This window comes from Qipengyuania sp. Mu-71 (assembly GCF_036867055.1).
Classification (GTDB): domain Bacteria; phylum Pseudomonadota; class Alphaproteobacteria; order Sphingomonadales; family Sphingomonadaceae; genus Qipengyuania; species Qipengyuania profunda.
In genome coordinates, this window is record NZ_JBAJHR010000001.1 from 1,505,340 (window position 1) to 1,618,334 (window position 112,995).

Genomic DNA, 112,995 nt, shown 5'->3' on the forward strand with positions numbered 1-112,995 from the left:
CGCTTGGCCCCCGATGTGGGCGGCCCGGTCGATTACTCAACGGGCGGCAGGGTAAAACTTTCCTGCGGCGCCGCAAACGCGCTCTTGTAAGCAGCCAGCATTGCGGGCGGCAAGGCGAACAGCTGCGGCGTCTGGGTATAGAGCACTGCGGCTTCGACTTGGCGTCCGGGATAGATCGCCTCCAGTGCGGCGACATAGGCCGCCATCTGCTTCAACGTGCTGTCGGGAATGTCATCCAGCGTCGCGGGCGGGCGCCGCGCGGTCTTGAAATCGACCACGGTGACCGTCTCGCTCGTGACCAGCAGCCGGTCCGCCGTGCCCATCACGACATGCCCCTCGACCGTCGCGGCGAGCGGCACTTCGGCGAGCGCCTGCGGACCGAACACATGCGCAAACGCCGCGTCCTCCAGCACCGCGCGAACCCGCGCGAGCATGTCTGCGCGCTCCGCCTCGGTCAGGTCGGGGGCCTGCCGCGCAAGCCAGCCACGCGCCTGTTCTTCGCGCAAATCCTCGGCCAGCTGCGGCATCCGCTCGAGCAGCGCATGGATCAGCGTCCCGCGCCGTGCCGCTTCTGCCGCATGCGCCGGAGGGAGCGGCGGATCGCTGCCCTCGACATCGCCCAGCCCCGATGGCGCCAGCGGGCGCGGCGGCCGGGGTTCGGGACCGATCGGGCGCGTGGCCCAGACGGGCAGGACCGGCTGCGAAGCCTCGGCAGCGTGCCTGTCCGCTGGCGCTACTGCCGGGGCGCGTTCGCCGATCTCCCAGCTCGCATTCCAGATCGGGTCCGCAAACCCCTCGTCCTCGCCGAACAGCGGCTTGAGGCGCGCATACCAGCTATCCTCATGCGGGCCGTTCTTCGCATCGCGCGGGCCGAGCGAGCCGGTGATGAACAACGCCTCCTGCGCCCGGGTCAGCGCGACGTAGAGCAGCCGCCAGTGCTCCTGCATGGCCTTGGCGGTTTCGAGCTCGCCCGCCATCCGCACCGGGCCGACCTGCTCGCTCTTGGAAAGCCCGGGCAGCGGGACTGCGCGTGCCTCGCCTCCACCGGGCAGGTCTTCGCGCAGGACCAGCTCGCCTGCGCCGTCGGGGCGGATCGCGCTGTCGGCAAGGATCACGATCGGCGCTTCGAGACCCTTCGAGCCATGCACGGTCATGACGCGCACCTGGTCGCCGCCCTCGCCCGCTTCGCGTTTCAGATCGCCATCGCCGGCATCGAACCAGCGGATGAAGCCCTGCAGGCTGGCGGTATGCGCGCTGGCATAGGCATTCGCCGCATTGAGCAATTCGTCGATCGGATCATTCGCCTCACGCCCCAGCCGCGCGACCAGTTGGCGGCGTCCGTCCATCGGACCGATCAGCATCCAGTGGAGCAATTGCTGCGGGCTGTCGTAATCGGCGCGGCGCAGGATTTCGCGCAAGGTGTCCATGGTCTCCACCACCCGCTCGGCATCGCTTTCGCGCAGATGCTCCCATAGCCGCATCTTGGGCCGGCGATGGCCATAGCGCAGCAAATCGTCCTGGCTCCACCCGATCAGCGGCGAGACCAGCAGGCTGGCGAGCGTGAGATCGTCGAGCGGTTGTGCGGCAAAGCGCAGCGCCGCCATCAGATCCTTCACCGCCAGCGGATTGCCCAGCCGCAGGCGATCGACCCCGGCAACGGGAACGCCGTGGCGGTAAAGCCGTGCGACGATCAGCGATGCCAGTTCGCGCCGCTTCTGTACCAGGATCATGACATCGCCGGCGGTCGCTCGGCGCGGATTGCCCTTCGATAGGGTGAAGCCCTCGCCCGCAGGATCGAGCCACTGCGCCACTTGCCGCGCGATGCGATCGGCCAGTTGGCGGTCGTGGCGAGCAAGCCAGCCTTCCCGTTCGCCATCATCGTCCTCGCCTTCCGTGACCCGGACGACCTGCCACAGGCCGATCAGCCCCGGCTCAGCGCTGCCCGTATGCGGATCGCCGCGCTCGTCGAGACCGAAACCGTTATAACCGATCGCATCGATCGCGCGGTCGACGAAGCCCAGCACCTGCTGGTTCGTGCGATAGCTGCGCCCGAGACCATATTCCTCCAACCCGCGAACATCCGGCGTGCCGCGAGTTTCGCGCGCAGCCTGCGCGGCAGCCCCCAACTTGTCGCGGAAGTAATCGCGCGCCTCGCGGAAGTTTTCCGGGCTGGTGCCCTGGAAACCGAAAATCGCCTGTTTGTAGTCGCCGACGGCAAAAATGGTGCGCACCGCATCGCCCTGCGCCCCCGCGCCGTCGAAGTAATCGTCGGTCAGCGCCTTGACGATGCTCCATTGCGCCGCGTTGGTATCCTGCGCCTCGTCGACGAGGATGTGATCGAAACTGCGGTCCAGCTTGTAGCGGATCCACTCGGCCATCGCGCTGTTGGACAGCAAGGTGGCAGCGCGCGCGATAAGGTCGTCGAAATCGACCAGCCCCCCGCGCTCCTTCGCCTTGTGCCAGGCGAGCGCGAAGGCGCGTCCCGCCTCGAGCTGCGGGGCGAGGAATGCGGCAAGCTCTATCAGCGCAGCGCGTTCGCGCACCAGCGCCACGGCCTCGGCCACCTGCTGCTGGTTGTCCGGAAAGGCAGGATCGGCCTTCTCCGCCCCGGCAAGTTTGCGCGGCGTTCCGTCCTTCTTGAGCAATGTGGCGCAGAAACCCTCGAGACCAGCTCGGCGCGCGTCCGCATCACCGGCGAGCCAGCTCTCGATGAAATCGGCGCATTGCTGCCCGGTCTTGGCGGGCCATCCGCGCGTGGCGGACAGGCAGGCGCGCAAGGCCGCGACGGGAAAGGCGTCGTCCGAACAGGCCTGCGCCACCCATGCAGCATCGGCGTCGGCGGGGATGCCGAGCAGGCGGTGGACGCGCGGCTGCATCGGCGGCTGCCAGCTTCCCGGTCCGCGCCATAGTTCCATGTGCCGTGCGCAGCGCATCAGCCAGCCGCGGACCGCATCGGGGCCCTTGCGCTTGCTCAGTTCGGCAATCGCGACGGTTATGCGTGTGTCGCCTTCGCCCAGCAGCGTCGCCAGCACCTCGCGGCTGAGCAGGTCGCGCTCGCGGTCTTCCATCGGGCGCGATCCGGGCAGCATGCCCGCTTCGCCCGGGAACGCGGCGAGGAGATATTGCGCAAAGGCGTGGATCGTATCGATCCGCAAGCCGCCGCCGGGGCAATCGAGCACGCGCGCGAACAGCGCGCGGGCCCGGGCGCGTGTCTCGGGATCGGCCGGCGCGCCAAGATAGCCGAGCTCCTTGCCCAGCTGCGCATCGTCCATCCGCACCCACCGCGCGAGCACGGCATTGACCCGCACCGCCATTTCGGCCGCGCCCGCCTTGGTGAAGGTCAGGCACAACACCTGCGAAGGATCGGCACCCGGTTCGAGCAGCAGCCGCAGCACACGCGCCGACAGCACCTGCGTCTTGCCCGTTCCCGCGCTCGCCGACAGCCACACGCTGTCCTGCGGATCGACCGCGAGCCGCTGCTTGTCCTGCAGTTCGTAGACGGTCCCGCTCATGCGTCCTCTCCGCCATCCTGATGCGCGATCCATTCATCGAGCCGCATCAGCTGGTCATAGGTGTCATAGGCGGGGTAATCGGGGTTCTCGCGCGCGGTGAAGGGATCGCGGCCCTTGATGAAACGGCCGATAGCCAGCGTCAGCTTCTCGGCGGTGAGCGGGAGGAATTCCTCAGGCAGCACACCCGAAGTCTTGCGCCCGACCTTGAGCGGGATGTCGACATAGCCGAAGCCGAACGGGTTATCGTCATTGTTCGCCTTGCCCAACGACCAGTATTCGTAACCGTGCGGATCGCCCGACAGGCCGTCGAACCCGCCCCGCTCGGCAATCAGGCCAAGAATACCGAGCTGGAGCGCAAAGCCCTGCTCGACCATTGCCGCGCTGGGCGGCTTGCCGGTCTTGTAGTCGATGATCGCAAGACTGCCGTCCTCGAGCCGGTCGATCCGGTCCGCGCGGCCATGCACCTGCACGCCTTCGAAAGTCATCGCGCCCTTCTTCTCGACCGCGAGCACGCGGCGATCGTCGTAACTGGTCACCTGATCCTCGATCCAGCGCAGCGCCGCTTCGAGGCGGGGCTGCCACAGACCGCGCATCAGCGGATCGGCGTTCTCCTCGTCGAGCACCGCATCCATGATCGGTGCCAGCGACGCCGCCGGATCGCTCTCGCGCGCCTCGTGCCAGCGTTGCAGGATCGTATGTGCGACATTGCCCTGCCACAGCGCCGACGGCTCGGCATCGAGCGCGTCGAGATCGGACAGGCCCATGATCTTGCCCGCATAGAATTGGTAGGGATCGCCCAGCAGCCGATCGAGCGCGGTGGCGGAAATATCGACATCGCGCTGTTCCGGCGCGGGATCGGGCGCGGGCCGCGGATAGCGTTCAGCCGCCGGTGCGCGCGTCATGGCGCGGGCCAGCGCGACCGCGTCGCGTTCCTCGTAACGCGGCAGCATCTCGCCCAGCAATGCCTGGACCCGCAGCAGGAACCGCGAGGGGATCGCAGGGCCGGCCTCGTCGCGCTCCGACCGCGAGAGCACCACCTCGGGTGCTCCCATCGCGCCGGCCAGATCGTGCGCCGACAGACCGATGCGGAAATCGGAGCCGGGAATGCCCAGCGCGCGCAGCACGGGGGGCGCGAGCAGCGCGTCGATCCCGCCCCTGGTGGGCCAGACGCCTTCGTTGAGCCCCGCACAGATGACCAGTTCGGCGCGGTTCATCCGGCTTTCGAGCAGGCCCAGAATATGTACCCGCGCATGCCCGCCATAGGGCGGCCGCACTGCGATCTGCTCCATCGCATCACGCAGCGCGATCCCCGTTTCGGTCGGCGCGAGCGCAAAACCCGCCTCGCGCGCATGCAGGCGCAAATCCTCGACAAAGGCGGAGAGCGCGCGGCCGTCTTCCCTGGCCCACAGCTTCTCGCCGCACAGCGCCTCGCCCGCCTCGGCCAGCACATCCAGCACTTCGGCCAGCGACGTGCTTTCCTCCTGCCGCAAGGCAAGCAGCGGCATCAGCGCCTGTTCGACCACCGCATACCATGCGCCGACCCGCGGATGGGTTTCGGACAGCTGGGCTGCGATCTTCGCGAGCGGAACAAGCCCGCCAGCCTGGCGCGGCCCGCGCAAGCGCCGCTCGACACGGCGCAGCTGGCGCAGCCAGGTGCCGCGCTCCATCCTGCCTTCGACCAGCGGATGCGCCAGCAGCCCCATCAGCGGCACGGGCGTGGCGTCCTCCGCCATCACCTCGGCCAGCAGCAGGAGCAACCGCCCTGCCGGGGTCTGCGAGAGCGGGCGGCCCGCCGAATCGTCGGCAGCGATATTCCAGCGGTCGAGATGATGTACCACCCGCCGCGCCAATGCGCGGTCCGGGGTTACGACTGCCACGCGCCGTTCGGGCTCCTCGAGCGCTTCGCGCACCAGCAGCGCGATCGCCTGCGCTTCTTCCTCTGGCGTGGCGCAGGTCATCGTCCGCAGACCCGACAGGCGGCGTTTTTCGGGCGGCAGATCGACCCAGCCCTTGCTCGCCTCGGGCGGGAGGAACAGCGAGCCGATAGCATGGCTGCGCTCGGGCGGCGCCGCGGCGAGGCCCCTGCGATGCCACGGCTGCACTTCTTCCCGTGCCACCCCCATCCGGTTGAGCAGCAGCTTGAGGTGATATTGCGGATGCGTCACCGCATCGTCGCGCGCAAACGGCGTGGCACCCGGCTCGGGCGTTGCACCCGCCCGCCCCAATTCGTCCCAGACCGCCTGCGGCATTGTCAGATCGAAGTCGGGCAGGATGACCGCGCCATGGTCGAGATCGGCGACCACGCGCAACAGCCGCGCGAGCGACGGCGCCGCGCTGGTCACCCCCGCAGCCACGATCGGTGTCGGCGGCGGGGTTTGCTTCCAACGCGAGGCGGCCCAGTCGAACAGCCGATTGCGCCGCGCGGCCGCGTCGAGCGCGTCCCATTCGCGCAATTGTGCCAGCCATTGTGCCTGCACGCTGGCGAACAGGTGGAGGCTTTGCTGCCAATGGCCCGACAGCGATCCGAACAGGTCGAGCACGGACTCGCCAAGCAGTTCTTCGGGTCCCACGCCCTCGACCAGCAGCCGGTCCATCGTCGCGCCCATCTCGCGCGCCAGCCGGAGCAAGGTCGCCCCGCCGGGCGCCTCGTCGCCCATGGTTTCGCCAATAAGCTGGGCCAGCGCGAACAGCCGCCGCTGCGGATCGATCGCGGGCGGGACATCTGCCGCCCCAAGCGGGTCGAGCAGGGGCCCAAGCGTCTCGTCGAGATCGAGATCGCCGATCACCGCCATGCGCGGCATCAGCAGCCCCGGCGTAGTGTGCTCGCCTGAGTGACGGATGAAAGCCTCGGCGATCGTCCGCCGTGCGCGGCTGCTCGGCACCAGCAGCGTCAGCCGTGAAAGACCGAACTCGGGGTCCGAATATCGCGGGACGAGGCCGGCAACCAGCGCATCGGCAAAGCCGCGGTGGGCAGCAATCGAGTAGACCTGCGGCTGGTGCCGTTCAGCCACCCTTGAGCGCCAGTTCGGTCGGGCGGATATGCGCCGGCGTGCCGACTTCGTACCAGTGCCCGGTAAAGGCGAGCCCGAACAGGCGGCCTTCGGCAATCGCCCGGTCCCACAGGACATTGGTCGAGAACTTGCCTTCGGGCGCGTCGCGCAGCAGCCGCTCGGACACGAGCTGGATCCCGGTATAGATGAACGGCGCGATCCGCCCCGGCAGCTTGCGCTGCAACAGCCCCGCCCCATTCATGTAGAAATCGCCCACGCCGTCGAAATTGTACGCCCGTGCGTGGTTCACGACCAGCAATAGCGCGTCCATCCGGTCGGGGTCCCAGCGCGCCGATAGATCGGCAAAGGCATTGCGCGGACCGTCGAGCCAGATGCTGTCGGCATTGCAGGCGAAGAACTGGCTGGGCAGCAGGCCCGCCGCCGCGGCCTTGACCATGCCGCCGCCGGTTTCGAGCAAGTGTTCGCGTTCGTCAGAGAAGGTCACAGCGGGCGCCTTGCGCGGCCCGATATGCGCCTCGATCGCATCGGCGAGATAGTGGACATTGACCACCGCCTTGGCAATCCCGGCTTCCTCCAGCCGGTCGAGCGCCCGGTCGATCAGCGGTTTTCCCGCCACGCGCACCAGGGGTTTGGGCGTGCTCGCGGTGAGCGGGCGCATGCGCTTGCCCAGCCCCGCAGCCATCAGCATGGCGGTATCGGAGGCCAGTTCGCTCACTGGATTTCCCCGCCCGCGGTATCGCGCATTTCCTGCGGGATATTGGCGGCAAACCAGTCGGCGACCGGCCGCAGCGCTTCATGCGCGAGATCGCGCTCCATCGCGGTCCAGACCCGCGGGATCATCGCGAGATAACGCGCCTTGCCATCGCGCTTCCACAGCCGGGTGAAGATGCCGACGATCTTGGCGTTCCGCTGCGCGCCGAGCCGCGCATAATCGGCTTCGAAATCCGCGCCGGGATCGGCCGCAGCACGGTAGCGACCGAGCATTTCGCATTCGAGGTCTTCAGCAACATCGCGGCGGGCATCCTGCAGCAGGCTGACGAGATCATAGGCCGGGTGGCCGACCAGCGCGTCCTGGAAATCGATCAGCCCCTGCGCGCCCGCCAGCTTGCCGGGTTCGAGCAGCATGATGTTTTCCGCATGGTAATCGCGCAGCACGGTTACGCCCGGCGTCTGGCGCGGCAGCAAGGGCTCGAGCACAGCCTCCCACGCCTTGCGATAGCCCTCGACATCGACGTCGAGCCCCATTGCCGGACAGTACCATTCGACCAGCAGCATGGCTTCGCGCAGATAGACCGCCATGTCGTAGGGTGCGAACGGACCCGGCGGCAGCCGGTGCAGCTGCACCAGCGTGTCGATCGCCTTGGCATAGATGTCGCGTTCGTCACCCGGATTGTCGTCGATCCATTCGCGCATCCGCTGGTCGCCGAAATCTTCGGTCAGCACCCAACCGCGCGCGGCGTCTTCCAACAGGATATGCGGTGCGCGCAGACCGCTGGTTTCCAGCCAGTGCGCGACATGCAGGAAGGGCTTGGGATCTTCCTCCGGCGGTGGTGCATGCATCAGCATCGCGGTCTTGCCGCCGAGCTTGAGCCGGAAGTACCGGCGGAAACTGGCATCGCCGACGAGCGGGGCGATTTCCGCCCCTTCCCATTCGGTATCGCCAAGGAATGCGTGAATATCGTCGAGAAGCGCGTCGCTCATAGCCAGCGCCCTTGCCAAGATGTGCCCGGGGTTACAACGGCCTCGCGCCCGTCACCCACCTTTTCGAGATCAATCGCGAGACACGCCGGCTCATGCGCGAAGCCGCCGGCGTGGTCGGGCCATTCGGCAAGCAGGACCGCGCCCTCGCGATAGTCGTCGAGTCCGAGTTCCTCGACCTCCGACGGATCTTCCAGCCGGTAGAAATCGGCATGCACCACCGGCGGGTTCAGCTCGTCATAGGTTTCGATAATCGTGTAGGTTGGCGACGGCACTTCGCCCGTGTGGCCCAGCGCGGCAAGGATTGCCCGCGCGAGCGTGGTCTTGCCCGTCCCGAGGTTGCCCGAAAGCGCGACGACATCACCCGGGGCTAGTCTGACCGCGATACGCTGTCCTAGCGCCTCCATCGCTGCGAGATCAGGCAGTGCAATGGTCACGGCAGCGTGATCGTGGCCGTGGTGCCGCCGTTCTTGCGGCTGTGGATTTCGAGCGTTCCGCCATGCGCTTCGATCAGCTGCCGCGCGAGCGGGATACCTAGTCCCTGCCGCCGCTCGATCCCCTTGCCATCGGCAGACATGCGGATGCCCTCGAGCGCCCGCGCCAGTTCGTGCTGGCTCATGCCGCGGCCATTGTCGGCGATGACGATCTTGGTCTCGCCGCGCTTGCGCCCGATATCGACCAGGATCCGCCCGCCGCGCGGAGTGCCGTTGATGGCATTGTCGAGCAGCTGCGAAATCGCCCGCCGCAATTGGTGCGGATCGGCGGTGACGCTTTTCTCGGGGCTTCCCTTGAGGTCGAGCGTTAGCCCGCTGTCGAGAATCCGCCGTTCCTGCTTGCGCACGATCTGCGTCACGAAGGGCAGCAGTTCGAGCTTGCTCTGACGCAGCGGCATCAGGCCCGCTTCGGATTGCGAGAGATCGAGGACGTTCTCGACCTGCTCGGTCAGCTTGCCGACTGACAGCGAGATTGCCTGCGCATATTCCTCGGCCTGCGGGGGCAGTTCGCCCGCAATGCCGCTGGTCAGCAATTCGGCAAACCCGCCGATCGAGGTCAGCGGCGTACGGAATTCATAGCTCATGTTGGCCAGGAAGCGCGTCATCACCGCATCGGCTTCCTCCAGCGCGCGGTTACGCTCCCGAAGGGCCTGTTCCGCCTGGCGCGAGGCGGTCACGTCGAGCACAGTCAGCAGGCCATTGCCATCGGGCAGCGGGACCCCCGTGAAGTCGAGCGTACGCCCATTGGCAAGTTCGATGCGGCCATCGCTCTTCTTGCGATCGAGCGTCGCCGCACGGATGACCTGGTTGATCCGCGACACCGCGCTGGGATCGGCAAGGTTCGGGGCGATCGCGCCGAGCAAATCCTCCGCCTGCGGGTGGCCGTCGAGAACTTCGTGTTCGATCCCCCAGGCGCCGGGAAAGCCGCGGTTCCACAATTCCAGATGCCCGTCGGGAGCGAACACCGCCAGCGCCTCGAACAGATTGTCGAACGTCGCGGTGCGCGTGCGCAGCAGCGTGTCGCGCGTCGCCGACAGCGCGAGCTGCTCGGTCCGGTCCTCGGCGATCATCACCAGCCCGCCATCGGGGAGCGGCTGCGCAACGATCCGCAGATGCGTGCTGTCCGAGAGCGACCAGGCCTCTTCGTGCGGCTCGTCGCGCTGGAACCACTCGGCCAGTTCGTTGCGCCAGGCGGGGAAGTCGCGCACTTCGGGGATGCGGCCGTTCTCGCGGGCAATCAGCAGCATTTGCTGGAAGGTCGTGCGGTCGTTGACCACGCCCGGCGGGAGCGAGAAGACGCGGTGGAACGGCTGGTTGGCGAAGGTCATGCGGTGCGCCGCATCGAACTGCGCCACCCCGATCGAGAGCTGGTCGAGCATCGAGCGTTGCGCCTCGCGAAAAGCGCGGAATTCGCGGGCCTGCTCCTCCATTTCCTCGATATCAACGGCATAACCGGCAATGCCCTCGCCCATCAGCGGCAAGTCGGTCACCCGGATGGTGCGCCGCGCGCGGTCGATGGTCGCGCTGACGATGCGCTCGATCGGCTGGCGCCGGTCGGCGGCCTGTTGCGCGACCTCGGTCGCCGTCCGGCCATTGACCGTTTCGACCAGTTCGATCTGTTCGGTGACCACGCGGTCCGCGCTGTCCGCGCCGACCGCTTCGACATAGGCCTGGTTGACCAGCCGCAATTGCATGTCCGCACCGCGGAACCACATCGGCATGGGAGCGGCCTCGATCAGGCCGACCAGCGCGCCGAAATCCTCGCGCGCGCGCGCGGCTTCCTCGCGCAATTGCAGCAGTTCGGCTTCGCTCTCGCTGAAGTCGAAGACCCAGATCAGCGCCGCCCCGCCAGGCGAAACCGCGGGGTCTGCCAGAGACCCCTGCATCGCCAGCGACTTGCCCGAGCCCGGCGCCACGGTGATCGCCATGCGGAAGGGCTTGGCGGTCTTCTGCGTGCGGCGAACATTGCGCGTCAGATCGTCCATCTGCGCTTCGGTCAGGCCGCGGCCATCCGCGCCCGCCAGTTCGGACATATATTCGGGAACCTTGTCGAGCCCGATCCAGCGCGCCAGCCGGTCGGGCGCCTCGATCCGCCCGTCGGCGCGGACCAGCAGCGGGATCGCGGGCGCTTCCTCGATCAGGCGCGAAAGGCGCTGCGCAACCTGCCTGCTGGCGATCGATTTCTGCTCGCGTCCGCTCGCGCGCAGCATCGCCCAGACTGCACCTGCGGTCCATAAGGCCAGCAGGAGGCCGACGATGGCCAGCAGTGCGGGAGAGGTTTCCATTACCGCCAGCTATGCGGACGCGCGCGGGGATGCAATGCCCCCGCGCGCGTTCGTGCCGTGGTAGTGCCGCAGTTTGCGGCGATCAGTAGCGGTAGTGCTCGGGCTTGAACGGGCCATCGACCGGCACGCCGATGTAGTCGGCCTGCTTCTGGCTGAGCTTGGTCAGCTTCACGCCGAGCTTGTCGAGATGCAGCGCCGCGACCTTCTCGTCGAGGTGCTTGGGCAGGACATAGACGTCGTTCTGATATTCGTCGCCCTTGGTCCACAGTTCGATCTGCGCCAGCGTCTGGTTGGTGAAGCTGAAGCTCATCACGAAGCTGGGGTGACCGGTGGCGCAGGACAGGTTCACCAGGCGGCCCTTGCCGAGCACGATGATTTCCTTGCCATCAGGGAACTTCACCAGGTCGGTGCCCGGCTTGAGTTCGTTCCACTCGTAATTGTCGAGCGCGGAAATCTGCAGCTCGCTGTCGAAGTGACCGATGTTGCAGACGATCGCCTTGTCCTTCATCGCCTTCATCTGTTCGGCGGTGATGACATGCTCGTTGCCGGTCGCAGTGACGAAGATATCGGCAACACCGACCGCTTCGTCCATGGTCACGACTTCGAAGCCGTCCATGGCCGCCTGCAGCGCGCAGATCGGATCGATTTCGGTCACCAGCACGCGCGCGCCGCCATTGCGCAGCGACTGCGCCGACCCCTTGCCGACATCGCCGAAGCCCGCAACGCAGGCGACCTTGCCCGACAGCATCACATCGGTCGCACGGCGGATCGCGTCGACCAGCGATTCGCGGCAGCCATAGAGATTGTCGAACTTCGACTTGGTCACGCTGTCGTTCACATTGATCGCGGGGAACGGCAGCTTGCCCTGCTTGGCAAGGTGATAGAGGCGGTGGACGCCGGTGGTGGTTTCTTCCGAGACGCCGACGATGTTCTGAACCGACTTGGTCAGATAGCCCGGCTTGGCCTTGAGGAACGCCTTGAGCGCACGCTGGAATTCGATTTCCTCGGCGTTCTGCGGCTCGGGCAGTTCCTCGCCCGCTTCGATGCGCGCGCCCCACAGCGCGAACATGGTGGCATCGCCGCCATCGTCGAGAATGATATTGGCGGTGCGGTCGGCATCGTCCTCGGTCGACCAGTCGAAGATGCGGCCGACATAATCCCAGTAATCGGCGAGGCTTTCACCCTTGATCGCGAACACGGGAATGTCCTGCGCCGCGATTGCAGCGGCGGCGTGGTCCTGCGTCGAATAGATGTTGCAGGTGGCCCAGCGCACATCGGCGCCCAGCGCGACCAGCGTTTCGATCAGCACGGCGGTCTGGATCGTCATGTGCAGCGAGCCGGTGATGCGCGCGCCCTTGAGCGGCTTGTCGGCATATTCTTCGCGCAGCGCCATGAGGCCCGGCATTTCGGTTTCGGCAATGGCGATCTCGTCGCGGCCGTATTTGGCCAGCGCCAGGTCCTTGATAACGTAATCGGTAAATTCGGTCACGATGATGTCCTCGACTTTTCGGGGTGGTGACCGCACGCAAAAGGGGCGACCGCCGCATTGGCGCCGCCCCTAGCCCCTCCACGAACCGGGGGCAACAGCCCCCCGACCGTTGCGAACCCGAAGGGGCCCCGGCGCGCCGCGAACCGTCCCCCGTTGCGCGGCGCAGCAGCGAGCCGTTTCATCGCTGCAATCTCGCATTTCATGGGATGGGGTAAAGGGATTACAGTAACTTAAAGCGGCGCGGTAAAGAGGTCTTAACGCTTGCACGGCGGTTCCGCGGTGCCGCGCCCGTCGAGGAAGGTTGCGCGGGCCTTCGCGCCCGCCTACCCATGCGCCGAACGACATTAACGGAGTTTCCAACATGACGATTTCGGTGGGCGACAAGCTGCCTGATGTGAAGCTGGTCAAGGCGACCGAGAATGGCCCCGAACAGGTCAGCTCGAGCGAATATTTCAAGGGAAAGAAGATCGCGCTGTTTTCGGTGCCCGGTGCCTTCACCCCGACCTGTTCGGCGCGCCATCTGCCCGGCTATGTCGAAAAGGCGGGCGACCTGAAGAGCAAGGGCGTCGACGAAATCGTTGCGACGGCAGTCAACGACGCTTTCGTCATGGGCGCGTGGAAGAGCTCGGCGGGATCGGACGACATCACCATGCTCGCCGATGGCAATGGCGATTTCGCCGAGGCTGTGGGCCTGACGATGGACGGTTCGGGTTTCGGCATGGGCAAGCGCGGACAGCGCTATTCGATGGTTGTCGAAGACGGCGTGGTCACGCAGCTCAATGTCGAGGCACCCGGCGATTTCTCGGTCTCGAGCGCGGAGCACATGCTCGGCCAGATGTAGGCTCCCGCCAGCATACGCTGTTATGGAATTACCGCCCCGTCCGGCCCTGTGCCGGGCGGGGCGTTTTTCTTGCGTGCTACGGGAGAGCCCCCGGCCCTCCTGTCCGGAATATACAAGACATCTGATGGTATTCCCTGAAGCCTGTCGTGGTCGAACTCAGATCAAGGAACCCGATCGGCATCGCCAGCCCTTTGCAATCATGCACCTCTCAAACAGGGCAGGTGATGCACGAACCAGTGTCTATGATAGAAAAAACAAGAGATTATGTCGCAGCCCTCCGCCAGCAGGCCGCCCAGATGAACGAACTTGCCGATACGCTGGAGAAAGACCTCGGACTCGCAACTGCCCCGGCCAAGCGGGCACCCGCTCCAAAAGTATCGGCGGTCGAACTGATCCCGGTCGCCCAGGCGATGTTCTCGCTGCGACGCAGGCGCGAAAAAATCCTGCCACAGAAATTCCTTGGCGAACCGATGTGGGACCTGCTGCTCCATCTGTTCGAACGCACCGCGAACGACCAACCGGTGTCCATCACCAAAGCGAGCTACGCTGCGCACGTGCCCCCGACCACGGCGTTACGCGCCATTTCGGTCATGGAGAACGAAGGTTACCTCATCCGGACGAAGCCCAAGGCGAAATTGCGCAATGTCCAGCTGACGCTGACCGACAATGCGATGGATGCCATGTGCAGCTATCTTCGATCATCGGACCCGCCGCGCCTCTATACCGAGGCGCTGGTTCACAGGATCGGTGAAGTCGGCGTGTCGTGACAGCTTGAGTATGCCCTCGGTGCCGTTGAGGCGGCATTCGGGGAAACTCGGTCAGCCGTACCCCATTAGCCGGAGCACTTCCTCGCGGCTGCGGTGGTCGTCGAGGAAGGTACCCATCATGCGGCTGGTGACCATGCCGACACCGGGGGTTTTGACCCCGCGGGCGGTCATGCAGCTATGCGACGCCTCGATGACCACGGCGACACCCTGCGGCTGGAGGTTCTCCCAGATGCAATCGGCGACTTCCGCGGTCAGGCGTTCCTGCACCTGCAGGCGCCGCGCGAAACCGTGCAGCACCCGGGCCAGCTTGGAGATGCCGACCACCCGGTCATTGGGCAGGTAAGCGATGGCCGCCTTGCCGATGATCGGCGCCATGTGATGCTCGCAATGCGACTGGAACGGGATGTCCTTCAGCAGGACGATCTCGTTATAGCCGCCGACTTCCTCGAAGACGCGGCCGAGATGGTAGGCGGGATCTTCCTCGTAACCGAGACAATATTCCTTCCACGCGCGCGCCACTCGTGCGGGGGTATCGAGCAGGCCTTCACGCGATGGATCATCGCCGGTCCATTTGATCAGAGTGCGAATGGCATCCTGCACATGGTCGGGCACCGGCAGCTTGCCGCGGGGATCGTCCTCGTCGGGTCCAACTAGGCTGCTCACGTTCCCTTGATCCTCCTGAACTTTTCGCGAAACCGCGCGAGCCTACTGCCTTTGCGGAAAAGGCCGCCCTTTGCAAATGGCTCGAACATCTCTTCCGGGTGCTCGGGATCGAGCAGCGCGCTCTCGGCCAGGGTCTGCTCGACTCCATTGAGTTCGGGCGGGTGGTAACGCCGCAGATTGCGCCCGCCGTCTTCCTGCGAATGGTCGATCAAACGGGCCATCGACCCGTAGCGCGACAGCAGCTGGCCGACCTCCCCTTCGTCGATCCCGCAATGCTCGCCGAGCAGCGATCGCCGCAGGTCAGCAATGCCGGCACGCGCGTGATCGTTGCCCTCACGCGTGGCATCGATGAACACGTCGCATTCGCTATCGAGCCCCATCGAGCGATTGTTGAGGTTGGCCGAGCCGATCCGCAGGATATCGTCGTCGATGATCATGATCTTGGCATGGACATAGATCGGGGTCTCGCCGGAGAATGGTGACCACAGCGAGAACCGGTGCTGCTTGTCCGCCTCTTCTATCGCGCGCACCAGTTCGGCGCGCGCGTGGTCCATCGCCTGCTGCTCCAGCCAGCCATCGGCATGGCAGGGATGGACGATGACGATCTCGGGCGGTTCGTCTTCCTGCAGCCGGGCGATGATCGCCTCGGCAATCGCGCGCGAGGCGAAATACTGGCTTTCGGCGTAGATGAAGCGTTTGGCCGCGCCGATCTGCTTGAGATAGAGTTGCTCGATCTCGTCGACCGCATCCCAGTCACGGTAGGAGGCGCGGGTGCGGGCGATGCCGATTTCGACATTCTCGAATTGCGCCTCCAGCGCATCGGGCCAAGGCGTACCGGGGCTTTCGGGCACGTCGGGAAGTTCATCGCCGCCAGCACAGGTCCAGCGGTCGTCCCCCAATTGTGCGAGGGCGACGGCGATTTCGCCTTCCATCATCATCGCGGCATCGTGCCACGGCTTATAGGGCCGCCCATGCGGCGTCTTGCGCCGCGGATCGTCTTCCTTGTGTTCGCGCGTGTCCCAGCGCTGGTCGGTCATGTCGATCCCGCCGCACACGGCGACCTGGTTGTCGAGCACCGCGATCTTCTGGTGGTGGGTGCAGCCGACCGGATGGGCAGTGTCGAATTTAAAGGTGATCCGCGAATGCCGGATCCACCGCGCGAGATCCCACCACATCGAGGCACGCCCGATGGTGGAAAGCGCACCGACGCTCCATTTCAGGATACGGATATCCAGCTGTTTGCGGTGCCGGGCGAGCCAGGCGATAAAACTGCCCAGGCGCGAGGGGTAGCCGCGCTTCCACCCACGCTGCCACCAGCGGCGCCCGCGTTCGAGATGGATGCGTGTATCGAAGTCCCAGCCGATCAGCAGGATACGCCGCCGCGACTTGAGCATCGCTTCCTGTATGAGGGCGAAATAATCCGCCGCATCGACAATCACGCTGGCGCGCGTGGCCCTGGCATAGCGCCACACCCCCGGTTCGACCGAAGGTTCGAGCCCGGAAACCCGGCTCGGGTCGCTTGTGCCCGCTTTGCTCACCTCCCGCCCCCTGCCAGCGCTATTCCTTGGCGTCTTCCTTTTTCTCGGGCGTGATCTCGGCCTCGGCCATTTCCTCGCGCTTGCGGCGCTCGAACACCTTTTCCATGTGCTTCATGTCGTCATCGTCGAGATATTGCTCGAAGTCGGGGAAATGGTCTTCCTCTTCCTCGTTGATGTGATGACGGTACTGGTGGTCGAAATTCTTGAACTTCGTCAGCCAGCCACCTTCCGACATATCGGTAGCGGCAAGATCGTTGAGCGCTTCCTCGATCTCGTGGTGCTCGGCGACCGAGTGGCGTGTCTCGCCAGTGGTCGGCGGTTTGCGCAGCATGGTCGAATAAAGCGCTTGTTCCTCAGCCGCGGCGTGCGACTTGAGCTCCTTGGTGAGCTCTTCGAACAGCGTCACGCGTTCGCTGCTGTCGCCGCTCGTCTCGAGCAATTTGTCGAGCAGCTCGCGATGCTGGTCGTGATCCTGCTTGAGGCGCGCGAAGATTTCTGAGGCGTCGGTCATGGAAAATGATCTCCTTTCACCAATGAACCGGCTACCGGCGGCGCGGTTCCAGTCTTGTGCCGGGCAGCGAGCGGTCCCATCTCCATGGCCATGCACGACCGCCAGGCCCCGTCGAAACCGCAGATGCAGATGATGGCGCAAGCCGCACTCGCCGCCCTGCCCGCCCAGTTCCGCGAGCAGCTGGGCGATATCGTCCTGCAGGTGGAAGACTTTGCCACCCCCGAGCAGCTAGCTTCGGTCGGCATGGAGGAACGCTGGCACCTATCCGGCCTCTATGAGGGTGAGCCCCTGCCCGAGCGGTCGATCTGGGAAAGCGGGCGCCTGCCGCCGCGAATCTGGCTGTTCCGCGAACCGCTGTTTGCCGAATGGCGCGAGACCGGCGTGCGCATGGATGACCTCGTTCGCCACGTGGTGGTCCATGAAGCGGGCCACCACTTCGGCTTCAGCGACGACGATATGCATTGGCTCGAAGACCAGGCGGACTAGCGCCGCACCCGGAAGAACCGGCCGCCGCGGTAGCTGGGTCTGGCCGTCCTCAGCTCTCAAAAGCGAACTTCTCTAAGCCAGAACCACAAGAGGCCACCCCTCTTGCGAGAGATGGCCTCTTGTGGCGCGCCCGGAAGGATTCGAACCTCCGGCCCCCAGATTCGTAGTCTGGTGCTCTATCCAGCTGAGCTACGGGCGCGCTTGGAGGGCGGCACATAGGCAGGTGCCCCCAGCTTGGCAATCCCTAATTCAAGGTTTTGCAAACAAGTGCCGCATGAGCTCGATATCGAGCGGCGGTTTGTCGAGCGACTCGATCTCGCGCGGCGCAAACCATGCAATTTCGCCCCCTTCGCGGGCCTCCACCGGACTGCCGTCCCACACCGACCTGTAAAGCATTATGACAATCGGCGGACGCGCTTTGGCAAGCGTTTCTTCGGCGAAGGCGACCGGCGCAACCTGCTCGGGCGCAAGCGCCAATCCGAGCTCTTCATCGATCTCCCGGACCAGCGCATCCCGCGGTTTTTCCTCGATTTCCACCTTGCCGCCGGGGAATTCCCACAACCCGCCATGGTGCTTGTGCGCGGGGCGCCGGTGCATCAGCCAGCGGCCCTTTCCGTCGCTGAGCGCCAGGGCCACCACACAGGTCCATGTCGGAATATTTTCCAAAACCTTCGCCGCCCTCAACCCTTTCTTAACCCGATCAGCCGTACTCACCGATTGTCAGCTTAGGCAAGTGACGAATGGGGCAACGAACATGGTCGAATTCCTGCGCAAACTGGGACGCGACACACGCGGAGCCACAGCCGTCGAATACGGGCTGATCCTCGCACTGATCTTTCTTGCCATGATTGGCGGGATTCAGGCCTTCGGCACTACGGCTACGGCCATGTGGACGAGCATTGAAGCCGCGGTTGTCGCGGTCACGAGTGGCTGACGGGGAAATTGGGATGCTCGGAGTGTTAGGATTTTTTCAACCACTTCGATGCAAAACCGAAAATGTTCGAACCGGATTTTCGGGACGGACCGGGTACGAAGACTGAACCAGGAGACGACACATGAAGTTTTTCCGTAAGCTGCGCCGCAATGAAGAAGGCGCAACCGCTATCGAATACGGCCTTATTGCTGCCCTGATCGCCGTTGCTGCGATCACCGCAATGCAGAGCCTGGGTGACGAACTCAGCACGACCTTCAACAAGGTCTCGACCACGCTGAGCGCCGAAAACTAAGTTCGACGCGATCGATAAAGAGAGGGCGGCGGGTTCAACCCGCCGCCCTTTTCTTTTGTCCGGCGTCGGCGTGACGAATTAGCGCCCGCGGACGACGATCTTCACCTTCTGCCCCGCGCTGACCCCTTGGTTCGAGGTCAGCCCGTTGAGCACGCGGAAACGTTCTACCTGATTGTCGCTATAGGCCATCCGGCTCGCCAGCGAATTGACCGTATCGCCGCTCCGCACCGTGACCACATCGATCACGCGCGGGATGATATTGGCCGCGGTCTGCGCGTCGATCCGCCGCATCGAACTGAACATCTGGTTGAACGTCGATGCCTGGCCCGCCGGCGTGATGGCGAGGAAGTGATAGGCGACACTGTTCGAAAATTCATACGCGAACACCGTCACATCGACCTGTCCATTGCCCGAGTTTACCCGCGCGGTTCCGTAAGCGGCCGGCAATCCGTTGACGGTCGTCTTCTGGATCGATTGCGGGCGGATCTGCTGCTGCTCGCTCACCCCGGCGAAGACGCTGGTGACGTAGCTGTCGAGATTGTTGCTGTACGGTGCGAGCGTGAACTGTGCCTGCCCGCTCTGGCCGTTGATCGACACGGCGCGCGTGCCATTGACCATGTAGAAGCCCTGCGGTGCGGTGAAGGCGAGCCGCAGTTCGGGATGGATGAACTGACGGCCTTCGACCACGCCCTGCGCCGGGTCGTCGCCATAAGTCAGCCCGTCGATCCGGGTGAGGAAGGTATCGCGATTGGTGATGCCGCCACCGACGCCCGCGGCTTGCGCGGTCGTCATGGCGCTCTGCACGCGGCTGGCCGGATCGGGGTGGGTCGATGCCCATTCGGGAATGCTGGCATTGTCGCGGCCCTGGACCCGCGCATCGAGCGCGTTCTGCATCGCCAGGCTCTGCAGGACGGTTGCCATCGCGCGCGGATCATAGCCCGCCTGGTTGAGATAGCGGATACCGAGTTCGTCGGCTTCGAGTTCCTGCGAACGCGAGAATTTCAGCGTCAGCAATTGCGAACCCTGCAATGCGGCCTGGCCGATCTGCTGCCCAAGCCCGCTATTGCCGAGCAGGATGCCCGACAGGATGGCACCTGCTGCGCCAAGCAGCGTATTGCGCTGCGAGGCGGCCTGGCGGCGCTGCGAATGGCGCGCGGCGACATGGCCGACCTCGTGCCCGAGCACGCCGGCCAGTTCGGCTTCATTGTTCATCAGCGCGACCAGCTGGCGCGTCGTGTAGATATAGCCACCGGGGATCGCGAAAGCGTTGTTCACCGGGCTGTTGAGCAGCGAAACCGTGAACGATTCGCGCGCATTGCCAAGCCCGGACTGAACCGCAATGTTCTTGCCCACCTGCTCGACATATTGCGCATGGCTGCCGCTCATCGCGCCGCCGAATTCGGCGAGCAGCTGCGGATGCGCTTCGGCGCCCATCTGTGCTTCGCTTTGCGTAATCGGGGTGGATGCGCTCGGAATGTCGCCCCCGCCCATGCAGCCGGCCAGCGCCAGCGACAAAGCGGTGACGGAGGTGGCGGCGGTAAATCTGATGCGCGACATAAAAGGTCTCCCCGATTGGCAAACGCGCGCGGGCCGACTTGAAGCGACCCGCGCGGCGGTGTTTCATACAAAAGGGAAAACCTGAACGGGGGGAAGTTTGTTCCCGCCTTGCCGGTTGGGGGTCAGCCCGCCAGCGTCAGGAAACGTTCTTCCCGCAAGCGTTTGAGTTCGTGCGGCGCATAACGGCCAAGCTTGTCGAGCTCTTCGGCGATCGCGGTTCCCAGCGTGCTTACCGCCAATCGCGGATCGCGATGGGCGCCGCCGACCGGTTCGGGCACGATACGATCGATCACGCCGAGGCTGGCGAGATCCTGCGCGGTGACCTTCATCGCCTCCGCCGCATCGGGCGCCTTTTCCGCGGTCCGCCACAGAATCGACGCACAGCCCTCGGGCGAAATGACCGAATAAACGGCGTGCTCCATCATCAGCACACGCTCGGCGCTGGCCAGCGCCACCGCGCCGCCCGATCCGCCCTCGCCCACGATGGCTGCAACCATCGGGACAGGCAGTGCGAGGCAGGCCTCGGTCGAACGCGCGATCGCTTCCGCCTGGCCGCGCTCTTCGGCTTCGACCCCGGGGAAAGCGCCCGAGGTGTCGACCAGCGTGACCACCGGCAGGCCGAACCGCCCCGCCAGTTCCATCAGGCGGATCGCCTTGCGATAGCCCTCTGGCTTGCCCATGCCGAAATTGTGCCGGATGCGGCTGGCGGTATCGTTGCCCTTCTCGTGCCCGATCACCACGGCCTTGCGGCCGTCGAGCTTGGCAAATCCGCCGAGGATCGCCTCGTCATCGCCATAACAGCGATCGCCGCCAAGCGGGACGAACTCGTCGAACGCATGTTCGATATAGTCGCGGAAATGCGGGCGCGAGGGATGCCGGGCCACCTGCGTCTTCTGCCACGGGGTGAGCGCCTCATAAGTGCTGGCAAGCAGCGCAGCGCTCTTCGTCTCGAGCCGCTGCAGCTCGGTAGAGATGTCGACGTCGTCGCCCTCGGCTGCATTGCGCAGCTCGGCAATGCGCTGTTCAAGCTCGGCGACCGGCTTCTCGAATTCGAGATAGGAAATCATGCGGTGGCGCTAGTCCGAAGCGCGCTGCTGCGCAAGCGGGTGCCGCTCGTTGACCAGTTTCACCAACCGTGCGGCATCGACATGGGTGTATATCTGGGTGGTCGAGATATCCGCATGGCCGAGCAATGTCTGCAAGGCGCGCAAATCCGCCCCGCCCTCCAGCAGATGCGTGGCGAAGGCATGGCGCAGGACATGCGGGCTGAGCTTTTCGGGTGGCAGATCGGCGCGCACTGCCAGTTCGCGGAGCAGCTGGAACAGCCGTACACGCGAAAGATGGCCGGTGCGCGAGGGAAACAGCCAAGGGGAATCGCTATCGCGCAACGGCAGCCACCGCTGCAGCGCGGCATTTGCGCGCTGGCTGACGGGGACCATGCGCGCTTGCCCGCCCTTGCCAATCACCGTCAGGAAGGGCGCATCGCGCGGGACCGCGGATAACGGCAGCGCGACCAGTTCGGTGGCGCGCAAACCCGATCCGTAGAGCAATTCGAGAAAGGTGAGCATGCGCACGGCGGCAGGCGATTCGGCAGTCGCCGCCTCCTCGGCGGCGGCGAACAGCGCCTCCACTTCGGCATGGGAGAGGATTCGCGGTAGCGGGCGGCGGGTTGCCGGGCGTGGCAGCGCATGCGTGGGATCGTCGTCGCGCAGACCTTCGTCGATCACGAAGCCGAAGAATTGCCGCAGCGCCGAGATCTTGCGCGCCAGTGTCGACGGGGCGAGCGACGACCAGCCCTGCCCCAGCCGCGCCAATTGCGCCGGACTGGCCTGCTCGAGGCCCCCCCCGACCAGTTCGTCTGCCTGTTCGAGGTCTCTCCCATAGGCAAGGATCGTGTTTCTCGCCGCTCCCCGCTCTGCCGCGAGCATGGCGAGGAAATCGGCGATCGCGCTCACGTCAGGCGCGCGCGACCGCCTCCGCGGCGATCATCCGGGCTTCGGCCTCGAGACCCACGCGGCGCAGTGCCGAAACGATGTGATAAAGGTGGCGGGCGGTCATGCGGTCCCAGCTCGATCCTTGCATGCCGAGTCCGGCGAGCATTGCAACCAGCGCGGGATTGTCGACCTCGGCCGCGCGATCGATCATCCGCGTCCAGCGGGTCTGCGCGGAAAAATCCAGGCCCAGCCGCCCGCTATACTCGGCGATCTCGCCGCTACCGATCCGCTCGAGCCCGGCCAGCCCGGCAAGCAGCAAGCGCGAACGGCGCTGCCCTGCGGACCCGTCATCGTCGACGAAACTGTCTAATTCACCGTCGGTGACGCCCACCGTGCGGCGGGGATCGGCCAGTGCCAGCAAGGCCCATGCCTCGCTGCCCGCATCCACCGTGCCCGCCCAGCGCATGGCATCGCCATCCAGGCCCGCGGTCAGCATCGACGCAATCAGGGCGCCCGTGTCGTCGCCCAGTTCGGCATCGATCGGCAGGCGCGCCGCCGCGTAGGCGGTCAGGACCATGCGACCGTACGAATAATCGCCGCCGCCCGACCAGATATCGCGGATTGCCGCCAGCCGCCGCATCGGGTCGGTCCCAACATAGGCTTCGCGCAGGCGCGAAGCGGTCAGCGCGGCATCGCCCTCGGCGCCTTCTTCGGCATAGAGCTGGCTGTAGAGATCCACCATCGCCGAGGCCGACAGGATGCCGCTCGCCCCCGCGATCTCCGCACCGCGTGCGCGCTGGACCGGCGCGAGTGCGGGGGTCAGCGCCGCGGTGCGCACCAGTTCGGGGGCAGCATCGTCCAGCAACCCTTCGGGGATCGGTTCGCCCAGCGCATTGGCGAGGGCAAAGCGCCACGGGGTGATCGCGCCCGTGCCGTCCCATTCGATCGTCACCGCACGGCGCCCCCGCCCGGCCGAGCCGGCAAGTCGCTGCGCGAGCAATACGTCGATCCGGTCGTCTTCGGTGCGGGTGAGCAGGCGGCGCAGATCGTTCTGCGCGCGGGTCGCCTCGCCGGCGTAGGCGTTGCAGATCCCCGCCAGCATCTGCCATTCCTGATCGTCGCGCCCGGTTTCAACCAGGCGCACGGCCGGGCAGGCACCGACTATGTCGGCGGTGCCGATATAGGCGGCAACCGCGGCATCGGTCAGCGCGGGCGAGTAATTCGCGGTGTCGACATCCTGCACCAATGCGCGGGCGACACTGTGTTCGCCCATCGTGTTGAGCACTTGCGCGCGAAGGGCCGCGAATTCGACCGGGTCCATGCCTTCGGGCGCCGCCAGCCTGCTGGCCAGCGCGCGGCGCAGCAGGATATGGCCCCAGCGGGAAACCATCGGCTGCTGCATGCCCGCGAGCACCGCGCGGACCAGCGCCGCGGGCTGGCGCGCCAGTGAGCCTGCGGGCAGGCCGCCCTCGCTTGCATCCATCACACCGACCCGGTCCATCGACCGCCGGGCCGCAGGCGGGATATCGAACTTCGGCTTCAGCCCAAGCAATTCGTCGAGATCGTCGGTCGACATCGCCTCCAGCTCTTCGAGCGTAGGCAGGTTGGACAGATCGAGATCGGCGCGCGGCGCCGCGGACTGCACCGGCAGCGGCTGGACGATCTCGCCCGCCTGGGTCTCGGTCGGCGGCAGCGATCCGGACTGGACGGGCGCGGTCGGCGCAGGCGTGCGCGCGGCGCGCGGGGTAGGTGTCGGCGAAGGGGTCGGACTGTCGAAGCCGGGGGGCAGCAGGTCCACGGGCGCTTCCTGCGCCAGCACCATCGCGGAACTGAGCGCGAGCGCCGCGCCGCCGACAAGCCATGCCGATTTCATCGCGCTGCCTCCGGCAATTCGACTGCCTGTTCAATCGGGTGCAGCGGCTCTTCCCCGCCATCAACCAGCGCCGCGACGAGCAATAAAACGAACAGCACCGCCAAGAGGCCTCCGATCCTTCTGCCGCTCATCGCCAAGATTTTCACGTCCCGTTTCAAGTGCTGATACCTTGCCCGCGCCCTAGCCCAGTTCTAGGCACGGCGGCAATGACCCATGCAACGACCCTCACCCCCGCCGAGATCGGCGGCATCGCGCGGCGGATCGACCGTCCCGTGGTGCTGGTGGGACTGATGGGCGTGGGCAAATCCACTGTCGGCCGAAGACTGGCGGCAATGCTCGACAGGAACTTCGTCGATGTCGATGAAGAAATCGAACGCGCTGCCGACCGGACGGTGAGCGAGATTTTCGATTCCCATGGCGAGAGCTATTTCCGCGACGGTGAGCGCCGCGTGATCGCGCGGTTGATGGACGAGGCGCATGGGGTAATCGCTACGGGAGGCGGCGCGTTCGTCGATCCCGAGACCCGCGCCGCAATTCTCGAGCGGGCGATTGCCGTATGGCTCGATTGCGATATCGACACGCTGGTCGAGCGGACCGCACGCCGCGACAATCGCCCGCTGCTGCGCTCGGGCGACCCGCGCGAGATACTTACCGCGCTCAAGGACCGACGCGGTGCCGCCTACGCGGAAGCACAGGTTCACGTGGTTACCGATGACGCGCCGCATACCGAAACCGCGCAACGCATACTGGAGGCGATCGACGCATGGCTGTGATCCCCGTCGACCTGGCCGGGCGCGAGTATGAGGTCCGCGTCGGGACCGGCCTGTTGGCCGATGTCGCAGGACAGGCGCGTCCTTTCCTGCGCAAACACCACGTCTGCATCGTAGCCGATGAGAATGCGCGCGCGCATTGGGGCGAGACAATCGCCGGGTCACTCGGCGCAGCCGGGATCGAACCGCGCTGGTACGATGTTGCGCCGGGTGAAGGCTCGAAAAGCTGGGCTAGCCTCGCCCGGCTGACGGACTGGCTGCTCGCCCAGGGTGTCGAACGCGGCGACCATGTGTTTGCACTGGGCGGCGGGGTCGTCGGTGATCTGACCGGGTTCGCCTGCGCCATCCTCAAGCGCGGCTGCGGCTTTGTGCAATTGCCGACCACGCTGCTGGCGCAAGTCGACAGTTCGGTCGGCGGGAAGACCGCGATCAACACGAGTGCGGGCAAGAACCTTATCGGTGCGTTCCACCAGCCCGCGCTGGTGCTGGCCGATCTCGATACGCTCGGCACGCTCCCTGTACGCGAATTGCGCGCAGGCTATGCCGAAGTGCTCAAATACGGAGTACTGGGCGACCGGCCCTTCTTCGAATGGCTCGAGGGGCACGGCGATGCAGTGGTCGCGCTGCAACCGCAACCGCTCGAACAGGCGGTTGCCACCAGCGTGACGGCCAAGGCCCGGATCGTGGCCGAAGACGAGCGCGAATCCAGCGGCGCGCGCGCACTGCTTAACCTCGGCCACACATTCGGCCACGCGCTGGAGGCGGAAACCGGCTTTTCGGACCGCTTGCTGCATGGCGAAGGCGTGGCGCTCGGCATGGTGCTGGCGGCGCGCTATTCAGCGCGGCGCGGCGCGCTTTCGCTGGACGATGCCCGGCGCGTTACCCGCGCGGTCGACGCTGCGGGGCTACCTGCGGAAATCTCGGCGCTGGGTCTCGAGTGCAACGGACGCCGACTGGCCGATCACATGCTGCACGACAAGAAGATGGATGCAGGCACGCTGCCTTTCATCCTGCTGCGTGCAATCGGCGAAGCGCATCTGGCGCGCGATGTCGAACTGGCCGATGTGGCCGCCTTCCTCGACGAGGAATTGCAGGCACATTGAGCTTAGCCGGAGGCGGCAGGCTCAGCCTGTCTGCGCTAGCTGAGACGCGGGGCCAGCCGGGTGATCTTGCCCACGCCGACCGGCTGGTAATCCGCCATCATCGCATCGTGTTCGGCAAACAGCCGCTCGATCTCGCCGCGGCGGTCTAGCAGCGTGCAGGCGATGCCCGGGGCCAGGCTTTCGCCGTCACCGATCTTGCCAAGGATGCTGGCGAGATCGCTCACCGTCGCCTCCTCGGGCGATTTGAAGAAGTGGCCCCTCGCGTCGAAGAACCCGGTACCCTTGCGTGCCATGTCGCTACCTCCCGCATGAAAGCATGAGCCGACTCAGAACGCACAGGATTCCCCGCAGCGGTCAGCCTTACCAGCGCGTTTACCAACAAAGCCGGTGAATTCGGCCAAATTCGCAACAACGATACTCTATCAGGCGCCGAAAATTGCGCGTTGATGTGAGAATGCGCCAGTCCCGCCTGCCTATTCGAGCTCGAGAATCACCTCGTCTACTGCAAGGCTGTCGCCCTCCGCAGCGTTGATCTTGCCGACCGTGGCCTGCTTTTCGGCGCGCAGGATGTTTTCCATCTTCATCGCCTCGACCGTGGCGAGTGGCTGGCCGGGATGGACTTCCTCGCCCTCGCCCACATGCAGTTTTACCAGCAGGCCGGGCATCGGGCAGATCAGCATCTTGGACAGATCGGGCGGTGTCTTCTCGATCATATGCGCGGCCAGATCGGCGATCCGCGTCTGCAGGATACGCAAGTGATGCGTCGCGCCGCGCGTGGTCACCGCATAGCCGGTGCGCGTGGATTTGAGCTGGAGCGTATAAGCCTCGACCGGGTCCGCATCCTCATCGGCGCCGGTTTCATACAGCGCGACATCGACCATCGGTTCACCCGGGGTGTACTGCATCTCGATAGTGACCGATTCGCCGTCGACGGTGAGCGCGTTCTCTTCGAGCCGCACCTCATGCGACGTCGAGCCTTCCTCGCGTTCGCCGATCCGCACGGTCCAGTCGCCCGGAGCATAGAGGTCGTCGGACAGCTGGCCCGCGATACGCCGCGCACGGTCGGCATCGGCGGTGGCAACCACCCCGCCCACAGCGGCCAGAACCCTCGTCAGCTGGTCGGACGCGGGCGCGCCGGTGAACCCATCGGGATATTCCTCGGCGATGAAGCCGGTGGTCAGTTCGCCCGAGCGGAAGCGCGGGTGCTGCATGATCGCGCTGAGGAAATCGACATTGTGCCCCAGCCCCTCGATCCGGAAGGCATCGAGCGCCGCGATCTGCAGATCGGCGGCCTCGTCGCGCGTCTCGCCCCAGGTGACCAGCTTGGCAATCATCGGGTCGTAGAACATCGACACTTCGCCGCCTTCGAATACGCCGTCATCGACGCGAACGCCGTCGACGCCGCGGCGGCCATTGGCAGCGCCATCATCGGCCCATGGTTCGACCGGCGGCTGGTACCTTACCAGGCGCCCGGTGGACGGCAGGAAGCCGCGATAGGGATCTTCGGCATAGACGCGGTTCTCGATCGCCCAACCGTCGATTTTGACATCGTCCTGCGTCATCGCCAGCTTCTCGCCTGCCGCGACACGGATCATCTGCTCGACCAGGTCGACACCGGTGATCGCCTCGGTCACCGGATGCTCGACCTGCAAACGGGTGTTCATTTCGAGGAAATAGAAGCTCTCGCCGGTTGCGTCGGCGCCGCTCACGATCAGTTCGACCGTGCCCGCGCTGTGATAACCGACCGCCTGCGACAGCGCGACGCATTGCTCGCCCATCGCCTTGCGCATCTTGGGGGTGACGAAGGGCGACGGGGCTTCTTCAACCACCTTCTGGTGGCGGCGCTGGATCGAGCATTCGCGCTCGTTGAGGTAGATGATGTTGCCGTGCTTGTCGCCGAGGATCTGGATCTCGATGTGGCGCGGATCTTCGATGAACTTCTCGATGAAGACGCGGTCGTCGCCGAAGGAGTTGAGCCCTTCGCGCTGCGTCGCTTCGAAGCCCTCCTCGACATCCTTGTCGTTCCAGGCGAGGCGCATGCCCTTGCCGCCGCCACCCGCGCTGGCCTTCATCATCACCGGATAGCCGATGTCGTTGGCCCATTTGAGCGCGTCTTCGGTGTTCTCGATCGCATCGGGCGATCCGGGAACCGTGTTGACCCCGGCGTCCTTGGCGATGCGCTTGGATTCGATCTTGTCGCCCATCGCGGCGATCGCGTTCACCGGCGGACCGATGAAAGCGATGCCTTCCGCTTCCAGCGCTTCGACGAAGCTCGCGCGTTCGGACAGGAAGCCATAGCCCGGATGCACCGCTTCGGCCCCGGTCTGCTTGGCCGCGGCAATGATCTTGTCCGCCACCAAGTAGCTTTCCGAAGCGGTTGCGGGGCCGATATGCACCGCCTCGTCCGCCATGCGAACGAAGGGTGCGCGGGCATCGGCATCGGAATAGACCGCCACGGTCGCGATACCCATGCGCTTGGCCGTCTTGATGACGCGGCAGGCGATTTCGCCACGATTGGCGATGAGGATTTTCGTGAACATCGGTGTCAGTTCTCCGTTCCGGGCTTCGCTTCGCCGGACATCTGATTGCGCGTCAATTCGCGCAGTTCTTCGGTTCGCCGCTCGGTCAGAGCGGTCATGCAGGTGCTGTGGAGGAGCGGTTGCATCGTTCCCCCGCGCGCATCGTAGCTCGACAGCCGGCAATGCGCGTCGCGGTACGCGATCCAGGCGCGCTGGGCCTCCAGCAGGCTTTCCCAGTAGCCCGGCTGGTCATCCTCGACCGCATAACCGTCCTCGCGCTGCATGACCCCGCGCACTTGCGGCCACAGCGAGTTCAGTTCGGCATCGGCCTGCTCCCATTCCCGATGTGCGCAGATGTTCATCTCGCTTTGCACTTGCGGGTCGGCGCAGTCGGGCATGCCGGCAGCGGCCTGCGCAGTCAGCAACAGGGACGACAGGATGATCATTCGGCCGGCTCGGCCACCTTGCAGGCGCGCATCGGTTCTTCCTGCTGCAGCGCCGTCAGGCCCAGCTTGGCGAACAATGCGGCGTCGGTGTCGTCGCCCGCATTGGGCGCGGTGAGCAGCTTGTCGCCGGTGAAGATCGAATTCGCGCCCGCCATGAAGCACAGCGCCTGCGTGGCCTCGCTCATGCTCTCGCGTCCGGCGGACAGGCGCACCATGCTCATCGGCATGGTGATGCGCGCGACCGCGACGGTACGGACGAATTCGATATCGTCGATCTTGGCGAGCGGCGTGTCGGCCAGCATATCGCCCAGCACCGTACCCTTGACCGGGACCAGCGCGTTGACCGGCACGCTTTCGGGATGGCGTTCCAGCGTGGCGAGCGTGTGGACGAAGCCCACGCGGTCGCTGCGCGTTTCGCCCATGCCGACGATCCCGCCGCTGCACACGTTGATACCCGCATCGCGGACGTTCTGCAGCGTGTCGAGCCTGTCCTCATACTTGCGGCTGGAGATCACCCGCTCGTAATATTCAGGGCCGGTGTCGACATTGTGGTTGTAGTAATCGAGGCCCGCTTCCTTGAGCATGTCCGCCTGTTTCGGCGTCAGCATGCCCAGCGTCATGCAAGTCTCCAGCCCCATCGCGCGCACGCCTTTCACGATCTCGACGATCGCGGGCATGTCGCGATCCTTGGGATTGCGCCAGGCGGCGCCCATGCAGAAGCGCTGCGAACCCGCGTCCTTTGCTTGTGCTGCGGATTGCAGCACTGCGCGCACATCCATCAGCTTGGTCGCCTCGACCCCGCTGTCGGCCTTCACCGACTGCGAACAATAGCCGCAATCTTCCGGGCATCCGCCGGTCTTGATGCTGAGCAGGGTGCACAGCTGGACTTGGCTTGGCGGGTGAAACTCGCGGTGGACGCTCGCGGCCTGGAACAGCAGTTCGGTAAAGGGAAGGTCGAACAGCGCCGCGATCTCGTCGCGAGTCCAGTCTGTGCGGATGTGGGTCATACAGGTTTCCTGGCAAGGTAAAGGCCGAATGCCATGACCGCCAGCCCGAGCGCGCGCTTGGGGGTGATCGCGCTCTGGATGGAGCCAAGCAGGCCGAAATGGTCGATAATCGCCGCGGCGACGATCTGGCCCAGCAGCACGAAGAAGATCGCATTGCCCAGCCCGATACGCGGCGCGGAATAGGCCACCGAAGTGGCGTAGAACAGCATCACAATGGCCCCGATCCACAACCAGGGCCGTTCGAATGTGAAGGTGCTGGCGGCGGGAAACCCGGTGAATACCAGCATCGCAGTGGCGATGACGAAGCCGATCGCGAAGGTCACCGCTGTCGCCGCCACGGGCCCGCCAAGCTGTTGGCCGAGCCCCGCGTTAAGCGCCGCGAAAACCGGAATGCCCAGCCCGGCCGCGAACATCATGGCGGCAAGCGGCAGGAAGGCAGGGGACGAAGATGCGCTCACTACTGTGCCGCCTCGTCCAGATCCTCGCCCGCTGGCGGCATGTTGTGGCCAAGCAACCGCAGCACGTCGGCGGCGCATTCGACGACATTGCTGCCCGGGCCGTAGATGCCCTGCACCCCGGCATCGCGGAGGAAGTCGTAATCCTTCTGCGGGATCACCCCGCCCGCTATCACCTTGATATCGGCCCGGTCGGCATCGCGCAGGTGCCCGATAAGCTCGGGGATCAGCGTCTTGTGTCCCGCGGCAAGGCTGCTGGCGCCGATCGCGTCGACATCGTGTTCAAGCGCCATGGCGCAGGCTTCACCGGGCGTCTGGAACAGCGGGCCAGAGAGGACTTCGAAGCCCATGTCGGTGAACGCGCTGGCAATGACATTGGCGCCGCGGTCGTGCCCGTCCTGGCCCATCTTGGCGACCATCAGCCGGGGCGCGCGCCCGAGCCGGCGTTCGACCGCCTGCACGCCTTCGACGACCTGCTGGTAGCGGTCGTCTTCGGCATAGGCGGCGGCATACACCCCGCGGACCGGCTTGGGGATCGTGTCGTAGCGGCCATAGGCGTCTTCCATCGCCTGGCTGATCTCGCCCAGCGTCGCATCGTGGCGTGCGGCCTCGACCGCCAATGCGAGCAGATTGCCTTCGCGCTGCGCCGCCCCGCGTGCCAGCGTGTCCAGCGCGGCCTTGCAGGCGAATTCATCGCGTTTGGCGCGGACTTCCTGCAGCCGGGCGATCTGGCTCTGGCGCACCGCGTGATTGTCGATATCGAGCGTGTCGATCTCGTCCTCGGTCTCGCGGCGGTACTTGTTGACGCCGACGATCACCGTCTCGCCGCGATCGACGCTCGCCTGCTTGGCCGCGGCGGCGCTTTCGATCGCCGCCTTGGGCTTTCCGCTGGCGACATATTCGGTCATCCCGCCGGCCGCCTCGACCTCGTCGAGCATGGCCTTGGCCTGTTCGACCAGCGCGGCGGTGAGGCTTTCGATGTAATAGCTGCCGCCCAGTGGATCGGCGACATTGGTGATGCCGGTCTCCTCCTGGATCACCAGCTGCGTGTTGCGCGCGATGCGGGCGCTGAAATCGGTTGGCAGCGCGATCGCCTCGTCCAGCGCGTTGGTGTGCAGCGACTGCGTTCCGCCCAGCACCGCCGCCATTGCTTCCACAGTGGTGCGGATGACGTTGTTGTAGGGGTCCTGCTCCTGCAGGCTGACGCCGCTGGTCTGGCAATGCGTGCGCAGCATCTTCGACTTGGGGTTCTGCGCCCCCAGCCCTTCCATGACATCGTGCCACAGCGCGCGCGCGGCGCGCATCTTGGCGATCTCCATGAAGAAGTTCATGCCGATGCCCCAGAAGAAGGACAGGCGCGGCGCGAAGGCATCGATATCGAGCCCCGCTTCCATCGCGCGCTTGGCGTATTCCTTGCCGTCGGCGATGGTGAAGGCCAGTTCCTGCACCGCCGTCGCCCCGGCTTCGTGCATGTGATAGCCCGAAATCGAAATGCTGTTGAATTTCGGCATGTTGGCCGAAGTATATGCGATGATGTCCGAAACGATCCGCATGCTCGGTTCGGGCGGGTAGATATAGGTGTTGCGGACCATGAACTCCTTGAGGATGTCGTTCTGGATGGTCCCGGCGAGCTTGTCCTGACTCACGCCCTGCCGCTCCGCCGCGACGATGTAGAACGCCAGTACGGGGATGACCGCGCCGTTCATCGTCATCGAGACGCTCATCGTGTCGAGCGGGATCTGGTCGAACAGGATTTCCATGTCGCGCACGGTATCGATCGCGACGCCCGCCTTGCCGACATCGCCGACCACGCGGCTGTGATCGCTGTCATAGCCGCGGTGCGTGGCGAGATCGAATGCGACCGACAGGCCCTTCTGCCCCGCCGCGAGGTTGCGGCGGTAGAAGGCGTTCGATTCCTCTGCCGTGGAGAAGCCCGCATATTGGCGGATGGTCCACGGGCGCCCGGTGTACATCGAGGCATAGGGCCCGCGCGTAAACGGCGCGATCCCCGGCACACCGGGATCGACCAGCGCGGCGGTGTCCTGCGACGTATACAGCGGCTTTACCGCGATCCCCTCGGGCGTGTGCCACGTGAGATCGCGCCCCTTCACTTCCTTGTCGGCGAGGGGCTTCCAGTCGTCATAAGTCGGCTTGTCGGTCATGCACGGTCCTAAACCACAATCGTATGCACAGGAAAAGAGCGGGCTCTCGTATCTGAGGCCAACCTTCCACGTCACCCCCGCGAAGGCGGGGGTCCAGATAACCTTGCTATCGATAGCCAAGGTAGATGGATTCCCGCCTTCGCGGGAATGACGATGGTCGGGATGGCGCTACTCGCCCTTGAAGTCCGGCTTGCGCTTCTGGAGGAAGGCCATGCCGCCTTCCATCGCGTCCTTGCTCGCGCCCGCCAGACGCTGGCCCTCGGCTTCCGCCAGCAGCACCTCGGTGATGGTGCCGTCCAGCGCGGTGGCGATGTTCTTCTTCATCGTGGCGTAGGCCAGCGTCGGACCATTGGCGAGCTTGTGCGCTAGCGCCCGGGCTTCGCCGATCAGCGCGTCGTCATCGCAGGCCTTGTAGATCAGGCCCCAGTCCTCGGCCTGGTTCGCGCCGATCTTCTCGCCCAGCATCATCATCCGTGTGGCGCGGGCGCGTCCGATCGCGCGGCTGAGCAGCCAGGTCGATCCACCATCGGGGACAAGGCCGATATTAACAAAGGCCTGGAGGAAATAGGCGCTCTTGCCCGCGAACACGAAGTCGCCCGCCAGCGCGAGGCTGCAGCCCACGCCCGCGGCGGGGCCGTTGACCGCGCATATCACGGGGACAGGTGCGCGCAGCACCTGGTTGATCGCCGGATTGTAGTGGTTCTGCAGCGCACGGTGGCTGCCGCCCTTGTTCTGCAGCGCGCTGCCCTCGCCCCGCGCGGCGAGATCGGCGCCCGAGCAGAAACCCTTGCCCGCGCCGGTGATCAGCACAGCGCGGCTGTCGTCCAGATCGTAGAAAGCCGCGCCGATTTCATCCGCCATCTGCGGCGGCATCGCGTTCAGCCGGTCGGGCCGGTTGAGCGTGATGGTGGTCAGCGGGCCGTCTTTCTCGACGATGATGGTTTCGTAGCTCACGCGTCTCTCCCAAAGGTTTCTTTTCGCTACCGACCTTGGCTGCGATGGCGCCCGCGTGCAAGAGCCTTGCGTAGCGGGCCGGAATTCAGGCGGCCGCGCTGGGCCGTGCCGATACCCGCTCGTGCCATGCCGCCAGCGCCGCGCATTCACCGGGCATTTCGAGCCCGACGAACTTGGCGAAATCGAGTGTGGTCAGCAGCAGGATATCCGCCGCGGAGAAAGCGTCGCCGGCGAGGTAGTCGCGCGCTTTCAGCGATTCGTCGAAGAAGCGCATCGCCTCGGCCACGCGCGGCCGGTTGGCCTCGCCCCATTCCGCATTGCGCCCCGGCAGCGCGGCGGTGAAGGGATGCGTGTGGACCCAAACCGCACCGACCGGCGGCATGAGGATCATCTCGACCCGGCGGCACCACATCTCGATTTCCGCAATTTCGCGCGCGGTGGTGCCGAACAGCGGCGGCTCGGGATGCTCGGCCTCGAGATAGCGCATGATCGCGACGCTTTCGGCGATCACCGTTCCGTCATCGAGCTCGAGGATCGGCGTCTGCCCACGCGGGTTCTTCGCGACGAAGTCCTCCGCCTTCTGCTCGCGCTTGGGGATCGACACTTCCTTGCTCGGCAGCTCGATGCCCTTCTCGGCGGCGAAGATACGCACGCGGCGCGGATTGGGCGCCGGGTTGGGACTGTCGTAGAATAGCATTTTCTCTCCCTCGTCATCCCAGCGAAAGCTGGGATCGCTTGCGGTGTCGCGCCATCCCCTCACCCGTCATCCCCGCGAAGGCGGGGATCCAGATAACGGTCGTTCAGTCTCGCCAGGTCAACTGGACCCCCGCCTCCGCGGGGGTGACGGAAGAGGCTGGTGGCACGCCATTCCAACCTCCACACCCCTCAGTTCGACCAGTGCGCATCGTCCTTTGGCGTTTCCATGATCTCGGTCAGCTGGCCCATCATGTCCTTGGGGTGGAGGAAGAAGATCGGCGTGCCGTGCGCACCAATCCGCGTGGGACCGAGGATACGCTTACCCATATCCTCGAACCACTTACGCGCGTCCTCGATGTCCTCGACCTCGTAGCAGACATGGTGCTGCCCCCCGGCGGGGTTCTTGGCGAGGAAACCGGTCAGCGTGGACTCCTCGCCAAACGGCTCGATCAGCTCGATCTGCGTGCCATTGGTCCCGTTCTCGCCCGGCGTATCGACGAAGCAGACCGTCACGCCCTGCTCCTCCAGGTCGAAGGGTTCATGCGTGATTCTCGCGCCCATGACATCGCGATAATAGCGCAGCGATTCCGCAATCGAGGGCGTGGCAACGCCGATATGGTTGAGACGGCCGAGTTTCATTTCTTCTCCTTTAGTCTCATATATCGCAGAAGCGACTTTTCTTAGGCACTCTTCTTGCAGTTCAATTTCTCGAGGGCGGATTCTGCAGCAGTCTGGAATAACTCGCATAATTTCTTCCGCTCTTCTTCCGAATAACCCTCATCGCCATCGAAAACTGCGTCGACATCACAGTTATCGGACAGGGCGTTCAACCAGAAATGGGCCTCTGAAATCCTGACGTCATCAAATTCAAACTTGGCAGTCAGTGCTCGAGCGCGGCGAAATTGGGCTACAACAGGTTTAACAGACGAACGACCATTGGGTTGTGGTGTAGTGGCTTTACGCTTTCCCACTTTGCACATCGCCAACAAGTCCTTCAGCGTCGTCTCAACCATCTCAACGCGTTTTCGAGAGTCGTACTCTTCTTTCAGGAAGAATAGTGCGATTGCCCCAGAGACAGTGATTAATGACCCGACCATCGCACCAAGAAAACGAGCGCCATCCTCAGGTCCAAAGGACACTGGCCCCGCTGCTACAATCCCTGCGGCCATACCAAGGCCGAAGCCAAGATATGTTAGGGGGTTCTTGAGAACTGGTTTGATCATGGACAACTACAACGGAATATTATCATGCTTCTTCCACGGGTTCTCGAGCTGCTTCGTCCGCAGCTTCCTGAGCCCCAGGGCGATCCGCTTGCGGGTCGAGTGCGGGTAGATCACCTCGTCGATATAGCCGCGGCTTGCCGCCACGAAGGGATTGGCGAAGCGGTCTTCGTATTCCTTCGTCTTCTCGGCGATCTTGTCGGGATTGTCGCGGTCCTGGCGGAAGATAATCTCCACCGCGCCCTTGGCGCCCATCACCGCGATCTCGGCGGTCGGCCAGGCGTAGTTGAAGTCGCCGCGCAAATGCTTGGAAGCCATCACGTCATAGGCGCCGCCATAGGCCTTGCGCGTGATCACGGTGATCTTGGGCACGGTCGCCTCGGCATAGGCGAACAATAGCTTCGCGCCGTGCTTGATGATGCCGTTGTGTTCCTGGCTGGTGCCGGGAAGGAAGCCGGGCACGTCGACGAAGGTCAGGATCGGGATTTCGAAGGCATCGCAGAAGCGCACGAAGCGCGCGGCCTTCTTCGAACTGTTGATGTCGAGCACGCCCGCGAGCACCATCGGCTGGTTCGCGACCACGCCCACCGTGCGCCCCTCGACCCGGCCGAAGCCGCAGATGATGTTTGCGGCATGGCCCGGCTGCACTTCGAAGAAATCGCCTTCGTCCAGCGTCTTACGGATGACTTCATGCATGTCGTAAGGCTGGTTGGCATTGTCGGGGATCAGCGTGTCGAGGCTCGGCTCCTCGCGGTCCCAGGCGTCGCTCGTGGGGCGCTCGGGGACGTCCTCGCGGTTGGACAGCGGCAGGTAATCGAAGAAATCGCGCGTCGCGAGCAGCGTCTCGATATCGTTCTCGAAGCTGTTGTCCGCCACGCTGGTCTTGGTCGTATGCGTCTTCGCGCCGCCTAGTTCCTCCTGCGTGACGACTTCATTGGTCACCGTCTTCACCACGTCGGGGCCGGTGACGAACATGTAGCTACTGTCTTCAACCATGAAGATGAAGTCGGTCATCGCCGGGCTGTAGACCGCCCCGCCCGCGCACGGCCCCATGATCAGGCTGATCTGCGGCACCACGCCGCTGGCGAGCACGTTGCGCTGGAACACCTCGGCATAGCCGCCGAGGCTGGCAACGCCTTCCTGGATGCGCGCGCCGCCGCTGTCGTTGAGGCCGATCACCGGCGCACCGACCTTCATCGCGGTGTCCATCACCTTGCAGATCTTCTCCGCGTGGCGTTTCGACAGCGAGCCGCCGAAGACGGTGAAATCCTGGCTGAAGACATAGACCAGCCGGCCGTTGATCGTGCCCGACCCGGTGACCACGCCGTCGCCGGGGATCTTCTGGTCCTGCATGCCGAAATCGACGCAGTCATGTTCGACATAGGTGTCGAGTTCCTCGAAGCTGCCTTCGTCGAGCAGAATGTCGAGCCGTTCGCGCGCGGTCAGCTTGCCCTTGGCGTGCTGCGCGTCAATCCGCTTCTGCCCGCCGCCCATCTTGGCGGCATCGCGGCGGCGTTCCATTTCGGCGATATTGGCGGACATGCTCTCTCCGTGAATAGGTTTTGATGTGCGACTAGTGCCAAGCGAGGCGCAAGGTCAATCGCGCGGCGCGCTTCTCTCGGCGCTGATGAGGAACTCGACATTGCCTTCGGGCCCGGTGATCGGGCTTTGGGCGATGCCCTGTACGGTAAAGCCCAGTCCTTCGATCCAGTCGCGCACTTCGTCGCAAACGCGGCGGTGCAGTGCGGGGTCGCTGACCACGCCCTTCTTGCCCACTTCCTCGCGCCCGACCTCGAATTGCGGCTTGATCAGCGCGACGAGGCGGCACTGCGGGGCCGCGAGCTGGAGCGGACGTTCGAGTACCTTGGCCAGCCCGATGAAGCTGGCATCGCACACCACCCAGTCGCAGGGCCGTTCGATCATGTCCGGCGTGAGGATGCGCGCGCTGGTCTGTTCGAGCACGGTGACGCGCTCGTCCTGCCGCAGTTTCCAGGCCAGTTGGTTGGTCCCGCTGTCGACCGCAAAGACATGCTCCGCCCCGCCCTGCAGCAATACGTCGGTGAAGCCGCCGGTCGAACTGCCGATGTCCATTGCCACCGCGCCGCGCGGGTCAAGGTCGAAATGTTCGATCGCATGCGCCAGCTTGATCCCGCCGCGCGACACCCAGGGGTGATCGCGCCCGCGCACGTCGAGCGGTGCATCCTCTGGCAGCTGCTGTCCCGGCTTGGCCAGTTTCTGTTCACCGCTGAACACCAGCCCCGCCATGACCAGCGCCTGCGCGCGCGTCCGGCTCTCCACGAGCCCGCGGTCCACCAGCATTTGATCGAGGCGCATCTTTTTCGGCATTGGAAACATGCGCGTTAGCGATCATTGTGCAGGCATGAAACCGATCTATTTGCATCTGGGTGGCGCGCTGGCGCTGAGCTTCACCATCGCGGCCTGCGTGCCCGCTCCGCAGCCGACGCCCGCGCCCACGCCCGCTCCGACGCCAGTTGCGACTACACCGCCAGCGCCGCCCCCGATGCCCGCACCCGCCCCGGCAGAGAATTGGATCGACCGCCCGCAGACCGCCGGCAACTGGACCTATTCGGACCTCGGGGAGAATGCGCTCGCGCAATTCGTCGATAGCGGCGGCGCGCCTGCTTTCTCCTTACTGTGCCTCGCCTCCGATGGGCAGGTCGGGCTGGTGCGGACTGCCATGTCGGGCGGCGCAGGCCAGATGATCATCCGGACCGAAACCGCCGACCGCGCTCTGCCCGCCCGCGCCTTCACCCCCGACAGTGCCGGGCGACCCCGATCGATCGCCTATATCGACGCGCGCGATCCGCTTCTCGATGCGATGGCGCTGACGCGCGGGCGATTCGCTGTGGAGACTTCGGGCTTATCCACACTTTACCTTCCGGCCTGGGCCGAGGTGACGCGCGTGATCGAGGAATGCCGCTGAGCGGAGTCGCAGGATCGGCCGCCTCCGGCATGAGCGCGGCGAGCAGGCACAAAAATGGCCCGGAAACCGATCCGGGCCAGAAACGCCAATTCTGACGTGGGAAAACTTTTTTACAAGGGTTGTTTTAACCCTCTGGAAGACTCAAATATATCCACAAGATCAGCGGCGAAACGCGGTCTTGTTCCCCGGAGACGGGGTACTTTGGCTCTAAACAGCGCGAAAGGAGGTGATCCGATGTCTCATGGTTCAGCAGAGAGGTCGGCAAGTTTCCGCGCGGAGCACTATCGGTAAAACCAAACCCTTAGAGGCTTCGTGAGCGGCACTTCCCGCCGCTGACCATGCGAAGGGCAGTTCCACCTATGTGCGTGGGGCTGCCCTTCTCATTGTGTCGGGGCCAAACCGGACCGGTTTCCCGCCTTCGCCGCATCCCTCGGTTTTGCCGGTGACAGACGCCCATCAGACTCATCCTTGCCTCGCGCGCGCCTTCCGATTACCCGCGCTGCATGGATTTCGAGCATCTTCCCCACCCCGCCCCCGTCCCCGGCGAAACCCGCCAGCAGGCGCTTCTCGACCCCGGTTTCGGCAAGCTGTTCACCGATCACATGGTCGTGATCGATTACGATGCCGACAAGGGCGGGTGGTACAAGGCGACGCTGGGCGCGCGCGAGCCGATCAGCCTCGATCCGGCGGCGGCCGTGCTGCATTACGCGCAGGAAATCTTCGAAGGGATGAAAGCCTACAAGCAGGAAGACGGCTCGCTTGCGCTCTTCCGGCCCGAGCAGAACGCGCGCCGCTTCAATGAAAGCGCGCGGCGGATGGCGATGCCCGAACTGCCCGAAGAACTGTTTCTCGAATCGATCCGCCAGCTGGTCACCCGCGATCGCGACTGGGTGCCGACGATTGCCGATGGCGCGCTCTACCTGCGGCCCTTCATGTTCGCTTCCGAAGCCTTTCTCGGCGTACGGCCCGCGCGGCAGTACAAATATGTGCTGATCGCATCGCCCGTCGGCGGCTATTTCAAGGCGGGCGCGCAATCGGTGAAGATCTGGGTCAGCCGCAATTACACACGCGCTGCGCCCGGCGGCACCGGCGCGGCCAAGACAGGCGGGAATTATGCCGCCAGCCTGGTCCCGCAGGCCGAAGGCATCGAGAATGGGTGCGACCAGGTCGTCTTCCTCGATGCGGTCGAAAAGAAATGGGTCGAGGAACTGGGCGGGATGAACCTGTTCTTCGTGTTCGACGACGGCAGCGTGATCACCCCGCCGCTGACGGGGACGATCCTGCCCGGTATCACCCGCGACAGCCTGATCCAGTTGCTGCGCGAAGAAGGCCTGCAGGTGCGCGAGGAGCCTTACAGCATCGATCAGTGGCGCGTGGACGCCACCACGGGTCGCCTGCTCGAGACGATGGCCTGCGGCACCGCCGCAGTGGTCACCGCGGTCGGCACGGTACTTGGCCCCGACGGCGAATTCACCATCGGCAGCGGGGGCACCGGCCAGATGACCAACAAGCTGCGCGAAAAGCTGGTGGGCATCCAGAAGGGCGCGGTCGAGGACACCCACGGCTGGACGATGAAGCTCGACTGATCAGAACCGCGGGCGGACCAGAAACCGGCGCGTGAAGGTTTCGCTTGGCCGCAGCACGATGATGGCGACGCCGGCCAGCGCAATGCCGCCGCCGACGATCAGCCGCCCGCCGATCGCGTCCCCCGTCAGCCACGCGCCGAAGACGATGGTCAGGATCGGCGTGAACAGCGTCAGCGGTACGATCAGATTGGCATCGTATTCGCGCAGCATCCGGTAATAGGCGGTATGCGCGCCGACCGAGACCACGATTGCGGCGAAGATCAGGCACGCGGCCAGCTTCCACGGTGACGTGGCGAGCGATGCGACCTGCCCGGTTTCCATCACCGCGGTCAGCGGCAAGAGCACCGCGACCGAGGCGAGCGCCGCCCATGCCTGCAAACGGATCGATGACAGGTCGAGCCGTTTAACGAAGACCGTGCCGAGCGCTCCCACGACCGCGGAAATGAATACCAGCAACAGGCCGGTGCTGGTCTCCATCTGGTTCTCGCCCGCCATGGCGAACAAGACACCGCCGAACGCCAGCCCGATCCCGAGCCCGCGGCGCCAGCGGATACGCTCGCCCAGGAACAGGATCGCGAACAGCACCGTCATCGGCGCGCCGGTCAGGCTGACGACCCCGGCAGCCGAGGGACTGGCCGTGACCAGTCCCATGAACAGCAGCGCGAAGGACCCTCCGCTGATCGCCAGACCGATGAGCAGCACACGCCCGAGATTTTCGGGAAGCGGACGCAGCAGCGGGATGAGGACGATCGCCACGATCAGCGAGCGCAGCAGCGCATAGAACAGCGGCGGCGAAGCAAGATCGACGATCGCCACCTTGCTGACGACGATATTGAGTGCCCAGACGATGTTGCACATCATCATGATCAGCAAGGCCCGCGCCGACATGGTCAGTCACCATCCAGCGGCGGGAGGGCCGCGGCCAATTCGGCGATCCATGTATCGGCCACCGCATCGCTGGGCGCGCGCCAGTCGCCCCGCGGGCTCAACGCACCGCCCGCGCTGACCTTGGGCCCATTGGGAATGGCGCTACGCTTGAACTGGCTGTAACCGAAGAAGCGCTTGAGAAACTTCTCCAGCCAGGCCGCGATCGTGGCGAGATCGTATTCGTTCTTCGCCTTTTCGGGGAAGTCGATCGGCCACAGTCCCGCATCCGCCTGCTTCCACGCATGCCATGCAAGGAAGGCGACATGGCTGGGCTTCTGCCCCCAGCGGATGATGTGGTGGAGAAAGAAGTCGTTGAGTTCGTAGGGGCCGATGATCGATTCGGTGCTTTGAATCGCACCGTCCTCACCCGCGGGAACCAGCTCAGGGCTGATTTCGGTGGCAAGGATATCCGTAAGCACGGCGTCGACGCCCGCATCGAATTGCGCGGTCTGCGTGGCCCAGCGAATGAGGTACTGGATCAGCGTCTTGGGCACGCCCGAATTGACCGCGTAATGGCTCATCTGGTCACCCACGCCGTAGGTACACCACCCCAGCGCCAGCTCGCTAAGGTCGCCGGTGCCGATGACCCAGCCGCCATTCTGGCCGGCCAGGCGGAAGAGGTAGTCGGTGCGCAAGCCCGCCTGAACGTTCTCGAAGGTCGTGTCATAGACCGGTTCGCCATCGGCGAAGGCATGACCGATGTTCTCGAGCATCAGCCGCGCGGTGGGCGAGATGTCGATCTCCTCGGCGGTGATGCCGAAGGCATCCATCAGCCGCCAGGCATTCGACTTGGTATCGTCCGAAGTGGCGAAGCCGGGCAAGGTATAGCCGTGGATGTCGCTGCGCGGCCGCCCCAGCCGGTCCATCGCCTTCGCTGCGACGATGAGCGCATGGGTGCTGTCGAGGCCGCCCGAGATACCGATGGTCAGGCTTTTCGGCCGGGTTGCCTGGATCCGCCGCATGAGCGCATCGACCTGGATGTTGAACGCCTCGTAGCAGTCCTCGTCGAGCTTGTCGGCGCGGTTGGGCACGAAGGGGAACCGCCGGATCGGGCGGTTGAGGCCGATATCGGCGCGCGGCGCGCCGCGCTCGAACGCGATCCGCCGGTACCAGTCCTCGGGGCGTCCGGCCGCCTCGGCGGCATCGTTGAAGGTCTGCATCCGCATTCGTTCGGACAGGATGCGCTGCGTATCGATATCGGTGACGCACAGTTCGGGGGCGAGATCGAAGCGCACGCTTTCAGCCATCAGATCGCCCAGTTCGTAGATCATCCCCTGCCCGTCCCACGCGAGGTCGGTGGTGCTTTCACCATGCCCGCTGGCCGAATAGGCATAGGCGCAGACCGACCGGCTCGAGCTTGCGCGGCTGAGCAAATGGCGTTCGTCCGACTTGCCGATGACGATATTCGATGCCGAGAGGTTGAGCAGGATCGTCGCTCCCGCCAGCGCGGCCATGGTGCCGGGCGGATTGGGCGCCCAGAAATCCTCGCATATCTCGATGCCAAAGGTGAACCCCGGCAGATCGTCCGCGGCGAAGATCAGATCGGTACCGAAAGGTACCTCACGGGCGCCGCAGCGGATCGTCAGGCCGACGCATTCGCGGCCATGCGCGAACCAGCGCTTTTCATAATATTCGCGATAGTTGGGCAGGAAGCTCTTGGGTACCACGCCGAGCAATTCGCCCCGCGCGACGACCAGCGCGCAATTGTAGATCCGGCCATTGCGGCGCAGCGGCGCCCCGAAGACCAGCACCGGGCTTAGTTCGCGCGACGCGGTGATGATCGCCTCGACCTGCGCTTCCACCGCATCGAGCAGTGCGAGCTGCATATGCAAATCGTCGATCGCATAGGAAGACAGCGCCAGTTCGGGATAGAGCAAGAGGTCGACATGCTGCGCATGCGCCTTGTGCGCGGTCTCGAGAATACCCTCGGCATTATAGGCGATGTCGGCCGTGCGAACCTTGGGCGTACTCGTCGCGAGGCGAACGAAGCCATGCGTGTGCATGTCGTAGAAGGGATGCGTCGCGCTTCCGCTCATGGGGGCGGTACCTTTCTGATCGGATGGTGCAGGAGCCGGTTCGAGCCAGTCGGCCGGCTGGCAAATGCCGAGTTCGGCCAGCCGTTTCTGGACGGTGGCGCGCGCGATCTTGCCCTTCGCCTCCCAGCCATAGACGGTCCGGCTTGGCCAAGGCTGCGGCTCGCCGAAGCGCGCACCGAAGTCCTCCGCACTGAGCGGAGGGTGCTGCGCTTCGCGCCACTGGCGTATCTTGAAGCCGGCCAAATGCATGGCCGCCGAGGTATCCTTTTAGGCTACCCTACGCAAGTTCGGACTGGTCTTCCTTGCGCATTTCGGTGCGGAAGCCGTTGAGCACGGGCCCCGCATGGTGCGTTGCCTGGGCCTGGGCGGCAAAGGCGGCGAGCAATTGGCTGCCCAGTCCGCCCCCCGGATCGGTAAAGGCGTCGGCGCCCACACCGTCATCCTCGATGGTGAACCGCCACGTGTCGCCGCGCACGTGGAAGAAAACTGCGATCGTGCCAGCCCGGTCATCGGGAAAGGCGTATTTGCACGCATTGGCCACCGCTTCGTTGAGATAGAGCCCGATCGCCACCGCCTCTTCGGGGGTCAGCGTCGCCTGGTCGATTTCGCGGAACAGCCGCACCGATGGCGGCAGGCTCGATCCCTCGATCCGGTCGAGGAGGTATTCCAGATAGGGCTTCATCGCGACATTGGGATTGTCCGACTGTTCCAGCGCCAGCGCCGAATAGGCATCGGCAAAGGTCCGCACGCGGCCCACCGCATCGTCGAGCGGGGCATGCAGTTCGCGCTGCGGGATACGGCGCTTCTGCAATTCGAGCATGCTGGCGACCAGCGCAAAATTGTTCTTCGTGCGATGCTCGAGCTCGGCCAGCAATGTCAGGCGCCGGTCGGCGCGCTCGCGAATTTCGTCCATCGTCGCATGCGCGGCACGGCGAAAAGCCTCGGCGAAGACGAGCACGATCAGCGCGCAGGCGGCGTTGAGGACCACGCGGGCGGGATCGGTTAGGTCGGCGAACAGGAACGAGCGCGACGGCGGCAGGATAAAGAACCACGCCCAGAAGAAGGTAATCGTAAAGGCGACCACGCCCGCGCGCCAGTGTCCGTAGAGCGTGGCGAGCAGGATCGTGGGATAGGTCAGCGCGAAGGGCCCGGAGACCGGCGCCCAGACGTCGACCAGCGAACGCAGGCCGACCATGGCCGCAGCGCACATGGCACCGAACACCACTTGGGCGGCAATCTTGCTGCGCTGGCTGAGGAACTGGCGACTGACATCGAAATTGGCGAGCCGGTGCATGGATACGACATTCCGGCGGAGAACCGATGCCCGCCGTTGCCCCGTTGCACGCGCGGACGCACGATGGCTCCGCACCATCGGCGCGCTCCGTTTATCGCAAACTTCCGAAAAGCAGAAGCCCTTCTCGCGTCTGCGGGCTACGCGGCGAGCAATTCCTGCGCGCTCGGACTTTCCTGCAACAGGTTGATAAGCCCGCGTTCTTCGCGGGTCAGCCAGCGCGTGGCCCGCGGCAGGCGCAATTGCGCGCGCCAGTTTTCCTGATCCTCGAGCAGTTCGAACACCGCCGGGTGGATATAGCTCTTGCGGGTCACCGCGGGCGTATTGCCGAGATGGTCGGCGACGCATTCGAGCAGCGCCTTCATCGGCATCGCGCCTTCGCCATCCCGAAGGCATGACAGCGCCTTTACGCTGGCATGCCAGGTGCGGAAATTCTTGGCGGTGAAGTCCTGCCCCATGGTCTCGCGCAGATAGTCGTTCACATCGCTCGACCCGACCGTGTGCAGATCGCCCTCATCGTCGGTATATTTGAACAGGTGCTGCCCCGGCAGGTCCTGCATCTTGCGCACCATGCGTGCCAGGCTGCCATCGGACAGCGTCACTTCGCGCAGCTTGCCCGCCTTGCCCTTGTACCGCAGGCGCAGCACCTTGCCGGTCAATTCGGCGTGGCGCTGGCGCAGGGTGGTGGCGCCGAAACTCTTGTTGGCCTTGGCATAGCCCTCGTTCCCGACGCGCACCGCGCCCAGATCGAGCAGGCGCACGACACTGGCGATCGCGCGTTCGCGCGTCAGCTTGTGACCGCGCAGATCGGCCTCCACCCGCTTGCGCACTAGCGGCAAGAGGCTGCCAAAGGTAACGCAGCTGTCGAACTTCTCGCCTTCGCGGGCCGCGCGAAATTCGGGATGATAGCGATATTGCTTGCGCCCCTTGGCATCGATCCCGGTGGCGAGGATATGGCCGTTAGGTGCGGGGCAGAACCAGGCATCGGTATAGGCCGGCGGCAGCGCAACCGCATTGAGCCGGCGCTTCTCCGCTGCATCGGTCAGCAGCTTTCCCTCGGGGTCGTAATAGGCCCATCCCCTGCCCGCCCCCTTGCGAGTGATACCGGGCAGGTCGTCGTCGACATAGATGAGCTTCGTCATGGCGAAGGGAAGAACCGTGGGACGCCGGTCGCGGTTCCCCACCTTGCGACGAATGGAAGGCTGTTTTAGCCCATCCGCCTGAGGAGAACGATCTTGGCCGATTCCACCTATGCCCCGCCCGACGTCTGGACCTATGATTCCGAAAACGGCGGGCGCTTCGCCAATATCAACCGCCCCACCGCCGGTGCGCGCGAGGACCGCGAGCTGCCCGTGGGCGAGCATGACTTCCAGCTCTATTCGCTCGCCACGCCCAACGGGGTGAAGGCAACGCTGATGTTCGAGGAATTGCTCGAGGCGGGACATGCTGGCGCCGAATACGACGCCTGGACGGTCAATATCGGCGAAGGCGACCAGTTCGGTTCGGGCTTCGTCGACCTCAATCCCAATTCCAAGATCCCGGCCCTGCTCGATCGCAGCGGACCCAAGCCCGTCCGCATCTTCGAAAGCGGGGCGATCCTGATGCATCTGGCCGAAAAGTTCGGAGCCTTCCTGCCCACCGATCATACCCGCGCCGAAGTACTTAGCTGGCTGTTCTGGCAAGTCGGCAGTGCGCCCTTCATCGGCGGCGGGTTCGGTCATTTCTATGCCTATGCACCTGAAAAGTTCGAATATCCGATCAACCGCTATGCGATGGAAACCAAGCGCCTGTTCGACGTCACCGACCAGCGGTTGGCGCAAAGCGAATTCCTCGGCGGCAAGGACTACACGATCGCCGATATGGCCACCTGGCCCTGGCTGTCGCCCTTTGTACTCGGCGGCATTTACGGCGAGGCGCGCACCTTCCTCTCAATCCACGAATACACCCATGTCGAACGCTGGGTGAAACAGATCGCCGAACGCCCTGCGGCGCGGCGGGGACGGATCGTCAACAAGACCTGGGGCGATGACGACGCGCAGCTCCGCGAACGCCACTCGGCAGCCGATTTCGACGGCAAGGCAATCTGACCGCCCCCCGTTTGACTTGACTTAGCTCCTCCCATGCCGTCCCATCGCGGCGGCATGGGAGGATACAGATTTGCGTGATCCGGTGCGCCCGGTCGGCCGACTGGAGAAGATCGGCTATGGGATGGGCGATCTCGCCTCGTCCTTCTATCTCAACTTCTTCAATCTCTACCTGCTGTTCTTCTTCGTCGAGCTGGGCGGCGTGGCACCTGCCGCCATGGGACTGATGCTGTTCCTGACCAAGCTGATCGATGCAGTGACCGACCCGATGATGGGCGCGCTGGCCGACCGCACGCGCAGCCGCTGGGGCCGATACCGCCCCTATCTGCTGTGGGGCGCGATCCCCTTCGGCCTGACCGGGGCGGCGATCTTTGCCGCGCCCGATCTTTCGCCCGGCTCGATGCTGATCTGGGCCTATGTCACCTATACCGCGACCATGCTCGCCTTCACCGCCGCCAGCGTGCCCTATTCGGCGCTGATGGGCGTCATTTCCACCAGCGCCGACGAGCGTTCGAGCTTCGCCGCCTATCGCATGGTGTTTTCCGCCGCCGCGGTCATCCTGATCGGGGTGATCGGGACCACCCTGGTGCGCGAACTGGGCGCGGGCGACGAGCGGCGCGGTATCATGCTGACCATGTTCGTGCTCGCCGGGTTGGGCGTCGCGACCTACTGGATCGCCTTTGCCGCCAGCCGCGAGCGTATCCCGCCTGCACCCACCAACGGCCGGATTATCGATGATCTCAAGGTCCTGGTGCGCACGCCTGCCTGGATCGCCGTGGCAGTGGCCGCGCTGCTCGCCCCGGTCGCGCTCTCCGCGCGTGCGGGCAGCGCGCTGTTCTGGTTCCGCTATGTCGCGGGCGATGATGGCGCGCCGGTGTTCTTCTTCCTCGACCGGATCGGGCTGTTCTATTCGGCGCTCGCCATCGGCCAGCTGATCGGCGTTATCGGCGCCAATTATCTTGCCCGAAGGTTCGACAAGCCGGTGCTCTTGATTGTGGCCGGCGGGCTGAAAATCGCGGCTATGGTGGTTTTCTACATGCTACCGTTCGATGCGGTCTGGCCGCAGACCTTTGTCCAGCTGTTCGTCGGCGTGGGTTTCGGCATGATGATGGTGCTCGCCTATTCGATGTTCACCGATATCGCCGAATATCTCGAATGGTCGAGCGGGCGGCAGATGACCGGCCTGGTGATCTCCGCCTCGATCTTCGCGATCAAGGCGGGCGTGGCCTTCGGCGCGGCGCTGCCGGGTTTCCTGCTGGCGCTGACCGGCTTCGAAGCAGGCGCGATCCAGTCTGCCGAGGCGCGCATGGGGATCGAGCTCGCTTTCGCGCTCGTCCCCGCCGCCGCGATCGTTCCGGCGGGTGTGGCGATGTATTTCTACCGGCTCGACCGCGCGACCATTGCGCAGGTCGAAACCGAACTGGCCGAGCGTCGACTCGTTTCGCCTTCCAACCCCTTCCCTTCCGCGCCCGAGGCGTTATAGGGGCGCTCACTCGCTGGGGTGTAGCCAAGTGGTAAGGCACCGGTTTTTGGTATCGGCATTCGCAGGTTCGATCCCTGCCACCCCAGCCAGTTTCCATGTGATCCACGCGACAAAAGGCAAGGATTGCCTGCGGGCCAAACCGCCCGGCGCCCTGCGGTAATACGCTTTCGCGATATCGATCACCACTCCGAACTACCGAGACGATCGCGAGCAAGCGCGCCGGACTAGCCGCGCGCTTCACGCGCAATCAAGTGTATGGTTAGGGCATCTTAACCCTCGCCCCTTAAGCTCCTGCGCGGGAAGTAGATGGGGGCAGGGAACAGCCGATGACGGCGGCGTTCATTCTCGGGATCAACATGTTCATCGCCGCGCTGTTCGGCGTGGCGTTTGCGGTGGTCGCGCGGTCAAACCCGGTTGCCCGGGGCGCAGGTTGGCTGGCCGCCGCCTATGCGCTGGGCATCGTCGATGTGATGCTCGAGTTCATCATGCGTTGGACCGAACATCCCACTCCGGTCATCACCGGCATCTTCTTTACCTATCTGGCGGCACTCACCTGCGGCCTTGTCGGCGTAGCGAAATATTATTGCACTGGTCCGCAGACCAGGCCCATAGTGGCCGTCTGGATCCTTGCCGGAATGCTCGCCCCCGTGATGCTGATGCTTCCCTACGGCACGGGCGCTCGCACGCTGCTCTATCACCTTCCCTATTTCATCATGCAGGTGCTGATGACCTGGATCGTGATCCGGTCCGGGCGCCGCATGCTGCTCGACCGGTTGCTGGTCTTCGTCAGCTCGGCAGCTGCGCTCTCCTATCTGGCCAAGCCGCTCATCGCCTGGCGGATCGGGGGTGCCGACACGCCGCAGAACTACCTCGCATCGGATTACGCCGCGATTTCGCAAAGCCTGGGTTCGGTCATCCTGATCGCGCTCGCGCTGGTGCTGCTGCTGGTCATGATGCGCGACATGACGATCGAGATGATCGCGCGCTCGGAAACCGATCCGCTATCGGGCCTGCGCAACCGCCGCGGGTTCGAGGTTCATGGCGAGCAGATGGTCGCTGACGCCATCCATAGCCACCAGCCCCTGACGCTGGTGACGGTCGATATTGACCGCTTCAAAACGATCAACGACCGTTTCGGCCACCCGGTCGGCGACAAGGTGATCATCGCGGTCGCCGAGTTGCTTTCAAGTGCGACTGGAGAAGGGGATCTGGTGGCACGGCTCGGGGGCGAGGAATTCGCGCTCGTCCTTGCCGGGCAGGACATCGAGCAGGCGGCGCGTTCGGCCGAGTTGATGCGGCAGCGGGTGCAGACCGAACTGTCGCAGGCGGTCGGCAATGCGCAGGTGGTCTCGGCGTCCTTCGGCCTGGCCCAGCTTTCCCCGGACGAAGCGCTGTCCAGCCTCGCCCGCCGGTCTGACCTCGCACTCTACGAAGCCAAGAACACCGGCCGCAACAAGGTCTCCCTCGCCCCGCTCGAACAGGTGGCACCACGGCCGGCCCGTCCCATACTAGCGACGCGCAGGGCCGCTGCCTGATCGCATCAGCCTGGGTGCAAGGTGGTTCTTGCCCCCAATTCTCCTCCAGGTTTCGGTTGCAGCATGAAACCCGCTTGCTAGGCAGGGCAGCAAGAGGAGAGCATGCGTGCCCGAGCAAAACCCCGAGAATATCCCCGTCATCGCCGGTGTCGGACAGGTCAACGACCGCCCCGAGAACCCCGGGGATGGGCTCGACCCCATACACCTGATGGGCGAGGCGCTGCGGCGGGCGGATGCGGATGCGGGCGGCGGCCTGCTTGCCGAATGCGATTCGCTGGCGGTGGTGGCGCAATTGGCCTGGCCGCAGCTCAACCCTGTCGATGGCAAGCTGGCCGAGGTACTGGGGATCGATCCTGCGCACCGGATGCAGACCGCGATGCCCAATGGCGACAGCCCGATCCTGCTGCTCAACGAAGCCGCCAATCGCATCGGGCGCGGCGAGGCGAAGATTTGCGCAGTGACCGGCGGCGAGGCTCTCCGCACTGCGGGCCAGCTGGCAGCGCTGAAAAAACGCGCCGATGGCGCAAAGCCCAACGCGCTGCGCGATGCGAGCCACCGCGTGCGCAAGGGTTATGCGCAAGGATACGGGCTGGTCGTGCCGACCGATGTCTATCCGCTTTATGAAAACGCCGGACGCGCCGCCTACGGGCAATCGCTCGCCGAAGGGCAGGCGGAAAGCGGTGCGATCTGGGCCGGGATGAGCGAGGTCGCGGCGCAGAGCGAGGGCGCCTGGATCCGCAAGCCGGTAAGCGCGGAAGAGGCCGTCACGCCCTCTGCCAGCAACCGCCCCATCGCCTTTCCTTACACCAAGCTCCAGGTCGCCAATTCGTCGGTCAATCAGGGCGCCGGCTTTATCGTAACCTCGCTGGCCGAAGCGCGGCGACGCGGGATTGCGGAGGACCGGCTGGTCTATATCGGCTATGGCGCGGCGGCGCATGAAAGCGACAGCTTCCTGTCGCGCGATCGCTATGACGCCTCCCCCAGCCTCGCCACCTCGATCGAGCGGACGATGGCGTTGAACGGTGTCACCACCGCCGATCTCGCGCATGTCGAGCTTTACAGCTGCTTTCCCTGTGTGCCGAAAATGGCGCGCCGGGTGCTCGGCTGGCCGCTCGAGCGGCCCGCGACTGTTTTCGGGGGACTGACTTTCGGGGGCGGTCCGATCGGCAATTACATGAGCCATGCGGTCGCCGCGATGGTCGAGAAGCTGCGCGGGACCGGCGACAAGGGGCTGCTGTTCGCCAATGGCGGCTATGCCACGCACAACCACACGATCCTGGTTTCGGGTGCCCCGACGCAGGCCGCCTTCCCGCAGGAGTTCGACTACCAGGCCGAGGCCGACGCGCGGCGCGGGGACGTTCCGCCGCTGGACAAGACCTATACGGGTCCCGCCACGATCGAGAGCTACACCGTGCATTACGACCGCACCGGCACACCGAGCTCGGGCGTGATCGTGGCCCGCACGCCCACCGGATCGCGCACGCTGGCAAGCGTGCCTGCGGAGGATAGCGCTATGATCGCCTTCCTCACCGAAGGACGCGACGAACCCGTTGGAAGCAGCGGCACCGTGACGCGCGAGGGTGAGGCACTGGCGCTCTGGACCCGCGACTGACCGCTGGACCCGCGGCTTAGAACTGCAGCGCCTGCACCTTCGCGCCTACCGGCAATTCGGCTTGGTCCGGCGGGCAGCGGATAAGCCAGTCCGCCCGGGCCAGTCCGCCCTGCACGCCGCTGTCCTGATTGCCGAGGGGGCGCAGCCCTTCACTCGCCCAGGCGGCCCGTGCGAAGGTCTCGCGATCGCCGGTCGCGGGCAGGCCCCCAGCCAGCGGCATCGTGCGCCAGCGGTGCACGGTGCTTGCGCCCTGAAGCAGCGCGAGGATCGGCTGGAGGAACAGCCGTGCGGTCACCATCGCCGAGGTGGGATTGCCCGGCAGCCCCAGCACCAGCCTTCCCCCAGCGCGCCCCAGCCATACCGGCTTTCCCGGCTTGATCGCCACCTTGTCGAAGAGCAGTTCGAGCCCGTGCGCCGCAAACATCGGTTTTGCAAAGTCACGCTCGCCGACCGAAGCGCCGCCGGTGACCACCACCAGATCGGCACCGCCGAGCATTTCGCCCGCCTGTCGTTCGAGCGCGGGCAAATCGTCCAACCCGCGCTTGCGGGTGCTCACTACCCCGCCCTCGCGTTCGACTAACGCCGCCAGCGCATAGCTGGTGCTGTCGGGGATGGCGTAAGGTGCGCGCTGCGCCGATCCGGGCTCGGCCAATTCGTCGCCGGTCGCGAGCAGCGCCACCCTCGGTTGCCGGTGGACGGCAAGGTCGGCTCTGTCTCCCGCCGCAATGGCAACCAGCGCTTTCGGATCGCAGCGCGTGCCCTGCCCAAGGAGGACATCGCCTTTCGCAAAATCGCTCCCCTGTTGGCGGATGTGGCAGGCCGGGCCGAACCCGGCGGAGAAGCGCACGTCCTCGCCCTCGCGCGAGGCGTATTCCTGCATGATCACGCAATCGGCGCTCTCGGGCAGCGGTGCCCCGGTGAATATCCGCACGGCCGTCCCGGTGGCCAAAGGGTGGTCATAGGGGTGACCGGGCCGCGCTTCACCGACCACCCGCAGCGGCGCGTCGGGAACGACGCTGTCCAGCCGCACCGCATAGCCATCCATGGCCGAAGTGGTGCGACGCGGCGACCCGATAGCGGCGGTGATACCGGCGGCGAGAGTCCGCCCTGCGGCTTTGGGCAGCGCGATCGTCTCGGCATCCAGCGGAGCGATATGTTCCGCCAGCAGCGCCATCGCCTCGTCGAAGGAAATCATGCGCGCTGCCAGCTACCCGACTGGCCGCCTTCCTTGGCGGTGACGCGGATATCTTCGATGGTCATGTCCTTGTCGACCGCCTTGAGCATATCGAACAGCGTCAGGCATGCGATGGACACTGCGGTGAGCGCTTCCATTTCCACCCCCGTGCGCCCTTCGGTCCGCACCGCCGCTTCGACGATGAAGCCGGGCCGCGTATCGTCGAACGCGATCGTCACCTCGACTTGCGAGAGCGGCAGCGGGTGGCACAGCGGGATCAGGTCCGACGTCCGCTTGGCGGCCATCACCCCGGCCAGTTCCGCAGTTGCGATCACGCTGCCCTTGGGGGTCTTGCCCGCCTTCACCAGCGCAATCGTATCGGCTGCGCAATCCACCCGGCCCGCTGCCGTGGCGAGGCGCGCAGTAACGGGCTTGTCGCCGACATCGACCATGCGCGCGCGGCCCTGCTCGTCGATATGGGATAGATCGGCCAATTGCGGGTCCTCGATAGCTGCGGTCGTGCGGCGTTCGAGCACCATCGCGCGGCCCTGTCGAGCGGCTTCGCAAAAAACACCACTATCCACGGTCAGATGGTCCGCCAGGAGTGGGAGAAACTCGCCGACCACCGCAAAACCTCAAGTTTGATTGAAGTTATGATTTCGACCTAAAGTTCATTGGGGTTGGTTCTGATTGGTGACGCGATGCATTGGTGCAGGATGGGGTCGACCACCGCGATGCGCGCCTCGGCGCGACATGCGAGGGGCTGGCTTAGGCGCGAAGAACCGCACTCAACCGGATCAGGCAAGCCGACGAACGCTTCGCGGGAGAATGCTGGCGCTTGGCCTAGCTAGCGCTTGCGCCAGCCGAACGGCTACGGGCGCGACCCGCTCACCGAAAACGGACAGGGGGTTTCGGCATCGTCGGCCGCATCCGCGTCGAGGTCACCGATCTGCCGGTCGGCCAGGCGATGGATGTTCGGCGCATCGGGCTCGCGATACTGCCCCAGCAAGGCCAGCACGCCCTCTTCATCGAGCGGGCGCCCGAGATAGAAACCCTGTCCGAACTCTGCGCCCAGTTCGAGCGCGGTCTCGCGATCGCCGACGGTGGCAATGTATTCGGCAACGCTTTCAAGCTTCATCGCCTCGATCATCTTGATCACGCCGCGCAGCATGTCACGCCCTTGCGGTTCGCGCGCGCCCCGGATCAGCGAGCCATCGATCTTGACCTTGTCGAACTTGATTTCGCGCAGATAGACGAGCGATGCAAAGCCGGCGCCGAAATCATCGAGAGCGATGCGGCAGCCTGCGCTACGCAGGAGCTCGACATTCCGGCGGGCGACGTCGAAATTCACCAGCATGGCGGTTTCGGTGATTTCGAACTGCAGGCGGTCGGGCGGGAAATTCTTCCGCTTGATCAGATTGACGATTTCCGCTGCGGCGTTCTCGCTGCAGATATGGGCGGCGCTGAGATTGAACGACAGACGGCAAGGCGGGACCCATTCCGCTGCAAAATCAAGCGCCTTGCTAAGCAGCGAGAGGGTGATTTCGCCGATCCGGCCCAGACGCTCGGCTGCCGGAATGAACGATGCCGGCGAAACTTCGCCAAAGGTCGGATGATTCCAGCGGGCAAGCGCCTCGAAAGAGGTCAGTTCGCCCGTCTTGAGATTGAGGATCGGCTGATACGCGAGCGTCATGTGTTCGATCGTGCCGCTCTCCATCAGCTCAGCTTCGATGGCGTGCAACCGCCTGGTTTCTTCCTGGATTGCGCCATCGAACAGCTTGGTGGTCTCGAGATTTTCGCGCTTGGCGACATACAGCGCCGCATCCGCATCGCGCAGCGCGCGGCCGACATCGGGCGCATCCTCGCCCAGAAGGCGGGCGCCTGCGCAACCCCCAACGCTGACCAGCGCATTCGACAGGCGCATGGGCTTGCGCAGTTGCACCAGCGCATCGGCACAGGTCGCGACCAGCGCGCCGAGTTCCTCGGGGCATGACGAACCGCCGATAAAGATGCCGAATTCGTCCCCGCCCAGCCGACCGACGATCGTTCCCGTCGGCGATACGCGTTGCAGGCGGCGGGCGACATGGCGCAGCACGACATCGCCGGCATGGTGGCCATAGAGGTCGTTGATCGGCTTGAAGCGGTCGAGGTCGATCACCGCCAGCAGCCCGCATTGCCCGCCATCCAGCTTTGCCTCGACATCGTGGATGAAGGCGAGGCGGTTGCGGACACCGGTCAGATTGTCGAACTCGGCCTGGCGCTGGGCAGAGCGCCGGGCATCGATCAGTTCGAGATTGGTTCGCTCCATTCCAACCAGCGCTGCATCGGCATCGAACTGCGCCTTGAACAGGCGGAGCTGCATCTTGTAACTCGTCTCGGCGAGATACAGGCTGACCACGGTCAGCACGATGACCGCAACCGAAGCCGGCAGGTTGTTACCTGCGTAGATATACAGCACGGCAGAGACCAAGGGCAGCACGAAGCAGAAGAAGATCACCCGCGAGGCGAAGATAATCCCCGTCAGCGCGGCGCCCTGGGTCAAGGCCGCCAGCAGTGCGAGGGACAAAATCTGCAACCACGCCGTGTTACCATTGTTAAACGCGACGCTGCCGAACGCGAGCAAGAGATAGAACATTGTCTGCGAGCAGGACAGCAGCACGACCATGAAACCCGTCACGCGTGCTGCAACCGGATTGACGTTTTCCGATGCGCCTTCGGGCAGCGGCAACACCCAATGCCGGAAGCGCGTGATAACAGCGAGCACCAGGATGCCGGCCATGATCCGGGTGGGGGTCTGGTCCCAGGTCACCCATGCGATCCCGATAAAGGGCGCGATGATGGTCAGATAATAGATATGGATCGTGTTGCGCACCGACTTGATGCGTTCCCGACTGAACTTGGCGGCGATTTCGTTGTCGGATTCAAATCCGATCAACCTATCTATACGCCGCCAAAATTGCACTCGAGCCTTAAACATTAAGCCGAGGTGGCAGGCCGGAACGAAGGTATGGTAAACCGCACATCAGGGGAACTACGGTGTTGTGGAGCCGCGACGCGTGCCGAAGCACCTCTCCAATGGTTAACGGCACCAACGAAACCGCGCGAAAAACCGGGTGGATCGTCACGACGCGGCAACCGTTCGGTTGGGCGAGCCGGAGCACGGCGCGTCCTTCCATGCTCTTTCAGATCGCGTGCTCGCCCTTGCGACGTAGGAAACGACGCGCGCGAACTCGGATATGCGCAATCCCTACGCGCCCACGCGCCGAAGAATGTCGTCGATCGCCGCGACGAGTGCGGCGTTCAGCGACGGGTCGAGCGCATCGGGGTGCGGATTGCGAAACTGGCCGCTGTCATTGTCGAAATAGCGGCCCGAGGCATGGTCGAACTCCGGTGAAACGGCCGCCCGCCGCAGGATATCGGCCCCGATGCCGAGGTCCTTGCCGTCCATTCCATAGGCTTCCTTGACCATCTTGCTGCCGAGGAGCGAGCCGGGGTTCACTGCGATCACCGCCGGTCCGGCATCGGCGAACTCGTCCGCCATGTGGCGCGACCACATGGTCAGCGCGAGCTTGCTTTGCGCATAGGCGTCATTGTCGGACAGCCGCTCCTCCCCCGCGAGCGCGGCGAGCGATACCGGGACTTGTGCCGCCGAGGACAGGTTCACGATCCGCCCGCCCATGCCGATATGGAACGCCAGTTCGCTGGCCAGGACATAGGGCGCAATCGTGTTGACCACGAAGCGGACGTCGAGCCTGTCCTCCGTCATGGGTTTGGCGATGCTGAAGACCCCGGCATTGTTGATCAACACGTCGAGATCGGGCTCTGCGCGGCGGATCTCATCCGCCAGGCGCCGCGTCGCCGCAATCGAGGACAGATCCGCCTGGTAGGTCGCGATCCGGCCCCCGCCGTCCACGGCCGCGACAGCAGCGCGCGCAGCATCGAGCTTCGCTGAGCTGCGTCCGTGTAGCAGGACGCTATGCCCGCTGGCGCGGAGCACCTTGGCGGTCTCGAAGCCGATTCCATCGGTAGCGCCGGTGATCAGGATGGTTTTGCTCATGATTGTCCGTTTGATATGCCTAAGGGCCGCCGGCCGAAATCCATCCGCCAGCCGTTATTCGGCGACGGTGAAGGCTGCGCTCGTTCGAATGTAGAGGAGGCAGTCGTCTTCGGCGTCGCAGCTGATGGTGTGGACGGCATTCCCCATCGATCCGAAATAGCTGCCTGCCCCCAGCGCCACTTCACCCGTGGTCTGCGGATTGGTGTAGCGAATCCCGGCGGACGTAACGACAGCCCGCAATGTCCCGGCGCCTGTCTCGATCCGCGATGAAGAACCGGCAGGCAGGCGCAGAAGCGATCCGCGTTCGCCGGTTTCCCGATCAGCCCACAGGAACGCCGTCTGCGCGCCGGATCCGTCGCTGACAGGAAGGAAGGTCACATCGTCACCATCGAGCCACACCAGATTGGACGCCGCAACATTGATGGGACGCTCGCCATTGTCGAACGCTTCGGCGGACGGTCGGACGAGATACGGACCGGAATCGATTTCGATATAGGCCATGTTGAACGCGCCCCTCGCGGCGGTGACATGATCCTCACCCGCGGGCTGTGTCCAGAAGGATGACGGCGACAGCCACAGCGGCGCAGCCTCCGGGTCGTCATTGTGGATCGCCCCGCCGATCACGACGCCGCGATAGGTGACGTTGTGAATATGCGGCTGGGAGGAGAACCCTTGGTCGAAGCGGACAAGGAAGCCGGAGGCCTCGTCGCGGGTCCGATCGCCCCACAGATCGCCGGCCCGCGGGCTGGCATCGCCGCGCGCCGGGTTGAGCGCGCCCCATTCGACCGCATCAAACTCGACCACCTCGTAATGCGGCGTATCCGCGGCCGCGGCAGGCAGCGACGCCAGCATGGAGATGGCAATGGCGGCGGCGATGATCGGCTTGGTCACGGAACTGCTCCTGTTGAGCCGGTCCAGCAAGACGGCTCTGGTGATGTTCGAGCATTTCGACATAATAGAGTGCCTTCTCGATATAAATGCGCCATGTGAGGTAACAGTATTCGTAGATCAGGTATAATCGATGGACACTGACAGCCTGCGTCTGTTCGTACGCGCCGCCGAGAAACTGAATATCAGCGCTGCCGGCCGCGATCTCGGACTGGCGCCTGCGGTAGCCAGCGCCCGGCTCGCCAGGCTCGAACACGAAGTCGGCGCCCAGCTTCTCCACCGCTCCACGCGCAAAGTCTCAATCTCGATTGAAGGTGAGGAATTCCTGCCCTTCGCGCGCGAAATCCTGGCGCAGCGCGATGCGGCCATGGCTGCGCTGGGGCATGGCCGAGCGCAAGCCGAGGGCACGATCCGGTTCGCCGCCTCGAGCACTTTCGCACAGCTCTACGTCGCGCCGCTGCTGCCCGAATTTCTCGCCCGCAATCCCGGCCTCCGCCTCGATCTGCGGTTTTCGGATACGCCCTTCGATCTGCTCGAAGGCAGTTTCGATCTCGCGCTGCGCAACAGCGCGCTCGACGATAGCAGCCTGAAGGCGCGCAAGCTGGCCGAGGTGCGCGGCGTGCTGTGTGCTTCGCCGGACTATCTCGCGCGGCGCGGAACCCCCGCCTCCCCCGCCGATCTCGCGGAGCATGACCTGCTCGCCTTTCGCAGCATGGGCACAAGGACGCTGATTTCGAGCCGCGGCGAGAAAGCCGAATTCGCCTGCCCCGAGGAAAACTGCCGGGTGGTGATCGACGATGGTGCGAGCATGCGCTTCGCCGCGATTGCCGGGCTGGGCATCTCCCCCCATGCCGACTGGAACGTCGAGCAGGCGCTGCGCGACGGTACGCTGTGCCGGGTGCTTCCCGAGTGGCATGTGCAGGACAACACCGCGCTCTGGCTGGTCTATCCCAAGACCAATGTCCTGACCGCCAAGGTGCGCGTGCTGATCGATTTCCTCGTCGAGAAAATCGGTCGCGATCCGCCCTGGCTGCAGTAAACCGCGCAGCTCCCTTCCCGCCACCCTCCCACGAAGACCACGAACCCCGCATGTCTATCCGCCCCGCCACCAGCCACGATCGCGACGCGGTCTGGCATATCCTCGAACCGGTGTTTCGTGCGGGCGAGACCTATGCCGTCGATCCCGCGATCTCCAGGCAGGATGCCCTGGCCTATTGGATGGGCGGCGACAGCGAGGCCTTCGTCTTCGAGGACGCGGGCGCAGTCCTGGGGACTTATTACCTGCGCCCCAACCACGGCGGCGGCGGGGCCCATGTGTGCAATTGCGGCTATATCACGGCCACCGCAGCGGCGGGTCGCGGGATAGCGCGGCAGATGGGCGAGGACTCGCTGCGCCGCGCACGCGAGCGCGGGTTCCGCGCGATGCAGTTCAATTTCGTGGTCGCCAGCAATGTCGGTGCGGTTCACCTGTGGGAAACGCTGGGCTTCGCCGCAGTCGGCCGGCTGCCGAACGCCTTCGACCATCCGGCCAGGGGCATGGTTGATGCGCTGATTATGTATCGTCAACTATAGAACAACCGATCAGGCCAATGAGTTGGTGGCTTGATTATAGCGAAAACCGGAAAACTCTTTGCCGGCCACGGGCGGTTTTCTTGCTTTGCAAATGTAATTATCTCGACTGACAAGACACGCATGCTTCACGCAGCGTGCACAACAGCCAAGAGGTAAGCATATGACCGCTCTCGCCCCCCTCGTCCGCACCGGCGACGCCATCGTCGAAACGGCCAAGGCCCGTTATACCACCAAGTCCTACGACGCCTCGCGCCGTATCCCCGAAGCCGATCTGCAGGGCGTGCGCGACCTGCTCCGCTTCAGCCCGTCGAGCACCAATGCCCAGCCCTGGCACTTCATCCTGGCGGGCACGCCCGAAGGCAAGGAACGCGTGGCGAAATCGACCGCGGGCGGTTTCGGATTCAACCGCAGCAAGGTGATCGACGCATCGCATGTCGTAGTGTTCGCGGCGCGCACCTCGATCGAGGAAGACTATCTCCAGCATATCCTCGACGTCGAGGATGCCGATGGCCGCTTCGTCCCCGATCCCGCAGCGCTGCGCGAACAGATGCACGGCGCGCGCTCGATGTTCGTAAACATGCACAAGGAAGCGGGTGATCTCGACGCCTGGAGCCAGGCGCAGACCTATCTCAATATCGGCCAGTTCATGCTCGGCGTCGCCGCGCTGGGTATCGATGCCACGCCGATGGAAGGCGTCGATCTCGACCTGCTCGACGAGGAGTTCGGCCTGCACGAAAAGGGTTTCCGTGCGCTGGTCGTCGTATCGCTCGGCTACCGCGCCGAAGACGATTTCAATGCCGCGCTGCCCAAGTCGCGGCTACCCGAAACGGAGGTCATCACCGAAATCTGACCCCCCTCTCTTTGGTGATACCTTCGAAGGCCCCGTCGAGCGATCGGCGGGGTCTTTTAGCGTGTTCGATCACACCTGGAGGGAAGCGGTAGAGCCTGTCGGGGAGGCTGTATTCCGCCCCTCTCCGACACGCTCGCAATCCCAGTCAGCCGACGCTTTCCATAGTCAGCACCTTGCCGACCCATTCGGGCGCCTCGACCGCATCGGCCAGCAGCTTCGCGACATCGCCGCGCGCAGCTTCGCCCTTGGGATCGACATTCTCGCCCAGACGGACCTCGCCGGTGCCGTCCGCATCGGTCAACGATACCGGGCGCAGGATCGCATATTCGAGATCGGTCGCCTTAAGATGCTCGTCGGCCTCGTGCTTGGCTTGGAGGTAGTGCGCGAGTTCGCTGTCCGGGTCCGGATTATCCGCGCCGACGCTGCTGAGCATCACGAAGCGGTGCACACCATTGGCCACCGACAGGTCGATGAGCCGCTTGGCACCGTCGCGGTCGACCTTGTCGGTCATCTCCGCCGGCGTGTCTCCACCCGAGCCCGCGGCGAACACGACCACGTCGCATCCCTCGGTCACATCATCGGCCAGATCGGTCAGATCGGCCTCGCGCTGCTCCACCCCATCGGGCAGGCCCGAGGTATCCGAACTGGCGCGCACCATGGCGACGGTATCGAGGCCCCGGCGGTGCAATTCGCGCACGAGCCTGAGGCCGGTATTGCCGGTCGAACCGGCGACGAGGACTTGCATGGATATTCTCCGAATTGGGTGTTGATGGGTCGCTGTCGACCGGGGTTTATGAAGGCAGGAAGATCGCCTTGGCGTTGACGAATTCCTTCATGCCGAAGCCGCCATGTTCGCGGCCGTAACCCGAATCCTTGACGCCGCCGAAGGGCATGTTGGGGTCCGCCGCTCCGAAGGAATTGATCCGCACCATGCCGGTATCGAAATGATCGCGCGCCAGACGGATCGCCTTGTCTTCATCCTTGGTGAAGATGCCCCCGCCCAGCCCGTAACGGCTGTCGTTGGCGATCCGCATTGCGTCCTCGTCATCCTTCGCGCGGATGATCGAGGCGACGGGTCCGAACAGTTCGTCGTTATAGGCGGGCATGCCGGGCTTGCAGTCGGCGAGCACTGTGGCGGGGTAGTAATAGCCCTCGCCTTCCTGCGGATCGCCGCCGCACAGCAGCGTCGCGCCCTGCTCCACGCTCTTGCCCACCTGCTCGACCAGCGTGTCGAACTGTTCCTGGCTCGACACCGGGCCAAGCTCGGTATCCTCGGCGGTCGGATTGCCCATCTTGGCGCGCTGCATGCGCGCGACGAAGGCGGCGACGAAATCGTCATAGACTGCCTCGGTCACCACGAAGCGCTTGGCGGACACGCAGGTCTCGCCATTGTTGTAGAGCCGCCCCTGTACGCAGGTTTCTACCGCGAGGTCGATGTCGGCGTCCTCGAGCACCAGATAGGCGTCGTTGGACCCCAGCTCGAGGACGGTCTTCTTGAGGTTCTTCGAGGCAAGCTCGCCGATATGGCTGCCCGCGCCGTCGCTGCCGGTCATGGTCACCGCGCGGATCAGCTTGTGTTCGATGACCTTGTCCGACAAATCGTGCCCGACGAGGATGACCTCGAACAAATCCTTGGGCAGGCCCGCTTCAAGGCACAGATCGCGCAGCAGCAACCCGCTGCCGGTGCAGATCGATGCATGCTTGAGGATCACCGCATTGCCCGCCATCAAATTCGCGGCGAGCACGCGCACCGGCTGGTAAACGGGGAAGTTCCACGGCTGCACGCTGTAGATCACCCCGATGGGCGAGAAAGTCACGATCCCGCGCTTGCGACCGCCGCTGTGCTGGCGTTCCTGGTCGGCCAGTTCCTTCGGTCCATGGTCCGCAGTGTATTCGAAGATCCGCGCGCAGATCTCGACCTCGGTCTTCCCGTCCTTGATCAGCTTGCCCATTTCGCGCGTCATCAGTTCGGCAAAGCGGTCGGCATTGGCGCGCAGGACCTCGGCGATCTTGCGCAGATAGGGCGCGCGCTCGTCATGCGATTTGGTGCGCCAGTCGAGAAACGCGGCATGCGCCGCCTCGATCTTCGCGAACACCTCGCTCTCGCCCATGGTCTCATAGGTCTCGAGCGGTTCGCCGGTGGCGGGGTTACGGGTCTGTATCTGGGTCATAGTTCGCTTTCTCGCTGTGGGGGGAGCGCTCGCCGATCCGCCCGGGATCGGCGCAGCTGCACGCCGCAAGGTTCAGCAAGACAACGGGAGCGACCACCCCCCGTTCCGTTCGCACCCGCAACAAACGCGTTCACGCGCTCGAACGTGCGTCAGGCAGGGTGGTTTGGCGCAAGGGGCCGGACAGGCCCACGACAGGCGTCGATAGGGGGGGCGGTATTGTTAAGATGGGTCGTGCGCAGCAGCCGAAAGCTGTCCCTGCTGCACATGGCTATGCCGGTCGAATTGGTAGCGGAGGAGGGACTTGAACCCCCGACACGCGGATTATGATTCCGCTGCTCTAACCACCTGAGCTACTCCGCCCCATAGAGGCATGCCGGGGCGATAGCCCCCTCGGCAGGCGGCGCATTTAGGGCGGTCCGCGATTGCGGTCAACCGCGCAAATGCGCCTCGCCCGCGTTTTCTGCGGATGCTTGCGAGGCAGCCTCGTTCATGCGCCGGACCTTGGCCGCCAGGCCGCGGTTGAGCGCATGCGTCAGCGCGGTATCGACCTCGGGCACCGCGCGCGCATAATGCGCCAGCGCATCGCGGTCGAAAGTCGCCACACGGGTGCGTTCGGTCACCACCACCGTGGCCGAGGCGGTCTGGCCCGACACCAGGCTCATCTCGCCGAGAAACTCCTCCGGGCCGCAGGTGCCCACAACCTTGCCGTCGCACTCCACCCGCGCCGCGCCGCGCGCCACATAGATCAGCGGCGGGTCGGGCTGGTGCTGGTTCATGAGCACCGCGCCCGCTTCGACATCGCGCCATTCCATCAGATCGCGCAGGCGCTGCTGGCGGCCAGCGTCTTCGATACCGAGCAGGCGCTGGAACAGGCTGGTTTCCTCTTCCAGCATCGCGCCGCGCCGCGCACGGCGGCGCAGCACCGATATCTGCATCCCGTTGATGATCAAAAAGACCGCGGCGATGATTGCCCAGCCGAGCTGGTCGGTCACCGCGAAATGCGCCAGCGCTGCAAGGCCGGCGACGAACATCGCGTAGCGCAGCTGCCTGATCGTGGTCGCTGCCATCGCCGCGACCGCCAGCAACGCCGCAGCATAAGCCAAGATAGTGGCGATTTCAGCCATCCCCCGTCCCCTCGTAAAGCTGGGCTCTTATGCCGCGCTCCGGCCCCTGAATGCAAATTCCTTTACCGCTTCCCACGGCCCGCCGCGATAGCGAAAAAGCGCAAGGCCGCGAAAGGCGAAGGGGCGGGGTTCGATCGTGCCCGCCAGCGCCGCCTGCAGCGCCTTGGCCTCCTTGGCGGTGACCTTGTTCTGGATCGTGATGTGCAAGCGCGGGCGATGCTGGTCCTGCTGCGTCAACATGCCACGAAAATGCTCGGCGATCATGTCGCGCAGCGCGAGCATGTCGGGGCTGGACAGCTTGATCGCAGTGCCGCCGCCGAGCGACATCAGCCCCTCGACCTGCCCCGCAACCGGCGCGAACTCGCCCGCAAGGCGCTTGAGATAGGTACAGGCCTCCGCCTCGCACATGGCCGGCAGCGCGTGGAATAGCGTGACATGCGCGTCGAGATAGTTGCGCTCGGGCGGGAAATGCTCGGTTCGCAGCGCCGTGTACCGGGCGTGCAGGTCGCGCGGCAATTGCGCGGTGACGATCAGCGGGGCGGCGTCTGCCGCGCTCACATTTCCCCGCGGCGCCGGCGGATCTCGAACCATTCGGCGACATTGCGGTTATGCTCTTCCAGCGTCTCCGCAAAGGCATGCCCCCCGGTGCCATCGGCAACCATGTAGCGCGCGCTCGTTTCCGCCGGGTTCAGCACCGCCGCGATCGCTTCACGCCCGGGATTGGTGATCGGCCCCTTGGGCAGGCCGACCATGGTATAGGTATTGTAATCGTTGATCGCGGCGATTTCGGACTGGCGGATGCGCCGCCCCAGCGGTTTGCCCTTGGTCAGCGGGTAGATGATCGTCGGGTCGGCCTGCAGCAGCATGCCGTCCTTCACGCGGTTGGAATAGAGCCCGGCGACCATCCTGCGCTCGCGCGCGACCCCGGTTTCCTTCTCGACGATCGAGGCGAGGATCACGGCGTCCTTCACATTGTCGACCGCGATGTCCGGCGCGCGCTTGGGCCAGGCTTCGGCGAGATAGTTCTGCATGGCCGCCTGCATCCGCGCGAGCACCGCGCTGCGCGCCTCGCCGCGCTCGAAATCATAGGTATCGGGCAGCACCGAACCTTCGACCGGAATAGGAATTTCGCCGGTTAGGTGATCTTCGGCCATCAGCCGTTCGTGGACCAGTACCGAGGCCAGGCCTTCGGGAATGGTCACGAAACGCCGGATCACCTCGCCATGCTGGAAAGTGTCGAGGATCTGCGCATTGCTCGCCCCGGCGGGGAGCAGGAATTCGCCCGCCATGATCGGGTCCGACGAGCCGAACAGCTTGGCGCGCAGCAAGAAACCCTCGGGATTGGCGATCAGCCCTTCGGCGCCGAGCTTGTCGGCGACCGAAGTCAGGCTGGCCCCCGACGGAACGATGAAATTGGTGTCCTCCTCGATCTCGGCGGTGCCCCACCAACCCGACAGGAACCAGATCGCGCCGATGGCGAGAACCAGCGCGAGGACGCCTGCGAGGAGGCACCCGGCCTTTTTCACGTCAATCGACCTGTTTGAGGATCAGCGATGCATTGGTGCCGCCGAACCCGAAGCTGTTGTTGAGCACCGCCTTCACTTCGCGCTGCTTGGCCTGCTTGGGGACCAGGTCGACACCTTCGGTGCCCTCGTCGGGATTGTCGAGATTGAGCGTGGGCGGGACGATCTGGTCGCGGATCGCGAGGATGCAGAAGATCGCCTCAACCGCCCCGGCGCCGCCCAGAAGGTGCCCGATGGCCGATTTGGTGCTGCTCATCGATGCACCGCCCAAATCGTCGCCCAGCACGCGCTTGACCGCGCCGAGTTCGATCGTGTCGGCCATCGTCGATGTGCCATGCGCGTTGACGTAATCGATATCCGCAGCGGTCAGGCCCGCCTTCTTGAGCGCCATGCGCATGGCCAGTTCGGCGCCCTTGCCTTCGGGATGCGGTGCCGTGACGTGATAGGCATCGCCCGACAGGCCATAGCCGACCACTTCGGCATAGATCTTCGCGCCGCGTGCCTTGGCGTGCTCGTATTCCTCGAGCACCACCACGCCGGCGCCTTCGCCCATGACGAAACCGTCGCGGTCCTTGTCATAGGGGCGGCTGGCTTCGGTGGGGCGGTCGTTCATGCTCATGTTGAGCGCGCGCGCCTGTGCGAAACCGGCCACGCCGAGCGGGTTGATGGTGCCTTCGGCGCCGCCCGCCAGCATGACGTCGGCATCGTCGAGCGCGATCATCCGCGCGGCATCGCCGATCGAATGCGCCCCGGTCGAGCACGCAGTAACCACTGCGTGGTTGGGGCCCATCAGCCCGTATTTGATCGAGACCTGGCCCGAGATGAGATTGATCAGCCGTCCGTGGACGAAGTGCGGCGACACGCGGCCGGGGCCGCGCTCGTGCAGCACGATGCTTTCCTTCTCGATCCCCGGCAGCCCGCCGATGCCCGAACCGATCGAGACGCCGGTGCGCAGCTTGAGTTCGTCGTCCATCTCGTCGAGGCCGGCGTCTTCAAGCGCCTGGCCCGCGGCATCGATGCCATAGATGATGAACGGATCGACCTGCCGCTGGACCTTGTGGTCGACGCGCTTGTCGGGGTCGAAGCCGAACTCGTGGTCCTTGGGCTTCACCTCGCAGGCGATGGTGCATTTCTGCCCCTCGGTGTCGAAGCGCGTGATTTGCGCGGCTCCGCTCTTGCCCGCGATCAGGTTCTTCCATGAAGTCTCCACGTCACCGCCCAGGGGGGTGACGAGGCCAAGTCCGGTTACGACCACACGACGCATGTAATTCTCCGCAGATAAGACAACAGGCCCGGCCCGCTATGGGGTCGGGCCTGTCCGGTCCCGCATATAGTGCGGGATTCGAAAAGCGCGAGGCTTAGCCCTTGTGCTCTTCGATATACTTGGTCGCGTCGCCGACGGTGGTGATCTTCTCAGCCGCATCGTCGGGGATTTCCACGCCGAATTCCTCTTCGAAGGCCATGACCAGCTCGACGATGTCGAGACTGTCCGCACCGAGATCGTCGATGAAGCTGGCTTCCTGGGTGACCTTGTCGGCCTCGACGCCGAGGTGCTCGACGACAATTTTCTGCACGCGGTCGGCAGTATCGCTCATTTGTGTCCCTCTCAGATTGGGGGTTTGTGAATTGCCTGTCGCCCTAATGAACGCCGCTGGCAAGCGCAAGGGGCTCGCGACAGCAGCATAATAAAGCGATTTCCCTACCAAACGCCAACCGCGCCCAGCTTATCCCGGCGGATAGCGGCGGTCGAGCTGGCGTTCGGCGCGCATCCGGCTCGCCACGCGGTCGATACCGGCTTGCGCATAGGCCCGCCCGTCGGCCGTCATCCGCGTGCGCTGGTACAGATCCGCCGCTTCTTCCAGCCGGCCATCGCGTTCGGCGCATAGTCCCGCATTGAACAGGAGCGACGCGTGATCGGGATAGGAGGCCAGCATCGCTTCGAACTGGACGCAGGATACCGCCTGATCGGACTTGGTCAGCCGGACCGTCTCCCTGAACGCGCTGGAATCGGCGTTCGCCAGGCCCTTGCGGCTTTCCATGATGCGCACATCCTCGCGCCTGAATTCGGGAGCAAGGTCATAGCGTACGCGCTGGGCAAACTCGTCCATCATCGAATCCATCATGCGCGCGGGCGAAGGCTCGGACTTGTCGTTCGCGCAATAGCGCTGCGATTGCACCAGGTCGTCGTCCGCCGCGTAGAGCGTCCCGCCTTCACGCGCGATGAGTCGCAGCGAAGGAGAGAAGCGAACGGTCATCTTGCGACAGCGGAACACATCGACCGTTTCCTCGATGCAGTTCTTTTTGTCGTCGCGGCGCACGCAGCGGGTGCGTTTCTCCGATCCGTCGCGGACTTCCGAAACCTCGCCGCTTGCGGTGCCCCGCAGCGTGGCTCCTACCGGACCGCTGATGGGCTCCTCGGGCGCCGCGCCAGCCGCACCGTAGATATGGTAGGTGTTGCCGCCGCCCGTCGCCGACTTGATCGTGAAATAGGGCTGCGAATCCAGCCGGACATCCTCCAGCCGGTCGGTGATCGCAATGGCGAGCTGTTCGCCGACATCGCCGCCGAAGCGTTCGACCGTGATTTCCTCGACCTCGACCGCCCCGGCCGTGCGCGCCGGGTAGACGCCTTCGACAGTCAGCACCTCGGCCAGCGCGATATCCGGGCCGGCCAGTGCCAATCCCGCCATCGCCAGCAGTGAATATGTCCGCATTCCATCCCCCGTTTCTCCGGGGGAAGGTCTAGGTCAGCGCAGTGACGCTGTCATGAACAAATCGGTCAGCTATTGTCAGGCTTCGGCGCTTCCACGGTCCGGACATGCACGTCGCGCAGCTGGCGCGGGCTGACGAGATTGGGCGCACCCATCATCAGGTCCTGCGCCTTCTGGTTGAGCGGGAAGGCAATCACTTCGCGAATGTTCGGCTCGTCGGCGAGCAGCATCACGATGCGGTCGATCCCCGGGGCCGAACCGCCGTGCGGCGGGGCACCGAGCTTGAACGCCTCGATCATGCCGCTGAAGTTCTCGTCGACATCGGCCTGGCTGTAACCGGCCAGTTCGAACGCCTTGTACATGATGTCGGGGCGGTGGTTCCGGATCGCGCCCGAGGACAGCTCGTAGCCGTTACAGACGATGTCGTACTGCCACGCGAGAATATCGAGCGGATCCTTGGTTTCTAGCGCTTCCATCTCGCCCTGCGGCATCGAGAAGGGGTTGTGGCTGAAATCGATTTTCTTCTGTTCTTCGTCATATTCGAACATCGGGAAATCGACGATCCAGCAGAACTTGAAGCAGCCTTCCTCGATCAGGCCGAGTTCCTCGGCCACGCGGGTGCGTGCGGCGCCGGCCAGCTTGGCGGCGTCCTTTTCCTTGCCCGCGGCAAAGAACAGGCCATCGTTCTCGCCCAGCCCCAGCTCGGCATAAAGCTTTTCCATGCCTTCGGTGCCGTGGTTCTTGGCGATCGGGCCGCCGAACTCGCCGCCCTTGCGGGTGACATAGCCGAGCCCGGCAAAACCTTCGCGGCGCGCCCAGTCGTTCATTTCGTCGAAGAACTTGCGGCTCTTCTCATGCGTGTTCGGCGCGGGGATCACCCGCACGCGGCCGCCACCGCCGACGATCTTTTCGAACAGGCCGAAGCCGGAGGTTTCGAAGTGTTCGGTCACGTCCGAGATGATCAGCGGGTTGCGCAGATCGGGCTTGTCGCTGCCGTATTTCAGCATCGCTTCGGCATAGGGGATGCGCGGGAATTGGCCCGCCGGAGTCACGCTCTTGCCGCCCGAGAATTCCTCGAACACGCCCGCCAGCACCGGCTCGATCGCCTGGAACACGTCTTCCTGCGTGACGAAGCTCATTTCGAAGTCGAGCTGGTAGAACTCGGGGCTGCGATCGGCGCGCAGGTCTTCATCGCGGAAACACGGCGCGATCTGGAAATAGCGGTCGAAGCCGGCGACCATCAGTAGCTGCTTGAACATCTGCGGCGCCTGCGGGAGCGCGTAAAAGCGGCCCGGGTGCAAGCGGCTGGGCACGAGGTAGTCGCGCGCGCCTTCGGGGCTGGAAGCGCCGAGGATCGGCGTCTGGAACTCGCTGAAGCCCTGGTCGGTCATCCGGCGGCGCAGCGAGGTGATGACCTTGTTGCGCAGCATGATGTTGGCATGCACGCGCTCGCGCCGCAGGTCGATGAAGCGGTACTTGAGGCGCGTCTCTTCCGGATAGTCCTCGGCCGAGTTGACGATCAGCGGAAGATCGTCCGCGCGGCTCTGCACGGTGACCGCGCGGGCGAAGACCTCGATCCCGCCGGTCGGCAGGTTCGGGTTCACCGCGGCATCGGCGCGCGCCTTGACCACGCCATCGATGGTGACGACCGATTCCAGCTTGAGCTTGTCGAGGACCGGCAGCGCCTCGCTGTCTTCGTCGGCGACGATCTGGGTGATGCCGTAATGGTCGCGCAGATCGACGAACAGCACGCCGCCATGATCGCGCTTGTTATGCACCCAGCCCGACAGGCGAACGGTGTCACCGACATTGTCCTTGGTCAGCGCGGCGCAGGTATGGGTACGATAGGCGTGCATCTAAAGCTCGATCTTTCTGCCGGAGATTGGTTGGAACCGCGCGCGCATCCGGGCGCCGCACGAGAGCGCGCCCCTAACAGCCACCAAGGGCCGTTTTGTCAAGATTTCTCTGGGTCCGCGCTAGGCGAGTCGCGCCCGGCGCAAGGCGCGCAGCGTGCCGGCGCGCACCCACGGGCGCACCCCCGGCTCGGGCGCCCTCACCCCGCAGCGCGCGAGCAGGCCGTTCATGGCCCAGGCATCGTCCTGCATCAGGCTGCTGTGCGAACGCCAGGTCACCGAGAGCGAGATCGACGGTTCGGTCCCGACCGTGACCGTGTGCGGGGCCTTGAAGGGAACGTGGAGCGCATCGCCCGGGGCAAGATCGAAGGGCCAGCCCTGCGCCGCCAGTTCGGGCCGCCATTCGAGCAGATTGTCGCCGCTGCGGTGGAAGCGCTCATTGTCCGACCGGGACGGCAGGCCGCAGGATGGTGGCAGGACGGTGAACCGTTTGCGGCCCGATATCTGGAACAGGATATTGTATTCCGGATCGAAATGCAGCGGGGTGACGAGCCCCGGCGAACTGATGAACAGGAACGCGGTGGGTTTGACGATCGCCCCGGTACGCGGTTCGACCACCGGCTCGACTGCCTGCAGGATATCGGCGACGAGCGGCGCGAAATCGGGCCATCTGTCCAGCTCGCGCAGCATGATCCAGCGCTTCGTGCCCTCGAGCCCGTGCACCAGCGGCCGCAGATCCGCCGGGTGTTCGGGCAATATGCGGAAGCGCTGCTGCGGCGTATCCTCGCGTATCTCGATCAGCGCGGGATCGGCTGCCGCGATGGTATCGGCCAGCCGCGACCAGTCGAAGCACGGTTCGATGTCGAGCCTGTGCGAAAGCAGGTGCGCGGCTTCGGGATAGGCCCCCCACAGCGGCGCGCGGTCGAAGCCGGGCGTGGCTGCGACGGCATCGAAAGCATGCTGGAATTCCATGCGGGACATGGGGTGCACCATGGCACCCAAGCGTTAAGACCAGCTTGACCGGACTTGCGGCAGGTCTAAAGCGGCGCGCATCGCGACGGTGCATAGTTGCCGCCGAACGATTGCGGGCCACGCCAGACGCGCTAGCCTGAACCTGCGGGACAAGCCCGCAACTCGATGGGCCCCGGCCCGGGGGCGGCACTCCGCCCGACAGAAACGAAAAGATACGATGAAAATACACGAGCTTATTACCGAGACTGCACCGCTGGCCGAATTGTGCGAGCGACTGGCGAAAAGCGATTTCGTCTGCGTCGATACGGAATTCATGCGCGAGAACACCTATTGGCCCGAGCTGTGCCTGGTGCAGATCGGCAATGAGAAAGAGGCCGCGGCGATCGATCCGCTCGCGCCCGGGATCGACCTCACCCCGCTGTGGGACCTGATGTGCGACAATGACGAGGTGCTCAAGGTCTTCCACGCCGGCGGGCAGGACGTCGAGATCGTCTATAATTTCACCGGCAAGACCCCGCAGCCGATCTTCGATACGCAGATCGCGATGATGGCGATCAGCCAGTCGGAACAGATCGGTTATGCCAATCTGGTCGAAAGCTGGCTGGGCTTGACGATCGACAAGGGTGCGCGGTTTACCGACTGGGGCCGCCGTCCGCTGACCGAGCGGCAGATCGAATATGCGATCGGCGATGTCACCCATCTGGCGGACATCTTCCCGCGCATCCTCAAGAAGCTGATGAAGACCGGCCGCGGCGTGTGGCTCGATGCCGAAATGGAAAAGCTGGCCGATCCGGCGAATTACGCCAATGATGCCGATATCGCGTGGAAGCGCATTCGCTCGCCGGGGCGCAACCCGGCGGTGCTCGGACGGCTCAAGGCGCTGGCCGCGTGGCGCGAGAGCGAGGCGCAGCACAAGAACATCCCGCGCGGGCGCATCATGCGCGACGAGACGCTGGCCGATATCGCCAGCCACCCGCCCAAGAAGCAGCCCGACCTGATCAAGGTCCGCGGCCTGTCGAATGCGTGGAAAGACAACGACATCGGCAAACGGCTTCTCAAGGTGCTCGACAAGGCCGAACCGCTGCCGAAAGAGGAAATGCCCGACAAGCCCAAGCGCGGTGCGCCGCTGGGCAAGGAAGGCGCGCTGGTCGCCGATCTGCTCAAGCTGCTGCTCAAGATCCGCGCGCGCGAGATCGACGTCGCATCGCGCCTGCTGACCAAGGCCGACGAGATGGAAGCCCTCGCCGCGGGCGCGCGCGACCTCAAGATTCTGACCGGCTGGCGTTACGAAGTCTTCGGCAAGGATGCGCTCGAACTGGTCGAAGGCCGGCTGGCTTTCGCAGTCAAGGACGGCCGCCTGCTGATGACCCACGTCGATGAACTGCACGCCGGCATGGTCGAAGCGCAGGCAGCGGAATAGAACGCAAACAGTCATTGCGAGCGGCGCAGCCGCGCGGCAATCCAGCGCCGGGTTTACTGGATTGCCGCGTCGCCTGCGGCTCCTCGCAATGACGGATATGGGTTAGAAATGTCCACTTATCTTCCCACGCTCAAGCAGCTCCAGTATCTCGTCGCGCTCCACGAGCACGGCCATTTCGGGCGCGCGGCGGATGCCAGCTTCGTGTCGCAATCGACGCTGTCGGCGGGCATTCGCGAGCTTGAATCGCTGCTCGGCGTGACGCTGGTCGAGCGCAGCCGCCGGGTCGTGCGCTTCACGGCGCTGGGCAACCAGGTGGTCGACAAGGCCCACCGCATCCTGCGCGAGGCGGAGGAACTGGCCGATCTGGTGCAGGCGGCGGGCAAGCCGCTGGCGGGCCAGCTGCGGATGAGCGTGATCCCCACCATCGCACCGTTCCTGCTGCCGCGCTTCCTTCCCCGCCTGCGCCGCGAACGGCCCGACCTCGAACTGCTGCTGCGCGAGGAAACCAGCCACGACGCGGTCGAATCGCTCCAGCACGGCCGGGTCGATTGCGTGCTGCTGGCGCTGCCCTTCACCACGGGCGAGGTGGAAAAGGCGCATATCGCGCATGACGAACTCTACGTCGCCTTCCCCAAGGACGACCCGCGCGATCCGCCCGAATTCGTGCCCCCGAGCATGATCGACGAGGGACGGCTTCTGCTGCTCGAAGACGGCCACTGCCTGAAGGACCATGCACTCGCCGCGTGCAACCGGCCCGAAATGCGTGCCAGCGCCACGATGATCGGCACCAGCCTGCATACGCTGGTGCAGATGGTCGATAACGACCTCGGCCTGACGATGCTGCCCAAGATGGCGGTCGATGCGGGAATCCTCAACGGGACCGACGTCGTCGCCCGCCCGCTCAAATCGAAAAACGCCACCCGCGAGATCGCGCTGATCTGGCGCAAGAACTCGCCAAGGCGCGCCGATTTCGAGCTGCTGGCCGAGGAATTGCGCGCGGGGTGAGCGGGGCGGACTTTGTCCGATAATGAATAATGCAGATCTAGTCGAAGCTACACGCGCGCCGCAACTCTCACTTTCAGAAACCATTTTTTTGGCTTGACTTGGACGCACAGTTGCTGACTGTTCTTTGAGAACTTCAATTGATTTGCCGAATAGCATGCTAGCGTCATTCCGAACGCTGCGCAGGGGTAGTCCAGCGTCCCGTAAGCGAGACTGCTTTCGCTATCCGACATTCAACTTGAAATGCAATATTACCTTTGCGTCCCAAACGGAAAAATAGGGAAATTGCGCTTGAACCGCCCTTTTGATCCCGCGACTACTTCCATGTTTCGATCCCTAACCAATTCGAATATGGTGGACTAAAAGATTGGAGCCATACGGTTGTCTACCGCCGCTAGTCTGTATAGTCATTTCGTCACAGTAATCGACTGTGCAACAAGCAACCGTGATATCTTTGCGATTAAAACGGCTGCGAAGGCCGCAGGTTTGCAGGGTACCGTCCAGCCCCGAGGGACGGGCCAACGCTGGGATTTCCACCTCGTTGATTCGAATGGTGATATCCTGATCATACACGCAAGGTACTGGGACCAATCGAAGGCATTCTCCATCCGTCCTGACATGCACGTCATGTCAGCGGTACTCGTGGAAAAGGGACGTTCTAGGGAGTATGAACGGCGATAAGAGGAATGAGCATTTCACACGATTACTGACGGAAATTTGGAAAAACGATCGAAATCAGTGGAAGTCCTCCGGCACAGTTGGGTTTTAATGAATACAGACGAGCTAGAGTTACTGCTAAACGGCACGGAGGAATCCGACATCCTTGAGTTCAAGGCAGCAGTCCCTTGGGACCGGAAGTTGTTTGTGAAGGACATTCTGGCGATGGCCAACGTGATTGACGGAGGCCGGATAGTGATTGGCGTGGAAGATGGGACTTTCGCGCGCCAAGGCCTCAGCCCCGAGCAATTAGAAACGTATAAGATCGACGAGATGCGTGACAGCATCGCTCCCTATGCAGACCCTCGAGTGGTATTTCGCCTTCACAAAGTTAAGGATGCAGATGAACGACACTATGCCGTGATCGAAGTCACCCCATTCGAGGATTTTCCAGTGATCTGTGCACGGGATGGGGCGGACGTATGCGAAGGAGTCGTCTATTTTCGCAGTCGAAGGCGACGCCCAGCCAGCGCACCTGTGGGTAGCAGTTCAGACATGCGCGACATCATCGAACGCGCTGCCGTTCTTAGTGCCGGACGATTACAGCGAATTGGCTTCGTTCCACAAATTGAGGAACGGCCCGATTACGACGCCGAATTGGGGGGGCTCTAGTGAAGGGAGGACTAATTGATCGAATTCGGGCGATCGGGCACTGGAGGGTGGTTTTCCGACCAGCTAGGCCACTTCATCAACAGCTAAGTTTTGCTGAATGCGAACAAGTGGTCGAGCGCAACCGCGTGACCCTGAGAGGCTGGGATTTCCCGCACATCAGTCGCCGGAAAGATGATGGCGCAGGCTACGGTCGGGAGGACGGCTTCGCGGAGAATTGGTGCGACTGGATCCATTCCGTCGAGTTTTGGCGTATGTACAGGAGCGGACAATTCGTATCTTATCGATCGCTGGAGCAGGACTTAGATGGTACGCAAACTGAAGATCAGCGCTATCTAGATGTGCGTGATGCAATTTACTCGGTCAGCGAATTCATCGAGTTCGCCCATCGCATAGCCAAGGACGGTCTGTACCGAGACGGATATGAGGCAGAGGTCAGTCTCGTTAACACAAAAGGGCGCTTTCTTCAGGTGGGTCCGGGCCGCATGCCTTTCCTGGATCCGCGGCGAACCAATCTTGACACTATTTCTCTTAAGACCGAGGTGACGCCGAGCCAAATCCATGAGAGCGCGCCAGCAACCTCGCTCCCCCTAATCATCGAGTTATTCTCGAACTTCGGCTGGGACCCGGCTTCCGCGCAAATCGGGATCGACCAAGAGAAGTTTTATCGCCGAGAATTTAGCTAGGTAAGGCAGGGAAAGCCGTCAGCGCGGCAGCCATCAGCAGATCAATCAGGGAAGGCGCTCTTACTCACCCGCAATCTGAACGGTTTGTTGGGGATACCAGACCCGTTATCGAGTTCGATCAACGCATGATTTCCGAGGCAAATGCATGATCTCCGATACCGCATTGGCCAGCGACTGGTGAAACGGGACATTCGGCAAACCGATTTCCTACTCGCCCGCGCTCCGCTAAAATCGCGCCCGCTCTTTCTCGCCGTCGAACCAGCCCGATCCCGCCCCTTTCGCGCCCCTGCGTTTTTTGCGCATGGACCGCGTAACACCCGGTCCATGTCTACAGAGTGGCCAAGGGCGAATCCTAATCCATGTGCTTGAGGCCGACGCGCAGGTAATCCCAGCCGGTGATCAGCGTCAGCACGGCTGCCGCCCACAGCGTGGCGAGGCCGACGGTGTGCGGGATATTCGCTTCGACGGCGCCGATCATCGTGGTCCATTGCGGCAGGCCCTGGCCGAGGATCAGCGCCCCCAGCGCGACCATCTGGAAGGTCGTCTTCCACTTGGCCAGCCGGCTCACCGGGACCGACACCTGCAGCGGGCCGAGAAACTCGCGCAGGCCCGACACGGCGATCTCGCGCATCAGGATGATCAGCCCGGCCACGACATGCATGTCGCCGACATAGGGCCCGCGCAGCACGCCCTGCGCGGCCAGCACGAGGATCACCGCCGCGACCATGATCTTGTCCGCGATCGGATCGAGGAAGATGCCCAGTTTCGACACCGTCCCGCTGGTGCGCGCCAGATAGCCGTCGAAGTAATCGGTGATGCCCATCAGGCAGTAGAGGCCGAAGGCGAGCAGGAAGCCGGTTTCCCAGCCCGGCCACCACAGGAACCAGGCGAGCAGCGGAATCGCGAAAATACGCGACAGTGTCAGCATGTTGGGCAGCGTCAGCATCGTGACGCCAGCCCTAGCGGCAATCGTCCCGTCGCAAAAGCCGCTGTGTGCCCTTGTCCGCCACCGCGATGGCACTAGACTTGGGCCACAAATGGGTTTCTGCCCGGGGGGTCATGCTTACATCCACGCATTTGCTGCGGCGCCGGCGGTTCCTGCCGCTGTTCGTCACGCAGCTGTTCAACGCCTTCAACGACAATCTCTACAAGACCACCATGGTCCTGTTCGTCGTTTACGCGGTCTATAATGACGAGACGACCGAGGCGGGGTTCAGCGGTCTCGCCTCGGCGCTGTTCATCCTGCCGTTCTTCATCCTGTCCGCACTGGCGGGCCAGCTCGCCGACATGCGCGACAAGGCGAAGATCATCCGCACGGTGAAGCTGTGCGAGATCGGGCTGATGATGATCGGCGCGGCCGGCCTCTACATGGCGTGGCAGGGGATCATGGTGCAGACGGTGGCGATCCCGCTGCTGCTGCTCGCGCTGTTCCTGACCGGGGTGCAGTCGACCTTCCTCGGGCCGATCAAATACGCGATCCTGCCGCAGCATTTGAAAAAGGAAGAGGTGCTGGCCGGGACCGGACTGGTCGAGGCCGGGACCTATATCGCCATTCTTGCCGGCACGATCCTCGCCGGACCGCTGGCGGTGGAGCATACCGGCTGGGCCGCGATCGGGATTATCGTAACCGCCTGCATGGGCTATCTCGTCAGCCGCCAGGTGCCCCCCGCCCCGCCCATGGGCGAGATCGAGAAGCTCGACTGGCACATCCTGCGCGCCTCGGCGAAGCTGGTGCGCGACACGATGCACAATCCGGAAGTCTATTACGCGATCCTCGCGATCAGCTTCTTCTGGACCATCGGCGCGGTGCTGTTCATCCAATTCCCGCCGCTGGCCAAGAACACGATCATGGCCAGCCCCGAAGTCGCCAGCCTGTTCCTGGTGGTGTTCTCAGTCGGCGTGGCGATCGGATCGGTGGCGGTCAATGCACTGCTCAAGGGGCGCGTCTCGGCGCGGTTTGCACCCGGATCGGTGATCGCGATGGGGGTGTTCGTGGTCGCCTTCTACGTCGTGGCGAAACTGTGGGAAGCGGACCAGCCGACCAGCCTGCTGGGGGTGAGCGAATTCCTCGCCTGGCCCATGGCGGCGGTGCTGCTGCTGTGCCTGCTGGGCATCTCGGTCGCTGGCGGAATGTTCGTGGTGCCGCTCTACGCCTTCCTCACCACGCGCGTTTCGCCCGACAAGGCCTCGCGCACGATCGCGGCGAACAATATCGTCAATTCGGGCGCGATGGTGGGCGGGTCGCTCGTGGCGATGGGCATGAGCGCTATCGGGGTGCCAATTACCGAACAGATCCTGCTCTGCGCCGCGATGTGCCTGGTTTCCGCATGGCTCGCACGCAGGCTGATCGCGGCGGAAAACCACGCGGCCGCCGAAGCCCTTGCTGCCGGCGCCTAAGCGCTACACGATAAAGGCAAACACCGCGGCGAGCGTGGCGAAATAGGTCGTTGCGACCCCGCGCACATCGTCACTGGTCAGGCGCCAGTCGACCGTCCTGCTCGCGGGAAGATCGGCGAAGGCCGCACGTCGCTGCGGCAGGCTTGCCCGGAACCAGTGGCGGGCGGCTTCACTCGAGAGGACCAGGGCGCGTCGCATAGGCCCTTGTTAACGCTTTCTTAACCTTTTGGAACCGCTTTTGGCCCAACTGTCCCCGACTGGAACGGCGCGCGCGCAGATCGCCGATCGAGGTCGCAATTGCGCCACTGCATCAGGCGGGCTAACCGGCGCTATCATGCAAGCGCCCAACACCCCGCCCGCCGCCCGATTGCTCGTCGATTGCCTTGTCGAACAGGGGTGCGACCGCGTCTTCACCGTGCCCGGAGAAAGCTTTCTCCAGGTGCTCGATGGTCTCGGCCAGCAGGACGCGATCGACGTGGTAACCTGCCGGCAAGAAGGCGGCGTTGCCTTCATGGCCTGTGCCGACGGCGCGATGACGGGCCGCCCCGGGGTGGCCTTCGTCACGCGCGGTCCGGGGGCGACCAATGCCAGCATCGGCGTGCATGTCGCGATGCAGGATTCGCAGCCGATGATTTTGTTCGTCGGCGATGTCGACAGCGAGATGCGCGACCGCGAGGGCTTCCAGGAAGTCGACTTCGCGGCGTTCTTCGGACCGATCGCCAAATGGGCGGCGCGGATCGATTCCGCCGAGCGCATCCCCGAATATATCGCGCGCGCCTATGCCACCGCGATCTCGGGGCGGCCCGGACCGGTCGTGCTGGCCCTGCCCGAAGACATGCTGAGCCGGGAGAGCGCGGCGAGGCCCCGTCCGCGCGTCGAACGTCCGGCGCAGGCGCCCTGCCCCGATGCGATGCAGGCGATGATGGCGCTGATTGCCGATGCCGCCGCGCCCTTGGCGATTATCGGCGGTGCCGGCTGGAACGCCAAGGCCCGCGCGCATTTCCAGCTCTTCGCCGAGCGGCTCGGCATTCCGGTGGCCACGGCTTTCCGCCGCCAGGACGCGATTTCACCCGCGAGCGCGGTCTATGCCGGCAATCTCGGCTACGGACCCAACCCCGCGCTGGTCGAACGCGTCAAACAGGCCGACCTGATCCTCGCCATCGGCGCGCGGCTCGGGGAAGCGACCACCGATGGCTACACCGTCCCGCCGCTGACCGCGCCCGAGCGCAAGCTGGTTCACGTCCACCCCGATGCAAACGAACTCAACCGCGTCTACCCCGCCGATCTGGCCATCTGCGCCAGCATGGATGAATTCGCGGAAAGCGCCGCACTGTGGGACGACGGCGATGCGATCGACTTCGATGCCGGGTCCGCGGCGCATGCCGAATGGGAAGACTGGGCAACCGCACACCCCAACGACCATGCGCTGGACATGGGTCAGGCGGTCCAGTTCATGCGCGACACGCTGCCTGCCGATACGATCATCTGCAACGGCGCGGGCAATTTCGCCGGCTGGTGGCATCGCTACTGGCGCTACGAGGGCTTTCCGACCCAGCTCGCCCCCACCTGCGGCGCGATGGGTTACGGGGTGCCCGCGGCGGTCGCTGCGGCGATGCGGTATCCGCAACGCACCGTGGTCGCGGTGGCGGGCGATGGCGACTTCCTGATGAACGGGCAGGAACTGGCCACCGCGGTCCAGCATGGCGCCAACCTGCTGGTTATCGTGGTCGACAATTCGGCTTACGGCACGATCCGGATGCACCAGGAACGCGAATTTCCCGGCGAGGAACGGATCAGTGCCACCCGCCTGGCCAATCCCGACTTCGCCGCGCTCGCCGCAGCCTTCGGCGGCTGGTCGGCGCGGGCGGGAACGACCGAGGAGTTCAAGCACGCGCTGGTCGAGGCGCAGGGCCGCGGCGGTGTGCGGCTGATCCACTGCACCATCGATATCGAACAACTCGCCGCCAGCGGCGCCAGTATCAGCGGCCTGCGCGGCGGTTAGCGTCTCGGGCGGCTAGATCCCCGCCATCGCGCAGATCACCGACCATTCGTCGGGCTTGATTTCGGCCACCGACAGGCGCGAGAGCCGGACCAGTTCGCAATCCGCCAGCTTGGGTTCGGCCTTGATCTGCTTGAGCGTGACCGGATGCGGCAGCTTGGTCTTGGGCTTGACCTTCACCGCGGCCCATTTGCCTTCGGGATCGGTCGGGTCGGTAATCCCCGCCACGCTGACTTCGCAGATGCCGACGATCTCGAGCCCTTCGCGCGAATGGTAGAAGAACGCCTGGTCCCCCACTTCCATCGCCGCGAGATTGTTCTTGGCCCGGTGGTTGCGCACCCCGTCCCACGTGCCTTCCTTCTCGGCGATGAGGTCGTCCCAGCCATATTTGAAGGGTTCGGATTTCAACAGCCAGTAACGCATCGGGGAACCTGCTCCGTCAATTTAGCTCGGGTTCGCAGCGGGTAGCGCGTGCAGCCCGCAGTGACCACCCACCGCAGTCCCCGGTTAACCTGTTTTTAGGCGGCCTTGCCTAAGCAAGCCCTGCAGCCACAACTCAGGGGGCGGGCTTGACCGCGAAAACTGCCAAGACACATGAGGATCGACGCACGCAAGCGGGCAGGAAACCTGCGCCGCGCGAACGTGATTTCGTCACTCTCGGGATCGCCTTTGCGGCGATTATCCTGTTCGTGGGGACGGCGGGCGTCGTCCTTCCCGACCTGATCAAGGCATGGACCGGCAAGGAGGCGTCGCCCGACACCGCATTAACCAATGCCCTGCTGCTCAATATCGCGCTGATCCTGCTCGGCTGGCAGCGCTACAAGGCACTGTCCGACGAACTGGACACCCGCCGCGCATCCGAGGAGGAAGCGCGCCGTCTGGCCGATCTCGACCATCTGACTGGCTGCCATAACCGCCGCAGTTTCACCACCGCGCTGGGCGACCTGCTCAACGATCTCGAGCGCCGCGAACAGGCGCTGGCGGCAATTGCTGTCGATCTCGACAATTTCAAACAGGTCAACGACCTTCACGGCCACCAGGCCGGCGACGAAGTTCTGCGCACGACCGCAGCGCGCATCCAGCGCCTGTTGCCCGATGGCGGGATCCTGGCGCGGCTCGGCGGCGACGAATTCGTCTGCGTCGTGCCCTATCACCCGCAGGTCCCCGATCGGGTTGACCAGCTTGCCACGCGGATGATCGAACAGGTCGCGCGGCCGGTTCCCTATGGGGATTCGCCGGTCGATGTGACCATGTCGATCGGCATCGCCTCGAGCACGCAGATCGAAGACATGCGCCACGGCACGACGTCGGCGCAAAAGCTGATGCACAAGGCGGATATCGCGATGTATCACGCCAAGAAGCAGGGCAAGAACCGCTTCTACTGGTTCGAACCGCCGATGGAAAACGAGCTGCGCTTTCGCAACGAGCTCGAAGCGGGCATTCGCAAGGGCATCGCAAATGGCGAGTTCCGGCCCTATTACGAACAGCAGGTCGATCTTGAATCTGGCAAGCTGGTCGGCTTCGAAATGCTCGCCCGGTGGGAATCGCCCGAAATGGGCGTCGTCGGCCCCGATATCTTTATCCCGATTGCCGAGGAAATCGGCGTCATCGGCGAAATGAGCGAAGCGCTGATCGCGCGCGCCTTCGAAGACGCCAAGGAATGGGATTCGCAGCTCACCCTGGCGGTCAATATCTCGCCTGTGCAGATGCGCGATCCGTGGTTTGCGCAGAAATTGCTCAAGCTGCTCGTGCGGCACAATTTCCCCGCCAACCGGCTGGATATCGAGATCACCGAAAGCTGCCTGCACGAAAATGTCGGCATGGTCCGCTCGATGATCAGCAGCCTGCGCAACCAAGGCGTCGGAGTCAGTCTCGACGACTTCGGCACTGGCTATTCGAGCCTGTCGCAGCTGCGCAGCCTGCCGTTCGACCGCCTCAAGATCGACCGCACCTTCATTTCCGAGCTCAAGCAGGAAGAACACGGAGAAAAGCTGGTCGATGCGATCCTTGCGATGAGCGACGGGCTCAAGTTGCCCGTGACCGCCGAGGGGATCGAGAACGAAGTCGTGCTCGAAGCGCTCAAGCGGATGGGCAAGATGAAGGGCCAGGGCTATCACTATGGTCGTCCCGAACCCGCCGGGCTGGTCCTCGAACGGCTGAGCCGGCAGGACCTGCTCGCCAAGGACAAGCTCGACAATGTCACCGAGGTCGATTTCACCGCGCAGGGTAGCAAGCGCGCCGGCTGACACGGCACTGGACGCTGCGGCGGCGAGTGCATAGATGCGCCGCACGATGCGTGTCGATTTCATCAAGATGCACGGCCTGGGTAACGACTTCGTCGTGCTCGACGCCCGCACGCGTCCCCTCCCCGCGATCGACGCGCCCGTTGCCCGCGCACTGGCCGATCGCCGGACGGGGATTGGCTGCGACCAGCTGATCCTGCTCGAGGCAAGCAAATCCGCCGACTTCCGCATGCGCATCTTCAACCAGGACGGCACCGAGGTCGGCGCCTGCGGCAATGCCAGCCGCGCAGTCGCGCTGCTTCATGGCGCTGCCGCGCGGGTGGAGACAGCGGGCGGCGTGATCGCGGTCGAACCCATCGGCACTGGCGCAAGCGTCGACATGGGCGAACCGCGCTTCGACTGGGAGGCGATCCCGCTCGCCTATGGCATGGGCACCGCCGTCATGCCGGTCGGCTGGGAGACCCTCGGCCAGCCCGGCGCGGTCAATGTCGGCAATCCGCATGTGATCTTCTTCGTGGAGGATACCGACGCGGTACCACTCGAAACCATCGGCCCGCAGATCGAAACCGATCCGCTGTTTCCCGAGCGCGTGAACGTCAATGTCGCGACAATCCTCGACCGCCGACATATCCGGCTACGCGTATGGGAACGCGGTGCCGGTATCACCCGCGCCTGCGGCACGGGTGCCTGCGCGACCGCCGTGCATGCCATGCGGCGCGGGCTGGCCGAACGCGAAGTGACCGTCACCCTGCCCGGCGGCGACCTCGTCATTGCATGGGGTGACGACAATCGCATCCGCATGACCGGCCCCGCAGCGGAGGCCTATCGCGGCAGCTTCGAATGGGACGATTTCGCGTGAGCGAGGCGCAGGTTATCTCGCTCGGCTGCCGGTTGAACATTTCCGAAAGCGAACAGATCCGCGCGATGCTGGCGCAGGAACGCGACCTGGTGGTGGTCAATAGCTGCGCGGTAACCAGCGAGGCGGTGCGCCAGACGCGGCAGGCGATCCGCCGCGCGCGGCGCGCCCATCCCGATGCCCGGCTGCTGGTGACCGGCTGCGCCGCCGATATCGAGCGCGACCAGCTTGCCGCCATGCCCGAAGTCGACGGACTGGTGGCGAATAGGGCCAAGCTCGATGCGCGCGCCTGGAACGTCGCCAGCGAAACACCCGCGATTCCGCAGGACCGCACCCGCGCCTTCATCGCGGTACAGAATGGCTGCGACCATGCCTGTACCTTCTGCGTCATTCCGCAGGGCCGAGGGCCCAGCCGTTCGCTGACCATCGCGCAAGTGCTGGCCGAGGTCGAACGCCATCTGATCCACGGCGCACCCGAGGTGGTGCTGACGGGCGTCGATGTGACCTCGTGGGGCCACGATCTGCCCGATACGCCGCCACTCGGCGAACTGGTCCGCGCGGTACTCGACCGCTTCCCCGAGTTGGTGCGCCTGCGCATGTCCTCGCTCGACGGGATCGAGATCGACCCGCTGCTGTTCGATCTCTTCGCGGGCGAGGAGCGGCTGATGCCGCATCTGCACCTCTCGCTGCAGCATGGGCACGACCTGATCCTCAAGCGCATGAAGCGGCGGCATCTGCGCAGCGATGCGATTGCGCTGGTAACCCGGCTGAAGGAGCGCCGCCCCGATATCGCCATCGGCGCAGACCTCATCGCGGGCTTCCCGACCGAGACCGAGGAGCATCACGCGGCCAACCTCGCGATCATCGAGGAGTTGCAGATCGTCCACGGGCATATCTTCCCCTACTCGCCCCGGCCCGGCACCCCCGCCGCGCGGATGCCGCAGGTCGAGCGCGAAACCGTCAAACGCCGCGCCGCCGAATTGCGCACCCGTGCCAAGGCAACCCGCGACGGCTGGCTCGCGTCGCTCGTCGATAAGCCGCACAGCGTCCTCGCCGAGCGCGATACGACGGGCTACACCCCGCATTTCGCCCGTGTGGCCGTGCCCGAAAGCACACCCGCCGGGACGATCATCTCCGTGACGCCGACGCAAATCGAGAATGGCCTGCTGCAATGAATGACACATCGAGCTGGAGCGACCGGCTGTTCGGGGGCTTTCGCAAGACCTCCGAGAAGCTGACCAGCAACCTCACCGAAGTCGTCGGCACGGCAAAACTCGACGATGCGACGCTCGACGATGTCGAGGATGCGCTGATCCTGTCGGACCTCGGCCCGGCGGCAGGCGCGCGGATTCGGACCAAGCTGGCCGAAAAACGCTTCGGGCTCGAGATAACCGAGCGCGAGCTGAAGGAAGCCGTCGCCGAGGAAATCGCCGCAATCCTGCGCCCGGTGGCCAAACCGCTCGAGATCACCGCCTTCCCGCGCCCGCAGGTCCTGCTGGTGATCGGCGTCAATGGCAGCGGCAAGACCACCACCATCGCCAAGCTCGCGCATCTGTTCCAGGAAGACGATTACGCGGTCATGCTGGCAGCGGGCGATACCTTCCGCGCCGCTGCGATCGGCCAGCTGGCAACCTGGGCCGACCGCGTGGGCGTTCCCATCGTGCGCGGCCCCGAAGGCGGCGATCCGGCGAGTATCGTGTTCGACGCGGTGAAGAAGGCGACCGAGATCGGCACCGATGTGCTGATCGTCGACACCGCCGGGCGGCTGCAGAACAAGCGCGAGCTGATGGACGAGCTGGCCAAGATCCGGAAAGTACTCGGCCGCCTCAATCCCGAGGCCCCGCATGACGTGGTGCTCGTGCTCGACGCCACCAACGGCCAGAACGCGCTCAACCAGATCGACGTGTTCAAGGAAGTCGCGGGCGTCACCGGCCTGGTGATGACCAAGCTCGATGGCACCGCGCGCGGCGGGGTGCTGGTGCAGGCGGCCGAACAATACGGCCTGCCGATCCACGCGATCGGCGTGGGCGAGAAGATCGACGACCTGCGCCCGTTCGATCCCGACCTCGTGGCGCGCGTGATCGCGGGGGTCGCCTAGTTCAGCCCCTCGTCATGGCGATGGGGCGAAGGCGAACCCGAGATAGATTTCCGCGCGATTGCGCTGCACGTAACGACTGACTGAGAGAATGATGAGCGAGACTGACAGCAACACCGCGGCCAAGCCGAAGCCCAAGACAGGCTGGCTCAGCATCCTCGTCGATTATGGGCCGCTGCTGGTCTTCCTCGGCGTATACAAGTTCTACCAGCCGCCAGAAACCTCGACCTTCGGCGAGATCGCGGCGGTCATCTATGGTACCATCGCCTTCATGATCGCGGCCGTAGTGGCGCTGGTCTTCAGCAAGTTCAAATTCGGCCATGTCAGCCCGATGCTGATTCTCTCGACCGCGCTGATCGTCGGCTTTGGTGGGCTGACGATCTGGCTGCAGGACGAAAGGTTCATCCAGATCAAGCCGACGGCGATCTACCTGTTGTTCGGCGTGCTGCTGATCGGCGGCTGGCTGCGCGGCAAGGCGCTGCTACAGATCCTGCTCGAGGCAGCCTTCGAAGGCCTCGACCGCGAAGGCTGGCTCAAGCTGTCGCGCAACTGGGGGCTGTTCTTCTTCTTCATGGCCGCGCTGAACGAAGTCCTGCGGATGCAACTGGATTTCGAAAGCTGGCTGTGGGCGAAGCTATGGGTGTTCATGCCGCTCAGCTTCCTGTTCACCTTCACCCAATTGCCCATGCTGATGAAACACGGCCTGGCGCTGGAAGACCGCGATGAGGTGGTGAAGGACGAACCGCCGACGGCGTAACTGCACGGTTCAACCCAGTGGCACAGCGACCACCTTCAGGCCCTCTAAGCCCGGTCCTAAATCTCGACCTGGCTCCCGAGCTCGACCACGCGGTTGGTTGGCAGGCGGAAGAAATCCATCGCGGTCGCGGCGTTGCGCAGCATCCAGGCGAAGATCTTCTCGCGCCAGATCGGCATGCCCGGCTTGTCGCTGGCGAGCAGCGTCTGGCGGCTGAGGAAGAAGCTGGTGTGCATCATGTCGAATTCGCCGCCGCAGCGGGACATTTCCTTCAGCCCCTGCGGGACATTGGTTTCCTGCATGAAGCCGTAATGCAGCGTCGCCCGGTAGAAGCCGTCACCAAGGTCATGGATTTCGCACCTCTCGGTGGTGTCGACATAGGGCGCATCGGCGATCAGCACGGTCAGGATCACCACGCGTTCGTGCAGCACCTTGTTGTGCTTGATATTGTGCAGCAGCGCGCTGGGCACGCCAGCGGTCTGGCTGGCCATGAAGATCGCCGTGCCGGGTACACGCGTCGCGGAATTCTTCGCGCTCTTGGCAAAGATCTCGATCGGCAATGCAGTCTCGCTCATCCGGTCCCGCATGAGCTTGCGTCCGCGCGCCCAGGTGGTGAGCAGCGTAAAGGCGACCAGGCCAACCACCAGCGGGAACCACCCGCCATCGGGCACCTTGGCCAGATTGGCGGCGAAATAGGCCCCGTCGACGATCAGGAAGAACGCCACCACAGGTAGCGCAATGAACCATTTCCATTTCCACACGCCGACGAACAGGACGCCCATCAGCAGCGTGTCGATCGTCACCGCCCCGGTCACCGCGATGCCGTAAGCCGCCGCGAGATTGGAGGATGTCTGGAAGGTCAGCACCAGCAGGATGACCGCCACCATCAGCGACCAATTGACCACCGGAATGTAGATCTGTCCCGCCGCGGTCTCGCTGGTATGGCGGATCGACAGGCGCGGCATGAAGCCCAGCTGCATCGCCTGGTGGGTAATGCTGAACGCACCCGAGATCACCGCCTGGCTGGCGATAAAGGTCGCAACCGTGGCGAGGATGACCAGCGGCAGGCGCCATTCCTCGCCCGCCAGCAGGAAGAAGGGATTGCGCACCACTTCGGCAGCCTGTTCGGGCGGCAGGCCCGCGATCATTGCGCCCTGTCCGAAATAGTTGAGCAGCAGGCATGGCATGACGAAGCCGAACCAGCTCAGCCGCATCGGCCCGCGTCCGAAATGGCCCATGTCCGAATAGAGCGCTTCCGAACCGGTCACCGCAAGCACCACGGCGCCCAGCGCGAAGAAGGCCACCGCACCGTCGGTGACGAAGAACATCACCGCATAATAGGGGTTGAGCGCCCACAGAATGTCGGGATTGAGGATGATCTGGTTGAGGCCGAGCCCCGCGATGGTCACGAAATAGACGATCATCACCGGCGCAAACAGCGCGCCAACCTTGGCCGTACCGCGGCTTTGCAGCAGGAACAGGCAAACCAGCAGCACCAGCGCGATCGGGATCACGAGCGGATTGAGCCGCTGATCGACCACCGTCAGGCCCTCGACCGCGGACAGGACCGAGATGGCCGGCGTGATCATGCTGTCGCCATAAAACAGCGAGGTCGCGAAGACCCCCAGCAGCACCACCAGCCAGCCATAGCTCGACTTGCCGATATGGCGGCTGAGCAAGGCGACCAGCGCGAGGCTGCCGCCCTGCCCCTTGTTGTCCGCACGCATCAGGATGGTGACATACTGGATCGCCACGACGACCAGCATCGACCAGAAAATCAGGCTGACCACGCCGAGCACATGCAGGCGGTCGATAGCGATGCTCGCGGCCCCGGCGAACGTTTCGCGGAAAGCATAGAGCGGGCTTGTCCCGATATCGCCGAAGACGACACCGATCGCCCCCACCGCCAGCGCAGTGCGCGAGCCGCCGTGGCCGTGGCCACCCTGCTCGGTTACGGGAGGCACGCCATCCTGCTGGAGCGGCGCAGAAGCGGTATCATTCATGCGGGATTGGGTTCCGACAACATCGTGTCACATGGCCTGCTTGGCGAAGTCGCGGCGATTAGCAGCAAGGCTTCGCACTCGCAACAAATCGCGCATCGCATTGATTATTCATCGGTTTGTTGGGCAGCGGATGGCTCTGCAACGCCCAACATCGCCTCCAGCCGGTCGAGTCGCGCGGCCAGCGGTGCACGCCACTCGGCGTTTTCGGGCGCCACTTCGAGCAATTCGCGCCACAGCGCGAGCGTGCGGCCCGGCTCCCCTGCCCGCAGGAAAGCCAGCCCGAGGAAGTAGGTTGGCGCGGGATTATTCGGCGCAGCCTGCTCGCCGCGCGAATAGGCGAACAGCGCCGCCGCGGTCAGCTGGCCATCGGCATGTTCCACCAGCGCATTGCCCAGCGCCACCCAGGCCTCGCCGTCATCGGGGTTCTCCGCCACCGCATTGCGCAGGAAATTCGCCGCCTGGTCGTGCTGGCCGCGCCGGGTGAAGGCGTCGGCAGTGACCACGAAGCGCGAGGGCAGCCTACCCGCCGGATAGAATTCGCGCCGTGCCTCGACCATCAATTCGCCGGTCTGCGCGGCATTGTCGGTCACCGGAGTGGCGGCCGCGCCGGCCTGTCCCGGGTGCCCCTGCAAGGCGTAGCCCGCGAGCCCGAACAGCAGCGCCGAGCCGAACAGCATCCACAGGCTGCGCGGCAGCTTGAGCAGGACGACCGCGAGGCCGAAGACCAGCGCCGCAAGCACGATGATCGGCAACCAGCTCATGCACGCCCCCGGAACCGGCGCAGCAGTACCGCGCCCGCGCCCAGTATGAGCAGCAGCGGGATGGCGAAGAGCGGCCAGGTCGTCGCGCTCACCTCGGGCTTGTAGCTGACGTAATCGCCATAGCGCTGCATCAGCCAGCTGCGAATGTCGCCGGGGCTTTCACCCGCCGCGATGCGGATGCGCACCTGGTGGCGCATGTCACCCGCCATGGGGGCATCGCTATCGGCAATCGACTGCGACTGGCACTTGAGGCAGCGCAGCGTCTCCATCAGTTCCTGCGCGGCCTGTTCCTGCGCGGGATCGTCAAGCTGGCGATAGGCATAGGGCGCGGGCGGCATGCTTTGCTGCGCGGTAGCCGGCAGCGCGAGCGCGAGCATGAGGGCGGCCAGAAAGGCGCGGATCATCGGGCCTGCTCCAGTTGTGCCAGCAGCACCGGCACATCGCTCGCACGGACATCGCCGATGTGCTGGTAGCGGATCACGCCCTCGCCATCGATCACGAAGGTTTCGGGCACGCCGGAAGAGCCGATCGCCAACTGGACTTCGGACAGATCGTCGCGCCCGATGCGGCTGTAGGGATTGCCGTGCTGCGCGAGGAACCGGGCGATGTCTTCGGGCCGGTCGCGGATCGCGACGCCGACGATCTCCACGCCCTGCCGCTCGAGGCTTTCGAGATGCGGGGCTTCCGCGATGCAGGGCAGACACCAGCTTGCCCAGATATTGAGCAGGCGCGGCCGGCCATCGCCGAAGGTTGCATTGGAGACCCCCTCGACCCCGTCCATCGCCGGCGGAAGGTCGAAATAGGGCAATTCTTCGCCGACCATGCCGCTGGCGACGAATTCGTCCTTTGGCTGCGTCAGCTGATAGGCCGCGAGGCCGAGGAACAGCGCAAACAGGAACAGCGGGACCCACAGACGCCAGCTCATGCGAGAGCCTCCCGGTCCGCGCGGCGTTCGGCGATGCGTACTGCGAGGCGGCGATGCCTCAGATCGCTGAGCAGCCGGCCGAGCAAGGCCAGCACGCCGCCCAGCGCCACCAGCAGGCCGCCGTACCAGATCAGCGGGACAAAGGGCTTCCACCACAGCCGCACCTGCCACCGCCCGTCGGGTGCGCGATCACCGATCACTGCATAAAGCTGGCCATTCCAGCGCGTGACCAGCGCGCTTTCGGTGGTCTGCTGCGGCGGGGCCCAGAAATTGCGCGATTGCGGGGTCAGGATATGCGGCTCGCCGCCATCATAGCTTGCCGCAAGCCGGCCCTGGATCGCGGTCCAGTTGGGACCCGCAACCGGCTCGACACCCTGCAAGACGATCGTCCACGGGCCGACGGTGGCGCTGCCGCCTTCGGCCACGGCGGCGAGCCGTTCCTTGGTGAAGGCGCTTTCGCTCGCCATGCCGATCAGCGCCACCGCGATGCCGAAATGGGCGACTACCATGCCCCATGTCGCAAGCGGGGTGCGGCCCAGCTTGCGGCGGCGCAGGGGCAGCAGGCTGGCGACCGCCAACCCCAGCCCGAAGGCCAGTCCGAGCAGCGGCAACAGCGCGATCTCCGCGAGCAGGCCGAACAGGACCAGCCCCGCGAGCACCAGCGCGGCGAACAGTGCCACTTCGCGGCCGATCCGGTCGATCCGGTCCTGCCGCCAGCGCAGCAGCGGTCCGACCGCCATGACCGCGAGCATGGGGATGACGAAGATCGCCCCGACCGGGTTGAAATAGGGCGGCCCGACCGACACGCGCACATCGAACGCCTCGGTCAGCAGCGGGTAGAGCGTACCCAGCAGCACGATGGCCAGGATCGCGCTCAGCATGACGTTGTTGAAGACCAGCGCGCCTTCGCGGCTGGCGAGTGCGAACCGCTCACCCTCGCTGATCGTATTGGCGCGCAGCGCGAACAGCAGCAGCGCCCCGCCAATGAAAATACCGAGCAGCACGAGGATGAAGGTCCCCCGCTCGGGATCGACCGCAAACGCATGCACGCTGGTCAGGATGCCCGACCGCACGAGGAAGGTGCCGACCATGCTCATCGAGAAGGCGACCACACCGAGCATGATCGTCCAGGTGCGCAGCGCGTCGCGGCTGGCGAGAACACTGGCCGAATGGAGCAAGGCAGTCGCCGCGAGCCAGGGCATGAGCGAAGCATTCTCGACCGGGTCCCAGAACCACCAGCCGCCCCAGCCAAGCTCGTAATAGGCCCAGTAACTGCCCGCAGTGATGCCCACCGTCAGCATGACCCACGCGCCGAGCACCCACGGCCGCATTGCGCGCGCGAAATCGGGGGTCACCTGCCGCGTCAGCAGCGCCCCCACGGCGAAGCTGAAGGCAACCGACAGGCCGACATAGCCGAGGTAGAGCGTGGGCGGATGGAAGGCGAGACCGATGTCCTGCAACAAGGGATTGAGCCCCATCCCCTCAGCCGCGGGGGTCGGCAGGCGTTCGAAGGGATTCGAACTGAGCAGCAGGAAGGCGTAAAATCCCAGCGAGACCACGCCCTGTGCGGCCAGCGTGGCATTCATCGTCCGCTCGGGCAGACGCCGCTCGACCAGCGCGATCAGGGCACCGGCGAGACCCATCACGGTCACCCACAGCAGCATCGAGCCCTCGTGATTGCCCCATGTGCCCGACAGCTTGAACACCAGCGGTTTCATCGAATGCGAATTGGAGGCCACCAGCTTGACCGAGAGATCGGTGACGGCAAACAGCCACACCAGCATTGCGAAGGACAGCGCCACAAGCACACCCTGGACGATCGCCGCAGGGCGAATCAGCCCGGCCAGTTCGCTCGCCCCGTCATTGCGCACCGCCATGAAGCCGACGGCCATCTGCAGCGCGGCCAGAGCGGCGGCGAGCCACAGGGCGGCAAGACCCAGTTCGGCGATCATTCCAGCCCGACCGTCGTTTCCTCGGCCATTTGCGCGGCCTGGTGCTGTTCCATGTCCTGCAATTCGCGCGGCACGTAATTCTCGTCGTGCTTGGCGAGGAGATTGTCGGCGATGAATATCCCGCCGGGCCCCAGCCGCCCTTCGGCGACCACGCCCGAACCTTCGGCGAACAGGTCGGGTGCGATTCCGCTGAACCGCACCGGCACGCGCGATCCGTCATTTCCGGTGACGGCGAAGGTCAGCGTGACCCCGTCAGCCGCGGTTTCGAGCGATCCTTGCTCGACCATGCCGCCCAGTCGCACCGCCAGGCCGACCTCGGGCGGGTTGGCGAGCATCTGCTCGGGCAAGTAGAAATAGCTCGCCTGATTGCGCAGTGCATAGGCCGCGAGCAAGCCTGCCCCGATCAGTGCGACGAGCGCGAGGACGACCAGCACGAGCCGCTGGTGCTTGGGTTTGGGCGCGTTCATTTCCGGCGGCTTTCCTCACGGCGCTTCTCGGCGCGTTTCATGTCGAGCCATGCCCAGCCGACCATCGCCAGCGTGCCGATCACGCCCACTGCATAGGCGGCGACGACGAAGGTCCATTGATCGAGTGCTTCGCGCATCAGGCGGCTTCCATCGCGCGGCGGCGCAGGCGCGCCTCGGCCTGCACATCGGCGAGCAGCGCGCGCATGCGTGCAAGTACGACGCCGCCGAACAACAGCGAGAAGCCGGCCACTGCAACCAGCAAGGGCACGAGGAATTCGGCGTCGATCGCGCTCTTGCCCAGTGTGATGCTGGGCGGCTGGTGAAGCGAATTCCACCACACCACGCTGCGATTGATGATCGGGATGTTGATCGCGCCGAGCAAGCCGAAGATCGCCGGGATGCGCGGCGAAACACCTTCGCGTTCGGCGGCCTGCGCCAGCGCGATATAGGCGAGATAGAGGAAGGCGAGCACCAGCATGCTGGTCAGCCGCCCGTCCCACACCCACCAGGTGCCCCAGGTCGGTCGCCCCCAGATGGATCCGGTGGCGAGACAGATGATAGTGAATACAAGACCGGGCAAGGCCGCAGCGCGTGCGGCCAGCGCGGCGAGCGGGTGCCTCCAGACGAGGAATACGAGGCTTGCCACGGCGATCGCGGTCCAGCCGCCCATCCCCAGCCATGCGGCCGGGACATGCAGGAACAGGATGCGCACGGTCTCCCCCATCAGGCGGTCGGGAGGCACCTGGAACAGGCCCCAATAGAGCGCGGCCGCGCTCACCACCAGGCCGCCGACCAGCAGCAGCGGGGTCAGCGGGTTGGCGAGCGCGAGGAAGCGCTTGGGATTGGCGAAGCCATGCATCGAATATACCGTCCGGCACCGCTTTGGCAGCGCGCCACCGGCCTCGCAAGGGCGCAGTTCAGCGGCCGATCAGTTCCTGTGCCATGCGGTCGGCAACCTGGTCGGGCGAGACCCCCGTCTGGTCGCTTTCCTGCCAGATCTGTTCCAGTCGTCCGGGGATCAGTGCGATGCGCTTGCGGACCTCGTTGATGTCGCACGGCGCCTTGTCCCGGCGACAGAGATATTCAAGCGTTACCGAGATGATCCCGCCGGCATTGATCACATAGTCGGGGGCATAGAGAATGCCGCGTTCGGCCAGCATCGGGCCATGTTCCGGACGCTTGATCTGGTTGTTCGCACCGCCCGCCACGATCTGGCAATCGAGCCGCGCGATACCCTCGTCGTCGAGGATCGCCCCCAGCGCATTGGGGCTGAAAACATCGCAGGATACCGACATGATCGCATCGGCCGCAGCGGTGTCCGCACCGAGTTCGGCGGCGAGCGCTTCGGCGCGACCCGTGTCGATATCGGAAAGCGTCAGCCTGGCCCCATCGCGCGCCAGCAAGCGGGCAACGCCGCCGCCGACACTGCCCGTGCCCTGCAGCGCGACATGCACGCCTTCGATGCTGTCCTTGCCGAGCTTGTGCCGCACCGCGGCCTTGATGCCGAGGAAGATGCCGAGCGCGGTGAACGGGCCCGGATCGCCGCCCGCGGCGTCCTCGCCCTCGACCGGGAGGCCCGAGACATATTGCGTGCGCTGCGCGACCGCCGCCATGTCGGCTTCGGAAATGCCGACATCTTCCGCGGTGACGTACTGGCCGTTGAGCCGCTCCACCGCATCGGCGAAGGCCGCCAGCATTTCGGGCGTTTTGGCGGCGTCCTTCTGGGCCAGGATCACGGCCTTGCCCCCACCCATCGGCAGGCCTGCCATGGCGTTCTTGTAACTCATCCCGCGCGACAGGCGCAGCGCATCGCGCATGGCATCGGCGGGTTCGGCATAATGCCAGAAGCGGGTGCCGCCGGCACCGGGACCGAGATGGGTCGAATGGAGCGCGATGATGGCGGTCAGGCCGCTTTTCGCATCGCGGACTACCTCGACCAGTTCGTGGTCGTCGAAATCCGCTTCGGTCCAGAAAGCCGTCATGCAGCGAGTCCCCAAAATGCTCTGATGGACGGCCATGATAGGGGAGAATATGGGGCGATCGACGGGGTTCGAACCCGCGACCTCCGGTACCACAAACCGGCGCTCTAACCAACTGAGCTACGATCGCCACATGCCCCCGGAACCGCCCGGGAAAGGGGGGCTGTTACGCATGAGCGGGACAGCGTCAAGCCGCCTGCGCAACGGCGCGTGCCTGTTGCACAATGAAGCCGAATAGGGAAGCGAAAATCGCAACCGCCGCAGCTGTGCGCAATTTTCTTTCGCGGTTGAAGCGCGTTGCGCGCGCGCTATCGTAAAAGTGATGACGGGACCGGGCGAATCTTCGAGCGAGATGCTGCTGGCGCGCGAGGGCATGCAACGCGTGCCGAGCGACAAGATCGAGCTGTTCCAGCTGCGCGACTTCGTCCCCGTCGACCTGGGTGCCGGATTGATCCGCCTGATCGAGCAGGACCGGCGGCCCTCGACGCTCGCCGATGCGGGCGACGACCGCTATTTTCGCACCAGCGAAACCTGCGACCTCGATACGACTGAACCTGCCGTCCAGGCACTCGAAGACTTGCTTTTCGACCTCAACGGGATCGACCCGGCGCATGGCGAACCGCTGCAGGGCCAGCGCTATGACGTGGGGCAGGAATTCAAACCGCATTGCGACTATTTCAATCGCGGCGGGGCCGACTGGGCAACCTATTGCTCGGTCGCGGGCCAGCGGACCTGGACCTTCATGATCTATCTGAACGAGGTCGAAGGCGGCGGGGCGACCCGCTTCAAGGCGGTCGGCAGGACCTTCCAGCCCGAGGCGGGGAAGCTGGTCTGCTGGAACAACCGGCGGCCCGACCTGCGCGAAAACCCCAATACGCTCCATCACGGGATGAAGGTGCGCAAGGGGATCAAATATGTGATCACCAAATGGTACCGCGAGAAGCCTTGGGGCTGGTGACGCGGCTATCCGGCGCGCGGCGTTCGTCCAAAGAGAAAGGGCGGCCCCGCGGGACCGCCCTTGCGTAAACTCTTGGACTGGTTGCGCTCAGCCCTTCTTGAGCGACAGGCCGCCGAAGCGCTTGTTGAAGGCTGCGACGCGGCCGCCTTCCTGGATCTGCTTGGTGCCGCCCGTCCATGCCGGGTGGCTGGTCGGATCGATGTCGAGCGTCAGCGTTTCGCCCTCGTTGCCCCAGGTGGAGCGCGTCTGGAACTCGGTACCATCGGTCATCTTGACCGTGATCATGTGGTAATCGGGGTGACCTGCGGCCTTCATGATAAACGTCCTTCTAGCATCGGAACGGTTCCGACCGGTCCAGCTGTTGTGGGAAAGGCGCGCGCATAGCGGCGAGCGCCCGAATTGACAACCCTATTCGGGTGCGTCGGCAATCATCGCGGTGAACTGCACTTCGCAGGTCACCTTGCCATCCACGCTCGCCTTGCCGGCGAACTTGCAGACCTTGGCGCGCTTCTGCACGAATTCGGCCTTGAGATCGAGCAGCACACCCGGCGTCACGGGCGCGCGGAACTTGGCGTTCTCGATCGCCATGAAATAGACCAGCTTCCCCGAGTCCGCGAGGCCGAGGCTCTCCACCGCGAGTACGCCAGCGGCCTGCGCCAGCGCCTCGATCTGGAGAACACCGGGCATGATCGGGGCGCCGGGGAAATGGCCCTGGAAGAAATCCTCGTTGAAGCTGACCGCCTTGACCGCGTGGATACGCTCGTCGGCTACCAGTTCCTGCACCCGGTCGACGAGCAGCAGGGGATAGCGATGCGGCAGGCGCTTTAGCACCCCGACGATGTCGAAACCGGTCTCGCTCATCACCCTGCCCTTCTTGTCGTGCCTAGCGGCCGGTCGGCTGCGCGGGCTGCTGCTGCGCGGCCTGCTGGGCTGCCTGCTGCTGCGCCACGCCAAGGAGGACCTGCGACACGGTCTGCTGCGCGGACAGCGATTCCTGACGGGGCCGCCAATCGGCCGGCGGCGTGATCTGGACGCTCGGCATGCGCTGGTTGAGCGCGGCGACGAGGTCGTTGGTCACATTGACCGCTTCGGGTGCCCACTGGATAGCATCGGGGTTCAGCAACAGCTGGATATTCTTCTGCTGGATGACCTGCTGCTGGACATTCTGGTAATCGTTGATCAGCTGCTCGATGGCATAGGTCTGCGCGAGCACGATCGGCTGCGAAGCCTGGCCAAGCTGCTGCTCTTTCTGCTGGAGTTGCTGCACGACCGTAGGGTTGGCCTGCGCTTCGGCCTGGCTCAGCTGGCCATTGTTGTCGGTATCGAGGCTTTGCTGCAGCGTCTGCATTTCCTGACGCAGCGTGCGGATCTGCGCGATCTGCGCCGAATACTGCTGGTCGATCTGCTGATAGGCATTGATGCGCGCCTGGCTGCGCACGATCACGGCTTCGGGGCTGCTGGTAGCGATGCCCGAAACCTGCGCGGCGGCGGGAGTTGCGATGGCTACAGTGCCCGCAAGCGCGGCAGCAGCAATGGTCTTGGCGAAAAGTTTCATCAGAATTGCGTTCCTACGTTGAAGGAGAAGGTCTTGGTGTCGTCTCCGACCTGCTTCTTGAGCACGTGAGATACATCGATCCGGAACGGACCGAAGGGCGAGTTCCAGTTCACGCCAATGCCCACCGAAATACGCGGTGCGGGGCTGTCGCCGACGAACACTTCCTTGAAGAAGGTCCCTGCAATGACGTTACGCTCGTTTTCGGTCCCATCGGGTGCAAAGCGGTTGGTTACTGCTTGGATGATGTCGTTGCCCTCATCGTCTACACCGGGCTGCAGATAAAGCAGATTGCCGTCCCCGTCAGTGGCCTGCAAGCCATCGGGGTAATCCTGCAGAACCGGGCGTGTAACGCTGAACAGCGAGCCCACATCGAGGAAGATCGACGGACGCAGGCCCATCTCGCGCGCACCGCTGCCGAGCGGGATTTCGAGTTCGGCGCGGCCGAGGTAATAGGCCTTGCCGCCCAAGGCATCGTCCACGCGGCTATCGCTGGCGAGCGCTTCCTCGATCGTCTGCGAGACCCGCGGCGTGGCGGCATCGCCATCGTCGTCCAGGTACTGCAGGCGCACGATGCGCGGACCGACACCGCGGATGTCGAACCCGCGCATCTGCGGTTCACCGAGGAAGAAACGGTCGGTCAGGCGAACGTCGTCCTGCCCGGCTACGTTATTGTCCTCGAGGCTGCGAATCCAGCCGCCCTCGCCGGTCACCGAGAAGATGAAGCCGCCGCCGACGGGCCAGTACTTACCGGCGCGGGCGCGCGAACGGACATATTTCACATCGCCGCCGAGCCCGGCCAATTCGGTCGTCCAGCTGATCGTCTCGCCGCTTGTGGGACGCAGGCGACTGTTGAGCGTGTTGTAGTTGAGCGTGAGCCCGACGATCGAGCTGGTCCGCTGCCCGATTGCCTCGCACAGATAACGACTGGCAAGGATCGGATCGCAGGTCGCAACCCCGTCGCCATCGCGATCAGAGAAATACAGTCCTTCATCGAGCGTCACGTCGTCGTAATTGAACGTATAGCTGGCAACCGCCGAGGTGTACTCGGTCAACGGAACGCCCGCACGCAGCTGGGCGCCGGTGGTCGACTGCGCAAAGGTGGTGTTGCGCTCGTTATTGCGGAAGTTGAAGCTGTTGGTGTCGCGGCGATAGATATCGACGCCCGCCGAGATATTGCGGTCAAACACATAGGGTTCGGAAAAGCTCACCTGCGCCGATTTCGAATAGCGCGAATAGTTCAGGCTGAGGCCGACCGTCTGCCCGCGGCCGCGGAAGTTGCGCTGACGGATCGAGCCAGCAAGAATGAAGCTCTCGAGGCTGGAGAATCCAGCCGACAACTGCAGTTCGCCGGTCGCCTGCTCTTCGACATTGGCTTCGAGCACGATCCGGTCGGGGGCGCTGCCCTCGACCTGGTTGATTTCGAAGTTTTCCTGGAAATAGCCCAGCGAATTGATGCGTGCGGTCGACCGCGCGACCGACAGCGAATTGAAGGCATCGCCTTCGGCCAGGCGGAATTCGCGGCGCACGACCTTGTCCTGTGTCAACGTGTTGCCGTTGACGTCGATCCGTTCGACATAGACGCGGGGCGCTTCGCGCAAGGCGAAGGTCACGTCCATCGTCAGCGTGTCCTGGTTGCGGCTGAACTGCGGCTGGACGTCGGCAAAGGCGTAACCGAAGGTCCCGGCAAGCTCGCTGAGCTGCTCGACCGTGTCCTCGACCAGCTTGGCATCGTACCAGTCGCCGCCCTGCATCGGCAGACGCGCGGTCATCGCCTCATCGTCGAAATCGCGGATCTGCGATTCAACATCGACCGTGCCGAATTTGTACCGCTCGCCTTCCTCGACGACATAAGTGATGATGAAGTCGCGCTTGTCGGGGGTCAGTTCGGCGACCGCCGAAACCACGCGGAAATCGGCATAGCCTTCGGTCAGGTAATACTGGCGCAGCTTCTGCTGGTCGAAGGCCAGACGATCGGGATCGTAGCTGGTGTTGGAACTGAGGAAGCTGGTCAGACGCGCCTGCTTGGTCAGCATCTCGCCGCGCAGCTTCCCGTCGGAGAAAGCATCGTTGCCGATAATGTTGATCTGGCGAACCTTGGACTTGGGTCCTTCGCTGATCTCGAACACGATATCGACGCGGTTCTGCGACAGTTCGACCATCTTCGGCTCGACCGTGGCGGCGAAGCGGCCCTGGCGCTTGTACAGCTCGATGATGCGGGACACGTCGGCGCGGACCTTCGAACGGGTAAAGATCTGCCGCGGCGACAGCCGGATTTCGGGCAGCACCTTGTCGTTCTTCAGCCGGCGATTGCCTTCGAGGATGATGCGGTTGATGACCGGGTTCTCGACAATGGTGATGACCACATCGCCATTGTTGTTGACCACATTGGCGCTGGAGAACAGCTCGGTCGCATAGAGATCCTTGAGGACCTCATCGCCCGCGGCCTGCGTCCAGGTGTCGCCGGGACGCAACTTGATGTAGGACAGGATCGTCTGCGCCTCGAGGCGCTGGGCGCCGCTGACAGCGATCGTGCGCACGACATCCTGCTGGACCGCCGGGGCGGCTGCCGGGACTGCGGCAGCCTCTTCCTGGGCAAGAACCGCGGTGGGCACACCTGCAAGCATGGTGCCGGCCAGCAGGCCGATAGCCAGCCGCGCGGCAGGGTTGCGTCGCGTGGCGGCAGAAGCAAAATTAGTCATCGACAAGGAGATTCCCGTCCTCGTTACACTTACAGCAGACCCGGCTGGTGCAGCCCCCGATCCGGCATCGGGCCGCGTTGTGCGGGGCGGCCTTGCCGTCCCCTGCCCCATGCGTCCGTGGCGATCAAGCTTTGCTGCGGTCTATTGCCGGTTACCCGCTCCCTTTCCCCGGCTAATTCCCGAAAACGGGAAGCGTCACCAGATCGTTGATTGTGACGAACACCATCAGCATGAGCACAAGGGCCACACCGGCGCGGTACGCCACTTCGGTTCCACGGGGACCGACTGGCTTCCGGCGGACCGCTTCTGCCGCGTAGAAAGCCAGGTGCCCGCCGTCGAGCGCCGGAATTGGCAGGAGGTTGATGAATGCCAAGTTAAGCGAAATCAGCGCCGCGAAATTGATGAAGGCCATTGCGCCGAGACTGAGCTGTTCGCCCGAGAATTTCGCGATCTTGACCGGACCGCCCAGTTCCTGGACCGACCGTTCGCCGGTGAATATCTGGCCGATGCCGGTCACCATCATGTCGACGATGCCGATCGAGTGATCGACCGCCAGGCCAAGCGAGGCGACCACGCCCTGCGGTTCGAACTCGAAGCCCGCGGCCGCCGGTGCGATGCCGATCAGCCCGATCTTGGAGACATTGCCGAACCGATCTTCCATCTCGACACTGCGGACGGGCACGGCAAAGCTCTGCTCGGCGCCGTCCCGTTCGACGGTGATGTCGAGCGTACGCCCGGGGTAGAGCATGATCGAATCCTGCAGGTCGCGGAAGTCCTCGATCCGCTCGCTTTCGACCGCCACGATGCGGTCGCCGATCGCGATCCCCGCTGCGCGCGCAGGCGAGATTTCGGCGAATTCGGCGACGGTCAGCTGTTCTTCGGGATTGCCCGGAACCGGCTTTCCGTAAAAGGCGAAGAAACCCGCGAAGATCGCCAGCGTCAGCAGGATGTTGGTTGCCGGCCCGGCGAAGACGATCAGCGCGCGCTTCCACAGCGAGGCATGATGGAAACTTCCCGCGCGCTCTTCCGCGCTCGCTTGTGCCGCGGCGTCGGCATCAGGAATGCTCGCCGGGTTCATATCGCCCTTGAACTGGACATAGCCGCCCAGCGGCAGCGCGCTGAGCTTCCACCGCGTGCCACGTTTGTCCGTGAAGCCCCAGAGTTCCTTGCCGAATCCGACCGAGAACGCTTCTGCATGGACGCCGAACCAGCGGCCGACCAGATAGTGGCCCATCTCATGGATCGTCACCAATGGCCCCAGCAGCAGCGGGAAACCGATGACGTAGTAGAGCCATAAAGGCAGGTTCAGTTCCAAGGTCAGGCAGGCTCCAGAATGCGGGTGGCACGGGTGCGGGCGTCTTCGTCTACGCGCAGGACCTCTTCGAGGGTCCGCGGCGCTTGGGGCAGATCACCCTGATCGAGAACGCTCTCGACCAATACCGCGATGCGGCTGAACGCAATCTGACGCTTCAGGAAAGCAGCCACCGCGATTTCGTTTGCGGCATTGAGCACCGCCGGGGCCGCGCCGCCCGCTTCGGCGGCCTGACGTGCCAGCCGTGTCGCCGGAAAACGGTCCTCATCGGGGGCGAAGAAGGTCATCTCGCCAATTGCCGGCAGATCGAGCGGAGCCATGGGCGTATCCATCCGCGCGGGCCAGGCAAGGCACGAGGCAATCGGCACGCGCATGTCCGACGGCCCCAGCTGCGCCAGTGTCGAGCCATCGCGATATTCGACCATCGAATGGATCACGCTTTGCGGATGCACGACGATGCGGATGCGGTCGAGTCCGACGGGGAACAGGTGATGCGCCTCGATCAGCTCGAGACCCTTGTTGAACATGGTCGCACTGTCGACGCTGATCTTGGCGCCCATGTCCCAATTGGGGTGCGCGATCGCCTGCTCAGGCGTCACTGCGGACAAATCCTCGACCATGCGCAGCGGACCGCCGCTGGCGGTCAGCGTGATGGAGCGGACGTCCGCGATCTTGCCGCCCTGCAGGCACTGGAAGATGGCATTGTGCTCGCTGTCGACGGGTAGCAGCGTGGCCCGGTGCCGGGCGACGGCGGCGGTCATCACCTCGCCCGCGGAGACCAGCGCTTCCTTATTGGCCAGCGCGATCGTGCCGCCCTGCTCGATCGCCGCCATGACCGGGCCCAGCCCGGCGCAGCCGACGATGGCCGCCACGGTGATCCCGGCAGGACGCGCAGCGGCCTCGCAGAGCGCACTACGCCCGGCCGCGGCTTCGATCCCGCTGCCCGAAAGCGCGTGACGCAGGTCGTCGAGGCAACTCTCGTCGGCGACGACGGCAAGTTCGGCCCCAAATTCACGCGCTGCGGCAGCCAGCCCCGCGACGTTGGAATTGGCGGTCAGCGCGACGACGTTCCAGTCCCCTGGATTGCGGCGGAGGAGGTCGAGTGTCTGCTCGCCCACCGAACCCGTCGCACCGAGGATGGAGATCGACCGGGTCATTGCGCGGCACCCAGCAGGACGCCTGCGAGCAGCACGACGGGGATCATCCCGTCGGTCCGGTCGAACACGCCGCCATGCCCCGGGATTAGCTTGGACGAATCCTTCACCCCCGCCTTGCGCTTGAGCCAGCTTTCAAAGAAATCGCCCGCCTGTGCCGCCACGGCGGTGAGCGCGCCAAGGCCGAGCATCTGGCCGAACCGGGCAATATCGATGGCAGCGGCCGCATCGCCGCGCATGGCGGGGGCGACGAAATAGCTCCAGACCGCGATCCAGATCGTCGCACCGACGATCCCGCCCAGCAGGCCCGCCCAGGTCTTAGATGGGCTGATCGAAGGTGCGATCTTGGGCCCACCCAGCGTACGACCGAAGAAATAGGCAAAGCTGTCGACGAAGACGACGGCGCCGATCACGCCGACCACCAGCGGCAGCGGAAAGCGCGCCAGCATATAGCCCGCAAGCCCGATATAGATCGCACCGCCAAGGATACCGGCGAGGCGGAAGGGCACGGAGGGGGTGGCCTTCACCATCAACAGTACGAATTCGACCATGGTCGCAAGCGTGACGGCGAGGAGGAACCAGCCCAGCCACGGGGCGCCGGCGACCAATGCGCCGATTGCGAGCGCAATCATCACCACGGCGGAGACGACCCGTACGGGCAGATCTGCATTCTTGCGTACGGGCGATGCCGTAGATGTCTCAGCGTCCGCCAAAGCGCCTCTCCCTCTCCGCGAAATCGGCCAGCGCCTGCTTCAGGTGATCGGGCGTAAAGTCCGGCCAGAGGACGTCGAGGAACAGCATCTCCGCGTAGGCCGCCTGCCACAAGAGGAAATTCGACAGCCGCACTTCGCCGCTGGTGCGGATCAGCAGGTCAAGCGGCGGCAAATCCGCACTGTAGAGATGCCGGGCGATGCCCTCTTCGGTGATCTCGCCCTCGGCCGCCGCCTGCCGCGCCGCCTGGACGATTTCGGCATGCGAACCGTAGTTCAGCGCGACCGCCAGCGTGCGCGAGCCCTGCGCGGTCTGCTCCAGCGCATCCTCGAGCATTTCGACGATATCGGGCGCAAGCCCGCGCCAGTCACCGAGAATATGCAGCCTGACGTCGTTGGCGACGAATTCGGGCAGGTCCGATTTGATGAACTTGCGCATCAAGTTCATCAGATCGTCGACCTCTTCCTCGGGCCGCTTCCAGTTTTCGCTGCTGAAGGCATAGAGCGTCAGGCACTCGATCCCGGTGCCCTCGAGACCGCGCACCAGTTCGCGCACCGCTTCCACGCCCTTGCGATGCCCCATCGCGCGGGGCAGATGCTTGCGCTTCGCCCAGCGGCCGTTGCCATCCATGATGATGGCCACATGGCGGGCGCTCGCCCCTTCCCCAGTCATCCTTTCACTCCGCGTCCTGTCCGCCTTACTGCGTCAGGATTTCCTTTTCCTTCTGCGCAGCGGTGGCATCGGCTTCGGCGACATAGGTGTCGGTCAGCTTCTGCACTTCATCCTCGCCGCGCTTGCGCTCGTCTTCCGAGATCGCCTTCTTCTTCTCGTCATCCTTGAGCGCTTCCATCCCGTCACGGCGCACGTTGCGGATGGCGATCTTGGCCTGCTCGGCATACTGGCCGGCCAGCTTGGCCAGTTCCTTGCGCCGTTCCTGAGTCAGGTCGGGCATCGGCAGGCGCACGTTCTGCCCGTCGGCCATCGGGTTGAGCCCGAGATTGGCCTTAGCGATGCCCTTTTCGACCGCAGTGACATTGGCCTTGTCCCATACCTGCACGCTGAGCATGCGCGGTTCGGGCGCGCTGACCGTGGCGACCTGGTTGAGCGGCATCATCGAGCCATAGACCTCGACCATCACGGGATCGAGCAGGCTGGTGTTCGCCCGGCCGGTGCGCAGGCCGCCAAGATCGCTCTTGAGGCTTTCGACGGCGCCTTTCATGCGGCGCTCGATATCGGCTTTGTCGTACTTGGCCATGGCGGCTTCCTCTGTCTTGTCTTTGCGTTCAGTTCTTGACGATCGTCTGCACGCCTTCGCCGCTCAGCACACGGGCGAGATTGCCCTTGTCGCGGATCGAGAAGACGACGATCGGAATCTTGTTGTCGCGACATAGCGCGACGGCGCTGGCGTCCATGACCTTGAGGTCATCGGCCAACACCTTGCCGTAAGTCACGGTGTCGAAACGCTTGGCGTCCGCGTTCTTCTTGGGGTCGCTGTCATAGACCCCGTCGACGCTGGTGCCCTTGAGCAGCGCATCGCAATTCATTTCCGCCGCGCGCAGTGCTGCGCCGCTGTCGGTGGTGAAATAGGGCGCGCCGACACCCGCGGCGAAGATCACGATCCGTCCCTTTTCGAGATGGCGCTCGGCGCGGCGACGGATCACCGGCTCGCATACCTGGTCCATCTGCACCGCGCTCTGCACGCGGGTCTGGACACCAAGCTGCTCGAGCGCGCTTTGCATCGCCAGTGCGTTCATCACCGTGGCAAGCATGCCCATGTAATCGGCCTGCGCGCGGTCCATCCCCTGCGCTGCACCGGCCATGCCGCGAAAGATATTGCCGCCGCCGATGACGAGGCAGATTTCGAGGCCGGTTTCCTTCGCCTGCTTCACTTCCTGCGCGAGTTCCAGCACGAAGGCCGGATCGATCCCGAATTGCTGGTCGCCCATCAGCACCTCGCCCGAAAGCTTGAGGAGGACACGTTTCATCGTCGAAAGAGGCATGAGCGCGGAGGGATCCGTGTAGCGTAGGGGGTTGCGGGTCCTTAGCCATGAAGCAGGAAACGCGCAAAGGGAAAGCCGGGGTTCGGCGCTAGCGGGGAAAACGGCGTGCCCCGGTTCGGGCGGCAGCACGTGAGCGCGAGGAAGATGCGTCCGCCAGACACGAAAGCGGTCGCCGAACCGAAGTCCGACGACCGCTCCCGAATTCACGCGTCCCGGAAACATCGGGCGCAGGAAACTGCACAGATAAAGAACTGACGGTCCAGCCCTTTATCGTGCGCGATACACAGGATTAGCCAGCGACGGCTGCCGCGACTTCTGCAGCGAAGTCAGCTTCTTCCTTCTCGATGCCTTCGCCGAGCTGGAAGCGGACATAATCCACCAGTTCGATCTTGGCGCCGGCATCCTTGCCGGCCTGCTCGACGACCTGCGCAATGGGGGTCTTGTTATCCATCACGAAGACTTGGCTGAGCAGCGCGTTTTCCTTGGCATACTTGCCGATCGCGCCTTCGACCATCTTGTCCTGCACGGCTTCGGGCTTGCCGCTTTCGGCAGCCTTTTCCTTGGCGATCGCGCGTTCACGCTCGATCACGTCGGCGTCGAGGCCTTCAGCGGTTAGCGCCTGCGGGAATGCCGCGGCGATGTGCATGGCCAGCTTCTTGCCCAGCTCTTCGAGCTTGGCGGTATCGCCTTCGCTCTCGAGTGCGACGAGCACGCCGATCTTGCCGAGGTCGGGGGCCACAGCGTTGTGCATATAGGGCACGATCACGCCGTTGGTGACCGAAACGGTCATCATGCGGCGGACCTGCTGGTTTTCACCGATGGTCGCGACATTGTCGGTCAGCTTGTCCGAAACGGTGCCGCCATCGGGATAGGAAGCAGCCTTGAGCGTGTCGATGTCGTCACCCGAAACGCCCAGCGCGACCTGCGTGGTCTTGCGGACGAAGTCCTGGAACTTGTCGTTCTTGGCGACGAAGTCGGTTTCCGAGTTCACTTCGACGGCCACGCCCTTGGTGCCTTCGACGGCCACGCCGACAAGACCTTCGGCCGCGGTGCGGCTCGACTTCTTCTGGGCGGTGGCGAGGCCCTTGGCGCGCAGTGCGTCGACCGCGGCTTCGATATCGCCATTGGCGCCTTCGAGGGCCTTCTTGGCGTCCATCATGCCCGCGCCGGTCTTCTCGCGCAGGGCCTTTACGTCAGCAGCAGTGAATGCAGCCATGGTCGTTTCCTTCTTGGTATGGTGTGCGGGCACCGGGCCAGCTGGTGGGCGGCCCGGCGCGTAACTCCGCTTTGTGACGGGCGCATGATGGCGCCCGGTCAATCGAGGGCTCAGGCCTCGACGGTTTCTTCCGGCGGGTTTTCCATCGCGCCGACATCGGCACCCGAATCCTGCACGCTGTCACCCTTGCCGCTCTTGGCGGCATTGGCGACTGCATCACAGTACAGGCGGATGGCGCGGGCCGCGTCGTCATTGCCCGGGATCGGGAAGGCGATGCCTTCGGGATCGACATTGGTATCGAGCACCGCAACCACCGGGATGCCGAGGACGTTGGCTTCCTTGATCGCCAGGTCTTCCATGTTGGCATCGATCACGAACATCACGTCGGGAATGCCGCCCATGTTGCGAATGCCGCCGAGCGACATTTCGAGCTTGTCCCGCTTGCGGGTCAGGTCGAGCACTTCCTTCTTGGTCAGGCCCGCAGTGTCCCCCGACAGGCGCTCGTCGAGCGTCTTGAGGTACTTGATGCGTTCGCTGATGGTCTTCCAGTTGGTCAGCATGCCGCCGAGCCAGCGATGGTTGACGAAGTGCTGGCCCGAAGCGAGCGCGGCTTCGCGGATCGCGTCCTGCGCCTGGCGTTTGGTACCGACGAACAGCACCTTGCCGCCCGAACGGGCCGTCTGCTGGATGAAGTCGAGCGCGCGCGCGAAAAGCGGCACGGTCTGCGACAGGTCAATGATGTGGATGCCGTTGCGCGCGCCGAAGATATACGGCTTCATGCGCGGGTTCCAACGGTGGGTCTGGTGGCCGAAATGCGTGCCGGCCTCGATCAGTTCCTGCATCGTGACGGTAGGAGCCGCCATAAGTAAATTCCTTTCCGGTTATGCCTCTGGAAAGCTGGAACCCGAATGCGGTCATGTCCCGCGGCGGGCACCGGTCTGTGCGCCTTCCATGTGGATTTGCCCGCTACACTGCAGCCGAAAATCGGCCGAATCCGCTGCGGACCGCGCGCACTTAGCGCCGATGAGTGGGAAAATCCAGACTCGATTTGCCGCAAAAAATGCGGGGCCGAACGGGAAAACGCTTGACAGTTGAGAACAAAAAGAGAACATTGTTCTCATTCGCCGGAACCTCCGGCGGGCGCTACGGGTTTTCCACTAGATTTCCCCGGTCTGTCAACAGGCTTGTCGGCAACCGGGCAGGGAGATTTCGCGATGTTCGCATTGTTCCTCATTACCCTTCTCGCTGCCATCGGTCTAGCAACGGCGACCGTGCTCGCCGACAGCGGGCTGCGCTGGTGGTCCGCTTTCGCTCGTCTGCGGAGTGAATTGAAGGGCGCGCCCGCCCCATTGCCAGCACTGCGACCGGCCACGACTGCTGGCTCTCAGGCCGCGTTCGATCGGTCGGGTACGGTACGTTCTGCCGGCGGCAGGGTCAGCTACGCCGCTTGACCCGCGAGTAGCGCAGCAGGCTGTAAGGAAGCAGCAGGAGATACCCGGCGCAGATGGCGCTCAGCGTCCACCAGGGTTCGACCAGCAGCGCCGCGAAGGTCAGGCCCACGAATGCCAGCACTTCCAGCCGTATCCCGCGCCGCGGACGCAGCGAGGTCCAGCTCGGGGTGGCCATGTTGGAAATCATCAGCAGCGCAATGACGGTCAGCCAGATGCCCACCAGCAGCGGATGGCGCAGCACGTCGAGACCGGTGGCCATCCACAGATAGAACGGTGAAAAGGCGAGCCCCGCCCCGATCGGTGCGGGAACGCCAGTCAGGAAGCCAAGCGATTTGTGCGGCTGCTCGGACACATCGATCTGCGCATTGAAGCGCGCAAGGCGCAGCGCGCAGCAAATCGCGAACGCCAGCGCGGCAAACCAGCCGAGGCGCGGCTCGGCCACCAGCGACCACAGGAAGATGATGATTGCCGGTGCAGTACCGAAGCTCAGCGAATCAGCGAGACTGTCGAGCTCCGCACCGAACCGCGACTGCGCCTTGAGCGCGCGCGCGATCCGCCCGTCGACCCCGTCCAGTATCCCGGCGATGATTACTGCCACCACTGCAGCAGACCAGTTCTCGTCGATCGCGAACCGGATCCCGGTCAGGCCCGAACACAGCGCGGCCGCGGTGATCGCATTGGGGATCATCGCGCGCAGGGTCAGCGCCCGCGTGTGCACCTCGGTGGGTTGTTCGTCTTCCGTCGCCTTGGGACCGAGGCGGGCTCCGCCGTCCGGGTCGGCGCTGGGAGCGGTCACTGCGACACGCCCTCGATCAGCCGCTGCGAACCGATTTCGGCCAGCACGGTTTCACCCGCGATGACCTTCTGGCCGAGCAGGACGCGGGAATCGGTCCCGGCAGGCAGATAGACATCGACCCGGCTGCCGAAGCGGATCAGGCCGATCCGCTGGCCCACGCCGACACTGTCGCCGGGCTTGACGAAGGGCACGATCCGCCGCGCGACGAGGCCGGCGATCTGCGTGAAGCCGATCTTCTGCCCGTCCATCCGTTCGATCAGGACGTGCTGGCGTTCGTTTTCCTCGCTCGCCTTGTCGAGACCCGCGTCGACAAAACTGCCGGGAATATAGACCACGCGGCGCACGGTCCCGGCGATCGGGGTGCGGTTGATATGGACATCGAACACCGACATGAAGATCGAAATACGCGTGACCGGGCCCGGCTTCAGCCCGGCATGGCCGCTGCCATCGTCGATCATCAATTCCTCGGGCGGTTCGACTTCGGCGATCAGCGACACCAGGCCATCGGCCGGGGCGACGATCAGATTGTCGTCCTGCGGCACCACGCGCTCGGGATCGCGGAAGAACGCGAACACGCCAAGCGACAGCAGCAACAGCGGCCAGCCAATGATTTCCCAGTCGAGACCGATCAGGAACACAAGGCTGACCAGCACCGCGATGACGCCGAACTTGCGACCTTCGGGATGGATCGGGGGCCATGACCAGCGAACATCGCCGCGGCCACGATTGTCGAGTAAATCACCTGCCATGTCGGCCAAGTAGGGCCTGCGGGCAGCAGTCACAAGATGTTATGCCACCTTACGCACGAACACCGCACCCGCCGAATAGCCCGCGCCGAAGCTGCAGATCAGCCCCGTATCGCCCGCGGCAAGGTCTTCATTATGCTTGTGGAACGCGATGATCGAACCCGCGCTCGACGTATTCGCATAGGTATCGAGCACCGTCGGGCTCTCGTCGGGCGTGGCCTCGTGGCCCAGCACACGCTGTGCGATCAGCCGGTTCATCCCGGCATTGGCCTGGTGCAGCCACAGCCGCCTCAGCGCCTGCGGTTCGATGCCCAGTCGCTCGGCTTCGGTGACGATCATCTCGGCCACCATCGGGACGACTTCCTTGAACACCTTGCGGCCTTCCTGGACGAAGAGCTTGTCCGGCTTGCCCTCACCCTCGGGCGAAGCGCGGTTGAGGAAGCCGAAATTGTTGCGGATGTTGTTCGAGAACACGGTCTTCAGCCGCGTGCCGAGAATGTCCCAATGCTGCTTGGGCGCCACAGCGACATCCTCGACCAGCACCGCCGTGGCCACATCGCCAAAGATGAAATGGCTGTCACGATCGCGCCAGTTGAGATGGCCACTGGTAATCTCCGGGCTGACCACGAGCACGCTCCTGGCATTGCCCGAGCGAATATAGTCGGCCGCGGTCTGGATGCCGAAGGTCGCCGAGGAGCAGGCGACATTCATATCGAAGCCGAAGCCGTCGATGCCCAGCGCCTGCTGGATTTCGATCGCCATCGCCGGGTAGCCGCGCTCCATGTTTGACGCCGCGCACAGCACCGCATCGACATCCGCAACATCGCGCCCCGCCCGCTCGAGCGCCTGCCGCGCCGCCTTCACGCCGATTTCCGCCATCACCGAAAGTTCGTCGTTCGACCGCTCGCGCAGCCGCGGTGCCATGATTTCCGGATCGAGGATGGGCGCCTTCGTCATCACATGGCGCGCCTTGATTCCGCTCGCCTTTTCGATGAATTCGACCGAACTCGGCTGAAGCGCTTCGACTTCCCCCGATGCAATGGCTTCCGCATTGTCGGCATTGAATATCTCGACGTAGCGATTGTAGCTTTCGACGAGCTCTTCGTTGGTGATGGTGTCTTCGGGCGTGAACAGCCCGGTGGAGGAGATGACGGGGCGCCCGGTCAAATTGCTATCGTGACTCATGCCGGCTGGTTAGTCCGGCTCCGGCCATCCCGCAAGTTCCGGTCCCGCCCGAGGTGCAGACATGCCTTGGCATCGCCGCGGGCACCCGATAGTGCTGACGACATGCAGGATACGCAGCCTTCGCGCCCCCGCAACTTTTGCGATAGCTGCGCCATTCGCAACCGGGCGATCTGCGCCGAGCTGGACGAACGCGAGATAGACCTGCTCAACACCATCGGGCGGCGCCGCACCCTGGCAGCGGGCGAACAGCTGATGTGGGAAGGCGACGAGGCGGTGCTGGTCGCCAATGTGATCGAGGGCGTGCTCAAATTGTCATCGCACTCGGCCGACGGCAAGGAGCAGATCCTCGGCCTCGTCTATCCCTCCGATTTCCTCGGTCGGCCCTTCGGGGAAACCTCACCTTATGGCGTCGAAGCGCTGACCGAGGCGCAGATCTGCGTGTTCGAACGCGCGGACTTCGACCATTTTGCGCGCGAACATCCGCGCCTCGAACACAAATTGCTCGAACGCACGCTCAGCGAACTCGACCGGACCCGGCGCTGGATGCTGCTGCTTGGCCGCATGAATGCCGAACAGAAGGTCGCCAGCTTCCTGATCGAAATGGCCGACCGGCTGGGCAACGGCGTTGCGGGCGCGCAGACCAGCCTGCTTCTGCCCGTGTCACGACAGCAGATCGCCGATGTGCTCGGCCTCACGATCGAAACGGTCAGCCGCCAATTGACCCGCCTGCGCAGCGCAGGCGCGATCGAACTCCCCTCACGGCGCGAAATCATCCTGCGCGACCGCGCCGACCTCGAACTGCGCGCAGGGTAACGCCGATCACGCGGATTGCCGCCGGAAATCCCGACGACGTCAACGGATATGAGAGTTTCGGAAAGGGTGGCGGTGGTGGCAGGGCTTGAATCGAACCTAGCAATTAACGTTTTGAAATCAATTTAGTACTCATAGGCAGCGTAAACTCTACCCCACACTCTCCCCCACATTTTTGTTCATATAAGTGTAGTTCGGTTCAGCTTTTGAGCTTTGAAACTGAATTTTTCGGGGCTTGGTAGAGCGCCTTTCCTTCTTATCCCAGCCCGTTCGAAGTGCCAAGAAGCACTACCTCAAAAGAAGCTCTTTGCTGTTCCACACCAGCGTACCAGCATCTGGGAATGGGTCTATGAACGCCCATCCCCATTTCTTGGTATTGACGTATACGGGCTCCGCTGAATCACTGTGCCCAATGAGCGAGTTTTGCGGATGAATCATGGTCAGCAGGTGCAACCATTCCAGCGACTTGCTAGGAACTGACTGATGAAGACCGATCTCGATCACCTGCCCCCGCAAAAACAGCGCGAGCTGGAACGCGTCGTTCAGCTGATCTTCGAAGAGTTCGAGGATGCCTTCGCACTGGCTAAGCACGACTGGAAGAAGGCCGGGCGTATCCTCAAGGTCATCCTTTACGGAAGCTACGCACGCGGTACCTGGGTCGACGAGCCGCATACCGCCAAAGGCTACCAGTCGGATTATGATTTACTGATCATCGTCAATGACAAGCGGCTCACCGACAGAGTGAAATACTGGGCAAAGGTCGATGACCGCCTGATGCGAGAATACGGCGTGACGGGCACGCTCCACACGCCGGTAAATTTCATCGTCCACACCTTGCAGGAGGTGAACGACGGTCTCGCCCATGGCCGCTATTTCTTCATGGACGTTAAGCAGGATGGAGTCGCGCTCTACCAGTCGGACGACACCGAGCTGCATACGCCTAAACCCAAGACTCCCGACCAAGCGCTAGCAATGGCGCAGGAGTATTTCGACGAGTGGTTTCCAACGGCTATCCAGCGCTTTGAACTCTCGAAACTTGGCAGGGAGCGAGGCTTCCTCAAACCCGCTGCCTTCGACCTTCATCAAACTTCCGAGTTTCTCTATCACTGCGTGCTCCTGGTCTGCACGTTCTACACACCCCACGTGCACAATCTCGGGTTCCTTCGCACCCAAGCTGAGCGCATCGATCCTCGCCTCACCTACGTCTGGCCACGCGATACGAAGCGAGACCGCGCCCGCTTTGAGAAACTCAAAGAAGCGTACGTGAAGGCGCGCTACTCAAAACACTACCGGATCACGAAAGAGGAGCTTGAGTGGCTCGGCGAGCAGGTCGAAGAGCTGGGCCGCGTCGTCCACGAAGTGTGTTCTGAGCGATTGGAAAAACTCAAAGCCGAGACCGGGAACGGTTCTTAGACAATTGCTATCTTGGCTCGAGATTCGTCAAGATTACGGAGCGCTGAGCACATTTGTCTGTTCTGTTTCTGGAAAAAGCGGCAGGGTTTTGTCGTCAAAACCGGCCTCCCCCGCCTCCCGGGTAATTTCATAAGGCCCGAGCGCCTCGACGATCCTTGCCGTGAGTGTCTCGACCGCTTCGCGCCGGTTGAACGCTCTCGTTGCTGAAAGCACATCGCGGAGCGCGTAGGTCTCGACCGTACCGAGTGCAGCCCCGATCACATAGGTAAGTTCAGTATCGCTAGGTCGAATCAACATTCTTGCAGTTAGAACATAACAGGAACTAATTGCCAATGCGAAACTTCTACCCTGCTGCCGATTGACAGTAAAACATGCTCGCGGCAGGCGCTTTGCGATGTGCAATCTCTACCGAATGACGAAGGCGAACGACGAGGTCGCGCGCTGGTTCAATGCAGCCGATCAACTGGGCAATGCCAACTTTGGGGACGAAGTGTTTCCGGGATATCCCGGTGCTGTGATTGCAGATGGCAAGCTCTCGCAGATGTCCTGGGGTTTCCCGTTGTCGCTCAAAAGCAAGCGCACCGGCGAGCCGCTCAAACCGAAGCCGGTCAACAACGCTCGCACCGACAAACTCGACAGCTACATGTGGCGCTACAGCTTCGAGGAACGCCGCTGCCTCATTCCGTTGACGGCATGGGCGGAAGCCGAGGGCACACCGGGAAGCAAGACGCGCACCTGGCTAAGCCGTCCCGATAGCGAGTTGTTTGCAGCCGCAGGGCTGTGGCGCAACAGCGACGAATGGGGTCTCGTCTACTCGATGTTGATGACCGACAGCGCTGGCATTGCTGCGGAATGCCATTCGCGGATGCCGGTACTGCTGGAGCAAGACGACTGGTCGAAATGGACCAACGGCTCGACAAGAGAGGCGCGCAGTCTCTGCAAGCCATGGACCGGTGAGCTTGCAATCGAACGGACGGATCAGAGCTGGTAGAAGTGCATTCCGACTGCACGCCTGCCGTTTTTGGTGCGCTGTAATCGCTGCGCTCGCTTCGCGACATCATTGCCACGCATTTGCAACGAAGCTGCATCGCGTGCTGTTCAGATAAAGTGTCCGTGGACGTTTGGGGTGGGTAGGAAATAGGATGGCGAGATAAAAGCACCGCCGTCGGTCGGGGTGCAGGTGGTTGGTTTCGCTGATGATTTGCCGACGGCGCTGATGTTGCCCTGCTGGCGCTGCCCTATGAAATCCTTTTGTTTTCAATGCAGAGAGCGACGGCGCCTCCCAAATCGAGCAAGTATCTTGGCAAATGAGCCTTTGAGATGAGATCCGCATTCGTCCCCGAAGACACGTTGGGATACACTTTACCCTAAGTTGCCAGAAGAGCGGCGCGCCAGCGCACCAAAGGCTGCCCCAGCGTAAAAACGTCATGTGGCGCGCCAGCTCTCAATAGAGCGATACTCGCTGTCGATGGCGGGCCGGTCTGCTCCCCTCCATGATCCCCCAGGTCGGTCCGTCATCACCCGATAGATGAAAGGACCGACCGGCATGCCTTCTGCAGGCACGACAGACCATCTTCGCGAGCAACGACAGCGTCAGTCGATAGAACCGATAGCGATGCGGGTGCCCGAGGCCTGCCGCTATCTCGGGATCGGGCGCAGCACCCTCTATGTGCTCATCGGTGAAGGCGAGATAGAGATCGTCAAGCTGGGCAGTTCGACGCTTGTGCTGACTGCCAGTCTCCGATCGCTGGTTGAGAGACGGCGGAAGAATTCAGATGAGCCGACTGCAGAAGCTGTGCAATGACCATGCATCCTGATCTCATGAAGGCCATCGTACTCGCCGCCATCATCAGGATGCCGGACCACTCGAAGCGTCAGCTGGTGTCGACGGTTCAGCAGCGACGCGAGAAATCCGAAGATGCATTGGCAGCCAGCGTGGTCGTGGAACTTTCGCGGCGCTCCTAGTGCACTCGAGCTATGTCGGCTTCGCGCCCCAATATTGGACATTTGATCGGTCTCGTCGCGATCCTGAAACCTGCCACTGGACTAGGTAGTAGCTGAGGGCGGCTTCGTGCCCTCAATTCGGAAATCGGAGATACAAATGCCGATCTCGAAAGCCGACATTCTCCAAGTGCAAGGCAGACTGTTCGCGTAAGGCTTTTGACAACACCAGATCAATGATCTAGCAGTTTGACTTCGGGCACTTATTCCGGCGCCCGGTAAGGCAATGCGCCCAAGTCCGGCTCGATGAGCTGTGTGCGAAGGACGCGTTGATGAATTCTCCCGCTAATTCAGGTTCCGTAGAACAAACTCCGATCCCGTTTTCCGAAGGGGTGCGTGTCTGGGCGCGCGTGGCCGCGTTGAGCTTTGGTGGACCAGCGGGCCAGATCGCGGTGATGCACCGCATTCTAGTCGATGAAAAGCGCTGGATCGGGGAGAACCGGTTCCTGCATGCGCTCAATTACTGCATGCTCCTGCCCGGACCGGAAGCCATGCAGCTTGCCACCTATATTGGCT

At 64.2% G+C, this 112,995-nt stretch carries 109 protein-coding genes and 4 tRNA genes (1 of these 113 cut by a window edge); 35 read left to right on the top strand and 78 right to left on the bottom strand.

What is annotated here, in order from left to right; all coding sequences use genetic code 11:
• Positions 1-32: 32 nt before the first annotated feature.
• The 7 genes from addA to ahcY all read right to left on the bottom strand — a co-directional run bounded on the left by addA (position 33) and on the right by ahcY (position 12,489).
• Complete coding sequence (gene addA / locus V6B15_RS07390) at positions 33-3,512, bottom strand: double-strand break repair helicase AddA (protein WP_334200633.1); 3,480 nt, start codon at positions 3,510-3,512, stop codon at positions 33-35.
• Entirely contained in the window at positions 3,509-6,523 is a 3,015-nt protein-coding gene (addB, locus tag V6B15_RS07395) for a double-strand break repair protein AddB (RefSeq protein WP_334200634.1), read from the bottom strand. The genes addA and addB overlap by 4 nt, the downstream gene beginning before the upstream one ends.
• Positions 6,516-7,238 carry a nucleotidyltransferase family protein gene (locus tag V6B15_RS07400; protein WP_334200635.1) on the bottom strand — a complete coding sequence of 241 codons (723 nt, stop codon included), beginning with the start codon at positions 7,236-7,238 and terminating at the stop codon, positions 6,516-6,518. Before V6B15_RS07400 ends, addB begins: the two co-directional genes overlap by 8 nt.
• Positions 7,235-8,224 (bottom strand): aminoglycoside phosphotransferase family protein, encoded by a 990-nt coding sequence (locus V6B15_RS07405; protein ID WP_334200636.1) that lies wholly within the window; start codon positions 8,222-8,224, stop codon positions 7,235-7,237. The genes V6B15_RS07400 and V6B15_RS07405 overlap by 4 nt, the downstream gene beginning before the upstream one ends.
• On the bottom strand, positions 8,221-8,658 hold the full coding sequence (gene tsaE / locus V6B15_RS07410) for a tRNA (adenosine(37)-N6)-threonylcarbamoyltransferase complex ATPase subunit type 1 TsaE (RefSeq protein WP_334200637.1): 438 nt from the start codon (positions 8,656-8,658) through the stop codon (positions 8,221-8,223). The genes V6B15_RS07405 and tsaE overlap by 4 nt, the downstream gene beginning before the upstream one ends.
• Positions 8,655-11,000 (bottom strand): sensor histidine kinase, encoded by a 2,346-nt coding sequence (locus V6B15_RS07415; RefSeq protein WP_320180416.1) that lies wholly within the window; start codon positions 10,998-11,000, stop codon positions 8,655-8,657. Before V6B15_RS07415 ends, tsaE begins: the two co-directional genes overlap by 4 nt.
• Positions 11,001-11,082: 82 nt before the next feature.
• Complete coding sequence (gene ahcY / locus V6B15_RS07420; protein ID WP_253516472.1) at positions 11,083-12,489, bottom strand: adenosylhomocysteinase; 1,407 nt, start codon at positions 12,487-12,489, stop codon at positions 11,083-11,085.
• A 361-nt stretch (positions 12,490-12,850) separates the two neighbouring features.
• Here ahcY and V6B15_RS07425 point away from each other — a divergent pair, with 361 nt between their 5' ends.
• Positions 12,851-13,330 (top strand): peroxiredoxin, encoded by a 480-nt coding sequence (locus V6B15_RS07425; RefSeq protein ID WP_334200638.1) that lies wholly within the window; start codon positions 12,851-12,853, stop codon positions 13,328-13,330.
• 146 nt (positions 13,331-13,476) lie between these two features.
• On the top strand, positions 13,477-14,097 hold the full coding sequence (locus tag V6B15_RS07430) for a hypothetical protein (RefSeq protein ID WP_334200639.1): 621 nt from the start codon (positions 13,477-13,479) through the stop codon (positions 14,095-14,097).
• Between the two features lie 51 nt (positions 14,098-14,148).
• Here V6B15_RS07430 and folE read toward each other — a convergent pair whose 3' ends face one another.
• From folE to V6B15_RS07445, 3 genes are read right to left on the bottom strand one after another with little or no spacing between them, the layout of a single operon-like run.
• Positions 14,149-14,760, bottom strand: a complete 612-nt coding sequence (gene folE, locus V6B15_RS07435) for a GTP cyclohydrolase I FolE (protein ID WP_334200640.1) — start codon at positions 14,758-14,760, stop codon at positions 14,149-14,151.
• Complete coding sequence (locus tag V6B15_RS07440) at positions 14,757-16,298, bottom strand: phospholipase D-like domain-containing protein (protein ID WP_334200641.1); 1,542 nt, start codon at positions 16,296-16,298, stop codon at positions 14,757-14,759. Before V6B15_RS07440 ends, folE begins: the two co-directional genes overlap by 4 nt.
• Positions 16,299-16,317: 19 nt before the next feature.
• Positions 16,318-16,809 carry a hemerythrin domain-containing protein gene (locus V6B15_RS07445; RefSeq protein WP_334200642.1) on the bottom strand — a complete coding sequence of 164 codons (492 nt, stop codon included), beginning with the start codon at positions 16,807-16,809 and terminating at the stop codon, positions 16,318-16,320.
• Between the two features lie 90 nt (positions 16,810-16,899).
• Here V6B15_RS07445 and V6B15_RS07450 point away from each other — a divergent pair, with 90 nt between their 5' ends.
• Positions 16,900-17,295: a metallopeptidase family protein gene (locus V6B15_RS07450; protein ID WP_334200643.1), complete on the top strand. Its 396-nt coding sequence runs from the start codon at positions 16,900-16,902 to the stop codon at positions 17,293-17,295.
• 122 nt (positions 17,296-17,417) lie between these two features.
• Here the strand turns inward: V6B15_RS07450 and V6B15_RS07455 are convergent.
• Both V6B15_RS07455 and V6B15_RS07460 read right to left on the bottom strand, forming a co-directional pair.
• Positions 17,418-17,494: transfer RNA gene (locus V6B15_RS07455), tRNA-Arg, on the bottom strand.
• 50 nt (positions 17,495-17,544) lie between these two features.
• Complete coding sequence (locus tag V6B15_RS07460) at positions 17,545-18,009, bottom strand: NUDIX domain-containing protein (RefSeq protein ID WP_334200644.1); 465 nt, start codon at positions 18,007-18,009, stop codon at positions 17,545-17,547.
• A gap of 40 nt (positions 18,010-18,049) precedes the next feature.
• Here V6B15_RS07460 and V6B15_RS07465 point away from each other — a divergent pair, with 40 nt between their 5' ends.
• Together V6B15_RS07465 and V6B15_RS07470 are read left to right on the top strand one after the other, a co-directional pair.
• Positions 18,050-18,229, top strand: coding sequence for a Flp family type IVb pilin (locus V6B15_RS07465; protein ID WP_334200645.1), 180 nt, complete (start codon positions 18,050-18,052; stop codon positions 18,227-18,229).
• Positions 18,230-18,350: 121 nt separating this feature from the next.
• Entirely contained in the window at positions 18,351-18,521 is a 171-nt protein-coding gene (locus V6B15_RS07470) for a Flp family type IVb pilin (RefSeq protein WP_253516502.1), read from the top strand.
• Positions 18,522-18,599: 78 nt separating this feature from the next.
• On the opposite strand, the gene V6B15_RS07475 is transcribed toward V6B15_RS07470, so the two are convergent.
• From V6B15_RS07475 to V6B15_RS07495, 5 genes are all read right to left on the bottom strand, one after another.
• Positions 18,600-20,078 (bottom strand): M48 family metalloprotease, encoded by a 1,479-nt coding sequence (locus V6B15_RS07475; RefSeq protein ID WP_334200646.1) that lies wholly within the window; start codon positions 20,076-20,078, stop codon positions 18,600-18,602.
• A gap of 122 nt (positions 20,079-20,200) precedes the next feature.
• Entirely contained in the window at positions 20,201-21,145 is a 945-nt protein-coding gene (locus V6B15_RS07480) for an acetyl-CoA carboxylase carboxyltransferase subunit alpha (RefSeq protein ID WP_334200647.1), read from the bottom strand.
• A gap of 9 nt (positions 21,146-21,154) precedes the next feature.
• Positions 21,155-22,033, bottom strand: coding sequence for a tyrosine recombinase (locus tag V6B15_RS07485; protein WP_334200648.1), 879 nt, complete (start codon positions 22,031-22,033; stop codon positions 21,155-21,157).
• A 1-nt stretch (position 22,034) separates the two neighbouring features.
• The gene (locus V6B15_RS07490; protein WP_334200649.1) at positions 22,035-23,885 is read right to left on the bottom strand and encodes a hypothetical protein; all 1,851 of its coding nucleotides are present in this window, start codon (positions 23,883-23,885) and stop codon (positions 22,035-22,037) included.
• The gene (locus V6B15_RS07495) at positions 23,882-24,043 is read right to left on the bottom strand and encodes a hypothetical protein (protein WP_334200650.1); all 162 of its coding nucleotides are present in this window, start codon (positions 24,041-24,043) and stop codon (positions 23,882-23,884) included. Before V6B15_RS07495 ends, V6B15_RS07490 begins: the two co-directional genes overlap by 4 nt.
• 48 nt (positions 24,044-24,091) lie before the next feature.
• Between V6B15_RS07495 and V6B15_RS07500 the strand changes: the two genes are divergently transcribed.
• On the top strand, positions 24,092-24,658 hold the full coding sequence (locus tag V6B15_RS07500) for a shikimate kinase (RefSeq protein ID WP_334200651.1): 567 nt from the start codon (positions 24,092-24,094) through the stop codon (positions 24,656-24,658).
• Positions 24,649-25,758, top strand: coding sequence for a 3-dehydroquinate synthase (aroB, locus tag V6B15_RS07505; RefSeq protein ID WP_334200652.1), 1,110 nt, complete (start codon positions 24,649-24,651; stop codon positions 25,756-25,758). The genes V6B15_RS07500 and aroB overlap by 10 nt, the downstream gene beginning before the upstream one ends.
• 35 nt (positions 25,759-25,793) lie before the next feature.
• Here aroB and V6B15_RS07510 read toward each other — a convergent pair whose 3' ends face one another.
• The 12 genes from V6B15_RS07510 to V6B15_RS07565 all read right to left on the bottom strand — a co-directional run bounded on the left by V6B15_RS07510 (position 25,794) and on the right by V6B15_RS07565 (position 37,551).
• A complete protein-coding gene (locus V6B15_RS07510) occupies positions 25,794-26,051 on the bottom strand; it encodes a hypothetical protein (RefSeq protein WP_253516528.1) in 258 nt (85 codons plus the stop codon).
• A gap of 180 nt (positions 26,052-26,231) precedes the next feature.
• Complete coding sequence (locus V6B15_RS07515) at positions 26,232-28,298, bottom strand: acetyl/propionyl/methylcrotonyl-CoA carboxylase subunit alpha (protein ID WP_334200653.1); 2,067 nt, start codon at positions 28,296-28,298, stop codon at positions 26,232-26,234.
• Between the two features lie 5 nt (positions 28,299-28,303).
• Positions 28,304-28,723, bottom strand: a complete 420-nt coding sequence (locus tag V6B15_RS07520; RefSeq protein ID WP_334200654.1) for a lysozyme inhibitor LprI family protein — start codon at positions 28,721-28,723, stop codon at positions 28,304-28,306.
• The gene (bioB, locus tag V6B15_RS07525) at positions 28,720-29,730 is read right to left on the bottom strand and encodes a biotin synthase BioB (RefSeq protein WP_334200655.1); all 1,011 of its coding nucleotides are present in this window, start codon (positions 29,728-29,730) and stop codon (positions 28,720-28,722) included. The genes V6B15_RS07520 and bioB overlap by 4 nt, the downstream gene beginning before the upstream one ends.
• Positions 29,727-30,188, bottom strand: a complete 462-nt coding sequence (locus V6B15_RS07530; RefSeq protein WP_334200656.1) for a DMT family transporter — start codon at positions 30,186-30,188, stop codon at positions 29,727-29,729. Before V6B15_RS07530 ends, bioB begins: the two co-directional genes overlap by 4 nt.
• Complete coding sequence (gene scpA / locus V6B15_RS07535; protein WP_334200657.1) at positions 30,188-32,347, bottom strand: methylmalonyl-CoA mutase; 2,160 nt, start codon at positions 32,345-32,347, stop codon at positions 30,188-30,190. The genes V6B15_RS07530 and scpA overlap by 1 nt, the downstream gene beginning before the upstream one ends.
• Positions 32,348-32,515: 168 nt before the next feature.
• Positions 32,516-33,301 carry an enoyl-CoA hydratase-related protein gene (locus tag V6B15_RS07540; RefSeq protein ID WP_334200658.1) on the bottom strand — a complete coding sequence of 262 codons (786 nt, stop codon included), beginning with the start codon at positions 33,299-33,301 and terminating at the stop codon, positions 32,516-32,518.
• 85 nt (positions 33,302-33,386) lie between these two features.
• On the bottom strand, positions 33,387-33,998 hold the full coding sequence (locus tag V6B15_RS07545; protein WP_334200659.1) for a glutathione S-transferase family protein: 612 nt from the start codon (positions 33,996-33,998) through the stop codon (positions 33,387-33,389).
• A 188-nt stretch (positions 33,999-34,186) separates the two neighbouring features.
• Positions 34,187-34,636 (bottom strand): methylmalonyl-CoA epimerase, encoded by a 450-nt coding sequence (mce, locus tag V6B15_RS07550; RefSeq protein ID WP_334200660.1) that lies wholly within the window; start codon positions 34,634-34,636, stop codon positions 34,187-34,189.
• Positions 34,637-34,677: 41 nt separating this feature from the next.
• Positions 34,678-35,220, bottom strand: a complete 543-nt coding sequence (locus V6B15_RS07555) for a hypothetical protein (protein WP_334200661.1) — start codon at positions 35,218-35,220, stop codon at positions 34,678-34,680.
• A gap of 6 nt (positions 35,221-35,226) precedes the next feature.
• Positions 35,227-36,759, bottom strand: a complete 1,533-nt coding sequence (locus tag V6B15_RS07560) for an acyl-CoA carboxylase subunit beta (protein ID WP_334200662.1) — start codon at positions 36,757-36,759, stop codon at positions 35,227-35,229.
• Between the two features lie 54 nt (positions 36,760-36,813).
• Positions 36,814-37,551 carry a TlyA family RNA methyltransferase gene (locus V6B15_RS07565; protein WP_334200663.1) on the bottom strand — a complete coding sequence of 246 codons (738 nt, stop codon included), beginning with the start codon at positions 37,549-37,551 and terminating at the stop codon, positions 36,814-36,816.
• 46 nt (positions 37,552-37,597) lie between these two features.
• On the opposite strand from V6B15_RS07565, the gene V6B15_RS07570 reads away from it, so the two are divergent.
• The gene (locus V6B15_RS07570) at positions 37,598-38,161 is read left to right on the top strand and encodes a hypothetical protein (protein ID WP_334200664.1); all 564 of its coding nucleotides are present in this window, start codon (positions 37,598-37,600) and stop codon (positions 38,159-38,161) included.
• Between the two features lie 503 nt (positions 38,162-38,664).
• Positions 38,665-39,747, top strand: a complete 1,083-nt coding sequence (locus tag V6B15_RS07575) for a branched-chain amino acid aminotransferase (protein WP_334200665.1) — start codon at positions 38,665-38,667, stop codon at positions 39,745-39,747.
• Here the strand turns inward: V6B15_RS07575 and V6B15_RS07580 are convergent, their stop codons facing one another.
• The 4 genes from V6B15_RS07580 to V6B15_RS07595 all read right to left on the bottom strand — a co-directional run bounded on the left by V6B15_RS07580 (position 39,748) and on the right by V6B15_RS07595 (position 45,143).
• Positions 39,748-40,635 (bottom strand): DMT family transporter, encoded by an 888-nt coding sequence (locus V6B15_RS07580; protein WP_334200666.1) that lies wholly within the window; start codon positions 40,633-40,635, stop codon positions 39,748-39,750.
• 2 nt (positions 40,636-40,637) lie between these two features.
• On the bottom strand, positions 40,638-42,710 hold the full coding sequence (locus tag V6B15_RS07585; RefSeq protein ID WP_334201339.1) for an NAD(+) synthase: 2,073 nt from the start codon (positions 42,708-42,710) through the stop codon (positions 40,638-40,640).
• 277 nt (positions 42,711-42,987) lie between these two features.
• A complete protein-coding gene (locus V6B15_RS07590) occupies positions 42,988-44,004 on the bottom strand; it encodes a sensor histidine kinase (protein WP_334200667.1) in 1,017 nt (338 codons plus the stop codon).
• A 137-nt stretch (positions 44,005-44,141) separates the two neighbouring features.
• Positions 44,142-45,143 (bottom strand): DNA topoisomerase IB, encoded by a 1,002-nt coding sequence (locus V6B15_RS07595; RefSeq protein ID WP_334200668.1) that lies wholly within the window; start codon positions 45,141-45,143, stop codon positions 44,142-44,144.
• A gap of 93 nt (positions 45,144-45,236) precedes the next feature.
• On the opposite strand from V6B15_RS07595, the gene yghU reads away from it, so the two are divergent.
• The 5 genes from yghU to V6B15_RS07620 all read left to right on the top strand — a co-directional run bounded on the left by yghU (position 45,237) and on the right by V6B15_RS07620 (position 50,715).
• Positions 45,237-46,088, top strand: a complete 852-nt coding sequence (gene yghU, locus V6B15_RS07600; protein WP_334200669.1) for a glutathione-dependent disulfide-bond oxidoreductase — start codon at positions 45,237-45,239, stop codon at positions 46,086-46,088.
• 70 nt (positions 46,089-46,158) lie between these two features.
• Complete coding sequence (locus tag V6B15_RS07605; RefSeq protein WP_334200670.1) at positions 46,159-47,568, top strand: MFS transporter; 1,410 nt, start codon at positions 46,159-46,161, stop codon at positions 47,566-47,568.
• Between the two features lie 14 nt (positions 47,569-47,582).
• A tRNA-Gln gene (locus tag V6B15_RS07610) sits at positions 47,583-47,657 on the top strand.
• A 237-nt stretch (positions 47,658-47,894) separates the two neighbouring features.
• Positions 47,895-49,103 (top strand): GGDEF domain-containing protein, encoded by a 1,209-nt coding sequence (locus V6B15_RS07615; protein WP_334200671.1) that lies wholly within the window; start codon positions 47,895-47,897, stop codon positions 49,101-49,103.
• A 106-nt stretch (positions 49,104-49,209) separates the two neighbouring features.
• Positions 49,210-50,715: an acetyl-CoA acetyltransferase gene (locus V6B15_RS07620; protein ID WP_334200672.1), complete on the top strand. Its 1,506-nt coding sequence runs from the start codon at positions 49,210-49,212 to the stop codon at positions 50,713-50,715.
• A 16-nt stretch (positions 50,716-50,731) separates the two neighbouring features.
• On the opposite strand, the gene V6B15_RS07625 is transcribed toward V6B15_RS07620, so the two are convergent.
• The 5 genes from V6B15_RS07625 to V6B15_RS07645 all read right to left on the bottom strand — a co-directional run bounded on the left by V6B15_RS07625 (position 50,732) and on the right by V6B15_RS07645 (position 56,867).
• The gene (locus tag V6B15_RS07625) at positions 50,732-51,910 is read right to left on the bottom strand and encodes a molybdopterin molybdotransferase MoeA (protein ID WP_334200673.1); all 1,179 of its coding nucleotides are present in this window, start codon (positions 51,908-51,910) and stop codon (positions 50,732-50,734) included.
• Complete coding sequence (gene moaC / locus V6B15_RS07630; protein WP_334201340.1) at positions 51,907-52,383, bottom strand: cyclic pyranopterin monophosphate synthase MoaC; 477 nt, start codon at positions 52,381-52,383, stop codon at positions 51,907-51,909. The genes V6B15_RS07625 and moaC overlap by 4 nt, the downstream gene beginning before the upstream one ends.
• 377 nt (positions 52,384-52,760) lie before the next feature.
• Positions 52,761-54,824 carry a putative bifunctional diguanylate cyclase/phosphodiesterase gene (locus tag V6B15_RS07635; protein ID WP_334200674.1) on the bottom strand — a complete coding sequence of 688 codons (2,064 nt, stop codon included), beginning with the start codon at positions 54,822-54,824 and terminating at the stop codon, positions 52,761-52,763.
• A 312-nt stretch (positions 54,825-55,136) separates the two neighbouring features.
• Entirely contained in the window at positions 55,137-55,946 is an 810-nt protein-coding gene (locus V6B15_RS07640; protein WP_334200675.1) for an SDR family NAD(P)-dependent oxidoreductase, read from the bottom strand.
• A gap of 54 nt (positions 55,947-56,000) precedes the next feature.
• Entirely contained in the window at positions 56,001-56,867 is an 867-nt protein-coding gene (locus tag V6B15_RS07645; protein ID WP_334200676.1) for a DUF4437 domain-containing protein, read from the bottom strand.
• Positions 56,868-56,967: 100 nt separating this feature from the next.
• On the opposite strand from V6B15_RS07645, the gene V6B15_RS07650 reads away from it, so the two are divergent.
• The 3 genes from V6B15_RS07650 to nfsB all read left to right on the top strand — a co-directional run bounded on the left by V6B15_RS07650 (position 56,968) and on the right by nfsB (position 59,256).
• Positions 56,968-57,873 carry a LysR family transcriptional regulator gene (locus tag V6B15_RS07650; protein ID WP_334200677.1) on the top strand — a complete coding sequence of 302 codons (906 nt, stop codon included), beginning with the start codon at positions 56,968-56,970 and terminating at the stop codon, positions 57,871-57,873.
• A gap of 50 nt (positions 57,874-57,923) precedes the next feature.
• Entirely contained in the window at positions 57,924-58,406 is a 483-nt protein-coding gene (locus V6B15_RS07655; RefSeq protein WP_334200678.1) for a GNAT family N-acetyltransferase, read from the top strand.
• A 160-nt stretch (positions 58,407-58,566) separates the two neighbouring features.
• Positions 58,567-59,256 (top strand): oxygen-insensitive NAD(P)H nitroreductase, encoded by a 690-nt coding sequence (gene nfsB, locus V6B15_RS07660; protein ID WP_334200679.1) that lies wholly within the window; start codon positions 58,567-58,569, stop codon positions 59,254-59,256.
• Between the two features lie 145 nt (positions 59,257-59,401).
• Here the strand turns inward: nfsB and V6B15_RS07665 are convergent, their stop codons facing one another.
• From V6B15_RS07665 to V6B15_RS07715, 11 genes are all read right to left on the bottom strand, one after another.
• Positions 59,402-60,001, bottom strand: a complete 600-nt coding sequence (locus V6B15_RS07665) for an SDR family oxidoreductase (protein WP_334200680.1) — start codon at positions 59,999-60,001, stop codon at positions 59,402-59,404.
• A 46-nt stretch (positions 60,002-60,047) separates the two neighbouring features.
• The gene (locus tag V6B15_RS07670) at positions 60,048-61,427 is read right to left on the bottom strand and encodes an NAD-dependent succinate-semialdehyde dehydrogenase (protein WP_334200681.1); all 1,380 of its coding nucleotides are present in this window, start codon (positions 61,425-61,427) and stop codon (positions 60,048-60,050) included.
• A 283-nt stretch (positions 61,428-61,710) separates the two neighbouring features.
• Positions 61,711-61,787 (bottom strand) — tRNA-Met (locus tag V6B15_RS07675).
• 68 nt (positions 61,788-61,855) lie between these two features.
• Positions 61,856-62,551, bottom strand: coding sequence for a Crp/Fnr family transcriptional regulator (locus V6B15_RS07680; protein ID WP_334200682.1), 696 nt, complete (start codon positions 62,549-62,551; stop codon positions 61,856-61,858).
• Positions 62,552-62,578: 27 nt separating this feature from the next.
• Entirely contained in the window at positions 62,579-63,109 is a 531-nt protein-coding gene (locus V6B15_RS07685; RefSeq protein WP_334200683.1) for a 2'-5' RNA ligase family protein, read from the bottom strand.
• Positions 63,106-64,077 (bottom strand): endolytic transglycosylase MltG, encoded by a 972-nt coding sequence (gene mltG / locus V6B15_RS07690; RefSeq protein WP_334200684.1) that lies wholly within the window; start codon positions 64,075-64,077, stop codon positions 63,106-63,108. Before mltG ends, V6B15_RS07685 begins: the two co-directional genes overlap by 4 nt.
• A gap of 1 nt (position 64,078) precedes the next feature.
• Entirely contained in the window at positions 64,079-65,338 is a 1,260-nt protein-coding gene (fabF, locus tag V6B15_RS07695; protein WP_253516681.1) for a beta-ketoacyl-ACP synthase II, read from the bottom strand.
• A 94-nt stretch (positions 65,339-65,432) separates the two neighbouring features.
• Complete coding sequence (locus V6B15_RS07700; RefSeq protein ID WP_006834437.1) at positions 65,433-65,669, bottom strand: acyl carrier protein; 237 nt, start codon at positions 65,667-65,669, stop codon at positions 65,433-65,435.
• 129 nt (positions 65,670-65,798) lie between these two features.
• Positions 65,799-66,785, bottom strand: coding sequence for a hypothetical protein (locus V6B15_RS07705; RefSeq protein WP_334200685.1), 987 nt, complete (start codon positions 66,783-66,785; stop codon positions 65,799-65,801).
• 65 nt (positions 66,786-66,850) lie between these two features.
• Positions 66,851-68,638, bottom strand: coding sequence for an aspartate--tRNA ligase (gene aspS / locus V6B15_RS07710; protein WP_334200686.1), 1,788 nt, complete (start codon positions 68,636-68,638; stop codon positions 66,851-66,853).
• A 120-nt stretch (positions 68,639-68,758) separates the two neighbouring features.
• A complete protein-coding gene (locus V6B15_RS07715) occupies positions 68,759-69,607 on the bottom strand; it encodes a cupin-like domain-containing protein (RefSeq protein ID WP_334200687.1) in 849 nt (282 codons plus the stop codon).
• Positions 69,608-69,824: 217 nt separating this feature from the next.
• On the opposite strand from V6B15_RS07715, the gene rnd reads away from it, so the two are divergent.
• The 4 genes from rnd (at position 69,825) to V6B15_RS07735 (ending at position 74,041) form a co-directional block, all read left to right on the top strand.
• The gene (gene rnd / locus V6B15_RS07720; RefSeq protein WP_334200688.1) at positions 69,825-71,027 is read left to right on the top strand and encodes a ribonuclease D; all 1,203 of its coding nucleotides are present in this window, start codon (positions 69,825-69,827) and stop codon (positions 71,025-71,027) included.
• A gap of 108 nt (positions 71,028-71,135) precedes the next feature.
• A complete protein-coding gene (locus tag V6B15_RS07725; protein ID WP_253516695.1) occupies positions 71,136-72,032 on the top strand; it encodes a hydrogen peroxide-inducible genes activator in 897 nt (298 codons plus the stop codon).
• A 765-nt stretch (positions 72,033-72,797) separates the two neighbouring features.
• Complete coding sequence (locus V6B15_RS07730; RefSeq protein ID WP_334200689.1) at positions 72,798-73,358, top strand: AlbA family DNA-binding domain-containing protein; 561 nt, start codon at positions 72,798-72,800, stop codon at positions 73,356-73,358.
• Positions 73,359-73,465: 107 nt separating this feature from the next.
• On the top strand, positions 73,466-74,041 hold the full coding sequence (locus V6B15_RS07735) for a hypothetical protein (RefSeq protein ID WP_334200690.1): 576 nt from the start codon (positions 73,466-73,468) through the stop codon (positions 74,039-74,041).
• Positions 74,042-74,393: 352 nt separating this feature from the next.
• On the opposite strand, the gene pgsA is transcribed toward V6B15_RS07735, so the two are convergent.
• Positions 74,394-74,987 (bottom strand): CDP-diacylglycerol--glycerol-3-phosphate 3-phosphatidyltransferase, encoded by a 594-nt coding sequence (gene pgsA / locus V6B15_RS07740; protein WP_334200691.1) that lies wholly within the window; start codon positions 74,985-74,987, stop codon positions 74,394-74,396.
• A 113-nt stretch (positions 74,988-75,100) separates the two neighbouring features.
• On the opposite strand from pgsA, the gene V6B15_RS07745 reads away from it, so the two are divergent.
• Positions 75,101-76,438 carry an MFS transporter gene (locus tag V6B15_RS07745; protein WP_334200692.1) on the top strand — a complete coding sequence of 446 codons (1,338 nt, stop codon included), beginning with the start codon at positions 75,101-75,103 and terminating at the stop codon, positions 76,436-76,438.
• Between the two features lie 3 nt (positions 76,439-76,441).
• Here the strand turns inward: V6B15_RS07745 and V6B15_RS07750 are convergent, their stop codons facing one another.
• On the bottom strand, positions 76,442-76,636 hold the full coding sequence (locus V6B15_RS07750) for a hypothetical protein (protein ID WP_334200693.1): 195 nt from the start codon (positions 76,634-76,636) through the stop codon (positions 76,442-76,444).
• A gap of 136 nt (positions 76,637-76,772) precedes the next feature.
• Here V6B15_RS07750 and V6B15_RS07755 point away from each other — a divergent pair, with 136 nt between their 5' ends.
• Positions 76,773-78,440, top strand: coding sequence for a thiamine pyrophosphate-binding protein (locus V6B15_RS07755; RefSeq protein ID WP_334200694.1), 1,668 nt, complete (start codon positions 76,773-76,775; stop codon positions 78,438-78,440).
• A gap of 12 nt (positions 78,441-78,452) precedes the next feature.
• On the opposite strand, the gene V6B15_RS07760 is transcribed toward V6B15_RS07755, so the two are convergent.
• Complete coding sequence (locus V6B15_RS07760; protein ID WP_253516715.1) at positions 78,453-78,860, bottom strand: EVE domain-containing protein; 408 nt, start codon at positions 78,858-78,860, stop codon at positions 78,453-78,455.
• A 146-nt stretch (positions 78,861-79,006) separates the two neighbouring features.
• Here V6B15_RS07760 and V6B15_RS07765 point away from each other — a divergent pair, with 146 nt between their 5' ends.
• The 5 genes from V6B15_RS07765 to V6B15_RS07785 all read left to right on the top strand — a co-directional run bounded on the left by V6B15_RS07765 (position 79,007) and on the right by V6B15_RS07785 (position 84,388).
• Complete coding sequence (locus V6B15_RS07765) at positions 79,007-80,683, top strand: putative bifunctional diguanylate cyclase/phosphodiesterase (RefSeq protein ID WP_253516718.1); 1,677 nt, start codon at positions 79,007-79,009, stop codon at positions 80,681-80,683.
• A 46-nt stretch (positions 80,684-80,729) separates the two neighbouring features.
• A complete protein-coding gene (dapF, locus tag V6B15_RS07770; RefSeq protein WP_334200695.1) occupies positions 80,730-81,539 on the top strand; it encodes a diaminopimelate epimerase in 810 nt (269 codons plus the stop codon).
• Positions 81,536-82,711, top strand: a complete 1,176-nt coding sequence (locus V6B15_RS07775) for a MiaB/RimO family radical SAM methylthiotransferase (protein ID WP_334200696.1) — start codon at positions 81,536-81,538, stop codon at positions 82,709-82,711. The genes dapF and V6B15_RS07775 overlap by 4 nt, the downstream gene beginning before the upstream one ends.
• Entirely contained in the window at positions 82,708-83,634 is a 927-nt protein-coding gene (gene ftsY / locus V6B15_RS07780) for a signal recognition particle-docking protein FtsY (RefSeq protein ID WP_334200697.1), read from the top strand. The genes V6B15_RS07775 and ftsY overlap by 4 nt, the downstream gene beginning before the upstream one ends.
• Before the next feature lie 91 nt (positions 83,635-83,725).
• Entirely contained in the window at positions 83,726-84,388 is a 663-nt protein-coding gene (locus V6B15_RS07785; protein WP_334200698.1) for an inner membrane-spanning protein YciB, read from the top strand.
• A gap of 56 nt (positions 84,389-84,444) precedes the next feature.
• On the opposite strand, the gene V6B15_RS07790 is transcribed toward V6B15_RS07785, so the two are convergent.
• From V6B15_RS07790 to V6B15_RS07835, 10 genes are all read right to left on the bottom strand, one after another.
• Complete coding sequence (locus tag V6B15_RS07790) at positions 84,445-86,388, bottom strand: potassium transporter Kup (protein ID WP_253516745.1); 1,944 nt, start codon at positions 86,386-86,388, stop codon at positions 84,445-84,447.
• A 104-nt stretch (positions 86,389-86,492) separates the two neighbouring features.
• Positions 86,493-87,149, bottom strand: a complete 657-nt coding sequence (locus V6B15_RS07795) for a tetratricopeptide repeat protein (RefSeq protein ID WP_334200699.1) — start codon at positions 87,147-87,149, stop codon at positions 86,493-86,495.
• Positions 87,146-87,553 carry a cytochrome c-type biogenesis protein gene (locus V6B15_RS07800; protein WP_334200700.1) on the bottom strand — a complete coding sequence of 136 codons (408 nt, stop codon included), beginning with the start codon at positions 87,551-87,553 and terminating at the stop codon, positions 87,146-87,148. Before V6B15_RS07800 ends, V6B15_RS07795 begins: the two co-directional genes overlap by 4 nt.
• Positions 87,550-88,074, bottom strand: coding sequence for a DsbE family thiol:disulfide interchange protein (locus V6B15_RS07805; protein ID WP_334200701.1), 525 nt, complete (start codon positions 88,072-88,074; stop codon positions 87,550-87,552). Before V6B15_RS07805 ends, V6B15_RS07800 begins: the two co-directional genes overlap by 4 nt.
• Complete coding sequence (locus V6B15_RS07810) at positions 88,071-90,026, bottom strand: heme lyase CcmF/NrfE family subunit (protein ID WP_334200702.1); 1,956 nt, start codon at positions 90,024-90,026, stop codon at positions 88,071-88,073. The genes V6B15_RS07805 and V6B15_RS07810 overlap by 4 nt, the downstream gene beginning before the upstream one ends.
• Positions 90,023-90,493 (bottom strand): cytochrome c maturation protein CcmE, encoded by a 471-nt coding sequence (gene ccmE / locus V6B15_RS07815; protein WP_334200703.1) that lies wholly within the window; start codon positions 90,491-90,493, stop codon positions 90,023-90,025. Before ccmE ends, V6B15_RS07810 begins: the two co-directional genes overlap by 4 nt.
• Complete coding sequence (locus V6B15_RS07820; RefSeq protein WP_253516766.1) at positions 90,490-90,630, bottom strand: hypothetical protein; 141 nt, start codon at positions 90,628-90,630, stop codon at positions 90,490-90,492. The genes ccmE and V6B15_RS07820 overlap by 4 nt, the downstream gene beginning before the upstream one ends.
• Positions 90,630-91,352 (bottom strand): heme ABC transporter permease CcmC, encoded by a 723-nt coding sequence (gene ccmC, locus V6B15_RS07825; RefSeq protein WP_320180476.1) that lies wholly within the window; start codon positions 91,350-91,352, stop codon positions 90,630-90,632. Before ccmC ends, V6B15_RS07820 begins: the two co-directional genes overlap by 1 nt.
• Before the next feature lie 58 nt (positions 91,353-91,410).
• A complete protein-coding gene (locus V6B15_RS07830; RefSeq protein ID WP_334200704.1) occupies positions 91,411-92,475 on the bottom strand; it encodes a Leu/Phe/Val dehydrogenase in 1,065 nt (354 codons plus the stop codon).
• A gap of 50 nt (positions 92,476-92,525) precedes the next feature.
• Positions 92,526-92,602: transfer RNA gene (locus V6B15_RS07835), tRNA-His, on the bottom strand.
• A 192-nt stretch (positions 92,603-92,794) separates the two neighbouring features.
• On the opposite strand from V6B15_RS07835, the gene V6B15_RS07840 reads away from it, so the two are divergent.
• Positions 92,795-93,430, top strand: a complete 636-nt coding sequence (locus V6B15_RS07840; protein WP_334200705.1) for a prolyl hydroxylase family protein — start codon at positions 92,795-92,797, stop codon at positions 93,428-93,430.
• Between the two features lie 87 nt (positions 93,431-93,517).
• On the opposite strand, the gene rpmE is transcribed toward V6B15_RS07840, so the two are convergent.
• The 15 genes from rpmE to V6B15_RS07915 form a co-directional block, all read right to left on the bottom strand.
• Positions 93,518-93,745, bottom strand: a complete 228-nt coding sequence (gene rpmE / locus V6B15_RS07845) for a 50S ribosomal protein L31 (RefSeq protein WP_253516775.1) — start codon at positions 93,743-93,745, stop codon at positions 93,518-93,520.
• A 93-nt stretch (positions 93,746-93,838) separates the two neighbouring features.
• Positions 93,839-94,291, bottom strand: a complete 453-nt coding sequence (fabZ, locus tag V6B15_RS07850; protein WP_320180479.1) for a 3-hydroxyacyl-ACP dehydratase FabZ — start codon at positions 94,289-94,291, stop codon at positions 93,839-93,841.
• A gap of 22 nt (positions 94,292-94,313) precedes the next feature.
• Complete coding sequence (locus V6B15_RS07855) at positions 94,314-94,985, bottom strand: OmpH family outer membrane protein (RefSeq protein ID WP_334200706.1); 672 nt, start codon at positions 94,983-94,985, stop codon at positions 94,314-94,316.
• Positions 94,985-97,684 (bottom strand): outer membrane protein assembly factor BamA, encoded by a 2,700-nt coding sequence (gene bamA, locus V6B15_RS07860; protein WP_334200707.1) that lies wholly within the window; start codon positions 97,682-97,684, stop codon positions 94,985-94,987. The genes V6B15_RS07855 and bamA overlap by 1 nt, the downstream gene beginning before the upstream one ends.
• A 172-nt stretch (positions 97,685-97,856) precedes the next feature.
• Positions 97,857-98,999, bottom strand: coding sequence for an RIP metalloprotease RseP (gene rseP / locus V6B15_RS07865; protein ID WP_334200708.1), 1,143 nt, complete (start codon positions 98,997-98,999; stop codon positions 97,857-97,859).
• A gap of 2 nt (positions 99,000-99,001) precedes the next feature.
• Positions 99,002-100,153, bottom strand: a complete 1,152-nt coding sequence (gene dxr / locus V6B15_RS07870) for a 1-deoxy-D-xylulose-5-phosphate reductoisomerase (protein ID WP_334200709.1) — start codon at positions 100,151-100,153, stop codon at positions 99,002-99,004.
• Complete coding sequence (locus V6B15_RS07875) at positions 100,150-100,782, bottom strand: phosphatidate cytidylyltransferase (RefSeq protein ID WP_334200710.1); 633 nt, start codon at positions 100,780-100,782, stop codon at positions 100,150-100,152. Before V6B15_RS07875 ends, dxr begins: the two co-directional genes overlap by 4 nt.
• Before the next feature lie 67 nt (positions 100,783-100,849).
• Positions 100,850-101,533 carry a polyprenyl diphosphate synthase gene (gene uppS, locus V6B15_RS07880; protein WP_334200711.1) on the bottom strand — a complete coding sequence of 228 codons (684 nt, stop codon included), beginning with the start codon at positions 101,531-101,533 and terminating at the stop codon, positions 100,850-100,852.
• 25 nt (positions 101,534-101,558) lie between these two features.
• A complete protein-coding gene (gene frr, locus V6B15_RS07885; protein WP_263606529.1) occupies positions 101,559-102,116 on the bottom strand; it encodes a ribosome recycling factor in 558 nt (185 codons plus the stop codon).
• Between the two features lie 28 nt (positions 102,117-102,144).
• Positions 102,145-102,861 (bottom strand): UMP kinase, encoded by a 717-nt coding sequence (pyrH, locus tag V6B15_RS07890; protein WP_253516796.1) that lies wholly within the window; start codon positions 102,859-102,861, stop codon positions 102,145-102,147.
• A 289-nt stretch (positions 102,862-103,150) separates the two neighbouring features.
• A complete protein-coding gene (gene tsf / locus V6B15_RS07895; RefSeq protein WP_334200712.1) occupies positions 103,151-104,077 on the bottom strand; it encodes a translation elongation factor Ts in 927 nt (308 codons plus the stop codon).
• 110 nt (positions 104,078-104,187) lie between these two features.
• Complete coding sequence (gene rpsB / locus V6B15_RS07900; protein ID WP_253516799.1) at positions 104,188-104,940, bottom strand: 30S ribosomal protein S2; 753 nt, start codon at positions 104,938-104,940, stop codon at positions 104,188-104,190.
• 571 nt (positions 104,941-105,511) lie between these two features.
• Positions 105,512-106,324, bottom strand: a complete 813-nt coding sequence (locus V6B15_RS07905) for a CDP-alcohol phosphatidyltransferase family protein (protein ID WP_442969009.1) — start codon at positions 106,322-106,324, stop codon at positions 105,512-105,514.
• Positions 106,321-107,073, bottom strand: a complete 753-nt coding sequence (locus V6B15_RS07910; protein WP_334200713.1) for a phosphatidylserine decarboxylase — start codon at positions 107,071-107,073, stop codon at positions 106,321-106,323. The genes V6B15_RS07905 and V6B15_RS07910 overlap by 4 nt, the downstream gene beginning before the upstream one ends.
• A 39-nt stretch (positions 107,074-107,112) precedes the next feature.
• Positions 107,113-108,255: a beta-ketoacyl-ACP synthase III gene (locus tag V6B15_RS07915; protein WP_334200714.1), complete on the bottom strand. Its 1,143-nt coding sequence runs from the start codon at positions 108,253-108,255 to the stop codon at positions 107,113-107,115.
• 102 nt (positions 108,256-108,357) lie between these two features.
• On the opposite strand from V6B15_RS07915, the gene V6B15_RS07920 reads away from it, so the two are divergent.
• Positions 108,358-109,068, top strand: coding sequence for a Crp/Fnr family transcriptional regulator (locus tag V6B15_RS07920; RefSeq protein WP_334200715.1), 711 nt, complete (start codon positions 108,358-108,360; stop codon positions 109,066-109,068).
• A gap of 480 nt (positions 109,069-109,548) precedes the next feature.
• A complete protein-coding gene (locus tag V6B15_RS07925) occupies positions 109,549-110,478 on the top strand; it encodes a HEPN domain-containing protein (RefSeq protein WP_253517017.1) in 930 nt (309 codons plus the stop codon).
• A 33-nt stretch (positions 110,479-110,511) separates the two neighbouring features.
• On the opposite strand, the gene V6B15_RS07930 is transcribed toward V6B15_RS07925, so the two are convergent.
• Positions 110,512-110,775 carry a hypothetical protein gene (locus V6B15_RS07930; protein ID WP_119512566.1) on the bottom strand — a complete coding sequence of 88 codons (264 nt, stop codon included), beginning with the start codon at positions 110,773-110,775 and terminating at the stop codon, positions 110,512-110,514.
• Positions 110,776-110,872: 97 nt separating this feature from the next.
• Here V6B15_RS07930 and V6B15_RS07935 point away from each other — a divergent pair, with 97 nt between their 5' ends.
• From V6B15_RS07935 to chrA, 4 genes are all read left to right on the top strand, one after another.
• Positions 110,873-111,469, top strand: a complete 597-nt coding sequence (locus V6B15_RS07935; protein ID WP_119512567.1) for an SOS response-associated peptidase — start codon at positions 110,873-110,875, stop codon at positions 111,467-111,469.
• A 555-nt stretch (positions 111,470-112,024) separates the two neighbouring features.
• The gene (locus tag V6B15_RS07940) at positions 112,025-112,282 is read left to right on the top strand and encodes a helix-turn-helix domain-containing protein (protein ID WP_119512644.1); all 258 of its coding nucleotides are present in this window, start codon (positions 112,025-112,027) and stop codon (positions 112,280-112,282) included.
• 2 nt (positions 112,283-112,284) lie between these two features.
• The gene (locus tag V6B15_RS07945; protein ID WP_334200716.1) at positions 112,285-112,443 is read left to right on the top strand and encodes a hypothetical protein; all 159 of its coding nucleotides are present in this window, start codon (positions 112,285-112,287) and stop codon (positions 112,441-112,443) included.
• A gap of 308 nt (positions 112,444-112,751) precedes the next feature.
• Positions 112,752-112,995, top strand: the beginning of a protein-coding gene (chrA, locus tag V6B15_RS07950; RefSeq protein WP_119512568.1) for a chromate efflux transporter. 1,151 nt of this gene lie beyond the right edge of the window; the window shows 244 of its 1,395 coding nt (coding positions 1-244); its start codon is at positions 112,752-112,754; its stop codon lies beyond the right edge, outside the window.

Excerpts from the sequence above, each read along its gene's own strand:
- addA (WP_334200633.1), bottom strand. The coding sequence starts at position 3,512 with ATGAGCGGGACCGTCTACGAACTGCAGGACAAGCAGCGGCTCGCGGTC.
- V6B15_RS07405 (WP_334200636.1), bottom strand. The coding sequence starts at position 8,224 with ATGAGCGACGCGCTTCTCGACGATATTCACGCATTCCTTGGCGATACC.
- V6B15_RS07415 (WP_320180416.1), bottom strand. The coding sequence starts at position 11,000 with ATGGAAACCTCTCCCGCACTGCTGGCCATCGTCGGCCTCCTGCTGGCC.
- V6B15_RS07425 (WP_334200638.1), top strand. The coding sequence starts at position 12,851 with ATGACGATTTCGGTGGGCGACAAGCTGCCTGATGTGAAGCTGGTCAAG.
- V6B15_RS07445 (WP_334200642.1), bottom strand. The coding sequence starts at position 16,809 with ATGACCGACGCCTCAGAAATCTTCGCGCGCCTCAAGCAGGATCACGAC.
- V6B15_RS07450 (WP_334200643.1), top strand. The coding sequence starts at position 16,900 with ATGCACGACCGCCAGGCCCCGTCGAAACCGCAGATGCAGATGATGGCG.
- V6B15_RS07465 (WP_334200645.1), top strand. The coding sequence starts at position 18,050 with ATGGTCGAATTCCTGCGCAAACTGGGACGCGACACACGCGGAGCCACA.
- V6B15_RS07470 (WP_253516502.1), top strand. The coding sequence starts at position 18,351 with ATGAAGTTTTTCCGTAAGCTGCGCCGCAATGAAGAAGGCGCAACCGCT.
- V6B15_RS07475 (WP_334200646.1), bottom strand. The coding sequence starts at position 20,078 with ATGTCGCGCATCAGATTTACCGCCGCCACCTCCGTCACCGCTTTGTCG.
- V6B15_RS07480 (WP_334200647.1), bottom strand. The coding sequence starts at position 21,145 with ATGATTTCCTATCTCGAATTCGAGAAGCCGGTCGCCGAGCTTGAACAG.
- V6B15_RS07490 (WP_334200649.1), bottom strand. The coding sequence starts at position 23,885 with ATGAAATCGGCATGGCTTGTCGGCGGCGCGGCGCTCGCGCTCAGTTCC.
- V6B15_RS07500 (WP_334200651.1), top strand. The coding sequence starts at position 24,092 with ATGACCCATGCAACGACCCTCACCCCCGCCGAGATCGGCGGCATCGCG.
- aroB (WP_334200652.1), top strand. The coding sequence starts at position 24,649 with ATGGCTGTGATCCCCGTCGACCTGGCCGGGCGCGAGTATGAGGTCCGC.
- V6B15_RS07510 (WP_253516528.1), bottom strand. The coding sequence starts at position 26,051 with ATGGCACGCAAGGGTACCGGGTTCTTCGACGCGAGGGGCCACTTCTTC.
- V6B15_RS07515 (WP_334200653.1), bottom strand. The coding sequence starts at position 28,298 with ATGTTCACGAAAATCCTCATCGCCAATCGTGGCGAAATCGCCTGCCGC.
- V6B15_RS07520 (WP_334200654.1), bottom strand. The coding sequence starts at position 28,723 with ATGATCATCCTGTCGTCCCTGTTGCTGACTGCGCAGGCCGCTGCCGGC.
- bioB (WP_334200655.1), bottom strand. The coding sequence starts at position 29,730 with ATGACCCACATCCGCACAGACTGGACTCGCGACGAGATCGCGGCGCTG.
- scpA (WP_334200657.1), bottom strand. The coding sequence starts at position 32,347 with ATGACCGACAAGCCGACTTATGACGACTGGAAGCCCCTCGCCGACAAG.
- V6B15_RS07545 (WP_334200659.1), bottom strand. The coding sequence starts at position 33,998 with ATGCTATTCTACGACAGTCCCAACCCGGCGCCCAATCCGCGCCGCGTG.
- mce (WP_334200660.1), bottom strand. The coding sequence starts at position 34,636 with ATGAAACTCGGCCGTCTCAACCATATCGGCGTTGCCACGCCCTCGATT.
- V6B15_RS07555 (WP_334200661.1), bottom strand. The coding sequence starts at position 35,220 with ATGATCAAACCAGTTCTCAAGAACCCCCTAACATATCTTGGCTTCGGC.
- V6B15_RS07560 (WP_334200662.1), bottom strand. The coding sequence starts at position 36,759 with ATGTCCGCCAATATCGCCGAAATGGAACGCCGCCGCGATGCCGCCAAG.
- V6B15_RS07565 (WP_334200663.1), bottom strand. The coding sequence starts at position 37,551 with ATGCGCCTCGATCAAATGCTGGTGGACCGCGGGCTCGTGGAGAGCCGG.
- V6B15_RS07570 (WP_334200664.1), top strand. The coding sequence starts at position 37,598 with ATGAAACCGATCTATTTGCATCTGGGTGGCGCGCTGGCGCTGAGCTTC.
- V6B15_RS07575 (WP_334200665.1), top strand. The coding sequence starts at position 38,665 with ATGGATTTCGAGCATCTTCCCCACCCCGCCCCCGTCCCCGGCGAAACC.
- V6B15_RS07580 (WP_334200666.1), bottom strand. The coding sequence starts at position 40,635 with ATGTCGGCGCGGGCCTTGCTGATCATGATGATGTGCAACATCGTCTGG.
- V6B15_RS07585 (WP_334201339.1), bottom strand. The coding sequence starts at position 42,710 with ATGAGCGGAAGCGCGACGCATCCCTTCTACGACATGCACACGCATGGC.
- V6B15_RS07590 (WP_334200667.1), bottom strand. The coding sequence starts at position 44,004 with ATGCACCGGCTCGCCAATTTCGATGTCAGTCGCCAGTTCCTCAGCCAG.
- V6B15_RS07595 (WP_334200668.1), bottom strand. The coding sequence starts at position 45,143 with ATGACGAAGCTCATCTATGTCGACGACGACCTGCCCGGTATCACTCGC.
- V6B15_RS07615 (WP_334200671.1), top strand. The coding sequence starts at position 47,895 with ATGACGGCGGCGTTCATTCTCGGGATCAACATGTTCATCGCCGCGCTG.
- V6B15_RS07625 (WP_334200673.1), bottom strand. The coding sequence starts at position 51,910 with ATGATTTCCTTCGACGAGGCGATGGCGCTGCTGGCGGAACATATCGCT.
- V6B15_RS07640 (WP_334200675.1), bottom strand. The coding sequence starts at position 55,946 with ATGAGCAAAACCATCCTGATCACCGGCGCTACCGATGGAATCGGCTTC.
- V6B15_RS07650 (WP_334200677.1), top strand. The coding sequence starts at position 56,968 with ATGGACACTGACAGCCTGCGTCTGTTCGTACGCGCCGCCGAGAAACTG.
- V6B15_RS07655 (WP_334200678.1), top strand. The coding sequence starts at position 57,924 with ATGTCTATCCGCCCCGCCACCAGCCACGATCGCGACGCGGTCTGGCAT.
- nfsB (WP_334200679.1), top strand. The coding sequence starts at position 58,567 with ATGACCGCTCTCGCCCCCCTCGTCCGCACCGGCGACGCCATCGTCGAA.
- V6B15_RS07665 (WP_334200680.1), bottom strand. The coding sequence starts at position 60,001 with ATGCAAGTCCTCGTCGCCGGTTCGACCGGCAATACCGGCCTCAGGCTC.
- V6B15_RS07670 (WP_334200681.1), bottom strand. The coding sequence starts at position 61,427 with ATGACCCAGATACAGACCCGTAACCCCGCCACCGGCGAACCGCTCGAG.
- V6B15_RS07680 (WP_334200682.1), bottom strand. The coding sequence starts at position 62,551 with ATGGCTGAAATCGCCACTATCTTGGCTTATGCTGCGGCGTTGCTGGCG.
- fabF (WP_253516681.1), bottom strand. The coding sequence starts at position 65,338 with ATGCGTCGTGTGGTCGTAACCGGACTTGGCCTCGTCACCCCCCTGGGC.
- V6B15_RS07700 (WP_006834437.1), bottom strand. The coding sequence starts at position 65,669 with ATGAGCGATACTGCCGACCGCGTGCAGAAAATTGTCGTCGAGCACCTC.
- V6B15_RS07705 (WP_334200685.1), bottom strand. The coding sequence starts at position 66,785 with ATGCGGACATATTCACTGCTGGCGATGGCGGGATTGGCACTGGCCGGC.
- aspS (WP_334200686.1), bottom strand. The coding sequence starts at position 68,638 with ATGCACGCCTATCGTACCCATACCTGCGCCGCGCTGACCAAGGACAAT.
- V6B15_RS07715 (WP_334200687.1), bottom strand. The coding sequence starts at position 69,607 with ATGGAATTCCAGCATGCTTTCGATGCCGTCGCAGCCACGCCCGGCTTC.
- rnd (WP_334200688.1), top strand. The coding sequence starts at position 69,825 with ATGAAAATACACGAGCTTATTACCGAGACTGCACCGCTGGCCGAATTG.
- V6B15_RS07725 (WP_253516695.1), top strand. The coding sequence starts at position 71,136 with ATGTCCACTTATCTTCCCACGCTCAAGCAGCTCCAGTATCTCGTCGCG.
- V6B15_RS07730 (WP_334200689.1), top strand. The coding sequence starts at position 72,798 with ATGAATACAGACGAGCTAGAGTTACTGCTAAACGGCACGGAGGAATCC.
- pgsA (WP_334200691.1), bottom strand. The coding sequence starts at position 74,987 with ATGCTGACGCTGCCCAACATGCTGACACTGTCGCGTATTTTCGCGATT.
- V6B15_RS07745 (WP_334200692.1), top strand. The coding sequence starts at position 75,101 with ATGCTTACATCCACGCATTTGCTGCGGCGCCGGCGGTTCCTGCCGCTG.
- V6B15_RS07750 (WP_334200693.1), bottom strand. The coding sequence starts at position 76,636 with ATGCGACGCGCCCTGGTCCTCTCGAGTGAAGCCGCCCGCCACTGGTTC.
- V6B15_RS07755 (WP_334200694.1), top strand. The coding sequence starts at position 76,773 with ATGCAAGCGCCCAACACCCCGCCCGCCGCCCGATTGCTCGTCGATTGC.
- V6B15_RS07760 (WP_253516715.1), bottom strand. The coding sequence starts at position 78,860 with ATGCGTTACTGGCTGTTGAAATCCGAACCCTTCAAATATGGCTGGGAC.
- dapF (WP_334200695.1), top strand. The coding sequence starts at position 80,730 with ATGCGTGTCGATTTCATCAAGATGCACGGCCTGGGTAACGACTTCGTC.
- ftsY (WP_334200697.1), top strand. The coding sequence starts at position 82,708 with ATGAATGACACATCGAGCTGGAGCGACCGGCTGTTCGGGGGCTTTCGC.
- V6B15_RS07785 (WP_334200698.1), top strand. The coding sequence starts at position 83,726 with ATGAGCGAGACTGACAGCAACACCGCGGCCAAGCCGAAGCCCAAGACA.
- V6B15_RS07790 (WP_253516745.1), bottom strand. The coding sequence starts at position 86,388 with ATGAATGATACCGCTTCTGCGCCGCTCCAGCAGGATGGCGTGCCTCCC.
- V6B15_RS07795 (WP_334200699.1), bottom strand. The coding sequence starts at position 87,149 with ATGAGCTGGTTGCCGATCATCGTGCTTGCGGCGCTGGTCTTCGGCCTC.
- V6B15_RS07800 (WP_334200700.1), bottom strand. The coding sequence starts at position 87,553 with ATGATCCGCGCCTTTCTGGCCGCCCTCATGCTCGCGCTCGCGCTGCCG.
- V6B15_RS07805 (WP_334200701.1), bottom strand. The coding sequence starts at position 88,074 with ATGAGCTGGCGTCTGTGGGTCCCGCTGTTCCTGTTTGCGCTGTTCCTC.
- V6B15_RS07810 (WP_334200702.1), bottom strand. The coding sequence starts at position 90,026 with ATGATCGCCGAACTGGGTCTTGCCGCCCTGTGGCTCGCCGCCGCTCTG.
- ccmE (WP_334200703.1), bottom strand. The coding sequence starts at position 90,493 with ATGAACGCGCCCAAACCCAAGCACCAGCGGCTCGTGCTGGTCGTCCTC.
- V6B15_RS07820 (WP_253516766.1), bottom strand. The coding sequence starts at position 90,630 with ATGCGCGAAGCACTCGATCAATGGACCTTCGTCGTCGCCGCCTATGCA.
- ccmC (WP_320180476.1), bottom strand. The coding sequence starts at position 91,352 with ATGCATGGCTTCGCCAATCCCAAGCGCTTCCTCGCGCTCGCCAACCCG.
- V6B15_RS07830 (WP_334200704.1), bottom strand. The coding sequence starts at position 92,475 with ATGACGGCTTTCTGGACCGAAGCGGATTTCGACGACCACGAACTGGTC.
- V6B15_RS07840 (WP_334200705.1), top strand. The coding sequence starts at position 92,795 with ATGACGGGACCGGGCGAATCTTCGAGCGAGATGCTGCTGGCGCGCGAG.
- rpmE (WP_253516775.1), bottom strand. The coding sequence starts at position 93,745 with ATGAAGGCCGCAGGTCACCCCGATTACCACATGATCACGGTCAAGATG.
- fabZ (WP_320180479.1), bottom strand. The coding sequence starts at position 94,291 with ATGAGCGAGACCGGTTTCGACATCGTCGGGGTGCTAAAGCGCCTGCCG.
- V6B15_RS07855 (WP_334200706.1), bottom strand. The coding sequence starts at position 94,985 with ATGAAACTTTTCGCCAAGACCATTGCTGCTGCCGCGCTTGCGGGCACT.
- bamA (WP_334200707.1), bottom strand. The coding sequence starts at position 97,684 with ATGACTAATTTTGCTTCTGCCGCCACGCGACGCAACCCTGCCGCGCGG.
- dxr (WP_334200709.1), bottom strand. The coding sequence starts at position 100,153 with ATGACCCGGTCGATCTCCATCCTCGGTGCGACGGGTTCGGTGGGCGAG.
- V6B15_RS07875 (WP_334200710.1), bottom strand. The coding sequence starts at position 100,782 with ATGATTGCGCTCGCAATCGGCGCATTGGTCGCCGGCGCCCCGTGGCTG.
- uppS (WP_334200711.1), bottom strand. The coding sequence starts at position 101,533 with ATGACTGGGGAAGGGGCGAGCGCCCGCCATGTGGCCATCATCATGGAT.
- frr (WP_263606529.1), bottom strand. The coding sequence starts at position 102,116 with ATGGCCAAGTACGACAAAGCCGATATCGAGCGCCGCATGAAAGGCGCC.
- pyrH (WP_253516796.1), bottom strand. The coding sequence starts at position 102,861 with ATGCCTCTTTCGACGATGAAACGTGTCCTCCTCAAGCTTTCGGGCGAG.
- tsf (WP_334200712.1), bottom strand. The coding sequence starts at position 104,077 with ATGGCTGCATTCACTGCTGCTGACGTAAAGGCCCTGCGCGAGAAGACC.
- rpsB (WP_253516799.1), bottom strand. The coding sequence starts at position 104,940 with ATGGCGGCTCCTACCGTCACGATGCAGGAACTGATCGAGGCCGGCACG.
- V6B15_RS07910 (WP_334200713.1), bottom strand. The coding sequence starts at position 107,073 with ATGGCAGGTGATTTACTCGACAATCGTGGCCGCGGCGATGTTCGCTGG.
- V6B15_RS07915 (WP_334200714.1), bottom strand. The coding sequence starts at position 108,255 with ATGAGTCACGATAGCAATTTGACCGGGCGCCCCGTCATCTCCTCCACC.
- V6B15_RS07920 (WP_334200715.1), top strand. The coding sequence starts at position 108,358 with ATGCAGGATACGCAGCCTTCGCGCCCCCGCAACTTTTGCGATAGCTGC.
- V6B15_RS07925 (WP_253517017.1), top strand. The coding sequence starts at position 109,549 with ATGAAGACCGATCTCGATCACCTGCCCCCGCAAAAACAGCGCGAGCTG.
- V6B15_RS07930 (WP_119512566.1), bottom strand. The coding sequence starts at position 110,775 with ATGTTGATTCGACCTAGCGATACTGAACTTACCTATGTGATCGGGGCT.
- V6B15_RS07935 (WP_119512567.1), top strand. The coding sequence starts at position 110,873 with ATGTGCAATCTCTACCGAATGACGAAGGCGAACGACGAGGTCGCGCGC.
- V6B15_RS07940 (WP_119512644.1), top strand. The coding sequence starts at position 112,025 with ATGCCTTCTGCAGGCACGACAGACCATCTTCGCGAGCAACGACAGCGT.
- V6B15_RS07945 (WP_334200716.1), top strand. The coding sequence starts at position 112,285 with ATGCATCCTGATCTCATGAAGGCCATCGTACTCGCCGCCATCATCAGG.